Source organism: Rhizobium sp. AP16 (assembly GCF_000281735.1).
GTDB lineage: Bacteria > Pseudomonadota > Alphaproteobacteria > Rhizobiales > Rhizobiaceae > Rhizobium > Rhizobium rhizogenes.
In genome coordinates this window covers 56,014-149,027 of record NZ_AJVM01000013.1, presented here as the reverse complement: position 1 = coordinate 149,027, position 93,014 = coordinate 56,014, and the positions used below count along the sequence as shown (strand labels likewise).

The 93,014-nt window shown below is 60.2% G+C and carries 82 protein-coding genes and 1 pseudogene (1 of these 83 running past the window's edge); 32 read left to right on the top strand and 51 right to left on the bottom strand.

All coding sequences use genetic code 11. The annotated features are described in order from the left end of the window. From PMI03_RS08445 to PMI03_RS08425, 5 genes are all read left to right on the top strand, one after another. Nucleotides 1-831 (top strand): fatty acid desaturase family protein (locus tag PMI03_RS08445; protein ID WP_039973697.1); only part of this gene is annotated, 831 nt, incomplete at its 5' end. 31 nt (nucleotides 832-862) lie between these two features. Next, nucleotides 863-1,177: a MocE family 2Fe-2S type ferredoxin gene (locus tag PMI03_RS08440; RefSeq protein ID WP_007691942.1), complete on the top strand. Its 315-nt coding sequence runs from the start codon at nucleotides 863-865 to the stop codon at nucleotides 1,175-1,177. A gap of 10 nt (nucleotides 1,178-1,187) precedes the next feature. Then, on the top strand, nucleotides 1,188-2,414 hold the full coding sequence (locus PMI03_RS08435; protein WP_007691940.1) for an NAD(P)/FAD-dependent oxidoreductase: 1,227 nt from the start codon (nucleotides 1,188-1,190) through the stop codon (nucleotides 2,412-2,414). An 81-nt stretch (nucleotides 2,415-2,495) separates the two neighbouring features. Next, nucleotides 2,496-3,056: an NADPH-dependent FMN reductase gene (locus tag PMI03_RS08430; protein ID WP_007691938.1), complete on the top strand. Its 561-nt coding sequence runs from the start codon at nucleotides 2,496-2,498 to the stop codon at nucleotides 3,054-3,056. Nucleotides 3,057-3,184: 128 nt separating this feature from the next. Next, nucleotides 3,185-4,072, top strand: a complete 888-nt coding sequence (locus PMI03_RS08425; RefSeq protein WP_007691935.1) for a DMT family transporter — start codon at nucleotides 3,185-3,187, stop codon at nucleotides 4,070-4,072. Between the two features lie 6 nt (nucleotides 4,073-4,078). Here PMI03_RS08425 and PMI03_RS08420 read toward each other — a convergent pair whose 3' ends face one another. From PMI03_RS08420 to PMI03_RS08385, 8 genes are all read right to left on the bottom strand, one after another. Next, nucleotides 4,079-6,430, bottom strand: coding sequence for a polysaccharide biosynthesis tyrosine autokinase (locus PMI03_RS08420; protein ID WP_007691933.1), 2,352 nt, complete (start codon nucleotides 6,428-6,430; stop codon nucleotides 4,079-4,081). An 83-nt stretch (nucleotides 6,431-6,513) separates the two neighbouring features. After that, a complete protein-coding gene (locus PMI03_RS08415) occupies nucleotides 6,514-7,419 on the bottom strand; it encodes a UTP--glucose-1-phosphate uridylyltransferase (protein ID WP_007691931.1) in 906 nt (301 codons plus the stop codon). A gap of 4 nt (nucleotides 7,420-7,423) precedes the next feature. Continuing rightward, a complete protein-coding gene (locus PMI03_RS08410; RefSeq protein WP_007691929.1) occupies nucleotides 7,424-8,473 on the bottom strand; it encodes a glycosyltransferase family 2 protein in 1,050 nt (349 codons plus the stop codon). Next, complete coding sequence (locus tag PMI03_RS08405; protein ID WP_007691927.1) at nucleotides 8,470-9,411, bottom strand: glycosyltransferase family 2 protein; 942 nt, start codon at nucleotides 9,409-9,411, stop codon at nucleotides 8,470-8,472. Before PMI03_RS08405 ends, PMI03_RS08410 begins: the two co-directional genes overlap by 4 nt. Then, complete coding sequence (locus tag PMI03_RS08400) at nucleotides 9,408-10,406, bottom strand: glycosyltransferase family 2 protein (RefSeq protein ID WP_007691925.1); 999 nt, start codon at nucleotides 10,404-10,406, stop codon at nucleotides 9,408-9,410. Before PMI03_RS08400 ends, PMI03_RS08405 begins: the two co-directional genes overlap by 4 nt. Next, nucleotides 10,403-11,611, bottom strand: coding sequence for a hypothetical protein (locus PMI03_RS08395; protein WP_007691923.1), 1,209 nt, complete (start codon nucleotides 11,609-11,611; stop codon nucleotides 10,403-10,405). The genes PMI03_RS08400 and PMI03_RS08395 overlap by 4 nt, the downstream gene beginning before the upstream one ends. A 64-nt stretch (nucleotides 11,612-11,675) precedes the next feature. After that, nucleotides 11,676-12,479, bottom strand: a complete 804-nt coding sequence (locus PMI03_RS08390; protein WP_007691922.1) for a glycoside hydrolase family 16 protein — start codon at nucleotides 12,477-12,479, stop codon at nucleotides 11,676-11,678. A 3-nt stretch (nucleotides 12,480-12,482) separates the two neighbouring features. Beyond that, complete coding sequence (locus PMI03_RS08385) at nucleotides 12,483-13,556, bottom strand: acyltransferase (RefSeq protein ID WP_007691920.1); 1,074 nt, start codon at nucleotides 13,554-13,556, stop codon at nucleotides 12,483-12,485. A gap of 144 nt (nucleotides 13,557-13,700) precedes the next feature. Between PMI03_RS08385 and PMI03_RS31575 the strand changes: the two genes are divergently transcribed. After that, nucleotides 13,701-13,901 carry a hypothetical protein gene (locus PMI03_RS31575; RefSeq protein ID WP_309574340.1) on the top strand — a complete coding sequence of 67 codons (201 nt, stop codon included), beginning with the start codon at nucleotides 13,701-13,703 and terminating at the stop codon, nucleotides 13,899-13,901. An 87-nt stretch (nucleotides 13,902-13,988) separates the two neighbouring features. Here the strand turns inward: PMI03_RS31575 and PMI03_RS08380 are convergent, their stop codons facing one another. After that, a complete protein-coding gene (locus tag PMI03_RS08380) occupies nucleotides 13,989-15,476 on the bottom strand; it encodes a lipopolysaccharide biosynthesis protein (protein WP_007691918.1) in 1,488 nt (495 codons plus the stop codon). Nucleotides 15,477-15,595: 119 nt separating this feature from the next. Between PMI03_RS08380 and PMI03_RS08375 the strand changes: the two genes are divergently transcribed. Together PMI03_RS08375 and PMI03_RS08370 are read left to right on the top strand one after the other, a co-directional pair. Continuing rightward, the gene (locus PMI03_RS08375) at nucleotides 15,596-16,555 is read left to right on the top strand and encodes a glycosyltransferase family 2 protein (protein WP_007691917.1); all 960 of its coding nucleotides are present in this window, start codon (nucleotides 15,596-15,598) and stop codon (nucleotides 16,553-16,555) included. 85 nt (nucleotides 16,556-16,640) lie between these two features. Further along, nucleotides 16,641-17,582 carry a polysaccharide pyruvyl transferase family protein gene (locus tag PMI03_RS08370; protein ID WP_007691914.1) on the top strand — a complete coding sequence of 314 codons (942 nt, stop codon included), beginning with the start codon at nucleotides 16,641-16,643 and terminating at the stop codon, nucleotides 17,580-17,582. Between the two features lie 12 nt (nucleotides 17,583-17,594). On the opposite strand, the gene PMI03_RS08365 is transcribed toward PMI03_RS08370, so the two are convergent. Both PMI03_RS08365 and PMI03_RS08360 read right to left on the bottom strand, forming a co-directional pair. Next, nucleotides 17,595-18,605, bottom strand: coding sequence for a glycosyltransferase family 2 protein (locus PMI03_RS08365; RefSeq protein ID WP_007691912.1), 1,011 nt, complete (start codon nucleotides 18,603-18,605; stop codon nucleotides 17,595-17,597). A gap of 89 nt (nucleotides 18,606-18,694) precedes the next feature. Then, nucleotides 18,695-18,985, bottom strand: a complete 291-nt coding sequence (locus PMI03_RS08360) for an exopolysaccharide production repressor protein (RefSeq protein WP_007691911.1) — start codon at nucleotides 18,983-18,985, stop codon at nucleotides 18,695-18,697. Between the two features lie 740 nt (nucleotides 18,986-19,725). Between PMI03_RS08360 and PMI03_RS08355 the strand changes: the two genes are divergently transcribed. The 5 genes from PMI03_RS08355 to PMI03_RS08335 all read left to right on the top strand — a co-directional run bounded on the left by PMI03_RS08355 (nucleotide 19,726) and on the right by PMI03_RS08335 (nucleotide 24,783). Next, on the top strand, nucleotides 19,726-20,406 hold the full coding sequence (locus tag PMI03_RS08355) for a sugar transferase (RefSeq protein WP_007691909.1): 681 nt from the start codon (nucleotides 19,726-19,728) through the stop codon (nucleotides 20,404-20,406). 83 nt (nucleotides 20,407-20,489) lie between these two features. Continuing rightward, nucleotides 20,490-21,764, top strand: a complete 1,275-nt coding sequence (locus tag PMI03_RS08350; protein WP_007691908.1) for a polysaccharide biosynthesis/export family protein — start codon at nucleotides 20,490-20,492, stop codon at nucleotides 21,762-21,764. Nucleotides 21,765-21,773: 9 nt separating this feature from the next. Then, a complete protein-coding gene (locus PMI03_RS08345; protein ID WP_007691907.1) occupies nucleotides 21,774-23,066 on the top strand; it encodes an O-antigen ligase in 1,293 nt (430 codons plus the stop codon). Continuing rightward, nucleotides 23,063-24,064, top strand: coding sequence for an acyltransferase (locus PMI03_RS08340; protein WP_007691906.1), 1,002 nt, complete (start codon nucleotides 23,063-23,065; stop codon nucleotides 24,062-24,064). Before PMI03_RS08345 ends, PMI03_RS08340 begins: the two co-directional genes overlap by 4 nt. 368 nt (nucleotides 24,065-24,432) lie before the next feature. Next, the gene (locus tag PMI03_RS08335; RefSeq protein ID WP_007691905.1) at nucleotides 24,433-24,783 is read left to right on the top strand and encodes a hypothetical protein; all 351 of its coding nucleotides are present in this window, start codon (nucleotides 24,433-24,435) and stop codon (nucleotides 24,781-24,783) included. A gap of 83 nt (nucleotides 24,784-24,866) precedes the next feature. Here PMI03_RS08335 and PMI03_RS08330 read toward each other — a convergent pair whose 3' ends face one another. The 5 genes from PMI03_RS08330 to PMI03_RS08310 form a co-directional block, all read right to left on the bottom strand. Further along, on the bottom strand, nucleotides 24,867-25,838 hold the full coding sequence (locus tag PMI03_RS08330) for an ABC transporter permease (RefSeq protein ID WP_007691903.1): 972 nt from the start codon (nucleotides 25,836-25,838) through the stop codon (nucleotides 24,867-24,869). A 31-nt stretch (nucleotides 25,839-25,869) separates the two neighbouring features. After that, complete coding sequence (locus PMI03_RS08325) at nucleotides 25,870-27,420, bottom strand: sugar ABC transporter ATP-binding protein (protein ID WP_007691900.1); 1,551 nt, start codon at nucleotides 27,418-27,420, stop codon at nucleotides 25,870-25,872. 92 nt (nucleotides 27,421-27,512) lie between these two features. Next, complete coding sequence (locus PMI03_RS08320) at nucleotides 27,513-28,502, bottom strand: ABC transporter substrate-binding protein (RefSeq protein WP_007691898.1); 990 nt, start codon at nucleotides 28,500-28,502, stop codon at nucleotides 27,513-27,515. A gap of 180 nt (nucleotides 28,503-28,682) precedes the next feature. Then, nucleotides 28,683-29,702 carry an aldo/keto reductase gene (locus PMI03_RS08315; protein ID WP_007691897.1) on the bottom strand — a complete coding sequence of 340 codons (1,020 nt, stop codon included), beginning with the start codon at nucleotides 29,700-29,702 and terminating at the stop codon, nucleotides 28,683-28,685. 91 nt (nucleotides 29,703-29,793) lie between these two features. Beyond that, nucleotides 29,794-31,299, bottom strand: a complete 1,506-nt coding sequence (locus tag PMI03_RS08310; protein ID WP_007691896.1) for a UxaA family hydrolase — start codon at nucleotides 31,297-31,299, stop codon at nucleotides 29,794-29,796. A 230-nt stretch (nucleotides 31,300-31,529) separates the two neighbouring features. Between PMI03_RS08310 and PMI03_RS08305 the strand changes: the two genes are divergently transcribed. Next, nucleotides 31,530-32,441, top strand: coding sequence for a GntR family transcriptional regulator (locus PMI03_RS08305; RefSeq protein WP_007691895.1), 912 nt, complete (start codon nucleotides 31,530-31,532; stop codon nucleotides 32,439-32,441). A gap of 44 nt (nucleotides 32,442-32,485) precedes the next feature. On the opposite strand, the gene PMI03_RS08300 is transcribed toward PMI03_RS08305, so the two are convergent. The 3 genes from PMI03_RS08300 to PMI03_RS08290 all read right to left on the bottom strand — a co-directional run bounded on the left by PMI03_RS08300 (nucleotide 32,486) and on the right by PMI03_RS08290 (nucleotide 37,479). Continuing rightward, nucleotides 32,486-33,673 (bottom strand): Hint domain-containing protein, encoded by a 1,188-nt coding sequence (locus tag PMI03_RS08300; protein WP_007691894.1) that lies wholly within the window; start codon nucleotides 33,671-33,673, stop codon nucleotides 32,486-32,488. A gap of 406 nt (nucleotides 33,674-34,079) precedes the next feature. Beyond that, nucleotides 34,080-36,323: a glycoside hydrolase family 2 protein gene (locus PMI03_RS08295; protein ID WP_007691893.1), complete on the bottom strand. Its 2,244-nt coding sequence runs from the start codon at nucleotides 36,321-36,323 to the stop codon at nucleotides 34,080-34,082. 286 nt (nucleotides 36,324-36,609) lie between these two features. Further along, nucleotides 36,610-37,479: an AraC family transcriptional regulator gene (locus tag PMI03_RS08290; RefSeq protein WP_178132758.1), complete on the bottom strand. Its 870-nt coding sequence runs from the start codon at nucleotides 37,477-37,479 to the stop codon at nucleotides 36,610-36,612. 246 nt (nucleotides 37,480-37,725) lie between these two features. Here PMI03_RS08290 and PMI03_RS08285 point away from each other — a divergent pair, with 246 nt between their 5' ends. From PMI03_RS08285 to PMI03_RS08255, 7 genes are all read left to right on the top strand, one after another. Then, complete coding sequence (locus PMI03_RS08285; protein ID WP_007691890.1) at nucleotides 37,726-39,192, top strand: alpha-glucosidase/alpha-galactosidase; 1,467 nt, start codon at nucleotides 37,726-37,728, stop codon at nucleotides 39,190-39,192. A 140-nt stretch (nucleotides 39,193-39,332) separates the two neighbouring features. Beyond that, the gene (locus PMI03_RS08280) at nucleotides 39,333-41,420 is read left to right on the top strand and encodes an ABC transporter substrate-binding protein (protein WP_007691888.1); all 2,088 of its coding nucleotides are present in this window, start codon (nucleotides 39,333-39,335) and stop codon (nucleotides 41,418-41,420) included. Nucleotides 41,421-41,571: 151 nt separating this feature from the next. Then, the gene (locus PMI03_RS08275; RefSeq protein ID WP_007691885.1) at nucleotides 41,572-42,582 is read left to right on the top strand and encodes an ABC transporter permease; all 1,011 of its coding nucleotides are present in this window, start codon (nucleotides 41,572-41,574) and stop codon (nucleotides 42,580-42,582) included. After that, the gene (locus PMI03_RS08270; RefSeq protein ID WP_007691883.1) at nucleotides 42,582-43,709 is read left to right on the top strand and encodes an ABC transporter permease; all 1,128 of its coding nucleotides are present in this window, start codon (nucleotides 42,582-42,584) and stop codon (nucleotides 43,707-43,709) included. The genes PMI03_RS08275 and PMI03_RS08270 overlap by 1 nt, the downstream gene beginning before the upstream one ends. A 13-nt stretch (nucleotides 43,710-43,722) precedes the next feature. Next, complete coding sequence (locus PMI03_RS08265) at nucleotides 43,723-45,393, top strand: ABC transporter ATP-binding protein (RefSeq protein WP_007691881.1); 1,671 nt, start codon at nucleotides 43,723-43,725, stop codon at nucleotides 45,391-45,393. Nucleotides 45,394-45,410: 17 nt separating this feature from the next. After that, nucleotides 45,411-46,781, top strand: coding sequence for an alpha-glucosidase/alpha-galactosidase (locus tag PMI03_RS08260; protein WP_007691880.1), 1,371 nt, complete (start codon nucleotides 45,411-45,413; stop codon nucleotides 46,779-46,781). 183 nt (nucleotides 46,782-46,964) lie between these two features. Next, nucleotides 46,965-48,107, top strand: coding sequence for a fumarylacetoacetate hydrolase family protein (locus PMI03_RS08255; protein WP_007691879.1), 1,143 nt, complete (start codon nucleotides 46,965-46,967; stop codon nucleotides 48,105-48,107). A gap of 97 nt (nucleotides 48,108-48,204) precedes the next feature. Here PMI03_RS08255 and PMI03_RS08250 read toward each other — a convergent pair whose 3' ends face one another. The 13 genes from PMI03_RS08250 to PMI03_RS08190 form a co-directional block, all read right to left on the bottom strand. Further along, nucleotides 48,205-48,459 (bottom strand): DUF982 domain-containing protein, encoded by a 255-nt coding sequence (locus tag PMI03_RS08250; RefSeq protein WP_007691878.1) that lies wholly within the window; start codon nucleotides 48,457-48,459, stop codon nucleotides 48,205-48,207. 170 nt (nucleotides 48,460-48,629) lie between these two features. Next, nucleotides 48,630-49,499, bottom strand: coding sequence for a methyltransferase domain-containing protein (locus PMI03_RS08245; protein WP_309574339.1), 870 nt, complete (start codon nucleotides 49,497-49,499; stop codon nucleotides 48,630-48,632). A gap of 98 nt (nucleotides 49,500-49,597) precedes the next feature. After that, on the bottom strand, nucleotides 49,598-50,074 hold the full coding sequence (locus tag PMI03_RS08240; protein ID WP_007691876.1) for a cyclic nucleotide-binding domain-containing protein: 477 nt from the start codon (nucleotides 50,072-50,074) through the stop codon (nucleotides 49,598-49,600). A gap of 51 nt (nucleotides 50,075-50,125) precedes the next feature. Then, on the bottom strand, nucleotides 50,126-52,840 hold the full coding sequence (locus tag PMI03_RS08235; protein WP_007691875.1) for an ABC transporter ATP-binding protein: 2,715 nt from the start codon (nucleotides 52,838-52,840) through the stop codon (nucleotides 50,126-50,128). A gap of 237 nt (nucleotides 52,841-53,077) precedes the next feature. Continuing rightward, nucleotides 53,078-54,220 (bottom strand): glycosyltransferase family protein, encoded by a 1,143-nt coding sequence (locus PMI03_RS08230; protein ID WP_007691874.1) that lies wholly within the window; start codon nucleotides 54,218-54,220, stop codon nucleotides 53,078-53,080. After that, nucleotides 54,217-55,476 (bottom strand): glycosyltransferase family 4 protein, encoded by a 1,260-nt coding sequence (locus PMI03_RS08225; protein ID WP_007691873.1) that lies wholly within the window; start codon nucleotides 55,474-55,476, stop codon nucleotides 54,217-54,219. The genes PMI03_RS08230 and PMI03_RS08225 overlap by 4 nt, the downstream gene beginning before the upstream one ends. Before the next feature lie 17 nt (nucleotides 55,477-55,493). After that, on the bottom strand, nucleotides 55,494-56,708 hold the full coding sequence (locus tag PMI03_RS08220) for a glycosyltransferase family protein (RefSeq protein ID WP_007691872.1): 1,215 nt from the start codon (nucleotides 56,706-56,708) through the stop codon (nucleotides 55,494-55,496). Nucleotides 56,709-56,809: 101 nt separating this feature from the next. Then, on the bottom strand, nucleotides 56,810-57,985 hold the full coding sequence (locus PMI03_RS08215; RefSeq protein WP_007691871.1) for an ABC transporter permease: 1,176 nt from the start codon (nucleotides 57,983-57,985) through the stop codon (nucleotides 56,810-56,812). Further along, nucleotides 57,982-58,980, bottom strand: coding sequence for an ABC transporter permease (locus PMI03_RS08210; RefSeq protein ID WP_007691870.1), 999 nt, complete (start codon nucleotides 58,978-58,980; stop codon nucleotides 57,982-57,984). The genes PMI03_RS08215 and PMI03_RS08210 overlap by 4 nt, the downstream gene beginning before the upstream one ends. Then, a complete protein-coding gene (locus PMI03_RS08205) occupies nucleotides 58,973-60,889 on the bottom strand; it encodes an ABC transporter substrate-binding protein (protein WP_007691869.1) in 1,917 nt (638 codons plus the stop codon). Before PMI03_RS08205 ends, PMI03_RS08210 begins: the two co-directional genes overlap by 8 nt. Continuing rightward, nucleotides 60,883-62,790 (bottom strand): ABC transporter ATP-binding protein, encoded by a 1,908-nt coding sequence (locus tag PMI03_RS08200; RefSeq protein ID WP_007691868.1) that lies wholly within the window; start codon nucleotides 62,788-62,790, stop codon nucleotides 60,883-60,885. The genes PMI03_RS08205 and PMI03_RS08200 overlap by 7 nt, the downstream gene beginning before the upstream one ends. Nucleotides 62,791-62,951: 161 nt before the next feature. Next, on the bottom strand, nucleotides 62,952-64,289 hold the full coding sequence (locus PMI03_RS08195) for an adenylate/guanylate cyclase domain-containing protein (RefSeq protein WP_007691866.1): 1,338 nt from the start codon (nucleotides 64,287-64,289) through the stop codon (nucleotides 62,952-62,954). Nucleotides 64,290-64,617: 328 nt separating this feature from the next. After that, nucleotides 64,618-65,814, bottom strand: a complete 1,197-nt coding sequence (locus PMI03_RS08190) for a DUF3095 domain-containing protein (RefSeq protein ID WP_007691864.1) — start codon at nucleotides 65,812-65,814, stop codon at nucleotides 64,618-64,620. Nucleotides 65,815-65,959: 145 nt separating this feature from the next. On the opposite strand from PMI03_RS08190, the gene PMI03_RS08185 reads away from it, so the two are divergent. Further along, nucleotides 65,960-66,439, top strand: coding sequence for a class I SAM-dependent methyltransferase (locus PMI03_RS08185; RefSeq protein WP_039973696.1), 480 nt, complete (start codon nucleotides 65,960-65,962; stop codon nucleotides 66,437-66,439). 3 nt (nucleotides 66,440-66,442) lie between these two features. Here PMI03_RS08185 and PMI03_RS08180 read toward each other — a convergent pair whose 3' ends face one another. Both PMI03_RS08180 and PMI03_RS08175 read right to left on the bottom strand, forming a co-directional pair. Next, a complete protein-coding gene (locus PMI03_RS08180) occupies nucleotides 66,443-67,321 on the bottom strand; it encodes an FkbM family methyltransferase (RefSeq protein WP_007691859.1) in 879 nt (292 codons plus the stop codon). A 29-nt stretch (nucleotides 67,322-67,350) separates the two neighbouring features. Further along, complete coding sequence (locus tag PMI03_RS08175) at nucleotides 67,351-69,075, bottom strand: adenylate/guanylate cyclase domain-containing protein (protein ID WP_007691857.1); 1,725 nt, start codon at nucleotides 69,073-69,075, stop codon at nucleotides 67,351-67,353. Nucleotides 69,076-69,276: 201 nt separating this feature from the next. Between PMI03_RS08175 and PMI03_RS08170 the strand changes: the two genes are divergently transcribed. Next, a complete protein-coding gene (locus PMI03_RS08170) occupies nucleotides 69,277-70,380 on the top strand; it encodes a glycosyltransferase family 4 protein (protein WP_007691854.1) in 1,104 nt (367 codons plus the stop codon). Further along, nucleotides 70,370-71,116 carry a polysaccharide deacetylase family protein gene (locus PMI03_RS08165; protein ID WP_007691852.1) on the top strand — a complete coding sequence of 249 codons (747 nt, stop codon included), beginning with the start codon at nucleotides 70,370-70,372 and terminating at the stop codon, nucleotides 71,114-71,116. Before PMI03_RS08170 ends, PMI03_RS08165 begins: the two co-directional genes overlap by 11 nt. On the opposite strand, the gene PMI03_RS08160 is transcribed toward PMI03_RS08165, so the two are convergent. Both PMI03_RS08160 and PMI03_RS30930 read right to left on the bottom strand, forming a co-directional pair. After that, entirely contained in the window at nucleotides 71,113-71,943 is an 831-nt protein-coding gene (locus PMI03_RS08160) for an MBL fold metallo-hydrolase (RefSeq protein ID WP_007691850.1), read from the bottom strand. The two genes, PMI03_RS08165 and PMI03_RS08160, sit on opposite strands and share 4 nt — an antisense overlap. A 443-nt stretch (nucleotides 71,944-72,386) precedes the next feature. Continuing rightward, nucleotides 72,387-72,935 (bottom strand): annotated as a pseudogene (locus PMI03_RS30930) (hydantoinase/oxoprolinase N-terminal domain-containing protein); the annotation flags it as partial. Nucleotides 72,936-73,206: 271 nt separating this feature from the next. On the opposite strand from PMI03_RS30930, the gene PMI03_RS08150 reads away from it, so the two are divergent. Beyond that, nucleotides 73,207-74,118 (top strand): agmatinase, encoded by a 912-nt coding sequence (locus tag PMI03_RS08150; protein WP_007691845.1) that lies wholly within the window; start codon nucleotides 73,207-73,209, stop codon nucleotides 74,116-74,118. A gap of 91 nt (nucleotides 74,119-74,209) precedes the next feature. On the opposite strand, the gene PMI03_RS08145 is transcribed toward PMI03_RS08150, so the two are convergent. From PMI03_RS08145 to pcaD, 10 genes are all read right to left on the bottom strand, one after another. Next, nucleotides 74,210-74,926, bottom strand: a complete 717-nt coding sequence (locus tag PMI03_RS08145) for an ABC transporter ATP-binding protein (RefSeq protein ID WP_007691843.1) — start codon at nucleotides 74,924-74,926, stop codon at nucleotides 74,210-74,212. Beyond that, nucleotides 74,907-75,671 (bottom strand): ABC transporter ATP-binding protein, encoded by a 765-nt coding sequence (locus PMI03_RS08140; RefSeq protein WP_007691841.1) that lies wholly within the window; start codon nucleotides 75,669-75,671, stop codon nucleotides 74,907-74,909. The genes PMI03_RS08145 and PMI03_RS08140 overlap by 20 nt, the downstream gene beginning before the upstream one ends. Continuing rightward, nucleotides 75,668-76,675: a branched-chain amino acid ABC transporter permease gene (locus tag PMI03_RS08135; RefSeq protein WP_007691836.1), complete on the bottom strand. Its 1,008-nt coding sequence runs from the start codon at nucleotides 76,673-76,675 to the stop codon at nucleotides 75,668-75,670. The genes PMI03_RS08140 and PMI03_RS08135 overlap by 4 nt, the downstream gene beginning before the upstream one ends. Nucleotide 76,676: 1 nt before the next feature. Further along, nucleotides 76,677-77,540 (bottom strand): branched-chain amino acid ABC transporter permease, encoded by an 864-nt coding sequence (locus PMI03_RS08130; protein ID WP_007691834.1) that lies wholly within the window; start codon nucleotides 77,538-77,540, stop codon nucleotides 76,677-76,679. Between the two features lie 112 nt (nucleotides 77,541-77,652). Then, on the bottom strand, nucleotides 77,653-78,825 hold the full coding sequence (locus PMI03_RS08125; protein ID WP_007691832.1) for an ABC transporter substrate-binding protein: 1,173 nt from the start codon (nucleotides 78,823-78,825) through the stop codon (nucleotides 77,653-77,655). A 151-nt stretch (nucleotides 78,826-78,976) separates the two neighbouring features. Next, nucleotides 78,977-80,026 (bottom strand): 3-carboxy-cis,cis-muconate cycloisomerase, encoded by a 1,050-nt coding sequence (locus tag PMI03_RS08120; RefSeq protein WP_007691830.1) that lies wholly within the window; start codon nucleotides 80,024-80,026, stop codon nucleotides 78,977-78,979. Nucleotides 80,027-80,029: 3 nt separating this feature from the next. Continuing rightward, nucleotides 80,030-80,641 (bottom strand): protocatechuate 3,4-dioxygenase subunit alpha, encoded by a 612-nt coding sequence (gene pcaG, locus PMI03_RS08115; RefSeq protein WP_065706856.1) that lies wholly within the window; start codon nucleotides 80,639-80,641, stop codon nucleotides 80,030-80,032. A 2-nt stretch (nucleotides 80,642-80,643) separates the two neighbouring features. Next, nucleotides 80,644-81,393: a protocatechuate 3,4-dioxygenase subunit beta gene (pcaH, locus tag PMI03_RS08110; RefSeq protein WP_007691827.1), complete on the bottom strand. Its 750-nt coding sequence runs from the start codon at nucleotides 81,391-81,393 to the stop codon at nucleotides 80,644-80,646. A 12-nt stretch (nucleotides 81,394-81,405) separates the two neighbouring features. Next, nucleotides 81,406-81,810, bottom strand: a complete 405-nt coding sequence (pcaC, locus tag PMI03_RS08105) for a 4-carboxymuconolactone decarboxylase (RefSeq protein WP_007691826.1) — start codon at nucleotides 81,808-81,810, stop codon at nucleotides 81,406-81,408. After that, nucleotides 81,803-82,615 (bottom strand): 3-oxoadipate enol-lactonase, encoded by an 813-nt coding sequence (gene pcaD / locus PMI03_RS08100; RefSeq protein WP_007691823.1) that lies wholly within the window; start codon nucleotides 82,613-82,615, stop codon nucleotides 81,803-81,805. Before pcaD ends, pcaC begins: the two co-directional genes overlap by 8 nt. 93 nt (nucleotides 82,616-82,708) lie before the next feature. On the opposite strand from pcaD, the gene pcaQ reads away from it, so the two are divergent. Next, the gene (gene pcaQ, locus PMI03_RS08095; RefSeq protein WP_007691821.1) at nucleotides 82,709-83,635 is read left to right on the top strand and encodes a pca operon transcription factor PcaQ; all 927 of its coding nucleotides are present in this window, start codon (nucleotides 82,709-82,711) and stop codon (nucleotides 83,633-83,635) included. Between the two features lie 6 nt (nucleotides 83,636-83,641). On the opposite strand, the gene pobA is transcribed toward pcaQ, so the two are convergent. Then, nucleotides 83,642-84,814, bottom strand: coding sequence for a 4-hydroxybenzoate 3-monooxygenase (gene pobA / locus PMI03_RS08090; protein WP_007691819.1), 1,173 nt, complete (start codon nucleotides 84,812-84,814; stop codon nucleotides 83,642-83,644). A gap of 113 nt (nucleotides 84,815-84,927) precedes the next feature. Between pobA and PMI03_RS08085 the strand changes: the two genes are divergently transcribed. Continuing rightward, complete coding sequence (locus PMI03_RS08085) at nucleotides 84,928-85,815, top strand: helix-turn-helix domain-containing protein (protein ID WP_007691817.1); 888 nt, start codon at nucleotides 84,928-84,930, stop codon at nucleotides 85,813-85,815. A gap of 6 nt (nucleotides 85,816-85,821) precedes the next feature. On the opposite strand, the gene PMI03_RS08080 is transcribed toward PMI03_RS08085, so the two are convergent. Beyond that, nucleotides 85,822-86,577: an IclR family transcriptional regulator gene (locus tag PMI03_RS08080; protein WP_007691815.1), complete on the bottom strand. Its 756-nt coding sequence runs from the start codon at nucleotides 86,575-86,577 to the stop codon at nucleotides 85,822-85,824. A 152-nt stretch (nucleotides 86,578-86,729) separates the two neighbouring features. Between PMI03_RS08080 and PMI03_RS08075 the strand changes: the two genes are divergently transcribed. The 5 genes from PMI03_RS08075 (at nucleotide 86,730) to ligD (ending at nucleotide 91,255) form a co-directional block, all read left to right on the top strand. Next, nucleotides 86,730-87,437 carry a 3-oxoacid CoA-transferase subunit A gene (locus PMI03_RS08075; protein WP_007691809.1) on the top strand — a complete coding sequence of 236 codons (708 nt, stop codon included), beginning with the start codon at nucleotides 86,730-86,732 and terminating at the stop codon, nucleotides 87,435-87,437. Next, nucleotides 87,434-88,123 carry a CoA transferase subunit B gene (locus PMI03_RS08070; RefSeq protein ID WP_007691807.1) on the top strand — a complete coding sequence of 230 codons (690 nt, stop codon included), beginning with the start codon at nucleotides 87,434-87,436 and terminating at the stop codon, nucleotides 88,121-88,123. The genes PMI03_RS08075 and PMI03_RS08070 overlap by 4 nt, the downstream gene beginning before the upstream one ends. A gap of 10 nt (nucleotides 88,124-88,133) precedes the next feature. Then, a complete protein-coding gene (pcaF, locus tag PMI03_RS08065) occupies nucleotides 88,134-89,339 on the top strand; it encodes a 3-oxoadipyl-CoA thiolase (RefSeq protein WP_007691805.1) in 1,206 nt (401 codons plus the stop codon). Between the two features lie 153 nt (nucleotides 89,340-89,492). Beyond that, entirely contained in the window at nucleotides 89,493-90,287 is a 795-nt protein-coding gene (locus tag PMI03_RS08060) for an SDR family NAD(P)-dependent oxidoreductase (protein ID WP_007691803.1), read from the top strand. Nucleotides 90,288-90,361: 74 nt separating this feature from the next. Next, nucleotides 90,362-91,255, top strand: a complete 894-nt coding sequence (ligD, locus tag PMI03_RS08055) for a non-homologous end-joining DNA ligase (RefSeq protein ID WP_409033797.1) — start codon at nucleotides 90,362-90,364, stop codon at nucleotides 91,253-91,255. 6 nt (nucleotides 91,256-91,261) lie between these two features. Here ligD and PMI03_RS08050 read toward each other — a convergent pair whose 3' ends face one another. The 3 genes from PMI03_RS08050 to PMI03_RS08040 all read right to left on the bottom strand — a co-directional run. Beyond that, nucleotides 91,262-91,837: an isoprenylcysteine carboxylmethyltransferase family protein gene (locus PMI03_RS08050; RefSeq protein WP_007691800.1), complete on the bottom strand. Its 576-nt coding sequence runs from the start codon at nucleotides 91,835-91,837 to the stop codon at nucleotides 91,262-91,264. Beyond that, a complete protein-coding gene (locus tag PMI03_RS08045; RefSeq protein ID WP_007691799.1) occupies nucleotides 91,834-92,571 on the bottom strand; it encodes a glutathione S-transferase in 738 nt (245 codons plus the stop codon). The genes PMI03_RS08050 and PMI03_RS08045 overlap by 4 nt, the downstream gene beginning before the upstream one ends. Before the next feature lie 148 nt (nucleotides 92,572-92,719). Then, nucleotides 92,720-93,014, bottom strand: partial view of a hypothetical protein gene (locus tag PMI03_RS08040; protein WP_007691797.1) — the 3' portion only. 20 nt of this gene lie beyond the right edge of the window; 295 of the gene's 315 nt are visible here — the last part of the coding sequence; its start codon lies beyond the right edge, outside the window; its stop codon occupies nucleotides 92,720-92,722.

Here is a 93,014-nt window from a genome sequence, read left to right as displayed (position 1 = left end):
GTGCTCTACGGCTCGGCCTCCGACAGCCGTTGGCACGAATGCGGTCACGGCACGGCTTTCAAGACCCGCTGGATGAACGACGCGGTCTATCAGATCGCCTGCTTCATGATCATGCGCAATCCGGTGACCTGGCGCTGGAGCCATACGCGCCACCACACCGATACGGTCATCGTCGGCCGTGATCCGGAAATCGCCGTCATGCGGCCGCCGGATCTCCTGCGCCTGATCCTGAATTTCTTCGGCATTCTCGATGCGGCCTACGGCATGCTGGATATGATCCGCAATGCAGCCGGTATCGTTAGCGCCGAGGAAAAGACCTTCATTCCCGAACAGGAGCAGCCGAAGGCGATCCGTATCGCCCGCATCTGGACTGTCATCTATCTCGTGACGATTGTCGCGGCTCTTTATATGGGCTCGATCCTGCCGCTGGTGCTGATCGGACTGCCGCGGCTCTATGGCGCCTGGCATCATGTACTGACCGGCCTGCTACAGCATGGCGGCCTTGCCGACAATGTCATCGATCACCGGCTGAACAGCCGCACGGTGCTGATGAACCCGATCAGCCGCTTCATCTATTGGAACATGAACTACCATGTCGAGCATCACATGTTCCCGATGGTGCCCTACCATGCACTGCCGAAGCTGCATGCGATGATCAAGCACGACCTGCCGCAGCCCAATCCGTCCATGTGGTCGGGTTATCGCGAGATGATCCCGGCCTTTCTCCGGCAGCTTCGCAATGAGGATTATTTCCTGAAGCGCGAGCTGCCATCGACGGCGCGGCCATATCGGGAAGAATTTCACAGCGCGTTGCCTGAAGCGGCACAATAACCGGCAAAAAGAAGCAAACAGGGAGGCAAGAATGAGCGGCAACTGGATCGAGGTCTGCGCAGCCGATGCGATAGACGAGGAAGATGTGATGCGCTTCGACCATGGCGGACGGACCTTCGCCATTTATCGCAGTCCGGACGATGACTACTTCGCGACCGATGGTCTCTGCACACACGAGCAGATCCATCTCGCCGACGGGTTGGTTATGGACAACATCATCGAATGTCCGAAGCACAACGGCCGTTTCGATTACCGGACCGGCGAGGCCAAGGGCGCCCCCGTCTGCGTCAACCTCAAGACCTATCCGGTCAAGGTCGAAGACGGCACCGTCTTCATTGCGGTATAAGGAGAAAGCCATGCCGCATTTCGTCATCGTCGGGGCAGGGGAGTGCGGCGCGCGAGCCGCCTTTGCGCTCAGGGAGAAGGGTTTTGAGGGCGACATCACCCTGATCGGAGCCGAGCCGGTCGCCCCCTATGAACGCCCGCCGCTCTCGAAGGAAGGGCTTGCCCATGCAGCCGAACCGAAGTTCGTGGCGACATTGGAGCGTTACACCGAACGGTGCATCGACTTGCGGCTGGGCATTGATGTGATCGACATCGATCCGACTGCCAAGGCGATCATGCTCGCCGGCGAAGAAAAGCTTGGCTACGACAAGTTGCTGCTCGCAACCGGAGCCTCTGCACGCGCCTTTCCCGGTGTTGCGAGAACCGGCGAACGTATCCGCGTGCTTCGCACCCACACTGACGCTTGCCTCTTGCGATCGGCGCTGCATCCCGGTCAGCACATCGCCATCATTGGCGGCGGCTTCATCGGGCTCGAACTGGCGGCCACGGCGCGCAAGCTCGGCGTGGAGGTTACTGTCATCGAGGGCCTGCCGCGCGCCCTGAAGCGAGGCGTGCCGGAAGAGATTGCCGAGGTCATAGCAGGGCGCCATCGGCAAGAAGGCGTCGTTATTCGTTGCGGCGAGACCATTGTCGCTGTTGAGGAGGGGGCGGATAGTGTGGTCATTCGCCTGGGGAGCGACGAGATCATCGCCGCCGATCTCGTCCTGGTCGGCATCGGCGCCCTGCCGAATGTTGCGCTGGCGGAAAAAGCGGGTCTTGCGATCGACAATGGCATCGCCGTCAACGAGTGGCTGGAGACGTCCGAAGCCGATATCTTTGCGGCCGGAGATTGCTGCTCTTTCCCGCTAGCGCTTTATGGCGGGCGGCGGGTGCGGCTGGAGTCCTGGCGCAATGCGCAGGAACAGGGAACCTTGGCCGCGGGCAATATGCTCGACGAAGGGAACAGCATTTCCGCCGTGCCGTGGTTCTGGTCCGATCAATATGATCTGACCTTGCAGATCGCCGGCCTCGCCGACGGGGCGACGAGAATGCTCAGGCGCGATCTCTCCGACGGGGCTTTCATCCTCTTTCATCTCGATGATACCGGGCGGCTTCTAGCGGCCAGCGGCATCGGCCATGGCAACGCCGTCGCCCGCGATATCCGCCTTGCCGAAATGCTGATCGCTGCCCGCGCCCAACCCGACCCCGAGGCGCTGACGGCGAGCCATGTCAAACTGAAATCGCTTCTGGCCGCCTGACCCGAACCCAAGCACCTGGACTACCCTTGACGAACGGCTTGGAACGGCAAACTCTCTCCATGCGATCATCAGGGGGATACGATGAAGATTCTCGGCATATCGGGTAGCCTCCGCAAGGGCTCCTTCAACACGGCGCTGCTGCATGCCGCTGTCGAACTGGCGCCGGCGGGTGTCGAGTTCATCGCTGCGACCATCCATGGCGTGCCACTTTACGATGCTGATCTCGAGACGGCCGAAGGCATTCCGGAGAAGGTAACCGAGCTGAAGGAACTGGCGGCCGCCGCTGACGGCTTGATTCTGTTCACGCCGGAATACAACAACTCGCTTCCCGGTGTCTTCAAGAACGCGATCGACTGGATGAGCCGGCCGTCGACCGACATTTCCCGCGTCTTCGGGGCAAAGCCCGTCGCCATCCTCGGCGCCTCTCCCGGCAATTTCGGGACGATCCTCAGCCAGAATGCCTGGCTGCCGGTGCTGCGAACACTTGGCACCAATCCCTGGTTCGGTGGGCGGTTGATGGTCTCGCGCGCCGGCAGCGTTTTCGATGCGGAAGGTAAAATCATCGACGAGAAAGTGAAGCATAACCTCGCCGCTTTCATCGAGGGATTTTCTGCCTTTGTCGAGGGCACGAAAAACACCTGATCCGCGCATTTCGTGCGTGGAGACCATTTCCAAAGCCTATGATTGAAAGATCGGATGGCCTATTGTCATTGCCAGCGTCGAGCAAGCCGGCGCTTCCGGGGCCGCATACAATCTTCCTTTGAGTCGAAATGAAATCCAACACTGCCGGTTATGTCTTCACGCTGTTGGCGATCAGTATTTTCGCCATACAGGACGGCATCTCCAAACATCTGGTCAGCGCCTATCCGCCGCTCTTCGTGGCGATGATCCGCTATTGGGGCTTCATGCTGTTTGCGATCGCGCTTGCGGCACGCTCGCCGGGTGGATTGCGCGCGGCTGTCCATACCAAAAAGCCCGGCCTGCAGGTCGTTCGCGGGCTGCTGCTCGCCTTGCAGATCGTCATCGCCATTTCGTCCTTCGTCATGGTCGGCCTTGCACATTCGCAGGCGATCTTCTCGTCCGGTCCGTTGATCGTGGCGCTGCTGTCGGTGCCGATCCTCGGCGAGAAGGTCGGCTGGCGGCGCTGGCTGGCGATCTCGGTCGGTTTTGTCGGGGTGCTGTTGATCCTGAAGCCCGAAAGCGGCTTTTTCGACATCCGCTTCCTGGTGCCGTTGGCGGGTGCCCTGGTGTTTTCGCTCTATGTCGTCATCACCCGCTATGTCAGCCGGGTGGATTCGTCGATGACGAGCTTCTTTTATACCGGAGTTGTGGGGGCGGTCGCGATGAGCACTGTCGGACCATTTTTCTGGACGCCGCTTCTGCCGTCCGACTGGGTCTTCATGGGCCTGCTTTGCCTTACCGGCATGACGAGCCACTATTTCCTCATCCGCGCTTATGATCTTCTCGACGCGGTGGTGATCCAGCCGCTCACCTATCTGCAGCTCGTCTTCTCCGCCATCATCGGTGTTACAATCTTCGGCGAGACGCTCGGCATCAATATGATCGTCGGCGCCGTCATCGTCGTAGGCGCGGGCATCTTCACGATCTGGCGTGAAAATGCCCTGGCCAAGTCACGGTCGAAGGCTCCCGGTCGGTAGAGGCTTTTACGCCTCTACCTGAGTCTTCGGATGGTCTTCGGTGTAGTAGCTGACATACTTCTGCCGGTAGCGTTCGGTGGCGCCGAACTCGCTATAGCGTGCCAGTTCCGACATGTCGGTCTTGTTGAGGATAACGCCGAGGACGCGCGAGTTGATCTGCGGCTCCTGTTCCAGCAAGTCCCTGACAAGGCTGGTCGGCGTAGCACCCCATTCGGCAACGAGCAGGAAGGCGTCCACCTGCGGCGCGAACGCCTTGGCGTCGATGACAGGTCCGAGCGGCGCAAGGTCGACGACGATATAGTCGAACATCTTCCGTGCGTTTTCCATCAGCGTCATCATGCCCTGCGAGGACAGAAGCTCGCTGGTGTGGAGCAGATGGTCGCGTATAACCACCGGCAGGATGGCAAGTTTGGTACGCGGATCGACCTTGACGGCGCTTGCCCAGGGGACTTCTCCGAGAGCGGCTTCGATAAGGCCGACCTGCGGTGGCGTCTTCAGTGTCCGGCTCAAGCCCGGATTACGCAAGTCGGCGTCGATCAGCAGCGTCCGCTTGCCGCTGCTGGCGAGCAGGGCCGCGAAATTGGCGGCCGTCGTTGACTTGCCTTCGCCCGGCAGTGCCGAGACGACGCCGATCACCCGATCCGCACGTCCCTGCAGCATGACATCGCTGGCAAGCTTGGCGTTTCGCAAGGTCTCGGCGAACATCGAACGCGGCGCCTCGACGGAGACACGCATGATGCGTTCGAAGGCAACACCGTTTTCGCCTTCCTCGGCAGTTGCCGTTGCCATTGCCGGCACCGGACCGGCCTTGCGCTTGTTCTTCTTCTTCGGGAAGCCCTGTTGGCCAAGCAGCGGCAGGTAGCCCAGGAATTTGAGCCCGAGTGCTGCGCGCACATCGGCTTCTACGCGGAAGAAGCGATCCCGGAATTCCTGGAATGCGGCAAAGCCACCGCCGGCCATCAAGCCAAGAATGATCGAAAGCGCCATGACGAGCGTTTTTTTCGGGCTTGACGGCGCAGTCGGAACGCCAGCCGCGGATATCACGCGCGCCTTGGCGATCGGGAAGGACCGTTGCTGTGCTGCGGCTTCAAAGCGGCCCAGATAGGATTCGTACAGCGTCTTCAGCGCCGTCGCCTTCTGGTTCAGCTCGTTCAGCTGCACGAGGGATTTGTTGGCTTCGGAGTTCTTGCCGACCATGCCCTCGATGCTGCCACGCAGCGATGTCGCACGCGATTGCGCCACATCAAATTCATTCTTGTAGCTCGCCGTCAGTTGCTGGAGTTCCTCATAAATCTGACGGGTAATGTCCTGGCGCTCCGCCTTCAAAGCCACGGCCTGCGGATGGTCGGCGCCGAAATTCTGCGTCACGTCCTGCTCGCGCTTCTGTACGGCAAGATAGCGGGTCTTCAGGTCCTGCAGGACGCTGTTGCCGGACTGGCTGGACGAGATCGTCGCGTTCTTCACCGCATTGTCCGGTCCCTGGTCGATAATCGACTTGTACTGGTTATAGCGGGCGGAAGCACTGGCTGTGTCGGCCTGGGCGATGATCAACTGCTTGTTCAGATCGGAGATCTGCTGCTCCGACATCAGCTCGCCGCCAGTCGAGGTCAAGCCGTTCTCGGCCTTGTACTTTTCAACTTCGAGCGATGCCATCTGCGCGCGCTGGCGCAGATCGTTCAGCCGTTCCTGCAGCCAGACGGATGCGCGCTCGGTCGCATCGAAATTGGCGTTGAGCTGGTCGGTCAGATAGGAGTCCGCATAAGCGCTGGTAATTTTTGCCGCCAGCAGCGGATCAGTCGAGCTGAAGGATACCAGAACGACGGAACTGCGGGTGACGCGCTCGACCTTGAGAGCGTCCTGCAGCATGGCTGCGATAAGCTGACGTTTCGCCTCACGGGCTTCCGCAGGCGTCAAGGGGGGCTTGGCGGGCTTGAAGACGCTGGCAATCAGCTTCACGCCGGATTTGATCAAAGCGACTGGCGACTGCGGCGGATTGACGAACGCGTCATTGTCGATGAGACCGGCCGTGTCGACCACCCGCAATGCCATCTCGTTGGATTTCAGGATCTCGACGGCGCTGGCGATATCCATGTCAGCCTGCTGGCTGCTGGTCGGCGGTGGCTGGTCCTCCGCGTATTTGGTCATGGTTTCATCGAGCAATATCTGCGTCGCCGACGTATAGCTCGGGGTGGCGAAAAGCAGATAGGCGATCGCCAGCCCAACGAAGACGGCCACGCCAAGCATGATGGTGCGGATGCGGCGGATCACCACCGCCATCAGGCGATCAAGGTCAATGAAGCCATCCTGCTCCTCCGCTTTGGGGGTAGCGCTGTGGAAAGTGAAATTTTTCTGATGCATGGCGACCACCTTGTCGGAGAAGCCTAATTGAATGACGGCTCGGGGCCTGCGGCCGCCAGAGCCGCAGGCGGAAGTGATTTGCTTTAAGCTGCGTTCATCTGCGCTTCGTGCGAGAGAACCAGGCTTCGGATCGAGTCATAGACGAGACCGCCAATATCGGCACGCGCGAGCGCGAAGGCGACGTTCGCCTCGATGAAGCCTTGCTTCGATCCGCAATCGTAAGTCCGTCCATTATAGGCCTGAGCATGGAACCCCTGTGTTTCAGACAGGCGCAGCATGCCGTCGGTGAGTTGGATCTCGTTACCGGCGCCGCGCTCTTGCCGGGCCAGAATATCGAAGATTTCGGGCTGCAGAATATAGCGACCATTAAGGTAAAAGTTGGAAGGCGCCTCCGAAGGATGCGGCTTTTCAACCATTTTGGTCACGCCGAAGCCATGGCGAACCGGCGCTCCCCTGCCGATAATGCCGTAGCTCGACGTTTCTTCAGGTGAGCATTCCTCGACACCGACGACATTGCCGCCGACTTCGTTATAGAGATCCATCAACCCGGCGGTGCAGCCGCGCACGCCATGGCAGACCATGTCAGGCAAAAGCAGCGCGAAGGGTTCGTTGCCGATCACATCGCGGGCGCACCAGACGGCATGGCCGAGACCGAGCGGCGACTGCTGGCGGGTGAAGCTGACGGAGCCGGCGCGGGGCAGAAGGCGCTCCAGTTCGGACACCTGCTTCGTCTTGCCTGCCCTGTTCAGCGAGGAAATCAGCTCCGGCGTGTCGTCGAAGTGGTCTTCGATCGACGTCTTGTTGCGGCTGGTGACGAAAACGATGTGCTCGATGCCGGCTTCGATGGCTTCATCGACGGCATACTGCACCACCGGACGATCGACGATCGTCAGCATTTCCTTCGGCATTGCCTTTGTGGCGGGCAGGAAACGGGTTCCGTTGCCGGCAACCGGAATGACTGCTTTTCTCACAGGAAGCTTACGGTCCATGGCTCTATCCTTTGTTAGAGTGAGGGCCTGCGCCCAAACTGGGAAGGGAGGAGGAGATTTGCGGGGCCGCAGCCACTTCACCGCCGGTGAGGACGGTTGTTTCGCCACGACCCCGAAGAGAGGCGGCGAGACGACGAAAGCGAGCTGCAATCGGCATGCGCAGGTGGCGAACCGCGCGTGGATTGCGGCATGCAATCTTCAGCGCGGTCGGTAGGGCGCCATCCTTGAGGCTGTCGATCAGCGTCAGGAAGGACAATACGTCCTTCAGGTTCCGCGTCCGTCGTCGCTGTGCGGCGAGGGCGGCGGCACCAAAAGGATGTTCGGCAAAAAACTTGGCGTCGGCGGCGATCATGGCTTCGACATGCTGTTGCTTCAGCACCCGCGAGATCGACCCGTCGCGGATATAATAGAGATAGCCTGCCGTCGGCTCGACCGCGCAGACGCCGCCCCTGGCCAGGGCCGAGGCGAGAAAGATGTAGTCCTCGCCGATCCGGAGGGTTTCCTCAAAACGCAGGCGGTGCTTTTCCAGAAAGGCGCGCTCGAAGACCGGTTTTGTGTAGCCGAGATTATGCTCGGACTGGAAAATCATGTTCGATGTGATGAATTTCGCGAGCGTCAGCAGCGGCATGCGCGCAAGCATGGCTTCGGGGAACATGGCGCCCACGGCCTCGTTCTCACCCCGGATGACATCGAGATTGTCGATCACGATCTGCGCCTCGGCCTTGTCGGCCCGAGCGATCAGCCGCGCCATGCGGTCCGGGCGGAGTGCATCGTCGGAATCGAGCACGGCCACCCAGCGGCCGCGCGCCGCATCCAGTCCGGCGTTGCGCGCAGCACCTGGGCCACCGTTGCGGGGCATGGCGACGAGGCGCACGCGAGGGTCGGGGTGGTTGCCGACGATGTCCGGGGTGCTGTCGCTGGAGCAATCATCGACGACGATGACCTCCATGCTGACCGCTCCCTGCGCCAGCGCGCTGTCGATGGCGCGCTCCAGCGTATCCTCGGCGTTATAGGCTGCGATGACGAAACTGACATCAGGGATGAAATCCGTCATTGCGGCGCTTTCTCCAGATTTCCGTATTGTTCGATTTCGCGAACGCCGAACAGGCCGCTGACGGCGCCCGCATGCATGATGCCGCGCAGGCCGTAGCGATGACGCTGTATCGGCAAAGGAGAAAGAAGCGCGGCGGCGGCGAAGCAGTAGGCGGACTTGGTGCCGGCAAGCGCGATTGCCTTCCAGCGGCCGAGGCCTGCCGCTCCCTCCAGAAGCATCCGCCCATGCGTCTGCCCCATGCGGTAGCGCCGCTTCGAAAGCCACGACAGCTTGGCACGCCCGCTCGGCACGGGCTCATAGACCAGGGCATCCTCGGCAAAGGCGATGCGCCCGCCCGCCTGGTGCATGTGGGCGAAAAATTCCGTGTCCTCACCGCCACTGCGTCCAAGCGCAAGGTTGAAGCGACGACCGGCAAGCGAAGGTGCCTTGCGCCGCAAAAGCACGTTGCAGGTATAGCCGGTGCGGATATCGCCCGCGACCCAGACAGGCAGGGTCGAATGGAAATCGCCCCGACGCATCCAGCTGGGTGCGACGTTCGGATAGACGGCTCGCACCGGGCCGAGAACCGCATCGGCCCCGGTCGTATCCGCGGTCACCAGCAATTCCGTCAGCCAAGTCTCAGAAGCAGTCTCATCGTCATCGATGAAGGCGACGAAATCGCCGGTTGCGTGTTCCAGGCAGGCGTTGCGGGCGATGGAAATATTCGAAGCCGGGCAATGCACATAGGCAATCTCGAAGGGCAGGGCCGCGCGCATGGCATCGACGCGATCTTGCGCGCTCGGCGTCACGTCGTTGTCGGCAACGATAATGCGAACGAGGGCGCCGGTCGGCACGGTCAAGACTGCCAGCGATAGCAGGGTCTGGTCCAGCTCGGCGCGACGATAGGTGCACACGGCGATATCGATCTTCACGCGTGGGCTTTCAAGGCTTTGCGTCATGACACCACCTTGCGTCCGCGGAACTTCAGGACTTCCAGCCAGAAGCCCATCGACCAGGCGAAATGCATGACCATGGCGGATATGGCGGCAAGCGGTCCGTATGGGTTCTTTTGACCAAGCGCGATCCAGAAACCGTAGGCGATGCAGGCAAAGGCCCACAGGCCGATGGGGATGACCGCGATCCAGTTGAGGATGGCGAGGAAAGCACCGATGAAGATCGGCACGACGGCCAGCGGCAACATCTGCCGAACGCTCGGCATGCTGCGATGCTTGAGAATGTTGCGTGCGCGGCCGCGGCCGTAGCCGAGATATTGCCGGAACAGCGTTGGAATGCTGGCGCGCGGATAATAGGTCATCGTCGTCTTGTCGGTGAGCCAGATGCGATAGCCGGCCTTGCGCAGCCGGTAGTCGAGCTCGGCATCTTCGTTATGGCTGAAGGTCTCGTCATAGCCGCCGACGGCGCGGAAGGCGGGGACGCGCATCAACGCATGATGACCATGATCGGCCCAATGCCCCTTGGCGCCCTCGCGATGCTTCGAGCCGCCATTGCCGAGCTTGGAGTTCTGCGCCACCGCCGTCGCCTTTTGGAAGGCGCTGAAACCCTGGGTACGCATGGCGACAACGACTGAATCCGCTTCGGTCGCGTCGGCCTCTTCGACCAGTCTCTGGCAATAATCGGCGGGGTAGTCGCCGTGGGCATCGATGCGAATGAGATAGTCGTACTCGTTGCCGAAGGTTTCGACGGCGAGATTGATCGCAGCGCTCTGCAGCCGCTTCGGGTTGTCGAGCAGGAGCACGCGCGGATCGGCCCCGGCAATCTCGCCGACGATCTCCCGCGTCCTGTCCGTGCTGCCGCCATCGGCAACAACGATCCTGGCGTCAAGCTCGTCCAGAGCACCACCGAGCTTGGCGATCAGCGGCTCGATATGCTTTTCTTCATTGAGGCAGGGGATGACGATCAGGCAACGCATATGCTTGGGGTCTCCAGTTTTCATTGCAATCCACCTCTATTGCGATGCAGTTGTGGGAGTGCCTGTAATTCGGCGGTTTGCTCATTGGTGCGGGTCAGGGACGCGAGCCGCTGCACCAGTCCCTGGCAATCGGCGCGATCGGTCATCCATTGCCTGCGCTCCTGCGCGGCCACGGCGTCGAAAGCGGCGAGATAGCGTTCCTCGTTCATGTCGCTCATGAGCGTTACGAGATGCGCGGGGTTCGCCTTGTCGAGCGCTAGACCGATTTTTCGGCTCGCCAGGAAGCGTGAAGTCTCGGTTCCGTCCATCGCGATCGGCACGGCGCCGTAAAGGCCGCCTTCGTAAAGCCGGTTCGGCAGCAGCCAGCTCGAATTCAGCCCTTCTTCGAAGAAGTCGATCGCCCAGGAGAACTGTACCTCGCCATAGATGGTCGCGAGGTCCTCTGGGTTCTTGTAGGGGCCGCCGAAATGCATGAAAGGCGCGTCGCGCACGATGCCATCGAAGTCGTCGAACTCCGAATAGGCCGGCCGGCCGCGCAGGATGATCTCGAAACGTCCGTCCATTCGGCGCGAAAATTCGTCGAGCAGCGCCAGCGATTTACGGCAGCGAAGCGCGCCGAACCAGCCGATCTTCCAGGGCTGGTCCTTGGCCGGTAACCGGGGGGAGGGAGCAACCGTATCGTCAAGGCCATCGAGCGCCAGAACCTTGTTCTCCAGAAGGACGATCGGCAGATCGAGGCCGGAGCGAGGGCGGAAATAACGCTCGACGAAGGCAGGCGAACTGGTCAGCAGCAATGCGGCGTCCGCTCCGAAATGACGCTCCACTCCTCGAAGGGCGGCGCCAAGCGTGTCCTTGCGCAGCAGCAGCCGGTGGATATCGAGACACTCGTAGACAACGGGCATATCGCCGCCGAAGATCGATCTCGCCCGATTGGCCAAGGCCAGCATTTCAAGATTGCGGCCGATGATGACGTCCGGCTTCTGGACCGAACGCAACAAGCCGCGCAATTTCAGCGCGGACTTGGCAACGGCCGCGATGCGATGCGTGAATTGCGCGTCGCGCGTCCGTCCGAGCTCGATCGGCTCGATACCGTGCACGGCTGCTAGCGCGTTGTCGTCACGCCGGAAGCCCGCCAATGTCACTCGTGCTCCGCCCGCCTGCAGCATCAACACCCGCCGGCGGACGGCGGGGTCGGCAAGATCGTGGACGAAGTAGAGAATATGCAGCATTCAGACTTCCGTTTTCGTGCCCGGTCGAAGCCAGGCGTTTCGTTTGTGTCGCAGCCGGACCGGTTCAGTTCAGCTTGCAGGCGATCGATTCCGGGAACTGGCACTTGTCGCCTTCCGCGGTGAAGGCGACGCGCTTGATCTGCATGGTTGCCGGGCTGCCGCCATAGGCGAACTTGCCCATCCAGCCGCTCAGCGTGTCCGTGCCCCAGAGGCTGAAAAAGATCTTCTGAGCATGCGTTGGTATCTTCGAAGGGTCGGTAACGTCCTGGACCAGCTGGCCGTTCACATAATAGCGGAGCCGATCCTTCTCCCAGACGAAGGCATAGTCGTTGAAGCCCTGATCGGCGCCGCCGGGGACCGGAACCAGCTTCTCGTTGCCGCCTTTGGCGGCGATGTACTGATTGACCTGGACCTGCCCCGCATTCTTGCCGAGAACCTCGAAATCGATCTCGTCATGCGGTCTTTTGTCGGTCGGACCGATATAGGTGAAGAACGCCGAGTTGAGACCGGGGCCGCTGGCGGTACGGTAGCTTGCCTCATAGGTGCCGTAGCCAAAACGCTTGGTGGTCTGGATCTCGCCGCAGGCATAGTCGCGCTCACCGGTCTTACCCTGGGTGAATTGAAGCTGCAGCATGCCGTCTTGGCGGCTGACCTGCTTCTTCGACCATGTGCAGTTCTGGTGCGGGCCGTTGTTCCAGCCGTCGGAAATATACCAGCGACTGCTGTCGATCCTGTCGAAATTGTCGACGAAGGAGGTGCCGTTCGGCCGGTCTTCCTGTGCGGAAACCACATTGGGAACTAAGCCGGCGCTCAAGATGGCCAGTGAAACAAGGCTAAGTTTGCGCGCATGGGCGGTCTTTTTCGTCATGTGTCACCTTTGCTCTGAAGTCGCCTGCCGACGTTCGGCGATCGCCGGGGTCTCCGCACGCGACCGTGTGCGGCTACCAGTCAACAGGTTGTAGATGGCCGGCAGGGCGGAACGCGCCAGGCCGTTGGTCAGGGGCAGCACCATCAGTGTGATGGCGGAGGCCAGGAGATAGAAGATCGGATAGATCTCGCTGCCGCCGCGGTTCCAGAGGACCCAGAGGCAGAACAGCAGCGGGTAATGGGCGCAGAACACCCAGAAGCTCAGGCCGCCGGTTCCCGCCAGGCTTTGGCCGAGCCGGCTCCTGATGAAGATTGCCGACAGCGCCCAGAAACCGGGAATGCCAATGATCACCATGAGGTTGCGGCCTATTTCGAGCCACAGTGGAAGCTTGGGGCCGGTGAGGTAGGCGGCCGTGGCCAACATTGCCGCCAGGGCGACGAAGGCCGGCCCGATCACTTCGGCATACCGGTCGATGATCGTCAGGTCGACACGGTAGAGGCTGAGATAGATGCCGAAGCCGAAGCTGAAGAGGATCGAATTTCGAAGCACGATGCCGAGCGGGATCGGCAACGCCGCCAGCAGCAGCAAGCCCACGAGGGTCGACAGGGGAAAACGGCTGATCAGCATCGCCAGCAATGGCGACAGCAGGATGCAGACGAAGAGATCGCGCAGGAAATAGAGGGGCAAGTTGATCGGTGTGCCCTCGATAGCGAAAAGCAGCGTCGACAGCGTACGCGGGCTGGCGCTCGAAAGATCAGGCAGAAAACCGTCGCCGATGCCGAAGTATTGCAGGGCGAGCACGAACAGGAAGAAAGCGCTGTTCCACAATAAGAAGGGCAGGAGAACGGTCTTCGCCTTGCGGCGAACTGTCTTGGCATAGTCGAGCTTTGCCGTGCCGTGACGGAAAAGAAGATAGCCGGAAATGGCGCTGAGGCAGGGAACGCCGACGCGAAAGAGACTATCGCGCAGGAAGACCCGGAACCAATCGAAGAGCCCATATGCACCGTTGAACGGGCTGGAATCCGTATCGAATGGGATATGCACAAATATGATGCCCGAGATGAGCACGATACGCATGAGATTTATCCGCGAAGACACGTTGGCAGTCACATTCACGATGTCCGTCACCCCTTTTCCAGGTCGCTCCCCCCTCGCGACCGTTTCAACCAGAGCAGACTAGAGCCCACACGCATAACCTAGGGCGATCTCACGAAAAGAAATATGGCAGTGCAGCAAAAAACAACAGCGAATGGCGCCCAGCAGCCGCAAATCCGGGGCAAAAACGGCGATGAAACAGGTGATTCCGGTGCGCGATATTTATGGAAGTCCCTGGTATTAAAAGGATTTAAGTACGCTGAAATAATTCGTGAAACGATCTTTAACGCGATGATGCGCCGACGTTGTTTTTTTCGCAATAGGTGAACATTTTTTTGCACCGCCACAGAATCCGTGAGCAAACGTGATCAGAATGCGGCAGCGGTGCAAGTTCTCTAAGAAAACGTGGCAGAATCATTCAGCTACAGGTTGAGCTTCTGCCTTTGGCATTCTGCGTGAACGAACGAGTTCCAGGATTTTGCGCACAAGCGCTCTCTCCGTCAGCAGAACGAAAACGAGGTAGATTGCGCCGCCTACCACCGAGCCCACGATGATCTGCAGGACTGCACTCGGCATCGCCACCTTCAGATGATCCAGCATGAAGCGAACGATGAGCGCCATGATAAGCGCAGTGATCATCGGCCGGTTGCTGACATAGAGGCCCTGGAAAAACGGCGTGCCATCGGCACGGAAAACCGCCCAGGAATAGAAGATCAAGGTGATGACGCTGACGATGCAGAGCCAGACCATGGCGTTGATCAGATCGCCGGTCATTGCCCCGTAGGCGACGGCGGCGGTGGTGACGATGGCGCGCACGACAGCCGACCAGAACAGGACATTGCCACGGCCGACACCCTTCAGATACGGAATGAAGGTGCTGCAGGGCGTCAGGATCGCTTTGGAGAGCGCCAGCAGTCCGAGCACCGGCCAGGCATAGGCCCATTTCTGTCCGAACAGCACCAGCATGGCCGGCTCGGCGATGGCCCACAGGCCGAACATCATCGGCGCCAGAAGCACCGTTGTGACCTGCGTGCTGAGCATCAGCGCGTCCGACCGGCGCTTGCGGTCATGCATCATGTGGCTGAAAGCCGGAAACAAGACGCCCATGACCGCCGAGAGCACGACCTGGTTTGGGATGCTGGCAAAGCGGTTGCCGGCGGAATAGGCGCCGGCATCGGCTAGGCCAAGATAGCGGGCGATGATCACCATCGGCGACTGGAAGGTGACGAAATTGGCGATTTCCGAGCCCATCATGCCGAAGGAGAACTTCGTCAGCCCCTTGATGCGGCTGAAGGAGAAGGCGAACCGGGGGAAGTAGCCGGAGACGGCGTAGAGACCGACAAGGCGCACGGTACCGGAGACGAAAAGCTGGGCAACGAGCGACCAGACACCAAATCCGAACCAGGCCAGACCGACCGCGACCAGCGCGCCGGAGGACTCCGAAATCATGCTCCAGACCGCATCCTTGCTGAAATTCATCCGCCGCGCCAGGATCGAATAGGCGACATCGGCGGCAAGCTGGATGGGGATCATGAAAGCCATGATGCGCAACAGGTGGGCTGCCTCTTTGGCGCCCAACAATGCTGCGAAGAAATCGGCGAATACGAAGAGAACCACGGCCATCAGCGTCGATACGGCCAGATTTACCCAGAAGACCGAGTGAATAGTCAGCATGTCCTCCTTCTCCTGGATAACGAGAGAAGAGGTGAGCCCGGCGCCGCCGATCATGGAGAGAAATTGCACCACCGTCAGTGCCACGGCGACGACACCGAATTCCTCAGGCGTGAGGATGCGCGCCAGGATCGGCACGGTCACAAATTTCAATCCAAATGTACTTGTCTTCGATAAAACGCTCCATCCGACATTGTTCGTTATCGAACGGACACTAACTGTTGAGGTCATTGCGACATCCTATCTCTTGGGAGCGGCTGTAATCAGCGATGGAGATTGTCGAAAAAATGCATGGCCGCGACCCTGGGAGGAGGTCGCAAACTCTTTGTTGAAAAACGTAAGGCGGAAAAATGGCGTCAATTACGATTGTTATTCCCTTCTACCAGAAACAGACAGGCATTCTGCAGCGCGCATTGAGGTCGATATCTAGGCAGGTGTTTCAGGATTTCGATATCCTTGTCGTCGATGATGAGTCGCCGCTTTCGGCGGAAAGTGAACTTCAATCGCTCGGAGACCACGAGCGCGCACGCGTTACTGTCATCCGCCAAGCCAATGCCGGCCCGGGCGGCGCGCGCAATACTGGCCTCGATAACGTGCCGGCCGCAAGCCGCTTCGTCGCCTTTCTCGATTCCGATGACGAATGGGCGCCGGAGCATCTGAGCAACGCTTTTGAGGCGCTGACGCGCCACGATGCCGATTGCTATTGGGACTCGATCAGCGGCGGCGAGGGGTTTTCCTATCATTTCGGCATGGAAGAGTTGGCGAAATTGCCCAATGCCGTGCGTCTCTCCGATACACCCTCGGTCATCGAAATCCCGAATATCGCCAGCGAGATGCTGAAGGACTGGGGCTTCCTGCACCTTTCCTGCATGGTGATCGGCCGACCGCTGTTTGAAAAAATCCGCTTCGAAGCCGCACTGCGGCTGGCGGCCGAGGATCTGCTGTTTTTCTGCGACTGCATTTTGGCGGCCAAGCGAGTGCTGCTTTGCGAAGACGCCGGAGCCCTGCGTGGCGAGGGCATGAACATCTTTCACAGCATCGACAATGATTCCCCGCAGTTCTTGCGCCAGCAATTCAATACCTGGACAGCGCTCAACACGTTGGAAGAGCGGTTTTTGCGGCGGCCGCAGGACATCGAGACCATTCGCGCCTACAAAAACCGCGCCCGTCAGCAGGCGCTGTGGAGCCAGGCCCGCCAGTTGCGCCGTCGCCGATTGCCACAACTTGGGCTACTTGCAAAATGGGCATGGCGTGACCCAGGCATATTGCAAAGTGCGATGCGGCTTGCCGCGGGCAAGTTTACGCCCTAGTTTTCGCACTGCAGCAAAGCTGTTCATGCCACATTCTAGAGCCAATGCATGCGCAGCTACGGTCTAGATCAGCAAGGAGTCCTGTATGAAGCCGTTCCACTGGGAATCAACCCATGGCAATTTCGGTGACGATCTCAATCTCTGGCTCTGGGATTTTCTACTCCCCGGCCTGCGTGACGTTCATGAAGAAACACTGCTGGTCGGTGTCGGCACCGTCCTGAACACGTCGCTATTGCCGCCTGATGGCCAGAAGCTCGTGATCGGCAGTGGCTTCGGTTATGGCACGCTTCCTGACATGAGCGACAGGAGCAAATGGGATATCCGCTGCGTCCGCGGCCCGCTGACGGCTGAAAAAGTCGGTGTTCCCGCGGATATGGGCATCATCGATCCGGCCGTCATGGTCACCGAGATGCCGGAATTCAAAAATCTGCCGAAGACCAAGCGCCACACCTTCGTGCCGCATTGGGAGTCGGCCGGAGCCGGGCTCTGGCAGGATATCTGCAAGACCGTCGGTCTTTCCTATCTCGACCCGCGCGGCGAGGCGAAGGCCGTGATCCGCGAGATCGCCACCTCCGAGCTGATCGTCGCCGAATCCATGCATGGTGCGATCCTTGCCGATGCCTTCCGCGTGCCGTGGATCGCCGTCAGTACATCGCGGGCGATCAACAGCTTCAAATGGAACGATTGGGCTCACTCTCTCGGGGTTACTTACGCGCCGAAACATATTCCTGTTTCCACCCGCGCTGAAGCGATCGCCAAGGGCGCCCGTTTCTGGGGCGTCGGTTTCGAACGCGACGAGCAGGCAGCCAGTGAACTGGAGAAGCAGCGGCATGGCGAGACCGTGCTGGCCGACCCGCAGCAGACCACGCTGCGCGTGATGGCGAAACAGGCGCTTGCCGTACCCTCGGCGCTGGCGCTGTGGCAAGCGAGCAAGGCTAAGCCACAGCTTAGCACCGACGCGGCCCTTGCCGGTCGCAAGGAGCGCTTCATGTCGGTGATTGAAAGCGTCAAGCGCGACTACTTCTGACGCGCCTGCAAATTATTCGGGAACGGCCTGCAGGAGATAACGCAGGCCGTTTGCGCCCGAATGAGCGATTGGCGCGCTGCCACCCTTGCGAAAACGCTCGGTCTTATCGGCGAAAATACCGCCGGCTATGGCTGGAATGGCACTTGGCTTGCCCAGGGCGTAGGAGGCCGCTGCCCCCATGCCCGATTTCGATTTGATATCGAGAAAATGCCGTAGCTCGTACCGTCCGCGAATATGCTGTTCGTGGCGGCGGATGACTGTCGCGTCGGTTGGTGAAAGGCCGCCGGCCGCAAGGATAGCCCGGTCCGCCTCGTAAAGCCGCCGCAAGTCGTCGGTGCGATGCTGGCCGCTCAGGGAATTGCTGCGCACCACGGCGCCATAACCGCAGCTATGGATGATCTTGTAGCGCGCGGCCTTGGCGAGCGCCCGCACATAGAGGTCGTAATCCTCGCCGAGACGCAGCGCCTCGTCGTAGCGCAGCCCATGCTTATCCAGAAACGATCGGCGCATCAGCGGCTTCAGGAAGCCGATCTCGCCGCGCCGGACACCGCGCTTGGAAATATTGCCCTCGACAAAGGCGACCAGATCCAGGAAGCGTGGCTTCGGATCGAAGTGATCGAGCATGGTATAGGCAGTCGAAACCGTATCGGAATCGACGAAGGCGATGTTGTCGGCGACGAAATCCCAGTCGTCGCTCGCAAGCAGCGGCTTGAAACGCCCTGGAAAAAAGAAATCATCGGCATCGAGGATGCTGATCAGCGGCGCGCGCGAAATCTCGATCGCGTGATTGCGTGCGGCTGCCGGACCACGATTTTTCTCGAATTCCTGGATGATCAGGCGGCCGCTGCCATCATCGGCCTGACGCGCGGCGGCAGCCGTGCCGTCGGTCGAGCCGTCGTCGATGACGACGACCTCGGCCACTTCCGGCTCGCGCAACGCCGAAGCCACGGCGAGACCGATGGTATCGCTGGCATTCTTCGCGGCAATGATTACGCAGACATTGTTTTCGGCACTGTCGATCAAGTCAGCCTCCATGGTTCTGTTGGAGACTTAGGACGACAACAGCCATCCGGCAACCACATGATCACCAAAAGATGCGCCAGGCGGCGGCGTCAAGGGTTGAAGGGTTCGGAACGATTGAGGTTGGCAGCGGGCAGGCCGCTAACCTTGTCACCTTCACGCACCGGCATTGCAGCCGAGCCTTCATTCAACAACGCATGTCTCGCATTGCGTTCTTTCCACACCAGGAAAAGAACGCCCGCGAAGTAACCGATCTGTAATAGGACCGCGCAAATCGCAGTTTCGATCAAGGTAATCGAAAGTGAATGCGTCAGAAAATAAGTCGCAATGGCGAATACGGCCAGCGTGCCCGCCATGCTAATGAAGACGCGAGGTGCGTACATGGACATTACCTCCTCCCCAGGAATATCTGACTAAAAGTACTCAAGGTCTTGCCTCCCTCAGTAGACCCAGAACTCAAATATATTTTATGATTCATTTAGATTCAACCAAGCGACGACAATGCGTTACGAATTGATACGGATCCTATGTCGCGCCCGTTAAAACTACTCCTCCACAATGCGTACAATTGCATTCATTATCTTTTTTCTCCTCCCGGGACTCCCTTAAAAGTTGTTCGCAAAAAATTCACATACAATTTCGTACTGCTAATCGATTAGTGCGATCGATTTAGATTTTAAACAATTCAATCAACTTTTATTACAAAGTCCGGTTGCCGTCTCGAGCGTTATGTGCATCGCAACATCTTGTTGCATCGCAATATTTTTAGTCGGAAGTCAGGAATTTTCAGGAATGCTCAAGAGTGAAGAAAGTTTCTTTCGGATATATAAGGGAATAATATCCGATAAATCTAACTTTAACATTATACTACACTGCATGATGAAGCGTAAGTGGCGATTTATTTGGGATTTATACAGTGGGTAAACTGCAATGTCGTCGCCTTTTGGGTGGCTGAACCTAGGGCTTCGATCACGTTGGCGGTAGAACCGTACCGTGAATCGGCATTGCCATAAAAAATTGGCTTAAAAAATCCCAATCCCATCCTACACTCCTCGCTGCACTGCACTAACTACGCGTCCGAGACATTTCCGACCAATTCGCCAACATGAATGGAGTCATCTCTATGAAGTCTGCGACGAGATCGGCCACATCGGCTTTTTTCAGCGCTACGGAAAGCGACGTCTTTCCGCCAACGGGTGGAATCCTCAAGAGGGGATTCGACGTTACAGCCGCCCTGATGGGGCTGATCCTCATCAGCCCCCTCTTCCTGATGCTCATGCTCCTGGTGAAGCTTTCGGACCGGGGCCCGATTTTTTATGGCCATCGTCGTATTGGTCATAACGGCAAGACCTTCGGTTGCCTGAAGTTCCGCACCATGGTCGTCGATGGCGACAGGGTGCTGCAGGCCTATCTGCAGGCCAATCCCCGGGCGATGGACGAATGGCGCGCAACGCGCAAACTGCAAAACGACCCCCGCGTCACCCTCGTCGGCGCGGTGCTACGTAAACTGAGCCTCGACGAACTGCCGCAGCTCATCAATATCATCCGCGGCGAAATGAGTGTCGTCGGTCCTCGTCCTGTCGTCGAGGACGAGCTCGAGCGTTACGAAACCTCCGCGATCTACTACCTCCAGTCTCGCCCCGGCCTGACGGGTCTGTGGCAGGTCAGCGGCCGCAACGACGTCTCCTACGAAAGCCGCGTGGCCTTCGATACGCATTATGTCAAAAACTGGTCACTCAGCAGCGACATGATGATTATCGCCAAGACCATTCCTGCGGTTTGCCTCTCGCGCGGCAGCTACTGACGACGAAGCAGATACCGCGGGGAAGGTTCCTGCGGTTTCCCCGCACATGCGGGGCTGCGATCTAATAACAGGGAAGATCCTGCATGATTGAAATTAAGCCTTCTGGTAGGCTCGTTGGCGCGACTACACCTTTTCGTTGCGCTGCTCTCGTCCTCTTCAGCCTGTGCGTGGTATCAGGCAATGCCCGTGCCGATAGCCTTCCCGGATATCACCTGGGCGTCATGGACAAACTGAGCATTCGCGTCGCCGAATGGCAGACGGCAGAAGGCACGATTCGCGACTGGTCGGTAGTGTCGGGTGATTATACGGTCGGTCCTTCCGGTTCGGTTTCCATTCCTTTCATCGGGGACATGCCGGCCGCCGGCAAGACGACGGATGAGATCGCGGAAGCGATCGGCCTTGGGTTGCAGAAGCAGTTCGGTCTGCGCGATCGGCCCTCTGCTTCCGTGGAGCTTTCACAATTCCGGCCGATCTATCTCTCCGGCGAGGTCCAGAACCCGGGTTCATATCCTTTTGTACCCAACCTGACCGTTCTGAAGGCGGTGAGCCTGGGCGGCGGCATGCACCGCGCCGAGGCTGGCCAACGCTTCGCGCGCGATTTCATCAATGCCAAGGGCGATGCGGTCGTCCTCATGGCAGAACGTGGCCGGTTGCTGATGCGCCAGGCGCGTCTTTTGGCCGAAGTCGCCGGCAAGGATCAGATCGACATTTCGCCGGACCTTCAAAAAATGCCGCAATCGGCCGACCTGCTCGCCAGCGAAGAGGCTCTGATGAAGACGCGTAGCGTGCGTATGAAAACGCAGCTGCAGGCGTTGGCGGATCTCAAGGTGCTGCTGCAAAGCGAAGTCGAGGCGCTGGCGAAGAAGACCGATACGCTTAGCCGCCAACTCGATCTCGCCAAGGCGGACCGCGACAAGGTCGAGAGCCTGGCGGAACGGGGGCTGGAGCTTGCCTCGCGCAGGATCTCGGCCGAACAGCGCGCGTCCGACGTGGAGACCAACCTGCTGGATACCGACACGGCATCGCTGAACGCCAAGCAGAGCATCAGCAAGGCCGATCAGGACGCGAATACGGTGCGCAACGATTGGCAGAATTCGCTCGCGCAGGATCTGCAGGACACCGACACCCAGTTGGAAACCCTGCAGCTCAAGCTCTCCACCAGCCAGGCGTTGATGCAGGAGGCGGTCGCGCAATCGGCGGACGCCAGCAATATCGATGCCGGCGGGCAGGGCGTGAACATCGTCTATACCATCATACGGGATGAGAATGGTCAGGCGAAGGAAATCCCGGCCCAGGAAAATACCCTGGTGCTGCCCGGTGATCTCATCAAGGTGAGTGCCGGTCTAGCCATGCGATAAGGAGAGTCGATGCGGATCCGCAAATCGACCTTTATTCATCCGGGCAGCAACGCCACCTATGGCATGGTGGCGATTGCGCTTTCTTTCTTCGCCTTCGCCTATTCCTCCCGCTTTGGGCAGGCTGCCATTCTCGTCTATTACGCCCTGTGGTTTCCGTTGGTGCTGATCGATTATCGCCGCGTGCTTGGCAGCTACTCAAAACAGCTCTGGATCTTTGCATTCGGCGTTTTCACCTGCCTCTCCATCTTCTGGTCGGTGGTGCCGCCGGTCACCGCCCGCGCCGCAATCCAGTATATGACGCATATCATCTGCGCGCTGATCGCCGTGCGTACGCTCGATATCCGCACATTGACGCGCGGCGCCATAGCCGGCACCAGTATCGTGCTGCTCTATTCGATGCTGTTCGGCTATTATGCCCTCGATGCGATCGACGGCACCTATAGTTTCGTCGGCGCCTTCGACTCGAAGAACCAGCTCGGCTTTTATGCCTCGCTCGGGATCTATTTTGCGTTCGCCGCCGTCTTCATCCTTGGTGAGCGTCGTATCTGGCTGCTTGGAGCCGGCGTCGTCGGCCTCATGGCTGCCTACTGTCTGCTTGCCTCGCAATCGGCAACGTCGGTGCTGGTTACCGGGCTGGTCGTGATGCTTAGCATCGGCATGCGCGTCATCCTGTTCCTGTCGCCAAAGCAGCGCAAAAAGCTGTTTGCCACCGCGGCCATATCCGGGATCATTCTCGTCGTCGCCGGCGTCTATCTCGGTGCCGTCGATCTCGTGCTCGGCGCCTTCGGCAAGGACTCGACACTGACCGGCCGCACCTATCTCTGGCAACAGGGAATAGCCGCCGCCACGATGCATCCCTTCTTTGGGATCGGCTATCAGGCCTATTGGGTACAAGGCTTCTCCGAGCCGGAACGCCTGTGGGAGGAATTCTACATCACCTCCCGCGCCGGCTTCCATTTCCACAATACCTTCATCGAAACCACGGTCGAAACCGGCCTGATCGGCGTCTTCTTGCTGGTGTCCATATTGCTGACGGCGGTTATCGGCCACCTCAAGCGGTTTCTCAACGACCTCAGAAACGATGAATCCTATGTTCTGTTCGGTCTGGCGACGCTGCTTTTGATCCGCGCTTTCGTCGAGATCGATATTCTTAATCCCTACCAGGTCGGCTCGTTCCTGCTGTACTTCATCGCGGGCAAGCTGACGATGAAGGCGCAAGCGCCACGCATGGCTCCGCTCGTCTCCGATGATCGGATGGAACTTGGGCCGCCTGCAAACTGGGAGGCTCAGGCCAGCAGATGAAAACTCTTTATAGCATCCAATATCTTCGCGCCATCGCCGCGCTCGCGGTCGTCCTTTTCCATGCGGCAGAGCGCAGCGGCGGCCATTTCCAGATCGGCGCAGCCGGTGTCGATGTCTTCTTCGTCATCAGCGGCTTCATCATGTGGACGATCAGCGAGCGGCGGCCTGTCACGCCCTGGCGGTTCCTGTTTGATCGCGTTCAGCGCATCGCCCCGTCCTACTGGATCGTTACCGCGATCATGATCGCTGGGGCAGTCGCCGGTCTGTTTCCGAACATGAAGCTGACGACCGGTCATATTCTGGGTTCGATGATTTTCATTCCGGAGCGCTCGCCGAGCAATGGCATGATCTGGCCGGTGCTGGTGCAGGGATGGACGCTGAACTACGAGATGTTCTTCTATGCCATATTCGGTGCGGCATTGCTCCTGTCGCGCAGCATACGACTCTTCAGCATAGCCAGCGTCTTCGCTGCCTTCGTGATCGCCGGCGTCATCTTCAGCCCGCAATCGCCGCTGCTCCTCACCTACACGCGGCCGATCATTTTGGAGTTCGTCGCAGGCATCCTCCTTGCCGAGCTATGGCTGTCCGGGACAATACCGAAGGCCGGCCTTGGGCTTGCCCTGATCGTCGTCGCTCTCTCGGGCTTTGCCGCTATCCAGCTCCTGCATCTCGAATTCAACGAGCTGACCTGCGGACCGCTCGCTCTGGCGCTGGTGCTTGGTACGGTATCGCTGGAGCGAAGCGGAAAGCTGCCTGATATTCCGCTGCTCACCTATCTCGGCAACGCCTCCTACTCGATCTATCTCTGGCACACGCTGGCGATTTCGGTGGTGATGAAATTGATGGCGCGCACGGAGCTACCCTCCGATGTCGCAACATTCATCTGTCTCGTCTCAGGCGTGCTGCTGGGCATCTGTGCCTATGAATTGGTCGAGAAGCCATTGCGTGGTCTCTTGAAGGGCCTGAGTTGGCAAAGAGCGCGCCCATCACCGGTGTGATGGACAAGGCAAGTCTGCTGCTGAACCGGAGCAGGCTGTCATTGGCCGGACGAGCAGGGTGCCATGCCCTTAACTTGCCGCCTGACGGCGCCTTTGGCTTGGCTCTGGGGCGATAAAACTCGCGCGAAAAACGATCCCCCCGACGATTTGATCGGATTGCCGGCGGCGCAGAGTGCATTTGCTTCGCGTGGTGTGACCATCGGCCGTTCGATATGGCCAATTCCTTACGGCGATTGCTGTAGAAATCAGACAAAACCCAATAAAATCTGTGGGTTGAAGTTCATTTAGGGTCAACTAATTAACGGGGGCTTCCATGACCGGAAGCAGCTTGATCCAGCATCCTTTCAACTCGATATGGAGGAAACACCGTGCCCCGTTATTTTGCCTTTACACAACCCTCGTCACCAGGTCAGGAATTCATCATCGAGTTGACGGATGAGCAGACGATCGACCATGCTTTGAAGATTCTTTCCGGCGAGGAGCAGAATGAAATTCATGTCCATGGCAGGATCATCAAGAGAACTCAGCCTTACAATCCGAGGTTCAGCTTTCACTTGGACCCACAGACCATACGATTCTTCTCGATGGCCATCGAAGTCTGCGATGCGAACATGGTCTATGTCGAGGATCATCTTGACGAAGCCGGCGGTGCCTTCCTCCCTGGAAATCATTGGTGCCCCTGGGATTCCAGACTGACCCGCGAAGTGACCTTCAACTAACAAAATAGAGTGGGCGGCAATCGAGGCGAGACGATCTCGCCCGGATTGCCGCCCACCCCAGCAATAGCCGGTGTCGAATATCTTCAGAGTCGCCGGCGGCGCAACTGATCGAAATAGACGATCACGATGATCAGCACGCCGGTGATGATGCGCTGCCAGAAGGAATTCAGGTTCAACAGGTTGGCGCCGTTGTTGATAGTCGCCAGGATGAAGGCGCCGATCAGCGGGCCATAGACGGAACCGATCGCGCCAAACAGACTGGTGCCGCCGATAACCGACGATGCGATCGCCTGCAGTTCCCACCCATCGCCCTGGGTCGCATTGCCGATGGCTATACGCGAGGCAAGCAGAACACCGACCAAGGCGGCGCAGGTTCCAGACAGTATATAGGCGAAATAGATCATCCCGTTGACGTTGACGCCGGACAGGCGCGCCGCCTCGCGGTTGGAGCCGACGGCGAAAAGATAACGGCCCCAACGGCTCAAATGCAGGAAGACGACGGCTGGAATTGCTACCACGATCACCATCCAGAACAGGCTCGGAATACCGAGAAAATCCGCGACGGCGAAATTTGTGAAAGCGTCGTTGACGATGTTGATGCTCGAACCGTTGGTGATCAGCAGGCCGATGCCGCGCAGAGAGGTCAGCGTCGCCAGCGTGATGATGAAGGGCGGCAAGCCCATGCGCACGATGCCGAAGCCATGGAATGCCCCGATAAGAACCCCGAACAGCAAGGTAATGAGGATAGCGGCCCAGATCGGAACCCCGGCCTGGAGCAGCCAGGCGACGACGACGGTGCAGAAGCCAACGATTGCGCCAACGGAAAGATCGATGCCACCGGTGATGATGACAAAGGTTTGTCCAAGCGCAAGGATGGCCGTCATCGACCCCTGGCGCGCCAGGTTGGTGATGTTGAGCTGCGTCCAGAACACGTCTGTCGAGAAGCCGAGTACGATCCATAGTGCAATCAGAAGCAGGATCAGCGTCAGACTGAAGAGGATATTCATCTTACGCCGCGGTGCAATGGCGGGGCCTTCTGTCGTGTTGACGACCATTTTTTGTTCTCCTCTTTCGATTTTTTATCGCTCAGACGCCGATGGCCTCGCCAAGGACTTCCTCATGCGTGGCAGCGTGAAAATCATGGCTGGCGACCAGCTGGCCGCGGCGGAATACATGTAGACGATCGGCGAGCTCGTAAACCTCGGGCAGGTAGGAGGATATGACGATGATGCCCGCGCCGTCGCGAAGCAGCTTGGCGAACAGCCGATAGATTTCCGCCTTGGTGCCGACATCGACACCCACCGTCGGCTCGTCGAAGATGAAAAGCTTGGCGCCATGGCTCAGCCATTTGCCGATGACCACCTTCTGCTGATTGCCGCCGGACATGGCGGAAACCAGGACTCGCCGGCTGGGCGTCTTTATGCTGAGATCGCGGATCTGCTTGTCGGCGTTAGCAGCCTCGCTTTTGTTATCGATGATCGGACCGCGGCTTAGCCGCTTAAACACAGGCAAATTGATGTTGAGGCCGATCGGCAGGTTGAGGCAGAGCCCCTGATCGCGGCGGCTTTCTGGCGCGAGCGCGATGCCGAGCTCCATCGCGTCGCGCTCGTTGCGGATTTCGACCTTGCGACCCTGCCAATAGATTTCGCCTGCCGAGACCGGCTGACGGCCATAGAGGCCGAGCGCGAACTCGCTGCGGCCGGCGCCGATAAGCCCATAAAGTCCAACGATCTCGCCGGCCCGTACAGTCAGCGAGACATCCTCGAAACCGGGACCGGAAAGGCCGTGCGTCTCGAGGATGGGTTCACCAATCGGGATCTCTTCCTTGTGGTAGATCTGTTCGATCGAGCGATTGATCATCAGCTTGATCAGTTCGTCGTCATTGGTCTCGGCAATCAGGCGGGTGCCGACATGCGTGCCGTCGCGCAGCACGGAAACGCGGTCGGCCAGCTCGAAGACTTCCTCCATGCGGTGGCTGATATAGACGATCGTCACGCCTTCGCTCTGCAGGCGGCGGATCAGCTTGAACAACTGCGCCGATTCCTTGCGCGTCAAATAGGCGGTCGGCTCGTCGAAGATGAGGAATTGCGTGCCGCGCATGGCGGCGCGGGCGGTTGCGACCAATTGCTGCTGACCAATGGTGAGAGAGCTCAGCAAATCGGCGGCCGGCAGTCCGAAGCCGAGATCGTCAAGCACCGTCTGGGCCATAGCGACCATCTGCTTCTTGCGCATCAGGCCGAAGCGATTGACTTCGTCGCCGAGAAAGAGATTGGCGGCGACCGTCAGATGCGGGCAAAGGACGACCTCCTGATGCACGGCGTTGATGCCGCGCGCGATCGCTTCATTGGGATTGGCAAGGGCGACCGGATGGCCGCACCAGGATATCTCCCCGGCCGTCCTGCTGATGACGCCAGTCAGGAGCTTGATGAGCGTCGACTTGCCGGCTCCGTTTTCACCGACAATCGCATGAATCTCACCCGCCAGAAATGTGATCGTCGCAGGTTTCAGCGCCTCGACATAGCCATAGCGCTTCTGCAATCCCTTGAGCTCGAGGATAGGCGAGCCGGCCGGAACGCGACTTGCTTCCGTCTTGACCTTGTCATCGTGCCGATGGCTGATTTCTTCGAGGCTCGTCATGGGTCTCCTCCCTCTGGCATCATCGCGCGGCCGCCCAAGAAGTGGACAGACGAAGAGGCTGCGGCCGAGGAATCGGCCGCAGCCTCTAAGCTTTACTTGACCTTCGGATTGATCAAGGCCTCGATCTTCGGATCGCTCATGTTGGCTTTGGTCACTAGGTTGGCGCCGGTGTCGACGTTGGCTTCAACCTTTTCACCCTTGGAGACGGCGAGAGCGGTCTTGATGCCGTCGTAACCCATGCGGTACGGGTCCTGAACGACGAGGCCGGCAATGGCGCCGCTCTTGAGGAAGCCAAGGGTCTTGTCGTCGCTGTCGAAGCCGATGACCTTGACCTTGTCACTGAGCTTGTTTTCAGCAATGGCCTGGCCGACACCCTGCGCCATGATCAGATTGGAGGCAAAGACGCCAACGATCTTCGGATTTGCCGTGATCAGGTCAGTCATGATGTTGAGGCCGGTCGTTGCCTGACCGTCCGCATACTTGTCGGCGACGACCTTCAGGCCCGGATACTTGGTCTTGACCTGATCTAGGAAGCCCGTGCGGCGCTGTTCGAGAGAACCGGCGCCGGGCGTGTTGGTGATGATGACGACATCGCCTTCTTCCTTGCCGGTCATTGCCTTGATCGCGGCAGCAAGGCCATCAGCGGCGATGCGGCCGCCCTGCGTGTTGTCAGTCGTCAGAAATGACTTGAAAGCCTTGGAGTCGGCGCCGGAGTCTATGCCGATAATCGGAACGGACTTCGCTGCTTCGTCCACCGGCTTGCCAAGCGCCTTGAACTCGGTCGGCGAGATGACGATTGCGGCCGGCTTGCCGGCAACAGCGTTTTCAAGAATGCTGATCTGACCGTTGACGTCGGTTTCAGCCTGCGCACCCAGCTCCGGCACCTTGACGCCAAGATCCTTGCCGGCTTTGCGTGCACCGGCGAGAACGATCTGCCAATAGAAGGACGTCGTGTCCTTGACGATGATCGGGATCGTCACTTCGGCCGCGAAGGATTGCGCCGGCATGGCGACGGCGATCATGGCCGCGCCGGCAAGACCGGCAAAGGTGCGGCGGGACAGAAGGGATTTAGCGATGGTCATTGATTTCTCCTCTCAACGCGCTCTTCTCCTGCACACCGGCCGTTGAACGCTTGCGGCTCGGTACCGTGAACACCAGATGGTTCACGCATTGCGGAGCGGCACATAGCCACCCCGCCAAAACAGGCTTTCCTCCTCCACGAGCCGTCTCTCCCGACGGCCCGATAGCTTCTTATTTCTTCATTAGACCCGAACGGCGCCGTCTCCCAAAGGCGGCGCGACCAGGGTCAATCCTTCGAACTCCGCATAAAGGCTCGCCGGAAGCTTTAGGTCCACGAGCTGCATGTTGCGGGTAAGACTTGATGCTTTCGCCGTGCCGATCAGCACCGAAGCCACGGACGGCTGGCTTAGCGGAAACTGGATGGCGGGTGCGGCAAGCGGCAGGCCGTGACGGCGGGCGATTTCCTCCATCGCCCCCACTTTGGCCAGAACATCCGGCGTCGCCGGAAGGTAGTCGAAATGCGCGTCGGGTACGGGGCCGGTCGCGAGAATACCGGAATTGAAGACACCGCCGACAACGAGCGACGTGCCCTTCTTTTCGCAAAGCGGCAGCAGTTCCGCGACCGCCGAACGGTCAAGCAGCGTATAGCGGCCGGCAAGCAGGATGCAGTCGATATCGGCTGCATGCATGACAGCGAGACAAACGGGCACCTCGTTGACGCCAAGACCATAGGCTTTGATCGTGCCCGATGATTTCAGCTCCTCCAGAGCCTTGATGCCGGAGCCGAGCAGCTGGCCGAGATAATGCTCGTTCAGCGCCTTGCCATGGGTGTAGCCGCCGATATCGTGGACGTAGAGAATGTCGATGCGGTTGAGGCCGAGGCGGGCATAGCTGAACTCCATCGATCGCATGATGCCGTCATAGGAATAATCATAATCCGCATCGAAGGGCAGGGGATCGACATAGCCGTAATTCGGGACCTTGTCGGTCGGAACGGGTCGCATCAATCGCCCGACCTTCGTCGACAGCACATAGCTGTCTTCCGGCTGACCGCGCAGGAAATCGCCGACGTATCGTTCGCCGAGACCGAAGCCATACCAGGGGGCGACGTCGAAATAGCGGATGCCGCTATCCCATGCCGCCTGCAGGGTTTCCATGGCCTGATCGCGAGGGCAGGCGCGGTAAAGGCCGCCGAGCGCTGCGGCACCGAAACTGATTTCGGTAACCTCCAGCTCCGTCCTGCCGATTCTTCTCTTCTTCATCACCTCTCCCTTGTGATGATTAATCGCTTGGTTTCCGCCGCGCCTGGCTTGTCAGAGGGCCGGCACAACGTCGTCGAATGCACTGACTATCTTACAACGTTGCCCCAAGATGCCAGGGCACGAATTCGTTATCGCCATAGCCGAAGGTTTCGCTTTTGGTCTTCTTGCCCGACGCGATCTCGATGATCAGTTCGAAGATCTCGCGGCCCTTGCCTGATATCGTTGCCTCGCCGGTGGCAATGGTGCCGCAATCGATGTCCATGTCCTCTTCCATCGATTGATACAGCGCCGAATTGCTCGACAGCTTGAACGACGGTGCCGGACGAGAGCCGAAACAGCTGCCGCGACCGGTCGTAAACGCGATCATGTTCGCGCCGCCGGCCACCTGACCGGTTGCGGAAACCGGATCGTAGCCGGGCGTGTCCATGAAGACGAGCCCATGCTCCGTTACCCGTTCAGCATAGCCGTAGACCGCGGTCAGTGGCGACCGGCCGCCCTTGGCAACAGCCCCGAGTGACTTCTCCAGAATGGTGGTCAACCCGCCGCGCTTGTTGCCGGGAGAGGGATTGTTGTCCAGCGAGGCGCCGTGCAGCGCGACATACTTTTCCCACCAGTCGATTTTCGCGTCGAGCTTGGCGGCGACCTCGTTGTTGACGGCCCGGCTGCGCAGCAAATGCTCGGCGCCATAAATCTCCGAGGTTTCCGACAGGATCGTCGTGCCACCGGCCGCGGCCAGCAGGTCGGCGGCTGCACCCAGCGCCGGATTGGCAGTGATGCCGGAGAAACCATCCGAGCCGCCACATTGCAGGCCGACGATGATTTCGCTGATCGAGATCGGTTCGCGTCGAGCCTGGCCGACGTCTTCCGAAATTTCCTTCAGGACCCCCATGGCAAGCGCTACGGCGCGCCGTGAGCCGCCAGCATCCTGGATGTTGAAGTGCCGCTTGCTGGCGCCGGCTCCGCTCTGGCCATAGAGCGTCAACTGGTTGACCTCGCAGCCGAGGCCGATCATCAGCACACCGCCGAAATTCACATGGCGTGTATAGCCGGCAAGCGTGCGATGCAGCGTCAGCATGCCGTCGCCTGTCGAGCTCATGCCGCAGCCTTGGTCGTGCACGATCGGCACGAAACCGTCGATGCCGTCATAATGCGGAAGGAGCATCCGGTTTGCCTCTTCCGCGATGGCGCGGCAAACCGTGGTGGAACAGTTCACGCTGGCAATGATGCCGATATAGTTGCGTGTCGCGGCCCGGCCGTCGGCGCGGCGATAGCCCATGAATGTGCGGGCCTTGTCGACCTCGGTCGCTTCCTCCGGCGCCGCGTTGGCCGTTGCCGCGAGCCGATCGTTTTCGAAATGCAGATTGTGGCTATGGACGTGATCGCCGGCTTTGACCTCGGCGGTCGTGCGCCCGATGGCCTGGCCGTATTTCACCACGGGCGTGCCGAGAGGAATGTCACGGATTGCGAATTTGTGGCCGGGGTCGATCTTGCCTCGCGTCGAGACACCGTTGGCGACTACGACACCGGCTTCGATGGTCGCCGTTGCCACGGCGACATTATCGCCCTCCGACAGAAGGATCCAAGGCTGGCTGTTCAACGTTCTCTCCCAGAACAATCTTGCAGTTCGGCGAGCCTCTCCCGGGCCATTGCCGATTGCATTTGTTTTTTATCTACAATAAACATTTTGAAGTCAACGAGGAAATCATTCGGCGGTTCCGGAGAGGAGAGAGCGACGCATACAAGCGATGCTCCCGCGCTGGATTGCTATCCGAGCAGGCTACTGAGATCGCCGCCGATAGAGAGCAGCGAGTGATAAGCGAGGGGGAAATGGCGAGACAAAACACGCTCTTCAAGGAGGCGTATAACCGCTACGTCGCCGGCCTGAAGCCGGATGCCGCCCTGCCGACCGAGCCCGAGATCGCCGCCGAACTCGGCGTCAGCCGCAGCACGGCGCGCGCCATTCTGATGCGCCTCAGTGATGCCGGCATCATTCGCTGGAACAAGCGGCAAAAGACCGTGCTGCGCCTGCCGACCGAGGCGGACTTGTTTCCGCAGGAAGAAACCAATTCGCTGCACGACATCATCGAGCGCAGTTTCATGCTGCGCATTCTCTCCGACGAAGCGCAGCCAGGCATGCAGATCAACGAACTGGAACTGGCGCGTGAGATCGGCACAGGAACATCGGTGGTGCGCGAATTCCTCATTCGCTTCAGCCGTTTCGGCTTGATCGAGAAGCGGCCGAACAGCCATTGGATCCTGAAGGGCTTCACCAGCGAATTCGCGCTCGAACTTGCCGACGTGCGCGAAATGTTCGAGCTGCATTCGGCGGCCGAATTCGGACGCATGCCACCGGATCATCCGGCATGGGCGGATCTGGCCGTCATTCAGCAGGAACATTATGATCTGCTAGAGGATTTCGACGAGCGCTACCGTGATTTTTCGCGGCTCGACGAAAGATTCCATCTTCTCATTCATCGCGCCTCGAAGAACCGCTTCATCGCCGATTTCTACGACGCGATCGCCATCGTCTTCCACTATCACTACCAGTGGAACAAGGCGTTCGCCCGCGTGCGCAATTCACGCGCCATCGCCGAACATCTCGACTATATCGACGCGCTGCAATCACGCGACCCCAAGCGGATCGACACGGCCTGCCGCAGGCATTTGGCATCAGCGCGGCAAACGCTGCTGCAATCCATTCCGCAGAATGCGGGCGAGTTTGAGGGGCCGGCTGCCTGAAAAGCAGAGAACCGGCGTCTCGTTACCCTGCGTTGTGTAGATCCCTAAGCCGCCGTGGTCTTCTCCTCGGAGATGCCAAGCACCTCCCTGCGACTTTCAACGAGCATCCGTGCCCGGTCGACCGCCAATCCTTCATAGGCAATGGGATAGCGTGAGGAGGCCTGGTTCCTTGCGGGCGATGTGAAGAGAAGAACGCCGGGCTCTAGAAATGTATGCCGGTTGCCGAGGTCAAGATAGGTCTCAGCCGGAGCGCCCTCAGCCCAGACGATATCATGAGCCTCAAGCTCGATATGAAAATAGGTGATGGGCTGAAGGGTGAGTATTTGGGAAATGGTCGTTCCATTGATGAGCAGTTTTGCGGGTATCAATGCATCGGCCACGTAGATGCAGTGGTCGGGCGAAACAAGGAGATCGCTATGCGGAACGTTTTCCGCCAAAGCGCCGGCTATGACGCGCACCGGCAGGTGCTCCCGCGGATTGTCCACCATTTTCGGATCGATCGTTCGCCGCCCGATCCACTTCACCGGCGCCGGCCCATTCTCCAGGGTGAGGACCTCGTCGCCTTCGCAGAGGCTCTCCACGGGGACTTCGCCGGCGGGCGTTGCAATCCGCGTGCCTTGCAGAAAGCAGTTGGAGGTAAATGTCAGCGTCTCGTCGGCAGGGCGGTAGAGATACTGTATGCCTTCCGGAATCGTATAGGATATCAAATGAATGGGAAGTCCAAGGAGCGCCGGGCCATAGAACGAGACCACGTTTCCCGATTGCCCAATCGAGGTCGAGCCCACCACGGTGATGCGATCGCCGATGTGAACATTGGTAACCGTCGGAGGGCCGCTGACAGAGAGGCCAATCACCGGTGGCGTGAAGATGAAATGTCCGCCTCCACCCGAGTTGGTGAAGTCAATGGTTGTCGCCTGGAGGAGGCCGACGCTCAAAAGCCCCGAATTGATCGTCAGCGTCGAGTTGAATCCAATCTGATAGCTCATAACGGATCCCACACCCAAAGTCAGAAGGCTGGGATTGACCGTGATGTTGCCAGCATTGACCAATTGAATAACGGTGTTCGAGAGGACGCCTCCGCCGATAATATTGGTCAGACTGACGTCGATGTTGTCGATTATCAGTGTGGAGCTGGCAACCACGTTCAATTGCAACGTGTTGGTGGATGTCCAGTTACTGGCGTTCAGCGTCGTTGTCTGATCTTCCAATAGCCCGATTGTGACGAGAGCCATGATCTTGTTCTCCTTGGATCAGCCATACGGCCTTGATCTGTGCGGTGCTTGCGAGTCGGCTGCCCGGACGGTCGAAGAATCGTCCGGGCTTACGGCATATCGGCGCCACAAGTTTCCCTGTCGGGGGTAGGGGAAACGAGATCGATGATCTGGTCTTTTCACACAGATACGGCAGGACACGTAAATGTCTACGTTGCCACTATCTACGCATTCATAGGTAGAGATAAGCGGCGCGGTAGCCGGCGCGCAAGCGGTTTTCCATCTTTTATATCAACAAAAAGTTGATGCGTTTTCTGGGTTGTGTCGGAGGCAGGATGGCAAGCAGAAAACGACCGCCTGCCGCATCGAGTACGGCCAGGCGGTCACGCGGATAGCTCCGCAATCGGCAGTGCTCTTTCCCGATACCTTATTCCGCCTTCAGCGCAATGGTCTGGCCCGCAAAACGCGCCGAAGACACTGCGACCGTAATCGCACCGGCCTTGCCGGTAGCCTGCAGCCAGAAACCCGTCGTACCGCCCTGGAAGGCCACCGTCTCGGGGCCGATAAGCTTGGCAGGACCGGTGACCTTGATCGTCGCGACGTCGTTGAGGAAGGGCAGGCGGGTGCCGGCCTGATCGAGCGCGCGGATAATGACGCGGGTCGTGTCACGTTCGTCGGCACGCAGCGTCAGGCTGTCGGCCTGCATCTCCAGCCTCGTCGGCAGCGGATTGGCGACCATGTGCAGTTCCGCGACCGGCTTGCCATTGACGTAACCGGTGAAGCGCGCGTCTTCCCATTCCATGCCCCAGACGCCGAGTTCGTCCTGGGTGAAATTGCGATGATCGAAAATGACGGGCGGGTGCGGCAAATGCGGGAAGCTCTCGCGATCGGGGCCGAGGCGCTTGGTGAGCGAACCGTAGCGCAGTTCGACCTCGTCGCAATTGGTCAGCACGATCAGCGGCAGCGCGCCGCCGATATTGCGCTCGCCGCGCGCCCAGATCGTTACCGGCTTCATGATGACCTCCTCGGAAGGCTCGCACTGGCTGGCATAGGCATAGGCCGCGAATTTCGGCTCGCGGAACATGTCCATGACGCCGTGATAGCAGATGCGGTCGCCGGAGCCGAAGTCGCTATGCGTGTTGTAGTCGAACATGCACCAGCCGATGGCACCGGAGATCGAGGGATCGCCATAGGCCGCGTTCAGCACTTCCAGATGCCGGCGCACATGCTCGGCCTGGCGCTGCTCCTGATCGTAGATCTTCGTCGGATACATGTGGCCGCCGAATTCGGTGATCAGGTAGGGCACGTTCTTCGACAGGCCGGTATTTTCCTGCTGTGGCCGCAGCGGCGTGCGTGGGCGATTGGCGCCCGGCAGTTCCTCGTTGCCGAGGATGAAGTCGTTCATCGTGTAGACGTCCTCAAGCATTTCGCTCTCGGTAATGTAGCGCACGCCGCCGGTCTGGCGGGTGTGATCGAGCTCGCGCGCCAGCCGGTTGGTCTCGGCGTAGAAATCATGCGAATCCTGCGACTCGTTGATACGCACGCCCCAGATGATGATAGACGGATGGTTCCAGTCGCGCTCGATCATGCGGCGGACGTTGCGGATTGATTCCTGCTGCCATTCCTTGCCGCCGATATGCTGCCAGCCGGGGATTTCCTCGAAGACCAGCAGGCCGATACGGTCGCAATGGTCGAGGAACCATTTCGATTGCGGATAATGCGAGGTGCGTACGACATTGCACTTCAACGTCTGCTTCATGATCTCGGCATCACGCTCCTGCGCCGAGCGGCCCATGGCATAGCCGGAATAGGGGAAGGCCTGATGACGGTTGAGACCGCGCAGCTTCAGCTTGCGGCCGTTCAACAGGAAACCTTCATCGGTGAACGCGGCGGTGCGGAAACCGAATGTCGTTGAATATCGGTCGGAGCCGTGATCGGTCTTCAGCTCAGCTTCCAGCGTGTAGAGTACGGGAGTGTCGAGGTCCCACAGTGAGATGCCGGAGAGATTGTCGAAGGAGAAGCACACGCTGTCGCCCGAGGTCTCGCTGGTCGCGGACGCCAGCGCCTTGCCGTCCGGCGCGCGGAGGTTTGCGGTCACCATACCATTGAAGGCGAGGCTTTGCGGGTTGGTGATATCGCAGCGCACCGTCGCGGATTTACTATCGTCCAGTACGTTGCCGGTCTCGACCTTGATATTGGCGATCGAGACGGGTGCTGCAAGCTTGAGCCAGACGTCGCGGTAGATGCCGGCATAGGTGAGATAGTCGATGCGGCCGCCGAACGGCGGGATCTCAGGGTTCTCGCTACCATCGATCTTGACGGTGATCAGGTTATCGCCTTGCTTCAGGCGCCCCGTCAGCCGTGCCTCGAAGGGCGTGTAGCCATCCTGATGCGCGACGATTTCCTCGCCGTTGAGATAAACCACCGCGTCGGCCATGGCGGCGTCGAATACCAGCGATACCTCGCGCCCGGCAAAGTCGTCGCTCCAGGGCAGGATTTTCTGATAAGTGAAGGCGCGCTGATAGGATTTCTCATCGAAATAGTTGAACGGCAGTTCGACCGCCGAGTGCGGCAATGCGACCGGCTGTCCTTCCTGGCGGCTGCCGGCGTCAGCGGCTGAAAAGCCTTCGTGAAAAGTCCAGGATTCGTTGAAAGCGACAACAGAACGCATATTCAATCCTATCAGAAGAGCCCGTCTCACCTGGGACGAACAGATGTTACTTAGACAAAGAGGTGCGGCCGTGACGCGATCATGGCCGCAGCGGGCGATATCTATACAGGCCTTCAAGCATGGCGCAACGCAATCGGCGGCAGGATCGGCGATTTCGCCGAAAACGTTTTCGGCCAACCTCTTCAGAGCTTACTTCTGCGGCCGTTATGTCAAGAAAGTTAGGCTCTTAGCGCCAGTTGGAGAGCAAGCTGCGGCGGCATGCCGCAGCTTGCCAAGGATGATTCGGCTATTTGCCTCGCGCGCCTCTGCCGTCGTCCCCAGGGCTGCGCACGGCCGCATACATGCCGGTGGTGCGGAATTCGGTGGGATTGATGCCGTAGATGCGGCGGAAGGCTTTCGAGAAATAATTGGCGTCATCGAAACCCGACATGATCGCCACCTCCTTGACCGGAATGAAAGCGGCCTTGGTCAGAAGCTTGGCGGCTCGCTGCATGCGCTGTTGCAGGACATACTCGGCCGGCGGCAAGCCTTCGCTATCGGCAAAGACCCGGGAGAAATGGGCACGGCTGAGACCGCTGACCCTGGCAAGCTCGCTGACGGGGAGAGGCTGGTCGAGATTGGCGGCGACATAGTCGATAACTGCCTGCATGGCGGAGCGGTCGGCGGCGATCGCGTGCGAACCGAAGACATCGTCATAAAGCGCCATCGCGGCTTCATAAGCCACCGCCGAAGCGGAGGCCGGTGTTGCGGCGCCACGCACCAGCCGCAGGCTGCAATCGGCGAGATGATCGATCGTCGCCGGCTGCAATTTCAAGACCGGTCCGGCGGCGGCGAGAATCAGGCGGTGGATGCGCAAGGCTTCCTCGCCATTCATCGATATCCAGAAATACTCCCAGCGTTCGCCTTTTTCCAACCAGTAGCGGTGATTGTGCGGCACCAGCACCAGCAGCGTATCGCCAGGCCCGACGCGATAATTGCGGTTCTCGTAACGCAGCCGGCCGCTGCCGCTGATCGTATGTTGCAGCACCGTGAACGGTGTCAGGCCGCGCCGGCGTCCGTCCCAATCATAAACTTCGTTATCCCTTATTTCATAGCCGGCGCTGGTCGGCATAGCATGCAGCCGGTGGCGGCCGCGCGGCAGCGAAACAGTCCGCATGGTCTGGCCGTTGGTGATCAAATCCTGCAGCACAAAATTACCCTTGAAAGCATAATTGTTCTCTGGTCCATCCGGCGATTATAGGCATAATCCCGCCAGAAAACAGCATGTACCTGCCGATGAGGACCGGCAGGAGGAGGAGAAAATGCTCGTTTTGCCCTCTCGCCCGACGCCGTGCGATCATGGGACGAAAACACCATTCTTTTCTCCGCTGCTGATTGTTCGATCGACTTTAAGGTGAGGATCATGAGTTTTAAAATCGCCATTATCGGCGCAGGCAGCGTCGGCTTCACGAAAAAGCTGTTCACCGACATTCTATGCGTGCCGGAGTTCCAGGACGTCGAATTCGCGTTGACCGATGTCAGCGAGCATAATCTCTCGATGATCAAGGCGATCCTCGACCGGATCGTAGAATCGAATAAGTTGCCGACGCGGGTAACGGCCACCACCGAACGCCGTAAGGCGATCTCCGGTGCACGCTACGTCATTAGCTGCGTGCGGGTCGGCGGGCTGGAAGCCTATGCCGAGGATATCCGTATTCCCCTGAAATACGGTATCGACCAGTGCGTCGGCGATACGATCTGCGCCGGCGGCATCCTTTATGGCCAGCGCAACATTCCGGTCATTCTCGATTTCTGCAAGGATATCCGCGAGGTCGCCGAACCCGGTGCGAAGTTCCTGAATTATGCCAACCCGATGGCGATGAACACCTGGGCGGCGATCGAATACGGCAAGGTCGACACGATCGGCCTCTGCCACGGCGTCCAGCATGGCGCGGAGCAGATCGCCGAGGTGCTTGGCGCGAAGAATAAGTCGGAGCTCGACTATATTTGCTCCGGCATCAACCACCAGACCTGGTTCACCGAGCTCCGCTTCAACGGCCGCAAGATCGGCAAGGACGAACTGGTCGCCGCCTTCGAGGCGCATCCGGTGTTCTCGCAGCAGGAAAAGCTGCGCATCGACGTGCTGAAGCGCTTCGGGGTCTACTCCACCGAAAGCAACGGCCATCTATCCGAATACCTGCCCTGGTATCGCAAGCGGCCGGACGAGATCAACAAGTGGATCGACATGTCCGACTGGATCCATGGTGAGACGGGCGGTTATCTGCGCCATTCCACTGAGACCCGCAACTGGTTCGAGACGGAATTCCAGCAGATCCTCGACAGTGCGTCGCAGCCCATCGACCCGGCCAGGCGCTCGAATGAACATGCAAGCCATATTCTCGAGGCATTGGAGACCAATCGCGTTTATCGCGGCCACTTCAACGTCAAGAACAACGGGGTCATCACCAATCTGCCGGCCGATGCCATCATCGAGTCACCCGGCTTCGTCGATCGGTTCGGCATCAACATGGTCGCCGGCATCACGCTGCCGGAGGCCTGCGCCGCCACCTGCATTTCCTCGATCAATGTCCAGCGCATGTCGGTGCATGCCGCCATTAGCGGCGATCTCGACCTGCTGAAGCTCGCCGTTCTGCATGATCCACTGGTCGGCGCCGTCTCGACGCCGGAAGAAGTCTGGCAGATGGTTGACGAAATGGTCGTCGCGGAAGCACGCTGGTTGCCGCAATATGCCCATGCCGTCGAGGGTGCCAAGGATCGCCTGTCGCGGGCCAAGGTGAAGACCCGTGACTGGAAGGGTGCGGCCAGCCGCAACGTCCGCTCGATCGAGGAGTTGAGAGCGGAGAAGGCGGCTTTGAAACAGGCCGGTTAACGCATGAGCATTCGGGACATAGTGGCGGCGGTGGGACTTTCAGGAGGAAGGTCCCGCCGCATCAAGCCAGCTAGTTCCCGTTCGACGGAGGAGTGCGGCGTTCCCACCGGGACGTTTGCGATAAGGGGAGAGAGAAAACGATGAGACATTTTCGACCGATCAGCATTCTAGCGGCGATGACGATTGCCACGTCGGCAATCGCCATGAGCGCCTACGCATCCGAACCGACCGCGCCGCCCGTACCCCCGGTTTTCCCGGCGGAAGGCAAGATCAAATATGTGCCGCGTGACTCCATCCTGGAGTTCAAGGCGCTGCCGGAATATCACGAGCCGGATTGGGTCACCGAGAAGTTCGTGAAAACCGGCAAGCTGCCGCCGGTCAAGGATCGCCTGCCGAAGGAGCCGCTGGTCTACAAGACAGGCAATATGCCTGACGGTATCGGCGTCTATGGCGACACGCTGCGCCACGTCATCGGCGGCCGGCCGGAAGGCTGGAACTATGGTGCCGGCCAGACCCAGGGCTGGGGCGGCATCGATATCGCCCTGTCCGAGTGCCTGACGCGCACCGCGCCGCTATTTCAGGTCGAGGCGAAGGACACCGAACCCCTGCCGAACCTCGCCAAGGGCTGGGAATGGTCGCCGGACGGCCACAAGCTCACCATGCATCTGATCGAAGGCGCGAAATGGTCCGACGGCGTGCCATTCAATGCCGATGACATCATGTTCTACTGGGAAGACGAAGTCATCGATCCGAATGTTTCGCCGCTCGGCGGCGGCGCATCGCCCGAGGCCTTCGGCGAGGGGACGACGCTCAGGAAGGTCGATGATTATACGATCGAGTGGACCTTCAAGGACGCCTTCCCGAAACAGTATCTCTACACGATGGCCTATCCCAATTTCTGCCCAGGCCCGTCGCATATCCTGAAGCCGCAGCATCCGAAATATTCGAAGAACACTTACAACCAGTTCAAGAACGCCTTCCCGCCGGAATTCATGAACATGCCGGTCATGGGTGGCTGGGTGCCGGTCGAGTACCGCTCCGATGACATCATCGTTCTGCGCCGCAATCCCTATTACTGGAAGGTCGACGAGAAGGGCAATCAGCTGCCTTACCTCAACGAACTGCATTACAAGCTCTCGACCTGGGCGGATCGCGACGTGCAGGCGGTTGCCGGTTCCGGCGACCTCTCAAACCTGGAGCAGCCGGAAAACTTCGTCGCCTCGTTAAAGCGCGCCGCCCAGCCGGACGCCCCGGCACGTCTTGCCTTCGGACCGCGCCTCATCGGCTATAACCTGCAGATGAACTTCTCCGCCAACGGCTGGGGTACCCCGGATGCGCGCGGACAAGCCGTTCGCGAGCTGAACCGCAACGAGGACTTCCGCAAGGCCGTCACCATGGCGCTCGACCGCAAGGCGATCGGCGACTCTCTGGTCAAGGGGCCGTTCACGGCCATCTATCCGGGCGGCCTGTCATCCGGCACCAGCTTCTATGACCGCGCATCCACCGTCTATTATCCGTTCGACCTCACTGGCGCGAAGGCGGAGCTGGCAAAGGCCGGTCTCAAGGACACCGACGGCGATGGTATCGTCAACTTTCCGGCAGGCACGGCCGGCGGCAAGAATGTTGAAGTCACCCTGCTGGTCAACAACGACTACACTACCGACAAGAGCCTTGCCGAAGGTGTCGTCAGCCAGATGGAGAAGCTCGGAATTCGCGTCATCATCAATGCGCTCGATGGCCCGAAGCGCGACGATGCCAACTATAGCGGCCGCTTCGACTGGATGGTCCGTCGTAACAGCACCGAACTGGCCTCGGTGGTGCAGAACACCGAACAGCTTGCGCCGGTCGGTCCACGCACGAGCTGGAACCACCGTGCGCCGGAAAGCGGCGAACTGGACCTGATGCCTTTCGAGAAGGAGATGGTCGACGTCGTCAACAAGTTCACGACCTCGAAGGATAACGACGAGCGCGTGGCCCTGATGAAACAGTACCAGAAGCTCTCGACCGGGCATCTCTACAATATCGGCCTGACGGAATATCCGGGCGCGCTCATCATCAACAAGCGCTTCTCGAACGTTCCTCCGGGTACGCCGATCTTCATGTTCAACTGGGCCGAGGACTCGATCATCCGCGAGCGTCTGTGGGTCGCGGCCGACAAGCAGGGCAAATATGAGCTGTTCCCGCAGCAGCTTCCGGGCGCCCCTGGCAGCGCCGGCCCGATCAACTGATCACGGTTGCCGGCGCGAATGCCGGCACCGGGCCAACGTCAAGAATTCCGGCTGCATCGCGGTGCAGCCGGGCAAAGTTGAACACAGCCGGTCCGTGCGATCCCCAAGGGGATGCAGACCACCGGCGGCAACAAGAGAAGCGAACCGTTCCATGTTGCGATTCCTGCTCATGCGGATAGCCTCAGCCATACCGGTGCTCCTGATCCTGAGCGTGGTGACCTTCGCCATCATTCAGGCACCGCCTGGAGACTATGCCGACTATATCCGCTCGCAATTGATGAACCAGGGCGGCGCCTCCTTTGCTCAGGCCGACGCCCAGGCGCAGGCCTATCGCCAGGAGCATGGGCTCGATAAGCCGATCGTCGTACAGTATTTCAACTGGATCGGCGGCATCGTCACGAGGGGCGATTTCGGCTACAGCATGTTCTACAACAAGCCTGTCGCCGACGTCGTCGGTGAGCGCCTGCCGCGGACCCTGGCGCTCGCCCTTGTTTGCCATATCCTGGCTTCCATCCTCGGTATCGGCTTCGGCATATGGGCGGCGACGCGACAGTATAGCTGGATCGACAGCCTGCTGTCCGGCATCTCCTTCCTCGGCATGACGGTGCCGCGCTTCCTGATGGCGCTGATCATCGTCTATATCCTGGTCTTCCAGCTCAACGTCTCGGAGATCGGCAGCTTCTATTCGCCGCAATATGGTGGAGCGCCGTGGTCTTGGGACAAGTTCGTCGATCTCGTCAAACATGTCTGGCCGGTCGTGGCGATCGCCACCTTCGGCGGGCTCGCCTACAACATGCGCGTCATGCGCGGTAATCTGCTCGACACGCTGAATGCGCAATATGTCGAGACCGCCCGCGCCAAAGGCCTGTCCGGCGGTGCCGTCGTCATGCGTCACGCCGTGCCGAATGCGCTCCATCCGCTCGTCATGTATCAGGGCGTCGTGCTGCCCTATATGCTGACCGGCGAGATCGAAACTGCCATCATCTTTGCGCTGCCGACCGTGGGGCCGGCGATCGTCGGTTCCATGGCAGTCGGCGACGTCTATGTCACCGCCACCTTCATGCTGGTGCTGTCGGCGACGCTGATCGTCGGCAATATCATTGCCGATGTACTTCTCGACCTGCTCGATCCCCGCGTTCGCCAACAAGGAGGGATCCACTGATGCTCGCCTTCAGCACATCCCCGCCGCCGCCCGAAGAGACGATCACGCTGAGAGGCGGTAATGAGAGCTATATCGCGCTCGTCTGGCGGCGTCTGAAACGCTCCTGGACCGGCATGGGCGGCCTGATCCTCGTGATCCTGTTGCTCCTGATGGCGCTCTTTGCCGAATTCATTTCACCCGACGATCCCAAGGCGACCGACACCGGCTTTGCGCCGCCGCAGGTGATCAGCTTCCACGACAAGGACGGCAATTTCGTCTTCCAGCCACGCGTCTATGCACTGGCCGAGACCGATGAGCTCGATCCCGTCACCTTCCAGCCGGTGGTCGGGCCGGACTACAATAATCCGCGCCTGCTCGGCGTCTTCGTCAAGGGCGCGCCCTACAAGCTGTTCGGCCTGATCCCCGGCGACAGGCATCTCTTCGGTTCGACCGATGGGCAGCCGGTGCATTTTCTCGGCACCGACAAGTTCGGCCGCGACGTCCTCTCCCGCGCCATCTACGGTTCGCGCATCTCCTTGATGATCGCGTTGACCGTCGTCTTTATCGTCACGGTTGTCGGCACGACGGTGGGCATGGTGTCCGGCTATTTCGGCGGCGCCTTCGACACCTGGGTCCAGCGTTTCGTCGAGCTTGTACTCGCTTTTCCGCAGTTGCCGCTCTATCTGGCGCTGACGTCGCTCATCCCGGTGACGGCGCCGACCAATGTCTTCCTCGCCTTCGTCATCGTCGTCATGTCGGCGCTCGGCTGGGCGCAGATGTCGCGTGAGGTGCGCGGCAAAACCATGGCCCTGGCCAGAATAGATTATGTTCGCGCCGCGATGGCGGTCGGGGCGACCGATCGGCGCATCATCCTGCAGCACATATTTCCGAATGTGATGAGCCACGTCATCGTCGCCGTGACGCTGGCAATCCCGAGCGTGGTGTTGCTCGAATCCTTTCTTGGTTTTCTCGGCTTTGCGGTCAAGCCGCCGCTGATCTCCTGGGGACTAATGTTGCAGGACACGTCCACCTATTCGGTCATTGGCTCCTATCCCTGGATCCTCTCGCCCGTCGCTTTCGTGCTCGTCACCGTCTTTGCGTTCAATGCGCTTGGCGACGGCTTGCGCGACGCGATCGACCCTTATTGAGAGGAGACGGATCATGGCCCTCACACTCGTCAACCCCTTTGCTCCCGACATCAGGCTCGATGCCGCCGGCAAAACAGTGTCGCCCGTCATCGACGCCCGCAATGTTGCGGTCAAATTCAAGGTCGAGGACGGTATCGTCGATGCCGTCAAGGACATCTCCTTCCAGCTCTATCGCGGCGAAACTGTTGCCATCGTCGGCGAATCCGGCTCGGGAAAATCGGTGACCGCCCGCACGATCATGGGGCTGCTCACCAAGCGCGCCGTGGTCTCGGAAAAGTCGAGCGTCAACTATGACGGCAAGAATGTGCTGAAATTTTCCGAACGCGCCCGGCGGCAGTTGCGTGGCGACCGCATCTCGATGATCTTCCAGGAACCGATGAGCTCGCTCAACCCGATCTACACGATCGGCGGCCAGATCGTCGAAGCTATCCGCGTCCACCGAAAGGTCAGTCGGCGCGAGGCGGAAAAGCGGGCACTTGAATTGCTGAAGCAAGTTCAGATCCCCGACCCCGAGGCCCGGCTTCGGCAATATCCGCACCAGCTCTCCGGTGGTCAGCGCCAACGCGTGATGATCGCCATGGCGCTCGCCAATGATCCGGACGTGCTGATCGCCGATGAGCCGACGACGGCGCTCGACGTGACCGTGCAGGCGCAGATCCTCAATCTGATCCGCAACCTGCAAAAGCAGCTTGGCATGGCGGTGATCCTGATCACCCACGACCTGACCGTCGTCCGGCAGTTCTCCGATTATGTCTATGTCATGCAGCATGGCGAGATGCGCGAGCACAATACGACGGAAGAGCTCTTCGCCCATCCGCAGCATCCTTATACGCGACATCTGCTTGCCTCCGAGCCGCGAGGGCAGGCAAAGCCGCTGCCGCCGGATTGCGGCACCATCCTCGAGGGCAAGTCCGTGAAGGTCGCCTTCATGCTGCGCCATGGCGGTCTGTTCAAGCCGGATCTGCGCGAGCTTGTCGCTGTCGGTGGTCTGAGCCTGGAGCTTCGCCGCCACGAAACGCTGGGCCTTGTCGGTGAATCCGGCTCCGGCAAGACCACGTTTGGACAAGCGCTGCTGCGGCTGATCGATGCCGATAGCGGCGAGATCTATTTCGACGGTCAGGCGATCCAAGGCCGTTCGCGTGCCGAGATGCGGCCGCTGCGCTCACGTATGCAAGTCGTTTTCCAGGATCCATTCTCCTCGCTCAACCCGCGCATGACCATCGGCCAGATCATTTCCGAGGGGCTGGTGGTCAACAATATCGGCGCCAACAAGGCCGAGCGGTTGGAGCGGGTGAAGGAGGCGCTGGTGAGCGCCGGCATGCCTTCGAATATTCTGTCACGCTTCCCGCATGAATTTTCCGGCGGCCAGCGCCAGCGCATCGCTATTGCCCGCGCCATCGCGCTCGAACCGGAATTCATTCTGCTCGACGAGCCGACCTCGGCGCTCGACCTCTCCGTCCAGGCCCAGATCATCGACCTCCTGCGCAAGCTGCAGGACGAGCGGGGTCTGAGTTACCTTTTCATTTCGCACGACCTCAAGGTTGTCCGCGCCCTTTGCCATCGCGTCATCGTCATGCAGCACGGCAAGATCGTGGAAGAGGGGCCGGTCGACGACGTTCTTTCCCATCCCAAGACCGCTTACACCGAACGCCTCGTCAAAGCAGCGTTCGAGGTAGCTTCCTAGCATTCAGGAGATTTTACATGACAGGCAATCCCAAGATCACCTTTATCGGCGCCGGTTCCACCGTCTTCATGAAGAACATCATCGGTGACGTTCTTCAGCGTCCGGCGCTTTCCGGCGCAAGATTCGCACTGATGGATAAAAACCCGGAGCGGCTGGAAGAAAGCGCCATCGTCGTGCGCAAGCTTGCCTCGACGCTTGGCGCGCCGGCCACGGTCGAAACCTTTACCGATCAGCGCAAGGCGCTGGACGGCGCTCATTTCGTCGTCGTCGCCTTCCAGATCGGCGGTTATGAGCCCTGCACGGTGACCGATTTCGAAGTGCCGAAGAAATACGGCCTGCGCCAGACGATTGCCGATACGCTCGGCGTCGGTGGCATCATGCGCGGTCTGCGCACCGTGCCGCATCTCTGGAAGATCTGCGAGGATATGCTCGCGGTCTGCCCTGAGGCGGTGATGCTGCAATATGTCAACCCGATGGCGATCAACACCTGGGCGATCGCCGAGAAGTACCCCACGATCAAGCAGGTCGGCCTTTGCCACTCGGTACAGGGCACGGCGATGGAATTGGCCAACGATCTCGATATTCCCTACAACGAAATCCGCTACCGCTCGGCCGGCATCAACCATATGGCCTTCTACCTGAAATTCGAGCATCGCCAGCCGGATGGGTCCTACCGCGACCTCTATCCGGATCTCGTGCGCGGCTATCGCGAGGGACGTGCGCCAAAACCCGGCTGGAACCCGCGCTGCCCGAATAAGGTGCGCTATGAAATGTTGACCCGGCTTGGCTATTTCGTCACGGAGAGCTCGGAGCATTTTGCCGAATACACGCCCTATTTCATCAAGGAGGGCCGCGAGGACCTGATCGAGAAATTCGGCATTCCACTCGATGAATATCCGAAGCGCTGCATCGAGCAGATCGCGCGCTGGAAGAACCAAGCCGAGGAATATCGCAGTGCCGACAAGATCGAGGTCACGCAATCGAAGGAATACGCCTCCTCGATCATCAACTCGGTTTGGACCGGCGAGCCCTCGGTCATCTACGGCAATGTCCGCAATAATGGCTGCATCACCTCGCTGCCCTTTAATTGCGCGGCCGAGGTTCCTTGCCTGGTCGATGCCTCGGGCATCCAGCCGACCTTCATCGGCGATCTGCCGCCGCAACTGACCGCGCTCATCCGCACCAACATAAATGTGCAGGAATTGACGGTTCAGGCCTTGATGACTGAGAACCGTGAGCACATTTACCACGCGGCAATGATGGACCCGCATACGGCCGCCGAGCTCGATCTCGATCAGATTTGGTCGCTTACCGACGATCTGCTGGCCGCGCACGGCGACTGGTTGCCGGAATGGGCGCGGGGCGCCCGCAAGGTTCAGGCCGCCTGAAACCACTCTCTCCCGGTTTTTGCGGCCGGAAGGGCCCCGCAGCATTGCTGCGGGGCCTTGCCTCTTTGGCCTTCCCGAAGAAGGTGAAAATCCAAAACCCTCTATTTTCCAAACCGATATCGGATGGAAAAGCCGATCCGACTGCGCTAGAAACGACGGCACATCTTGGGAGAGAGCAAAGACATGGCCAGTTCGGATATTTTCAGCACAGGAACCTTCGTCGGACGTGTATGGCGTCCGGATGTGAAGGGGCCGGCCCTTGTCGTCGTCCGTGACGGTGCGCTTTACGACATCACCTCAAAGGACGCGCCGACCATGCGCGACCTGTTGGAAAAGGATGATCCTGTTGGTTTTGTCCGCGCGCAAAAGGGCGAATCCATTGCTAGGCTCGATGATCTCCTCGCCGCCAAGGCCGACAACTCGGCCGTCCATCTTCTCGCTCCCATCGACCTGCAGGCGATCAAGGCCTGCGGCGTCACCTTTGCCCGATCGATGCTCGAACGCGTCATCGAGGAGCGTGCCGCCGGCAACCCGGATCTCGCGGAATCGATCCGCGGCAAGGTGACGGCCCTGATCGGTGACAGCCTGCGCAATCTGAAGGCCGGCTCACCGGAGGCCGCCAAGGTCAAGGCGGCGTTGATCGAAGAGGGTGTCTGGTCGCAATATCTCGAGGTTGGCATCGGCCCGGATGCCGAGGTCTTCTCTAAGTCGCAGGTCATGTCCTCGATGGGGCCGGGCGCCGATGTTGGTCTGCATCCGATCTCGAAGTGGAACAATCCTGAGCCGGAAATCGTGCTCGCCGTCGACAGCAAGGGCCGCGTCAGGGGTGCGACGCTCGGCAACGACGTCAACCTGCGCGATGTCGAAGGACGCTCGGCGCTGCTGCTCGGCAAGGCGAAAGACAACAACGCCTCCTGCTCGATCGGGCCATTCATCCGCCTGTTCGACGAGACCTATACGCTCGATGATGTGCGCAATGCCGATCTCGACCTCAAGGTCGAAGGCGAGGACGGTTATGTCCTGCATGGCCGCTCGTCGATGAAGGAGATCAGCCGCGATCCGCTCGACCTCGTCTCACAGACGATTGGCCGTCATCATCAATATCCTGATGGTTTCGTGCTGTTCATGGGAACACTCTTTGCCCCAGTGGAGGATCGTGACACGCCGGGACAGGGCTTCACCCACAAGATCGGCGACATCGTCACCATTTCCAACGATAGGCTCGGAGCGCTCAGAAACCGTGTGCTGCTGTCGACGGAATGCGCGCCCTGGACCTTCGGTGTGTCGCATCTGATGCGCAATCTGGCTGGGCGCGGGCTGATTTGATGGGGGCGTGAAGAGGGCCTTGGCGGGGCGAGCTTTTCGCCCTTTGGCCGTCTTTTTAATCGAATGCGTCACGGCCTGCAAAGGAGGCCATGGCGCTTCACTGCATGACGGATACTCCGGCTTCCGCCGCCGCCTTGATCAGCGCTTCGCGCGCGGCGCTTGGGTGGACTGTACCCATCATCGCGTCGAGGCATACTTTTATCGCGCTGAGATACTCTTCGCCGTCTTCAATCGGCCAATGCTCCAGCAGCGTCTTGGTGGCGGACTGTACCGAATCGATACGCCGATATTCTCCGGCGCCCTCCATCACCAGTGTCACGGCGGGGAAGAGCCGCAAAGTGTCCCGTTTCAAAACGCATTACCTCCAAAGCACACATACTTTGATAACCATTGCAAAATGCGTTCCGGATAGAGCGTCGAGATCATCAATTTACACCGGGCCTGTAGCGTCTGCGGAGAGGTAGGCAAAAGAACGGCACAATCAGCTGCGAAATGTGTCCACTGACTTTGTTGTTCGAGCCCTTATGGGGCCGATAGGATCTGCTGCCGGAGTACTGCTCCAGCTCGCGCAGTCACGATCCAGACGGACGCCAAAAGTTCTACTCTGGAAGGGTCTCCCAGTGCGGCGAGGGCTTTCCGCAAGAGGGGCTCGGCAGTTGTCCGAAGAGCGGGGTTTTCACGAACGATTTTTCCGAGCGGCCCCACTTTCAGAAGCACCCAACTCATCGCGTCCAGATCCCCACTGGACACCTTCTCATCGTGCGATTGGATGACGATTTCTTCGAACCCGGCGGCCTCAAGGATACCGCGAATGTATTCGGGGTCGGCAAAGCTGAAGGGGCTCTCATCGACAGACGACTGTAACCCCGCCGCTGAGAGCGGGAGGTGATCCAATTCGTTATCCTCCAGGGAGCGCCAGCAAGTAAATGCCAGCGTGCCTGACGGTCTGAGAATTCGACGGAAATTGGCAAAGGCGGCGACCGGATCGTCGAAGCTCATGACGCCGAAGCGAGAGAACACGGCATCCGTACTCTCGGACGACAGATCCAGGGACTGAGCGTCTGCCTGGATCAACCTCACCTGGCTAAGCGGTTCGGTTCTCCGACTGGCGATTTCGAGAAGCAACGGGGCTACGTCCACCCCGATCACCCGGCCTTCTGCTCCGACACGCTCGGCAAGTTGCAGAAGGGTTTGCCCAGCGCCACATCCTATGTCGAGAATAATGTCCCCCGCCCCAAGATCCAGCGTTTCGATGGCTCTCAGCCCCAAGGGAGAAAGCTGAAGGTCAATTAGCTCATACGCCTCTGCCCACGCCTTTGCGTGGAGGAGAGCAGGAGACGAAATATCAACTGAACCTTGATCTGGCATTGGAATCCATAGCAGGCGCAACAAGCCACATCCCATCGCGCCCGCATGGGATTTGCGGCATAGGATCTGTTCTTCGGATGAGGACTTGGCGCAGCCTCAAAAGGTAAGGGCGGAGTTCGATCTCAATGCGTCGACATCGAATGCGGCTGCTGCTGACGGCTACGCGCGGCGGTGAGTTCGGAGGTGGTGTGATTGAGGCGGTCGGCGAGGACGCGCATGATTTCGACGGCCATTTCGGGGAAATCGCTGAGCAGCTTCAGGAAGTGTTCCTTGCTGATCTTCAGAGCCTCCAATCGCGACGTCGCCTTGACGGTGGCGGTACGGGAGACATCGCAGAGAATGGCGATTTCGCCGACGATGGAGTTGACGTCGACTTCGGCGACCTTGATCTCACCGGCGGGGCTATCGACAAGAATATCAGCAGTTCCTGAAAGAACAACGTAGGCCGCGTCGCCCTGATCGCCCTGATGAAACAGCGCCTGGCCGGCATTATAGCTGACGCGGTCCGAGGTGAATGCCAACAACTTCAATTTCGCGGGTGCGATGCGCGCAAAAATCGGCACCCGTTTCAGCATTTCAACTTCGTCCTTCAGAAGCATGAGCTTCAAATCCCCGGTTTCAGGCCCCAGATATCCCCGCGCAATAGGATATTACGATAACAGTTCTTTGAACATCCCGTTTTTTTCTAAAAGATCGGTCGTTGTGCCACTTTCAACCAGGCTGCCGTGGTTGAAGACCAGAACGCGATCGAACAGCTCGGCAAAATTCGGGTTGGACAGCACCCAGATGAGTGCTGGCTTATCCGCGCTCCTGTCGAGCTCGGTCAGGATAGCCCGGAGGATCTGATCCTGGATACGATGGTCGAGCGCCGGCAGCGGGCGGTTGCAGATGATGTAGTCGGCCCGCTTCAGCAGAGCACGGCCGAGATTGAGCTTCTGCCGCTGCACATTGGTCAGCCGCTTGCCGCCGGAGCCGACGTCGAAATCCAACCCGATCGAGAGCACGCTGTCCTGCATGCCGAGGCGTTCGAACACGTCGTACATGATGGTGTGGATGCGCTCCGGCGCATTGGCCTGCTGGTGCGCGATCCTGCCGAACAGCACATTGTCCATCAATGTCGCCGAGGCGGTGAAACGCTCGGGATCGTAGCGCTCGATCACCTCGGCAAGATCGGCCGGGATATGCTCGTAGAACTTGATGCGCGTCGTGACGATCTTCTCCATCAGCGTCTGGGTCAACAGACCGAAGCGGTGGCGAGGTTCGATATAGGAGAAGCTCAGGCGGATGATGGCTGCCCGTTCGTCAGGCGAAGCGGCCGAAAAACCCTTGCCGTTCAGCTTCTGCAGCAGCGCCTCGTAGGTCGGAATATCTTCCGGCGTCATGAAGGTCAGCTGCTGGAAGAAGGGATGATCCGGCGGCAGGTCGGTGAAGAGTTCGACGGCATTCTCGGCGATTTCCAGGCCCATGTCGTAGAGATCGGTATTGAGGCCGGTCTGCGTGAACAGCTGCTGGAAATAGGGATGCGCGGCGAGCTTCCGGTTGGTCATCTGCGGCCGCTTCAGCGTGCCGAACAGCAGGTTTTCACCGACTGTCGCCTGCGGATTATAGGCATCGAATTCAAAGGGTACGACAAGCCCTTCGAGATTTTCCTCCTTCAGTCTGAGCCGCAGCGCCTGGCGCAGCTCGACGATGCGCGAGGTGAGATCCTCATGAGCTTCCGTATCGACGTTCGAGCGCAGCGCCATGTCGAGGATGTCCTGGGACATGGCCACGACATCGAGAACGGGACGAATGACGGCATAGATATCGTTCGGACCTGTCGCGCCGGCGGCCGCATAATCGACCCAGTCGCTGTTAAGGTCCAGTTCCGGATTACCGGCACGACGCGCCTCGATCATCTGCCATTTGAGCTTGTTGGCCGACTTCTCGTCATAAGCGACTGCGGTCAGTGGTGCATGCTTCAGGCCGTAGAGAAGATTGCTGCGCAGCGTGCCGTGGAAGAAGAACGTATCCGACGAAGCATAGGCGATGCGCCGTCCCGTCAGCGATTCCGGCAATTCCAGCAGGTCACGTCCGTCAATGGTGGTACGGCCCGTATCCGGCCGGACCAACCTGCCTAGCGCCTCGGCAAGATATTCGCCACCGGCGCCGCTTTCGCCGACGATCGCCACCGTCTCGCCGGGATTGATCTCGACGGAGACGTGATCCAGCACGCGGGCGCCGCTGTCATCGACCACGGTGATATTGGTGGCGACCAGAGGATGGGTGATGCGGCCGGCGGGGGCGGGTGAGACAAGCTGGATTTTCGGATCGATCAGCCCGTCGACGCTGAACTGCTCGACCACCTGATTGTATTTGACCTGAACGTCCTGGCGCGACTGATCCCAGTCGATCAGTTCCTTCAGCGGCCCAGGCAGGTCCTTATAGGCATTGATGACGGCAACGAGCTGGCCGATATCGAGCCGGCCCTGCAGCGCCAAAAAACCGCCGATCGAATAAAACAGGAAGGGTGTCACCTGGGCGAGGAAGTTGTTGATGAATTTCACCATGAACTTCCACTGGTAGAGGTCGTAGCGGATCGAGAAGATCAGCCCGAGACGCGCCGCAATGTCGGCGCGCTCCAGATTGGAGGTGTCGTTGGCATGGATCGTGCCGATACCCTCGACGATTTCGCCGACGCGGCCGGACAATTCGCGTGCCGTCAATTGCCTCTGGCGTCCGAGCTCGAGCAACCGCTTGCGCATGCGCGGAATGACGATCGCCTGCACCGCGACGATGGCGGCGGCGATCATGCCCAGCCAGAAATTCTGCATGATGATGAAGATGAGCGCAGTCAGCGCCTGGCCGCCAAGCAGGGCGGGCTGCACGAAAGCGTCACCGGTGAAGCCGCCCATCGGCTCCACCTCGTCCTTGATCATGGTGGCGATCTCAGCCGGCTTCACCCGCTTGAAATGTGCCGGCGGAAAACGCAGCACGCGGTCGATCAGCTCGAAGCGGATGCGACGCAGCATGCGTTCGCCAAGTCGGCCCTTATAGGTGTTGATATAGAGCTTGAAGAGGCCGTTGAGGACGACAAGCGCCAGGAACACCAGGCTGAGTGCGATCAGCATCCAGAAGCGGGTGAGATGCAGGCCCTCGAATACTTCGACATGCCCGATCAGGGGCAAGTCGAAGGCGATATGCATGAAGGTCTGAGTGTCGCCGGGATGCTCGAAACCCTTGCCCTGGATAGGCCCGTTGACGATCTGCTTCGGCAAGTCGAAAGACAGAAAGTACGGGATCATCGAAGCAGCGACGATCGTCAGTATCCAAATCTGCTCCAGCCGGGTATTCGACCAGATGTAACGCGCTAGGCTTTTTTCCATCGCTTATTGCATGCTTCCAAATTCAACAGTCTTCGCCGTCAATGCCGGCGCTGATGTTGCAGAGGTGCGGGAGGAGTTCATTTTGGATGCGCGGCCCCATATCGAAAACGGGACGCCCCCGGTCTTTCGTCCAGGTTCCCCCCGATTCATTGATTTCCCATTTTATATCACAAGATTGCGGAAAACGAGGGGGGCAAAACGACGAGGAGAAGTGACAGACCGTCACCCCGAATTTCACTATAATTGACGGATGATCGCGGAGGTCTTTTCGGCGCCGGTGAGGTCGATATCAAGGGTCGAAGGCTTCGGTTGCGAGAGTGCCTTGTCGATGGCCTCGACGAGTTGTTCCGTCGTCAGTCCAGCTTCCGGCAGCGCGAGCGCCAGCCCGAGTTTTTCCAGCCGCTCGGCGCGCACGGACTGCTCGGTTTCGCCGCCGGCGGTGAACGGCACCAGGATGGAGCGGCAACCGGTGACGAGGAGATCGCCGACCGTGTTGTAGCCCGCCTGCGAGATCGACAGCTCCGCACCCCTGAGCAGAGACGGGAAATCCTTGCGGAAACGAACGACGTCGACATTGCCGGGCGCATCCCCGGTCAAAGCGATAAAGTCCTGCTCCGGCAGGTTCGGCCCGGTCACCAGCAGCCAACGGCGGTCGATGGCGATGAGGCTTGCCGCTTCCAGGCAAGCGCGGATCAGGTCGCGCCCAACCGCGCCGCCGCCAGCGGAAACCACGATGTCGAAAATCTCGGTCGGCTCCGGCGGCAAGGGCGGGGCGACGATGCCGGTATAGGTGATCTTGTCGGAAATGGCGGCAGTCAGCGGAAAAGTCTCCTCCAGCCGGACGAAGCTCGGATCGCCATGCACGAGCGCGCCGTCGAAATGATCCCGCAGCAGGCTCACGGTCTCCTCATCACGCCCCGGTTTTTTCTGCTGCTGCAGGATATCGCGCACCGAGCTGTAGAGTTTTGGCTTCGGATTGGCCGACGCGATGGCATCGAGCAGCGGCAGTAGCTCGAAGCGCATTTGGCGGCGGCCGAAGGGAAAGGCCTCGATGATGACGACATCAGGCGCGGCCGTGTAGAACGCATCCAGCAAGAGGTTGCGGCGCACGGACAGAAACTCTTCGCCGACGGCATTGGCCGATTGATCGGCAAGGCCCGAAAAACCAGCGCTGCTGGCGACGACCGGCGGCAAGGTGACGGAGGTGACGTCCGGGCCTGGAAAGCCGTTTACCGGCACGCCGCCGGTGACGACCGTCACCTGACAGCCATCCTTTGCCATCGCGCTGGCAATCCGGCTGGCGCGAGCGAGATGGCCGATGCCGAGCAGGTGCTGAACATAAAAGAATACGCGTGGAGACGACGTACGGGAGGCTGTCATGCCGATTTCCGCCATTGCTCTTCTTTTTGCCACTGCTCCTCGAACAGCCGCGTCAATTGCCGAATGCTGGAATGATGGTCGAAATGCTCACGCACGCGCTTTTCGGCAGCGTCGCCAAGCCGGCGGCGTAGCGCCGGATCGCGGATCGCCTGTTCCAGTGCCGCCGCCAGCGCCTTTGGGTCTTCCGGCGGTACGACGAAACCGTTTTCGCCATCGGTCAGCAGTTCCGGCACGCCGGAGATATTGGTCGACAGGCAGGGGAGGCGCTGGCTGGATGCCTCGACCAGCACGTTCGGCAGGCCGTCGCGGTCGCCATCGGCCGCGACCCGGCAGGCAAGCGCGAAGAGGTCCGCCTGACGGTAATGCGCCAGCACATCTTCCTGCGCCAGCGCACCCTTCCAGGTGATGCGATCGGCAATGCCCAGCGTGCCGGCGAGCGTTTTCAGCTTCGCCAGCCCGTCGCCGCCGCCAATATGGGTAAAGCGCCAATGAAGGTCGGTGGGCAGTAGCGCCAGCGCCCTCAAAAGCACATCATAGCCCTTTTTCTCGACCGCACGGCCAACGCTGAGGAGGAAGGCGGGATCGGAGGCCTGCGAGCCGTCGCGATCGGAATGCTCACCCGCGAAGGGGCCGAAGCGGGCGAGATCGAGGCCGTGATAGCTCAGATGCACATGGTCGGGCATCGACGTCAGATCGCGCATATGCTCATAGCCGCTGCGGGTGCAGGTCACCGTCCAGCGGGCACGTCCGAGCTTTTCCGATAGTTCCCAGTCCGGCGAGGTCCAGATATCCTTGGCGTGTGCGGAGCAGGTCCAGGGAATGCCGGTCATGATGCTTGCATAGGCCGTCACCGAGGCCGGCGTGTGAATGAAATGCGCGTGCAGCCATTCGCCATTGTCAGGCCATTCATGTGCCAGCACCAGCGCCTGGCCAAAACGGCGAAAGCGGTTCGGCGTGATATCCCGCTTGAGATCGGCCCAGAACTGCTTCAGCAGCGGCTTGAAGCCGGGCTTCCTGATGCCGGCGAAAAAAGCACGCAGCACGCGCAGCGGCTCGTCGTGGAGATATTCCGGCAGATAGACGACACGAGCCTTGATCTCGTCATGGACGGGATGGCGCTTTTTGTCCGTCGGCCTGCGCATCGAAATCAATGTCAGGTCGAAACCGGCCTTCTCCAAGCCGAGCAGCTCCTGTGCGATGAAGGTCTCGGACAGGCGGGGGTAGCCCTTGAGGACCACCAGAATCTTTTTGCGCATCGATGGGTTCCGATGCTCTATTCGGCGACGACCGACAGCGGCGGATATTGCTCGCGGTCGTCGAACCATTCGCCGACGATGCGTGAAATATGAACCAGCCCTTCCAGCCGCATGTTCTCGCTGCTCGCCGATGGCGGCGCGCGGGTCGGCAGGCGCTTCAGCGCGGCAGCAAGCTGCTTCGGATCGGCGGACTCCTCCGGCAGCAGCATGTCGACGAGACCGAGCTCGCTCGCCCGCTGGGCGCGGATCAGCTGCTCCTCCCGTGGCCTGGTGCGCGGAATGATCAGCGCCGGCTTGTCGAAGGACAGGATTTCGCAATAGGTGTTGTAGCCGCCCATGGCGACCACGCCCTTGGCGCCGGCGATCAGTTCCTCCATCTTGTTGTCGAACTCGATCACCTGAAGACAGGCAATCTTGCTGGCGCGCTTCAGAAGCTGAATGCGTTCCTTGGCGGGCATATAGGGGCCAAGCACGATCAGCGTCTTGTGCTGTAGCGTGTTGTCCTGCTCAAAGGCGCTGACGACATCGTTGACGAGATCGGCACCGTCGCCGCCGCCGCCGGTGGTGACGAGAAGATAGTCTTCATCGGGCACATGTTCAGACTTCGCGCCTTGTGTGGAGACGCTGCGCTGCAGGAAGCCGACGAATTCCATTTTCCGGCGAACGCCGGGCGGAACGTCGAGGCCCATCAGCGGATCGTGGAAGTCCGGCGGTCCGTAGACCCAGACGCGGTCGTAGAACTGGTCGATCTTCTGCAGCACGCTGTTCTTCTTCCATTCGGCTTCGAGCAGATGCGGGGCATCCATGACGTCGCGCATACCGAGCACCAGCGTCGTGCCGCGCGCCTTCAGATATTGCAGGGTCTCCTCGACCTCGCCCTTTAGGCCCATCGGCTCCTTGTCGACGATGAAGATGTCCGGCTGGAAGGTCTCCGCCGTGTGGCGGATGATCGACTGGCGCATCTTCAGCGTTTCCTGAAGATCGAGATGGCTTGCCATCGACGTATATTCGCCGTCGCGCAGCTTGATCACGCTCGGCACTTTCACGAAATCGACTCGCGCTCGATAATCGAAAGCGCCGGCGATCGTTGCGCCGGAAATGATCAGGACCTTTAGTCCACGGTAGTTCTCGACAAGCGCATGCGCGATGGTCCGGCACCGTCTGAGGTGACCCAGACCAAACGTGTCGTGACTATACATGAGGATTCGAGCATCTTCTAAGCGCCGCTTCATGGGCAAAACCTCAGGACTGAAAGTCATTTTCGCGGGTTCTCTGCAAACGACGTCCGCGGCCGCTCTTCGAATTGCAATCCATTTCCGGGCCACGCTTTCCGCTATTTGTAGGGATCGGCCGCGTCGCGCAAGCCGTCTCCTAAAAAGTTGAACGCCAGAATGACCAAAATCACCGGCACCATCGGGAAAAGGAGCCAGGGATAAAATGCAATGACGCTGGCGCCGCGAGCTTCGGTTAGCAGAATGCCCCAGCTGGTGATCGGCGGGCGAAGGCCGAGGCCCAGGAAGCTCAGCGCGGTTTCGCCGAGAATCATACTGGGGATCGAAATCGTTGCCGTCGCGATCAGATGCGACATGAAACCGGGTACGAGATGCCGGCCGATGACGCGGGGCGAGCTCGCACCCATCAGCTGCGCAGCAAGAACATAGTCTTCTTCGCGCAAAGACAAGAGCTTGGAGCGGACGGCTCGTGCGAGCCCGGTCCAGTCGAGAATGCCGAGAATGATGGTGATGCCGAAGTAAATCAGGATGGGGCTCCAGCTCACCGGCATGATCGCCGCGAGCGCCATCCATAGCGGCAGGCTCGGCAGCGATTGCAGCACTTCGATGACGCGCTGGACCAGTAGATCGAAGATCCCGCCATGATATCCGGCGAGGCCGCCGATGACGATCCCGAGCACGAAGCTGATGCTGATGCCGATCAATCCGATCGTCAGGGAGATGCGCGCGCCGTAGATGATCCGGGACAATACGTCGCGGCCCAGGCGGTCGGTACCGAGCAGGTACATTTGTCCGCCGACGGCGGGGCAGACCAGATGGACGTCCGAATCCACCAGGCCCCAGAAGCGATAGGGGTCACCACGGCAGAAAAAACGGATCGGCTGAACATCCCTAGAGTTTTCGGTATAGACCCGCCGCAGCGTATCGAGATCGAGCGTCATCGTGCGGCCGTAGACGAAGGGGCCGACGAACTTTCCCTGGTCGAAAAGATGGATCGCCTGTGGCGGCGAGTGGATATATTCGACATTGCGGGTATGCAGGCCGTAGGGCGCCAGAAACTCCGAAATCAGGATCGTGCCGTAGAGCAGGATGAGAAAGATGCCGGAGGCAAGCGCAAGCTTGTGCCGCTTGAACTTCCACCACATCAGCCGCTTCTGCGAGGCTTGGTAGTAACGCGCCTGACCGGCGGACATGGCTTCGAACTGATCCGGATCGAAGGCGGCACTCGAAACGTAGTGCTCCAATGGGGCGCCGGGGCGCGGCAGGGGTGCGGTCACTTTGTGCTCCTGCCTTGCAAGCGGATACGTGGATCGAGGAAGCCGAGGGCGATATCGGAGATCAGCACACCGATAACGTTCAGGAAAGCGAGGAACATCAGGAACGAGCCGGCGAGATACATGTCCTGGCTCTGCAATGCCTTGATCAGCATCGGGCCGGTCGTCTCCAGCGACAGCACGATGGCGGTGATTTCCGCGCCGGAAATGATCGACGGCAGGATGGAGCCGATGTCGGCAACGAAAAAGTTCAGCGCCATGCGCAGCGGATATTTCACCAGCGCCTTCAGGGGATGCAGCCCCTTGGCGCGGGCGGTGATGACATATTGCTTCTGCATCTCGTCGAGCAGGTTGGCGCGCAGGCGCCGGATCATGCCGGCCGTGCCCGCCGTCCCGACGATGATGACCGGAATCCATAGATGCGACAGGATCGAGCGCGCCTTTTCCCAACTCATCGGCTGCGACAGGTATTTCTGGTCCATCAGGTGGCCGATCGAGACGCCGAACCAGACATTGGCGAAATACATTAGGATCAGCGCCAGCATGAAGTTCGGAATGGCGATGCCGAGCAGGCCGAGAAAGGTCAGGCCATAGTCGCCCCAGCTATACTGATGGGTGGCGGAATAGATGCCGATGGGGAAGGCGATCAGCCAGGTCAGCAGGATCGTCGTCATCGAGACGAGGATCGTCAGCCACAGCCTGTCGCCGACGACTTCGGAGACCGGCAACTGATATTCGAAGGAATAGCCGAAATCGCCATGCAGCATGCCTGCGGCCCAATAGACATATTGCAGGGCCATGGGTTTATCGAGCCCATATTCGTGGCGAAGGGCCTCGATTTCCTGCAGGTTGGCGCTTTCGCCCTGAGCGCGAAGTTCCGCAATCTGGCTTTCGAAGAAATCACCTGGTGGTAACTGGATGATGGTGAACACCAGCATCGAGATGACGATCAGCGTCGGAACCATCACCGCAATGCGCCAGAGGATATACTTAAGCATGCGCCGGATCCTCCTTCAGCCAGAAGGTATCGGGCATGTAGACGCCGAGATAGCAGGTTGGATCGAAGCCGTAGAGCGCTTTCTCCGGCACGTTCTGCAGGAGCGAGGCATGCAGGATCGGCTGCATCGTGCCGTTAATTAGGCCGATGGAGAAGACCTGCTCGGAATAGATCGACAGCATCTTATGCCATATTTCGGCGCGCTCGAAGGAGGAGGCTGCCTTTCCCCATTCACCAAGAAGCCTGACCAGCTCCGCCGCTTCCGGCACATCCGGCGCGACGCCCTGTGTCTGGCGGGAAAGATAATACATGCCCCAAAGAGGCCATTGCATCTGATCGTCCATCGTCGGTGCGAGTTGGCCGGGATTCATGTCGGCGGTGGCCACTCCGTTGTCGAGGCCATACCAGATCGACATCATGATGCGGCCGCCCATGGCACGGCTACGGAAGATGTCGCGTTGCGAGACCCGGGTGAAGAGTGCGATTCCGACCTTGCGCCAATGATCGGTGATCAATTCCAGCACATCGGTGTCAAGCGTGCTTTCGCCTGGTGTCTCGACCGTGATCTCCGCCCGCCGGCCATCCGGCAGCAGGCGGATGCCGTCCTCGTCGCGCTTGTCGAGGCCGGCGGCATCAAGCAGCGCATTGGCTTGAGCCGTATCATGAGCAATCCATGCAGAGGCATATTCCGGCTTGTAGAGCGGGCTTTCCGGCAGCACGGTGTCAGCACTTTCGGTGCCAAGACCGTAGAAGACGGCCATATTGATCTCGTGCCGGTCGATCGCCAGCGATAGCGCCCGGCGCACGCGCACGTCGCGCAAGACTTCGCGCCAGACAGGATCGGCGCTGTTCAGGTTCGGCAGCAGAGCGACGCGTGAACCGCGCGTCGATTTCCAGAGATTGACCTTCACCGGATGGCGCTTCTCGGCATCCTTGAGGAGCGCATAATCGTTGAAGTCTATGCCCGTCGCCTGCAGGTCACTTTCGCCGGCATTGGCCTTGGCCGCGATGATCGCCGCCGAGCTGATGCTCAGAACGAAACGGTCGACATAGGGCAGTTGCCGGCCATTTTCGTCGACGCGGTGGAAATAGGGATTGCGCTCGAAAACGAATTGCTCCGCCGGCGGCGCCGTCGTGTTGCGCCAAGGATCGAGCACGGGCAGTTTGGGATTCTCCGGCCTGTAGGCGCGGCCCTTCTTGATGTGCATGTCCTGCCATTTGCGCACACGGGATTCCTGCATCAGCGAGGCAAGCCGGATACTGTCCTGATATTTCTTGTGGAATTGCTTCAGGTAATGGCCGGGGCCGGAGATGACCAGCGGCTGGGGTGCGGCCAGGCTCGGCAGAAAGTCCGGATTGGGCTCATCCCAGGAATAGCGCACCGTCAGCTCGTCGAGGACCTCGAAACGCGGCAGGCTGCCATGCGGGCGCAGCTCCAGCGCACCGCCGCCCGGCGTCAGCTCCTTGTTGAGAATGACGTCTTCCCACCAATAGCGGAAATCATCCGAGGTAAAGGGTTGGCCGTCCGACCACTTGTGCCCCTTGCGCAGCTTGAAAGTGAAAACGCAATCATTGAGAGCGGAGTAGGATTCGAGAATATCAGGCTGCAGCGTCAAGGTTCGATCATAGCCGACAAGGCGGGCATAACCGTAGATCGTCATGAAGCGAATATCGTTCTGGCTGCCGATGATCGTGCGTACCGTGCCGCCATAATGGCCGGGCGCGCGACCCAGTGCCTTGACGTTGACGACACGCGGAAATTTCGGCAGACGCTTGACGAGCGGCGGCATCTGGCCGGAGCGGAGCCAGTCGGCGAGATAATCCGGCTCGTTGTCGACTTCCGCGGCCAGGGCAGGGAATGGTAGGACGCTGGAGGCCATCAGGCCAAGGAAGGTTCGACGGGTTACCACGCGCGCAATTCCTGAACATCGGCGCCGCGGCGAGCGCGCACGAAATGACCGCCGCCAAGATCGGCATAGGTGAGGTCGCCGCCGTCTTCCTCCGCAAAATGCGGCCCCCAACTCTGCTTGGCGGCCGGACCTTCGCTGTTGAGCGCCGAGAAATCAAGCGGCCGGTCGAGGTCGGGGAAGGGGACTGCGGCCAGCAACGAGCGCGTATAGGGGTGGACCGGATCGCGAAGAATGATCTCGCGCGGCGCGATCTCGACGATGCGGCCGCGCGCCATGACGGCGATACGGTCCGCCATGTAGTCGACGACGGCGAGATTGTGCGAAATGAAGAGATAGGTAAGACCAAGTTCTCGTTGCAAATCCTTGAGAAGATTGAGGATCTGCGCCTGCACCGAGACGTCGAGCGCTGAAACCGGCTCATCGAGGATCAGGAGCTTCGGCCCGAGCGCCAGGGCACGCGCGATGCCGATGCGCTGGCGCTGGCCGCCGGAAAAGCTGTGGGGATAGCGGCTCAGATAGTGCTGGTCGAGCCCGATCGCCTGCATTAGCCCCTTGACCTTGTCCTTGCGCTCGTCACTGTCGCCATGCCGATGAATTTCCAGGGGTTCGCTCAGGATATTGCGGATCGTCATGCGTGGCGACAGGGAGGAAACCGGATCCTGGAACACCATCTGGATCTTCGTGCGCAAATCCATGAGCGCGTCGCCCTTGACGGCCAGTACGTCGATCTTGCCGTCGCCGTCATCGAAGCTGACTGAGCCGCTGTCGGCGCTGACAGCACGCATCAGGATCTTGCTGACCGTCGTCTTGCCGCAGCCGCTTTCACCGACGAGCCCCAGACATTCGCCACGGCGGATATCGAAGCTGACATCGTCGACGGCGCGGAATCTTGTCCCCTCCCGGCGGCCGAACAGCCCGCCGCCCTTGGATGTATAGGTCTTGACGAGATTGCGGACCGAAAGCAGTACGTCCGGCGCCGCCGTGGCGTTGGTATTGGCCTTGGCGATTTTTTTCTTGCCCGAGAAGGTGCTGAGATTGACCGGCACGTCACGCAGGGATTTCAGCCGCTCGCCCGGCTTCATGTCGAAATGCGGCACCGCCGACATCAGCGCCTTCAGATAACGATGTTGCGGCTGGCGGAAGATGGTCTCGACCGGCCCGGCTTCCATGATCTCGCCGTGATAGATGACCACGACTTCATCGGCCATGTTGGCGACGACGCCGAGATCATGGGTGATCAGCAGCATGGCCATGTTGAACTTCTGCTGCAGGCCGCGCAGCAGGCCGAGGATTTGTGCCTGGATGGTGACGTCGAGCGCCGTCGTCGGCTCGTCGGCGATCAGTAGCGCCGGATTGCAGATCAGCGCCATGGCGATCATCGCGCGCTGCCGCATGCCGCCTGACAGCTCGAACGGATACATGTCGAAGGTGCGATGCGGATTTTGAAAGCCGACGAGGCTGAGCATTTCCTCGGTCTTTTCGCGCTGCTCGGCCTTGCTGAGAGCAGGATTGTGGATGCGCAGGGCCTCGCTAACCTGGTTGCCGACCGTATGCAGCGGCGACAGCGAGGTCATCGGCTCCTGAAAAATGTTGGCCATGCGCGCACCGCGCATCTGGCGGATCGCGATGCCGTCACGCGGCAACTGCAGAATGTCGGTGGTCTGACCGTCGAGCGGATCGGTAAACAGAATACGGCCGCTCGCTTGCGCGGGCGTCGGCAGGATACCCATGATCGACTGGCTGATGATCGACTTGCCGGAGCCGGATTCGCCGACCAGCGCCGTCACCTTGCCGGGGAGGACCCGCAGGTTGGCGTTTTTCACCACGCGCAACTTGTCCCCGTAAATCGAGAACGAGACGTCGAGGTTCTCGATACGCAATAAATCAGTCCCTGACGTCATGCCTGTGTAGTCCCAATTGCACGACCTTATGCGGCCCCAATCGGCACACTAACGTAGGCCATAACGGGTGTCCAGTTGGTCAAAGTAGGACCTGAACAGTAAAAAAACTGTCATTTTTCCAATGATCTATCGGGAAATGCTTAACTAAGCATGCCTTATTATCATTGAATGAATTTTTCGACTTGTGGGCGGATCTCGAACTTCTTGGCGTCCCGATGCAGTAGAATAACCTGCTCGGCCTCCGATAGACCATCACTGGCCGTATCGTGAAAGACCTCCGTCGTGCCGTTGAGCGCGGCGTTGGCCTTTGGATGCACGACCGTGAAACGCTGCCGCACGCCGCGCAGCCGCTCTTCGCCGAGCGTCACCCATTCGCTGCCGGTGTAGCCGGAGAAAGCCTCGCTCGCGACCACTTCCGTCGAATATTTCTTGGTCAGCGACTGCAGCCGCTGCACCTCGTTGACGGCGGCGCCGAAGGCCGAGAAGGTCAGGCGATCCTTCAGTCCGACATTGCCGAACATGACGTTGCCGACATGCAGCCCGATGCCGTAGCGGACTTCGCTCAGGCCGCGCGTCTGGCGATCCTTGTTCAACGCCGTGACCCGGCTCTGCGCCTGGAAAACGGCAGACAGCGCCGCTTCGCAGGCGACCTTGGAGGGGTCCTTGTGCCGGCCGCAGGGGTAGACGGCGAGAAAACCATCGCCGAGGAAGCTCAAAATCTCGCCGCCGTTGCGGTTGAACGGCGCGGCGATGGCGTCGAAGAACTCGTTCAGCGTATCGATATAGGCTTGGCGGCCTTCCTTTTCGGCATACACGGTCGATTGCCGCATATCGCCCATGACGAGGGCAGCGCGAATCGTCTCGCCATCACCACGGCGGACCTGGCCGTTCAGTACCCGCTTGCCGGCGTCGCCGCCGAGATAGGTGGTCAGCATATTGTTGGCGAGCTTGCCGAGGACCGCCATCTTGGCGGCCATCGCCAGGTGGTTCTGCATACGCATCAGCGCGCCGATCATTTCCTCGCTGAAGCCGCTGAGGCTGTCGGTCGACCAGGAGCCCATCATTCCCTGGGCCGAACCGGCACCGAAGGTCTGCACGAAGGCGATGTAGTCGGTGATCTTTTCTTCGCGCAAATCCTTGAAGACCGGGAATTCCAGCGGTCCGTCGACATCGATCCGGCGGCGCAGATGCAGGAGATTGTTGGAGAGCAGATAATAATACGGGCTCTGCACGAAGCGTTCCGGCTTGTCGTCCATGTGCCGGTAGCCCTCGATCGTCAACCCGCCGGCCCGACGCCAGGTGAAGCCCAGCGCGTCATAGAGCGGATGCAGCATCGAAAAGGTTAGGTGCACGCGAGCAATCGGCAGGCCGGAAGCCGCCATCCGTTCGCAGAAACCGCGAACGATGGTCTCCAGGTCTTCGCCGGTCAGCGCCGCCTGGGTCAGCCATTCAGCGACCTTGTCGAGAAAAATATCGGAAACACTCGAATGAACTGTCATCGTCCCCACGGCCTATCCCTGTTATCAAGATTACCCGCTCCGGCGCTGCCAGATAGTGGATCGCGGCAACGCCACGTCCAGCCCTGTCGGCACCGCTCGGAGAGCAAACATGCGGATAAGCGACGGCACATTCTTCCCTTGCGGGTTCCAGATCGTGTCGTCGCCTCAAATAATTTCAGCGTGTCCTTGGGCCTCCCGGCCGGGATACGACACGGCGGAACGAGGCACCTAACTCGGCGAATCTCGTTTTGTTCTTGTTAAATAGGCATATGATCCCACTGAAACAATGGTCGAAAACCTATCGACACGGAAAATTCCATCGATCGCGTCATGATATGCCGGACGCCGGCTGCGAGGCGGAAAGGCTTTCGCCCGTGTGCAGCTTCTCACGCAATGCCATCGCCGCCATCGCATAACCGCCGCTGGCGCCGTCGATGAAGTGCATATGATCGCGCATCAGTGGTGTTGGCACGAAACAGGTCATGAGCGCGCTGTCCTGCCGATGCAGGCCATAACGGCACACGCCTTCTGCCTCGGCTTCGCGCAATCGCGTCTCGATGCGCGCAAGATGCGCAGCGTCGACATCGATGGTCATCTTCAGCCCGTCGTCGAATTTACGGAAGTCGGAATTGGCGGCGAGATCTCGCCGGTAAATCTTGGCGTCGAAGGTTGCCGCGCGGATGCCGAATTTGTCGAGAATGTAGAGGAGAACGATCTGGCCTGCGATTGCAAGCTTGCGACGCCAGCGATTGGTCAGCGGTGCCGTGGCGCGAGCCTCGAATTTGGCGCCTTTGAAGGCAAGCGCCGGTGTTGGGCCTTCTACAGGGACAGGGTGGCCGTCGCGGTTCTGCTCCGCGGAAATGGCGATGATGTCAGTCACGAGGCGCCGAAACTCCGGGCCGGTGCCTGCTTGATCGGGAACGGCGATGATAGAAACGATCTCGCCATTATGGGCCTTGATCGGGTTCCATCGGCAGGAGAGGCCGGTCAGGTCCGGCCGTGTCTCCGCCGCCGCCGCCTCGACGGCAAAGCGTCCGGCCTTCATCTGCCTTTCCGCCCAGCTCGCACCACCGCCGGCAAACATGGCGTAGGACACGAAATCGCTGGGGCTGAAGCGGGCGACCCTTACATCAAGTCCTTCGGCGCGGACATCCGCCATGGGCACCAGCGCGGTGCGCAGGCTGAGCTGCAATTCCTCCGTCACCCAGGTCCGCACCGCCGAGAGCGCCTCCCGCACGCGCGTTTCGCCGGAGCGAGGAATGGCCACCAGCGCGCCGTCGCCGCCGAAAACGAAGGGATAATCGCCCTTGTCCAGCGCGTTGAGCACGGCGGAAATCACGCTGGCGCCGGCCATATTGACGGATTTGTAGTGGCCGGCGGCGATCGCATTGGTCGAGCTGACGATATCGGCCACCGCCAGCAGCCAGTCGTCGGGAAGCGGCCGGTAATTGTCGCTGTCGGTGACACCCTCGAAATGGGTGAAAACCGGCAATGCGCGAAAGAAATCGTCGTTCGGATCGGCCATGACACACCCCCTTGCACGCGCGCCGCAACACTCTATCCCTACAGCAACCGCATCGAAAAACCAGCGGGTGGTCGACGCGGCGACGTGCACCATGCTACTTCGGCTGTGGGAGAGATACCACGATGCCAAGGACAAGACAGATACGATGAGCCGCCTGGATAGTTTCATCCGTCGCCTGACTGCGCAACGCGACATCCTCAACGGTATTGCAGATGAGGTTAAAACACTCGACGGTCCCGTGCTGGAGCTTGGGCTCGGCAATGGCCGTACCTTCGATCACCTGCGCGAGCTTTTCTCCGACCGTCGCATCGTTGCCTTCGATCGCGCCGCCAATGCCTATGGTCCGTCGATGCCGGAAGCCGGTAATCTCGTGCTCGGTGAGATCAAGGACACGGCTCGGGATTTCATCGGCATCGGCGCCTCGCTTGCCCATGCCGATATCGGCACCGGCTATGAGGAGAAGGATGCGGTGACCTTGACCTGGCTGCCCGAGATCATGGTGGGTGTGTTGGCTCCGCGCGGTATCGCCGTCAGCGGCCTGTCCCTCGATCATCCCGATCTCGAGCCATTGCCTTTGCCGCCAGGCGTGAAGGCGGGCCGCTATTTCATCTATCGCCGCCGATAGGCGCTAGCGCAGGAAGAGGACGTCGAACTGCTCGCCCTGGGTCGGCAGGTCGGCGACCTTCATCGGTACGGTGCGGTCCTCGAAAAAAGCCAGGCATTCCGTATAGTAAGCAGTGAGATCGGCGATGAAGGCGGATGTCTGTTCTTTGCCGTAAAAGGCCGGTGTGAACTCCATGTAGAGCGGCACCTTGAGGGCCATCAGCGCCTGCATGGACCTGACGGCAACGGGCTCATACCCCTCGATATCCATCCAGATCAGCCCGACATCGGCAGCTTCGACGCCGGCCTCGCCGAGAATATCGGCGACAGGCCGGACCGGCACGGAAATCTTCTCGTCGCTCGGGCTTTGCCGCAAGGCGCTGCTTTTGCCATGGTTCTTGTGGTTCAGGTAGAAATCGAGCTGCCCCTCGCGGTCGCCGGCGGCGCAATTGACGGCGGTCACCAGATCCTGAAACCCGTTATCGGCGATATTGAGCGACAGAAGCCGGAAGTTGCGTGGGTCGGGCTCGACGGTGACGATCCGCCGATAGGCGCCGCTGAGCGCGAAGTAGCAGGTCTGCGTGCCGATATTGCCGCCGAGTTCGAGCAGCACCGTTCCCTTGCGCAGCAGGCCGCGCTCGCGCAGCACCGTCAGCAGCCGGTCGACATGGTCACGCTCGAAATGCCCTTTGCGGAACACCTTGCGGCCGATGTAGTCGGTCGGCGAAAAGCTCATGACATGATCGCCGCAATCCACCGTCATGGTCTTCACGCGCGGCCCGATGGCACTGATCAGGATATCGCGGCCGAGGCGGGTATCGAACAGGCGCGTGGCGATGCGATCCCTGGTCTTGCGGAGGGTGCGCTTCCAGAATTTAACGGTCAGAATCTTACGGTCGAACATCGGGCGTCATCCCTACACGCCTGAACGATCTATGCAAAGCGAGCACTCTCTTCCTTCCGAACGATATAGACGCGCAGAGGCTCGCCGCGGCCGCGAACGGCGATCTCCCGGCTTTCGATGCCGGCGATATCGACACCGGAGAGGCCTGCCACCGGTTCGGAGAAGACAAGCGTACGATTGAATTCCTTGGCGACGCTTTCGAGACGGCTTGCGACGTTGACCGTATCGCCGATCGCCGTCACGTTCTTGACATTGCCATAGCCCATCGAACCAACCACCGCCGACCCGGTATGCAGGCCGATAGCGATTTCGAGCGGTGCCGCGAGGTCATCCGCCAGTTCCGCGCTCAGTTTGTCGATTTCGCGGACAATTTCGGCGGCCGCCTTCAGCGCCTGCCGGTTGGCTTCCTTCGGCGTGGTGCGCAGGCCGAACAGCGCCATGGCGCCGTCACCGATGAATTTGTCCATCCGCCCGCCATTTTCCTCCACGATACGGCCGACGATGGCAAAATAACGGTTGAGCAGGAAGACGATGTCGAAGGGCAGGCGCGATTCGGTGAGCGCGGTGAAATGGCGCAGGTCGCAAAAGAAGACGACGATCTCGCGCTCGCGCCCGGGGCTTGCCGTCTGGCTGTAGACGGGAATGGCCGTTTCCGCCATCGGTGTCAGAAGCGGCACGACACTGATATTTCCCGTCGGGCGCAATTGGCAGGCAAGGCGAACATCCGGCGTGGCACCGATCCGGTTCAGGGTCTTTTGCTCCAGCCCTTCGGGGGGTGGCAGATTGTCCGCGCCCTCGATGATCTGGACACGGCAGGTGGAACATTGTCCCTTGCCGCCGCAAACGGAATAATGCGGGATGCCGCCGAGACGGCTCGCTTCGAGCACGGTGAAGCCGCGCGGCGCATGCACGATTTCGCCGCCTGCATAACGGATCGCCACTTGATGCTGCCGTTCGCGCAGTCTTCGATGGGTGCGGAAGGCGAAGAGGCCGAGAATCGACATGCTGAACGCACCATAAAAGCCGGCGCGATAGGGCCATAGGGTAATGCTTACCTGGCTGCCCGGCATGGAGCCGGCTTCACCAAGGCTGCGCATGTCGCTGTAATAGCCGCCACGAAGGCCGCGCTCGTCGTCCTGCGCCGCCTCGTGCGATACCGTCTTTCCCATGGCCGCAAAACCGAGCAGGGCGAGAACCGGCAGGGTGATGGCGAAGGATAGCATGACCGGTGCGATGGCCGTGTACCAGGCGCGATAGCGCAGCCAGAAATGGATGCCGATGCAGCCATGGAGCCAGACGATCAGCAGCACGATCGACTGGCGCACGCCGTTGAGCGGTGAAGTGACCCAGAGGCCGCGAACGATGGCGCGGTAATTGTCGTGATAGCCGTAGATCTCGTGAACAACGCGGGTGGCGATGATGTGGTCGATCAACAGCAGGGGCACCAGCAAGCCGGTAACGATCTGGAAAGCCTCACCCGCCGGCATGACCAGCGTGCGGCGTTTGTAGAGCATGCGCAGGACGAGGAGGATATGGACAATCAAAGCGCCGTAGAAGAGAACAGTGCCAACAGGGTTGCGCCAGACCACCATGAACCAATGCTGCGCCTCGGTAGCAGCGCTGAGCGAGATCAATCCGAGGGAGTGATTGGCCAGATGCATGATCACGAAACTGAAGATGACCAGGCCGGAGCCAAGCCGGAACTTTCGTACAAGACGATCGGATATGATGGGTTTTCTTGCCTCTGTGGTCATCAAATCCAATTTACATTGCCCGTTCACAAGGGAACGGAAAACAGTTATCGCCTAATCATCTAGCTGCAATGCCGCATGCTGTCGAGAATACGGTCGTTAAAGCCAGGGCCTTAATTGTCAAGCAACCCGCCGGAATTCGGGCGTCTCCCGTCACATTTCCGGGCCAAACTATCACTTAATCGTCAACTATTGGCCCGCGCCATGAAGATCGCTTTCTACGCCCCTCTGAAATCGCCCAACCATCCGGTGCCGTCTGGCGATCGGCTGATGGCGCGGCTGATCATCGCGGCCTTCGAGATGGCGGGACATCAGGTTGAGCTTGCCTCTGAACTGCGCAGTTTCACGCCGACGCCGGAAGCGGGGCCGCGCGCCGAAATCACCCGGAAAGCGGAAGAAGAAATCGCCCGCCTGCTGGAAAAATGGCGCGGCGAAACTGCGCCGGACCTGTGGTTCACCTACCATCCCTATTACAAGACGCCCGACATGATCGGTCCCAAGATCGCGGCTAGCCTCGGGATCGCCTATGTCACCGCCGAGGCTTCCTATGGCAAGCGGCATGATGATAATGGCTGGAGCGACAACCAGCGCCTCGTCGCTGACGCCGTGCGGCAGGCCGCCGTCAATCTGTGCTTTACCGAGCGCGACCGGATCGGTCTTGCCGACGCCATCTCCGAGGGGCGATATGAGCGTTTCCTGCCGTTCATCGATACCGCGCATTTCGGACCTCTGGCCAGCGAGCGCGAACCGCATCGGTTGATCACCGTTGCGATGTTGCGCCGTGGCGACAAATTCGACAGTTATGGGATGCTCGCCCGGGCGCTGGAATTGATCCGGGAGCGGGAGTGGACGCTGACCATTATCGGTGACGGACCGATGCGGGCGGAGGTGCGAGCGCTGTTTTCCGGTTTCGACAGCGACCGCATCACCTGGCTTGGAGAACGCACGGCATCGGAGATCGTGGAGGAGTTGCGGGCAGGGGGCATCTATGTCTGGCCCGGCTGTGGCGAGGCCTATGGTCTTGCCTATCTCGAGGCGCAGGCGGCCGGCCTGCCGGTCGTGGCGCAGGCAACCGCCGGTGTGCCGGAAGTGGTGATGAACGGGGTAACGGGGATTCTGACGCCCGAAGGCGATCTGAAAGCCTATGCCGATGCGATCGCGCAGTTGTTGAGCGACGAGCGGAAACGCAGTGCGATGGCCAAGGCCGCCCATCGTTTCGTTCACGAAGAGAGGTCCTTGACCGCCGCCTCGAAACGACTTGAGACCATTCTGCGGAAACATCTGGGAGATCCCTTTTATGAGCGATAGAGCTGAATGGCAGCCCCTGCGTGATGAATTGCAGCGCTGGGCCGAGGCCGGGCGGAAGGCAAAACTATGGTTTCGCGACGACGACGCCATCGAGCCGACCGCGGCCCTCGATCAGCTGCTGGCACTTTCAGACAAATACGATGTGCCCATGGCTCTGGCGGTCATTCCCGAACCTACCGGCAAGCCGCTCGCCGAGCGTCTGGCGCGCCAAAAAGCGGTGACCGTCACGGTCCATGGCTGGACGCATCACAATTACGCGCCGGATGAGGCGAAGAAGCAGGAGCTTGGCCTGCATCGCCCGCAGGCGATCGTGCTCGACGAACTCCGGCGGGGTTTCGATAAGCTCAGAGAGCTTTACCCCCGTCAGTTCGCTCCAATGCTGGTGCCGCCGTGGAACCGCATCGACAAGGCGCTGCTGCCGGAGCTTGCACCCTTCGGCTACCGCGCCGTTTCCGTCTACGGGCTGGCAAAGCCGCGGCCGATCGCCCTGGTCAACACCCATGTCGACATCATGGATTGGCACGGCACGCGCGGCGGACGTCCCCATGGGGAACTGGTGGAGGTTTTGGTCGGCGAGCTAAAAAAACGCTTCGACGGCAAGGATGAGCCGATCGGCATCCTCACGCATCATCTCGTCCATGATGCGTTTGCCTGGGATTTCATCGACACACTGTTTCAGGAAACAGCCGGCCATGCCGCCATCGACTGGCGTCCGGTCGGCGATTTCGTGGCTTAAAGCTCGAGCATCTGGCGGTCGAAAGCGGCAAAGGCGCCGGGGAAGCTTTCGCGCGCATCGCGCTGCATATCGTCGAGGTCCTTGTCCGTGCGCCATTGCGCATGGTGAAAAAGCGCAAGGCGCTTCGCACCCGCCTCTTTCGCCAATCTGACACCTTCCCGCCAGGTGGAATGTCCGAAGCCCTGATGCTTCGACATCTCCGCCTCGGTGTAGGTCGTATCATAGACAGCGAGATCGGCCCCAGCCATCAGTGCAAGGGCGGCTTCGTCCATATGGCCGTTTACATGCTCTGTATCGTAGACCAGCGCGATGATCCGGCCAGCCCATTCGATCCGGTAGCCGACGCAGCCGCCCGGATGGTTGAGTTTGGCGGTGTGGATGACGATGCCCGGATGCGGCTTCAGCGTATCGCCGGGCGCAAAATCACGGAAACCCATGGTGGCGCGACAGATATCCGGCTCCACCGGGAACCAGGGCGGCCGCATGAACTGGCCGATCAGTTGCCGTGTCGTCGTTTTGCCTGCGAGATGGCCCGACCAGAGATCGACGCTGACCCCGGGATCGTAGATAGGCTTGAAAAAGGGCAGGCCGAGCATGTGGTCGTAGTGCGAGTGGGTGAAGAAGATATCGACTTCGTGCACGCCATCTTTGGCGAGCGACAACGCCGCTTCCCGCGCTCCGGTTCCGGCGTCAAAAATAATGCGCCTGCCGTCATGCCGTAACTCGATGCAGGACGTATTCCCGCCGTAACGCTCGAATTCCGGTCCCGATACGGGAATACTTCCCCGTACACCCCAGAATCTAAGCTCGAAACTATCGTTTTTCATAGAAGTTTTGACACCATTCCCCTTTCCGTCAACGTAAGCACACTTTTCCTATCGTGCGAAGCCAGCAATTTTCACAAAAGTCATGCTCCTGTGAAAACAAAATCCCGTTGTTTCATTAACGCGAGTGCTCGGCTGACGTTCAACAACAGATCGCACTGATCTAATATAGGTACGCAGAAGCGGAATAGATAATCCTTCGAGAGCCAAGTATGGCGTCGAAGGAAAAGGGCATCAGGTGTCTGTAAAAACGATTATAGGGTCGCGGCCGACCGGGCTGCCTGTTTGTAATAACCCGATAGAGCCCTCAGGTGTGATGCAATCCCGGAAAGATCGTCCTGCGACAGGCCAAAGACCTTGGTCGCCTCCACCAGCCGCCGCTCGTGGATCTTCGAATAGCGCGTCAGCGCCTCCAGGCCCCTGTCGGTCACCTGGATCTGCTTTTCCTTGCCGGTCTTGACGAGGCCGACCACACCGCCGGCGGGGCCGGAGAGAATGGTATCCTTGCCCTGAAACATATCGGCAGCCGTCAGCCCGCCCGACGACATCATGAACATGACGCGCGCGCCTGTACGGGCAATATCGAGCTCGACGACATCGTCATAGAGCGCTTCCGGCTTGATGATCTCGGTCGCGAAGATCTTCTTGCGCTCCTGATAGCCGTGGTGTAGCGCGTCGCGGAAACCCTTGGTCGTCACCAGTGCCAGCCGCTCGCCCTTGTGCTCCAGAAGCGCATTGGTGGCAACCGTCGTGCCCATACGCACCTCGCCGATGAGGCCGGCCGGGATCGGCTCGCCGTTCGCGAGGCCAAGATGCAGGCGAATGCCATAGACGGCGGCATCGCGGTCGCGGTAGGCCTCGGGATTTTCCGACAGGACCTTGCGGGCATGCAGTTCTCCGGAGGGATCACGCCCCACGACATCGGTGAAAGTACCGCCACGATCGATCCAGAAATCCCAATGACCCGCTACGCTGGCTGACAAGACCGCCTCCATCAAAATTGCTCGAACATCGCTGATAAAATATCGATAAATCGTCGATGTCTTATCAGCGATGGTGAATCGGAATCGATTCCGGCAGGGAGCGAAATGTTAGGCTTGGCGTCAAATCAGTATTAATGGTTTCGGCATGCGCAGCGGAGGTGATATCTGTATTTCGCTCCATCGACGTGAAACGGAATTGGAAAGATATGGGCATCCACACACGACCCCATTCTTTACCCTCAACACCGAAATTTCAGCTAAACCATCACCAAGACCATCAAAAATGATCACCTCTCCTTCCTTTCTCGGCCTTCACGATCGCCTTGCCGATGGCCGCGTGCCCCGCGCGATAATCTTCGCAGCCGGTCACGGCAGCACCTATCCTGGTAAGGACAGTAGCGGCTATGTCCTGGCGGCCGGCGCCATTCGCGCTGCGAGCCAGGACGATGTTGCACTCGTAGATCATTGGGATTTCGATCTTGGCGGCCCACTGTTCGACGGCAAGCCGGTCTGCTGCACCGACGCCGGTGACATCGAGACCACCATGTATGACAATGCCGGCAATCGGGCTCGGATCGAGGTGAAGACGCGGGAGGTCCTGGCGTTGCCGGCCGTACCGATCCTGCTCGGTGGCGACTGTTCCGTAACCATTCCCTTCGTCGCCGGTTTTTCGGATCACGGGCCGGTCTGGATCCTGCAGATCGACGCCCATATCGACTGGCGCGACGAGGTGTATGGCGAGCGGCACGGTTATTCGAGCCCGATGCGCCGTGCGAGCGAGATGCCGCACGTCGCCGGCATCGTGCAGGTTGGACTCCGTAGTGTCGGCAGCCCGCGCCTAACCGATATCGAAGCGGCGCAGCACTACGGCAGCCGTTTCGTGACTGCTCGCGAAGTTCATACCCAAGGCATCGAAGCCGCTCTTCGTCATATTCCCGAGGGAGCGCGGGTCGTCGTCACTCTCGACTGTGATAGCCTTGATCCCAGCATCATGCCGGGCGTGGCGGCGCGGACACCCGGCGGCCTCACCTATACGCAGGTGATCGACTTGATTGCGGGCCTTGGCAGGCGGGCCAGGATCGCAGGGTTTGATCTTGTCGAGCTCTATCCTCCCGCCGACATTGACGGCCTCTCGGCCCTGACCGCCGCGCGCCTTCTCGTCAATATGATCGGCACCGTCGTCCGGCAGGTTTGAAACCCGGATTCCTCCCGTAGCATGATGGCCCGGCAAGGTCCTATTCGCTACCGGGAGGGTACTCCCATGCGACTGGCGTCTGCTTGGGTGTCTAGTGCAGGCCGCCGACGCCGAGCAGGCGTTCGACCGTCTCGTGATCCTCAGAAAGCGCACCCGGCGTGCCCTGCCAGGCGAGCCGGCCGCGTTCGAGGATGATCACCTGATCGGCGAAATCCAGTGCGCTCTGGATGCGCTGTTCCACCAGCAGGATGGTCATGTCGCCGGTCTTGGCGAGATTGGTAAAGGCTGCCATCAGCTCCTCGCAGATGACAGGGGCGAGACCTTCCAGCGGCTCATCAAGCAGCAGCACCGAGGGGCGGCCGAGAATGGTGCGGGCGGTCGACAGCATCTGCTGCTCGCCGCCGGAAAGCTGGTTGCCGAGGTTCTTGCGGCGCTCCTTGAGGCGCGGAAACATGTCGTAGGCTTCCTGCAGCGCGGTCTTGGGGCGGCCCTTTAAACCGACGGAGAGATTTTCCTCCACCGTCAGCGTCGGAAAGACATCGCGCGTCTGTGGCACGTAGCCGAGACCCTGATGTGCCCTCCTGGCGCTCGGCAGGCCGGTAACGTCGGTAGACCCCAGGCGGATGCTGCCCTCATAGCGGCGTGTCTGGCCGGCAAGTGTGGCAAGCAGCGTCGTCTTGCCCATGCCATTGCGACCGAGCACGGCAAGCCGCGCGCCGGCCGGAACGGAAAAAGACATGCCTTCCAGCACCCGCGTCGGCCCGTAACCGGCTGAAAGGTTTTCCACTTCAAGCGGCGTGGCCGGCATTGGCGTAGCTCCCCAGATAGGCCTCGCGCACCCGCGCATCCTTGGTGACGTCGGCGGGTGAGCCGTCGAAGATGATGGTACCGGCGGCGAGCACGACGACGCGCTTGGCGAAGCGAAAGACCAGATCCATGTCGTGCTCGATCATCAGTACGGCAAGGTCAGTGGGCAGATCGGCCAGGGCTTGCTCGATGCGGCCGGTATCGCTCTGCGGCACGCCGGCGGCTGGCTCGTCGAGCAACAGCACTTTCGGCTTCAGCGCCATGGCGACGGCGATCTCCAGCAATCTCTGCTGGCCGTAGGCGATTTCACTGACCTTGCGATGCATGAGATCGGCGAGGCCGAGCGTGCTCAGCAGATCGCCGGTCTCGGCCATGACGTTGCGCATGGCGAGGAAGTTGCCGAACATGCGGCCGGAGCGGCCGGAGCGCTGCAGGATGGCAAGCGCCACATGCTCGGCTGGCGTCATATCCTGGAAAAGCCGGGTCACCTGGAAGGAGCGCACCAACCCGCGCCGGACGCGGCCGATGGCGTCGATTTTGGTCACTCTCTCGCCGCCAAGACTGACCTCGCCGGCATCCGCCCGCAGATTGCCGGTGACCAGATTGACGAAGCTGGTCTTGCCAGCGCCGTTGGGGCCGATCAGTGCCACGCGATCGCCCGGCGCCATCGACAGGCTGACATCATTGGTCACCGTCAATCCGCCAAAGGCTTTCTTCAGATGATTGACCTCGAAGACTGCACTCATGTGCGAGCCTCCCGACGGCGCGCAAGATAGGTCGCGGCTGTGCCATAGATGCCCTTCGGCGCGAACAGTACCACGAGGATCAGCAACAGGCCGACGATGGTCAGCCAGTGGAAGGGATTGGCGGCGGAGACATAATCTTCGAACAGCATGAAGACCAGCGTGCCGGCGAGCGCGCCGAACAGCGAGCCGGTGCCGCCGAGCACGAGCATGACCAGCGCCTCGGCCGATTGCGTGAAAGAGAGGCTGTCGAGCCCGACCACCTGGGTCGAGATCGCATTCAGCGCGCCGCCAACGCCGGCGACGGCGCCTGAGATCACATACATCTTGATCAGCGTGACCTTCGGCGAGACACCCATGGCGCGGATGCGCAGGGGATCCTGCCTTATGCCGCGACAGAGCATGCCGAACGGCGAGCGCACGAGGATGCGCAGCAGGACCAGTGTGACCAGCAGCAACGCCACGCCATAGACATAGGCCGTATGCCCATAGAGATCGAATTCGAACAGGCCGAACAGCGGGTCGGTGGAAATGCCGGAGAGCCCGTCGCTGCCGCCGGTCCAGCTCGATGCCTTGTTGGCGAATTCGTGGAAAAGATAAATCAGCGCGATCGACAGCACGAGTTGTGGCAGGCCGTGCGCCCTTAGAATGACGATGCCGCAAATCAGCCCCGCAACCGCGCCGGCAACGATGCCGACCAGCGTCATCAGCAAGGGATCATTGATGCCGTAATGCGCCGAGGCGATGCCGGCGGCATAGGCGCCGGCGCCGAACAGGGCCGCATGACCGAGCGTCGCCACACCGCAATAGCCTGTGACCAGATCGAGCGACAGGACAAGCAGAGCAATGGCGATCAACCGCGTCAGGAGCGCGAGATTGTCGGGAAACAGCAGATAGCCGGCGGCTGCCAGAACGAGGATGACCGCTATGGCAATACCATCGCGCTTAAGTGCAAGGCGGTTGCTCGTCGCGGCGATGGTCTCTCGGTCGATGGTCGTCAGTGCCATATCACTTCGCCCTTCCGGCTAGACCGCGTGGGAAGACGCAGACAATGGCGATGACGGCGAGATAGAAGAAGAACTCGCCATATTCCGGCATCAGATAGCGGCCGGTGGTATCGATGCCGCCAAGGATGAGGCAGGCAAGCAGCGCACCCCCGATCGAACCGGCGCCGCCGACCGAGACGACGACAAGGAAGGTCACCATATAGCGCAGGGCATAATAGGGCTCGACCGGCAGCAGTTCGGCGCCGACGACGCCACCGAAGGCGGCAAGCCCGACGGCGACGGCGAAGCTGACGGCATAAACGATCTCGGTACGCACGCCGAGGGCCGCCGCCATCGAGGCATTGTCGACTGAAGCGCGAAGCTTCACGCCGAACGAGGTCTTCTCGATGGTGAACCATAGCGCCAGCGCGACGACGAGCCCGCAGACGATCGCGAAGATGCGATGCGTGCCAATCGTGCGGAAGCCGAGATCGACGGAGCCTTGCAGCTCGCTTGGCAAGGGGATGGTCTTCAGCGTCGGGCCGAAGACATAGTTGGCGATGCCGATGATGCAGAAGGTAATGCCAATCGTCATCAGTACCTGCGTCAGCTCCGGCGCGCCATAGATACGGCGATAGAGCAGCCGCTCGATCGGGATGGATATGATCACCGTGCCGACGACGGCCAGCAGAACCGCGGCGGCATAACCCAGGCCGAGATCCCGCGCCGCATAGGAGGCAATATAGCCGCCGATCATGGCAAAGGCGCCATGCGCCAGATTGACGACGCGCATCAGCCCCATGGTGACGGAGAGGCCAATGGAAATCACGAACAGCACCATGCCGTAGGCGAGGGCATCGACTGCAATGCTGAACACGGTTTGCATGGGTCGGGCTGGTCCGTTTGCTTTCTTCTGCTCTTCCCTTAATCCTCTGCCGCGGGAACGGGCGCAAGCCGCCCGTTCCCTGGCCATGTCGAAGGACGCAGGAAGAGCGGCTCTATTTCACCGCCGCCAAACCGGGGTCGCCCTGCTTTTCGAAGGTCTGGATTTCCTTGTTGTAATAGGTGCCGTCGGCGGCCTTGGCGACTTCGCGCAGATAGATGTTCTGGGTAATGTGCCGGCTTTCCGGATCGATGGTCACCGGGCCGCGCGGGCTGACCCAGGAGAGACCCTTCACCGCGTCGACGGCTTTCTGGGCGTCCTGCTTGCCGCCGGTCGCCTCGATCATCTTGTAGATGACATGCATGCCGTCGAAAGCGCCGACCGCCGGGAAGGTGAGTTCGGCCGGATTGCCGATCGCCTTGTCGGCAGCAGCGACGAAGGCCTTGTTTTCCGGGGAGTCATGCGAGATCGCGTAATGGAAGGTCGTCTGCATGCCGAGCGCCGCATCACCAAGCGCCGGCAGGTCGGATTCCTGCGTCAGGTCGCCGGGCGAAAACAGCTTGATGCCGGCGCCCTTCAGGCCATTCTCGTTATAGGCCTTCACGAAACCGAGTGTGGTCGGGCCGGAGGGCAGGAAGGCGAAGACGCCTTGCGCACCGGAATCCTTGATGCGCTGCATGATCGGGCTGAAATCGTTGGTCGACAACGGCATGCGTACCGTCTCGACGACCTGGCCGCCGACCTTCTCGAAACCGGCTTTGAAGGCGTTTTCAGCATCGACGCCGGGACCGTAGTCGCTGACGACGGAGATGACCTTGTTGACGCCGCCGTCATGCGCGACCTTGGCGATCGGTGTCGATGTCTGCCAGGTGGTGAAGGAGGTTCGCACCACCAGCGGGCTCTTCGTCACGATCGCTGATGTCGCGGCGTTGAAGATCACCATCGGCACATTGGCCTGCTTGAGGATCGGCGTCACCGCCATGGCATCCGGGGTGAAGTAGAAGCCGGCCAGATACTGCACATGCTCCTTGACCACCAGTTCCTGCGCCGATGACTTCGATTGGGCCGGATCGGCCTGCGGCACGTCGCGGTAGATCACCTCGACCTCGTTGTCGCCAATCTTGCCGCCATGCATGGCCATATAGGCATCGATGCCGGCCTTGAAATTCTTGCCCTGCAGGGCGAATGGCCCCGAAAACGGCCCGATGACGCCGATCTTGATCGTGTCGGCATAGGCGGCACTGCTGATGGCGATAGCCGCGATTGCGGCCAGAATAACCCGTTTCATAGTTTCTCCTCCCCTACTGGCCTGCTCCCCGGGCCAGCCTGCTTTTACGCAGATCTGCTACGGTCAATCTGGCATACGAAATAGTGATGTAAAATGAAATAAACGCTTGCATCGATAATGCCAGGGTTATGTTTATTTCTTGAATTTCAGCTTAAGAATTTATGCCCAGCCGCTTCACGTTCCCGATCAATTCCCGCGCCGATCGCAGCGAGGCAGCGGTGGCCATCACCATCGGTGGCAGCAGCAGCCATTCGAACGTCCAGGCGGCGCCCGAGCGTTCCTGTTCGTGCACCAGCGATTGATGGATGCCGGAGAGCTGGACGGCGTTGAAGCGGGCAAGCGCGACCAGCGTCTCTGCGGCGACCGGGTTCTGCTTATGCGGCATCGCCGAGGAGCCGCCGCCGCCGGCAAGCTCGATTTCCTCGCCGGTCTGCGCCAGAAGGGCGATGTCCTGGCCGATCTTGCCGAGACTGCCAGACATCAACGAGAGCAGGCCGGCGAACTCGGCGATGCCTCCCCGTTGGCTTTGCCATTGTGGCGCGTCGGTGAGGTCGAGCTCCTGCGCCAGCGATGCGCGGACAGCGGCGCCGTTCGATCCCAATTTTTCCAGCGTACCGACCGCGCCGCCGAACTGAAGCGGAAAGCTCTCCTGGGTCAGGCGGTCGCGATATTTGTCGAGCGGGGTGCGCCAGGCGCGCAACCGGTCGGAGACCGTCATCGGGATGGCGGCCTGCATGCGGGTGCGGCCCATAAGTTGGTTCTTGCCGAACTGCTTGTCGAGTTTTTCGAGCCCAGACGTGACCGCGAAAAGGCGGCCAGTGAACAGGAAGGAGACCGCCTTCAGGCGGATCATCAGACTGGTGTCTATGACATCCTGGCTGGTGGCGCCGAAATGCACATGCTGCGCGGCCTCTCCGCCAACGGCCTTGCGCAATTGCTTGACGAGATCGGGAATGACGACGCCGTCCGTGGCCGTCGCCGATTTCAGACTGGCAATGTCGGGCTGGAATGTGCCGCAGACTGCCGCGATCCGCTCAGCCGCCTCTTGCGGAATGACGCCATGCCGCGCCTCGGCTTTGGCGAGTGCGGCCTCGAAAGCGAGCATGGCGCGGATATCGGCTTCCGCTGAAAAATAAGCGGAAATCTCCTCGTCGCCGAGGAGGCCGGAGAGAAACGGGTGGTCGAAGGCGGAAATGCTCATGGTCTATATATCGAGGAAAACCGTTTCCTTGTCGCCCTGCAAATGCACGTCGAGCGTATAGACCGACCCTTCCTGGCTGGCGATCAGGGTGGCGACACGCTGGCGATGCTCGATGCGGGCAAGCAAAGGATCCTCGGCGTTAGCCTTGGCTTCATCTGGAAAGTATAGGCGCGTATGCAGGCCGATATTGATGCCACGCGCCACGATCCAGAGCGTGATATGCGGGGCCATCTTGCGCCCGTCCTTATAGGGAGCGCGGCCCGGCTTGATCGTCTCAAACGAGAAGACGCCGTCTTCGGCGCTTGTCGGGCAGCGGCCCCAGCCGGTGAAGTTCGGATCGGCCGTCCCGCGCATCTCCGAAGGGCTGTTGTAGAGCCCGGCGCTGTCGGCCTGCCAAATCTCGACGACGGCATCCTTCACCAGCGTATCGGCACCGTCGAAAATACGACCCTTGACTGTAATGCGTTGTCCCAGCGTCTTGTCGTTGACCATGGACACGCCGAGATCGGTGTCATACACGCCGCCGATATCGCAGAAATTCGGCGTCAGGCCGATATGGACATAGGGGCCAGCCGTCTGCGACGGCGTTTCCTTGAGGTAGCCGAGTTCCTGCACCATCAGTTGCCCTCCAGCCGGTTTTCGAACAGCGTCGAGCGGCGTCCGCGCAATACGATGTCAAATTTATAGGCGCGCGCATCCATCGGGATCGTGTTGCCCCAGTCGAGCGGCGCGATCAGCTGCTCGATCGCCTTTCTGTCGGGGATCGTGCCGACGATCGGACATTTCCAGATCATCGGATCGCCCTCGAAATACATCTGCGTGATCAGCCGTTGCGCGAAGCCATGGCCGAAGATGGAGAAGTGGATATGCGCCGGCCGCCAGTCGTTGACGCCATTCGGCCAAGGATAGGCGCCTGGCCGCACCGTGCGGAAGGCATAGTGGCCGTCCTCGTCGGTGATGGCGCGGCCGCAACCGCCGAAATTCGGATCGAGGGCGGCGAGGTAGGTTTCTTTCTTGTGGCGATACCGCCCGCCGGCATTGGCCTGCCAGAATTCGAGCAGTGCGCCCGGAACCGGCCGATTGCGCTCGTCGAGCACGCGGCCATGCACGATGATGCGCTCGCCGATCGCACTTTCGCCGGGCTTGGCGAAGTTGTGGATCAGGTCGTTGTCGTGCTCGCTGAGAATGGAATGCCCGAAGACCGGGCCGGTAATTTCGGAGATCGTGCCGTCCAGCGACAGGAGCGCGCGCTGTGGAGACCGCAGCACCGAGGTCTTGTAGCCCGGCGTAAAGGCCGGCGCGTGCCAGGCGCGATCACGCCCGAAAAAGGCACCCGTTTCGGGCCTGCTATTGCTTTTGTCAGACATTGTTGCCTCGCTTCAGGCCGCCTTCTCGGCGTCCATCTGTTCGAAAACCTGCTTGGCGATCTTGATCGCGTGATTGGCGGCCGGCACGCCGGCGTAGATTGCTACATGCAACAGCGCCTCGCGGACATCGTCGCGTGTCGCGCCGGTATTAATCGTCGCGCGGACATGCATCGCCACTTCGTCATCCTGGCCGAGTGCCGCCAGAAGCGCGATCGTGACAATCGAGCGCTCGCGCTTGCTGAGCGTCGGACGCGACCAGACATGACCCCACGCCGCTTCGGTGATCAACTCCTGGAAAGGCTGGTCGAACTCCGTCGATGCTAACTGGGTGCGGTCGACATGGCTGTCGCCGAGAACGGCGCGTCGCGTCGCCATGCCCTGGCAATAGCGCTCGGACGGAGCGTTGGGTTCATTCATGGGCCTTTTCTCCATGCAGAGCGAAATCGATGAAAGCGCGAATGACGGCGGTCAGTGCCTCGGGTTGTTCGACGCAGGGGATATGGCCTGCATCCTTGATCACTTCATAACGTGCGTTCGGAATGAGCTTGGCGGTCGACAGCACCAGTTCCGGCGGTGTCGAACCGTCCTGATCGCCGACGATGCAGATGGTCGGCACCGCGATCTTCTTCGCTGCCTCGGTAAAATCGGCGTCGCGCAGCGCGGCGCAAGTCGCTGCATAGCCCGCCGCCGGCTGACGGGTCAGCATGTTGGAGTAGCCGGCGAAGGCCGTGTTTTCCGGGCGGCGGAAAGCCGGCGTGAACCAGCGCTCCATCACCGCGTCGACGATCGATTCAATGCCGTGAGTTTCTACCTGTGCGATGCGGCTATTCCAGTTATCGGCAGTGCCGATCTTGTGGGCTGTGTCGCAAAGGATGAGCGCGCGTACCAGATCCGGCCGTCTCCGGTAGAGCGACTGCGCGATCAGCCCGCCGACCGAGAGGCCGCAAATGATGGCGTTCTTGACGTTGAGTAGATCAAGCAGCCCGGCGAGATCGGTGGCGTGATCCTCGATCGCGTAAGGCACTTGGCCGATATCGGAGAGGCCATGGCCACGCTTGTCGTAGAGCACGATGGCGAAATCGCCGGCGAGCCTGACGATCACGTCGCGCCAGATGCGGAAATCCGTGCCAAGCGAATTGGCAAAGACAAGCACCGGCTTGTCACCGGCAGCACCGATGATCTGATAATGGATCGTGACGTCGTTGATACGGGCGAACTGCACTGGAAATCTCCTCGACAGCGAGATTGTAGGTTTAATCTGGTTAAGTAAAATGATATTTTATGGATTTCCAATAACCAAAAGGTTATTAAAGTCATGATCGACACGCGCGTCAAATTCCGCCATCTCCAGACTTTTGTCGAGGTCGCGCGGCAGAAAAGCGTGGTCAAGGCGGCTGGCCTCCTGCATGTCAGCCAGCCGGCGGTGACCAAGACCATCCGCGAATTGGAGGAGGCGCTGGGCGTCGCGGTGTTCGAGCGCGACGGGCGCGGGATCAAGATCACCCGCTACGGCGAAGTCTTCCTGCGCCATGCGGGCGCTGCGCTGACAGCGCTGAGGCAAGGCCTCGATTCGGTTTCGCAGGAACGATCCGGCGAGGCGCCGCCGATCCGGATCGGCGCGCTTCCGACCGTCTCGACGCGGATCATGCCGCGGGCGATGGAACTGTTCCTGAAGGAAGAAACCTGGAGCCGCATTAAGATCGTCACCGGTGAGAATGCAGTGCTTCTGGAGCAGCTCCGCGTCGGCGATCTCGATCTCGTCGTCGGACGCCTGAGCAGCCCAGACAAGATGGCGGGTTTTTCCTTCGAGCATCTTTACTCCGAACAGGTCGTCTTTGCTGTGCGGACAGGGCATCCGCTGCTGAAGGCCAGGCAATCGCTGTTTTCCAATCTCGGCAAATACACGATCCTGATGCCCCCTCGCGGTTCAATCATCCGCCCCTTCGTCGAGAGCTTTCTCATCTCCAACGGCGTCGCCAGCCTGCCGAACCAGATCGAGACGGTATCGGATTCCTTCGGTCGCGCCTTCGTGCGCTCCAGCGATGCCGTCTGGATCATTTCGACTGGCGTCGTCGCCGGCGATGTCGAGGATGGTCTGCTCAGCCTGCTGCCGATCGACACCAGCGAGACGAGGGGGCCGGTTGGGCTCACCATGCGTACCGACGCCATTCCCAGCATGCCGCTGTCGATCTTGATGCAAACGATCCGCGAGGCGGCCGACGAAGTGGCGAAGAAGCCTTAGGTTGATTCAGAACGGAAGACCGACATAATTTTCGGCAAGAGCTGTCGAGGCGGCGCACGAATGGGTCAGATAATCGAGCTCCGCCTCCTGGATCTTCTGATCGAAATCACCGGTGTCGGGGAAGCGATGCATCATGGTCGTCATCCACCAGGAAAAGCGCACCGCCTTCCAGACGCGGGCAAGTGCATGGGCGGAATAGGCGTCTAGGCCGTCGTTGGAGCGATCATGATAATGCTCAATCAAGCCCGAGAAGAGATAATGGACGTCGCTCGCCGCAAGGTTCAGGCCCTTGGCGCCCGTGGGCGGCACGATATGGGCGGCATCGCCGACAAGGAATAGGCGGCCGAAGCGCATCGGTTCGGCGACGAAGGAGCGCAGCGGCGCGATCGATTTCTCGAACGAGGGTGCGGTGATCAGGGCCTCGGCATGGTGACCCGGCAGGCGGCGGCGCAGCTCGTCCCAGAAGCGGTCGTCGCTCCAGTTCTCTATCTTCTCCTCCAGCGGGCACTGGATGTAATAACGGCTGCGCGTCATCGACCGCATCGAACAGAGCGCAAAGCCGCGCGGATGGTTGGCATAGATCAATTCATGATTGACGGGCGGGGCGTCGGCAAGCAGGCCGAGCCAGCCGAAGGGATAGACCTTCTCGAAGCAGCGGATCGCCTTTTCCGGAACCGATTTCCGGCTGACGCCATGAAAGCCGTCGCAGCCGGCGATGAAGTCGCAATCGATACGGTGTGCGACGCCATCTTTTTCGTAGGTGAGATAGGGTGCGGCGCCGTCGAATTCATGCGGGCAAACATTGGCGGCGTCGTAGATCGTCAGGCCACCGCTTTGCTCGCGACGCGCCATCAGATCACGGGTCAGCTCTGTCTGGCCATAGATCATCACGCACTTACCGCCGGTCAGGCCGTGAAGATCGATGCGGTGATCGCGGCCGTCGAAAGCCAGCGAAAAGCCGTCATGCGGCAGGCCTTCAGCGTGCAGGCGCGTTGCGGACTGTGCCTTGTCCATCAGCCAGACCGTGCCTTCCTCCAGCACGCCGGCGCGCACTCGGCCGAGGATATAGTCCTTGCCGACGCGATCGAGAATGACGTTATCGATGCCGGCTTCGGTCAGCAATTGGCCGAGCAAGAGGCCGGAAGGGCCTGAGCCGATAATGGCAACCTGAGTACGCATGGTCTCCTCCCGCGCTTCGTCTTTTGTCGAATTCTGCGCGGCGGAGAGGGCGGTAACAATGGACATTTCACCCGAGAAATTGCACAAATTGAACATGGCGGAGGGAGAGGGCCATGTCGAGGCCTGTGCCAACCTATGAGCTCTATGGTGAAAATACCGGCCGGAAGCCTGATTTCTGGCTGCATTGCGAAACCATACCCTCGCGTAGCAGCCTGCATCATTGGGAAATCCGGCCGCACCGCCACGAGAGTTTCTTTCAGATCTTGTACATAGACGCCGGCTCGGGTGATGCGGTCTTCGACGGCGAAAGCCATGCGATCATGCCGCCCGCCGTCATCACCGTGCCACCACGCCTCAATCACGGCTTCCGCTTTTCCCGAGATATAGACGGCTTTGTCATCACCGTGCTGATCTCGCACCTCAAAACCTCGCCCGGCGACCGCAGCCGGCTCGGCGAATGGCTGGCCAAGCCGCACCTGACACGGCTCGACGTTGAGAACGAGGACGCGGCCTACGTTGCCGGAACGTTGAGACGGTTAGGTGGCGAATTCGCCAACCGGCGTGGTGGCCGCAACGATCTGCTCGAAGCCTATCTGACATCGGCGCTGCTCCTGACCGCCCGCCTTTCGCAGCAGGAGGGAGAAGGGCGGGGTGCGTCCGACGAGAGCGAGCGGCGGATGGAAGTATTATACGGTCTGATCCAGCGGTATTTCCGCTCCCATAAGCCAGCGGCTTTTTACGCTGAAGCCCTCGGCATCTCGCCGACCCATTTGAACCGCATCGTGCGCGGAAAGACAGGTCAAGCCATCCACGAATTGATCGCCCGCAAACTGATCGACGAAGCCAAGCGCGAACTGGTCTTTACCTTCGGTTCGGTGCAGGAAATCGGCTATCGCCTGGGTTTTGCCGATCCCGCCTATTTCTCACGTTTCTTCCTGAAGCAGACCGGAGAGACGCCGCGCGCCTGGCGCATTGCCGAGCGGGAAAGGCTTGGGGTGTAGGGCTTCTCAGCGCAGAACCAATCGCAACGCCTTTTGCGTCTCCCGCAATAGCGGCAGAAACCGCTCGGCCATTTCGGCGGCGACGACATAGGCGGCTGGGGCGCCGATGTTGATGGCTGCTACCGTCTGGCCGCGATCGTTCTCCACCGGGACGGCGATGGAGCAGAGTCCGATTTCCAGTTCCTGGTCGATGACGGCGTAACCCTCAGTCCGCACGCGGCGAAACTCGGCTATCAGCTCCTCCGGGTCCGTCTTTGTATTCGGCGTATTTGCCTTGAGGTCCGTCCGGGCCAGAACGGCGCGCGCCTCGCTCTCCGGCACGGCGGCGAGCAGCACGCGGCCCATGGAGGCGCAGAAGGCGGGCAGGCGGCTGCCGGGGGTGAGGTTGATCGACATCACCCGACGCTGCGCGGCGCGGGCGATATAGACGACCTCGGTACCATCAAGCACCGAGGCCGAGGCATTGTGGCCGGCCTGTTCTGCAAGTTGATCGAGATAGGGCTGGATGATCGTCGGCAGCGGCGTGGCGGCGAGATAGGCATGGCCGAGCCGCAGGATCTTCGGCGTCAGCGTGAAGAATTTGCCGTCATAGTCGGCATAGCCGAGCTCCGCCAGCGTCAGCAACGAGCGGCGCACCGTGGCGCGGTCGAGGCCGGTCAGCTTCGACGCCTCGGCGATCGTCAGGCGCTGCTGGGTCTCGCCGAAAGCCTCGATCACCTTCAGGCCCCTGGCAAAGCCGCTGACAAAGTCGGTTTCCCGCATGATGCTCTCCAAATTTGCCTTCAACTTGTGCGATATATGAACAAAAATCAAATAACGCACAAATTAATTGCCGTCCAGCCTGCGCTGATCTATTTCGAAGGGAGAGGACGGGCCGTCTTTATCCGCCCGCAATGGCAAACGGGAGTTTCCGCATGGACAAGACAATTGCGAGCACGGCAGCCGCCGTCGCGGATATCGGCGATGGCGCGACCATCATGATCGGCGGCTTCGGTGGTTCCGGCGCGCCGATCGAACTCATTCATGCGCTGATCGACAAAGGCCCGAAGAACCTGACCGTTATCAACAACAATGCCGGCAACGGGCGCATCGGCATCGCGGCGATGATCGATGCGGGCATGGTCCGCAAGATGATCTGCTCTTTCCCACGTTCGTCCGATCCACGCGCCTTCACGGACCGCTATCTGGCGGGCGAAATCGAGCTGGAACTGGTGCCCCAGGGGACTCTGGCCGAGCGCATCCGCGCCGGCGGCGCCGGAATCCCGGCCTTTTACACGCCGACCGCCTATGGCACCGAGCTCGCAAACGGCAAGGTCATAGCCGAATTCGACGGCCGCAACTATGTTCAGGAGCGTTGGCTCAAGGCCGATTTTGCCATCGTCAAAGCCCAGGTCGGCGATGTGCATGGCAACCTCATCTACAACAAGGCCGGCCGCAATTTTAATCCGCTGATGTGCATGGCCGCAGCCAGGACGATCGCGCAGGTCTCGAAAATTGTCGCCCTCGGCGAGCTCGATCCCGAGCACATCGTCACCCCAGGCATCTTCGTCAACGGCGTCGTGGAAGTCGCCGATCCACAACAGGAAGAAAGTCTCATTCGGGCCGGAGTGGTATACGCATGACCATCGACACACGCGACGACATCAAGCTCTCCAACGCCCAGATCGCCTGGCGCGCGGCTCAAGATATTCAGGACGGCGCCTATGTGAATCTCGGCATCGGCTTCCCGGAAATGGTCGCCCGCTACCAGCCCCCCGGACGCCAGGCAATCTTTCACACGGAAAACGGCATCCTCGATTTCGGTGAGCCGCCAGCAGAGGGTGAGGAAGATTGGGATCTGATCAACGCCGGCAAGAAAGCCGTCACGCTGAAGCCCGGTGCTGCCTTCTTCCACCACGCCGATAGCTTTGCCATGGTGCGTGGTGGCCATCTGGATGTGGCGATCCTCGGTGCCTATCAGGTGGCGCAGAACGGTGACCTTGCCAACTGGCGCGTCGGCTCCAAGGGCGTGCCTGCCGTTGGCGGGGCGATGGACCTGGTGCATGGCGCCAAACAGGTTTTCGTCATCACCGAACATGTGACCAAGGATGGCAAGCCGAAACTGGTTGACGCCTGCACTTTCCCGCTGACCGGCGTCGGCTGCATCACCCGCGTCTATACGAGCCATGCCGTCATCGATATCGCCAATGGACGTTTCGTCGTGCGTGAGAAGCTGGCAGCCATGACCATGGACGAGCTGCAGGCGATGACCGGCGCACCGCTCCATACGAATGGTTCCGTCGCCGACCTCGTCGTGCCGGCGCTCTAAGGAAAAGACCATGACCGAAGCCTTTATCTGCGACTATATCCGCACCCCCATTGGCCGTTTTGGCGGCTCGCTCTCCTCCGTGCGCGCCGACGATCTCGGTGCAGTGCCCTTGAAGGCACTCATCGAGCGCAACGGTTCAGTCGATTGGGAAGCCGTCGATGACGTGATCTATGGCTGCGCCAACCAGGCGGGCGAGGACAATAGAAACGTCGCGCGCATGTCGGCGCTGCTCGCCGGCTTGCCCGTCTCGGTTTCGGGTACGACGATCAACCGCCTCTGCGGCTCGGGTATGGACGCCGTCGTTGCTGCCGCGCGAGCCATTCGCGCGGGCGAAGCCGAACTGATGATCGCCGGTGGCGTCGAGAGCATGTCGCGGGCGCCCTTCGTCATCCCCAAGGCGGACAGCGCCTTTTCGCGCAACGCCGAGATCTACGACACCACTATCGGCTGGCGCTTCATTAATCCGCTGATGAAAAAGCAATATGGCGTCGATTCCATGCCGGAAACCGGCGAGAATGTTGCTGAGGACTATAAGGTCAGCCGCGAAGACCAGGACGCCTTTGCCGTCCACTCTCAGGCCAAGGCGGCCGCCGCACAGGAAAACGGCCGTCTCGCCAAGGAGATCACCCCGGTCACCATTCCTCAGCGCAAAGGCGATGCCATCGTCGTCGGCAAGGACGAGCATCCGCGCGCCACGACGATCGAGACTTTGGCCAAGCTCGGTACGCCGTTCAAGAAGGAAGGCGGCACGGTCACCGCCGGCAATGCTTCCGGCGTCAACGACGGCGCTGCGGCGCTGATCATTGCTTCGGAAGCGGCAGTGAAGAAATATGGCCTGACGCCGATTGCCCGCATCCTCGGCGGCGCTGCCGCCGGCGTGCCGCCGCGCGTCATGGGCATCGGCCCAGTTCCGGCGTCGCGCAAGCTGATGGCACGGCTTGGCATGCGCCAGGAACAGTTCGACGTCATCGAACTAAACGAGGCCTTCGCCTCGCAGGGCCTTGCCGTTCTGCGTGAACTCGGCATTGCCGGCGACGATGCCCGCGTCAACCGCAACGGCGGGGCCATCGCGCTCGGCCATCCGCTCGGCATGTCAGGCGCCCGTATCACCGGCACGGCAGCGCTGGAATTGAAGCAAATCGGTGGGCGCTACTCGCTGTCGACCATGTGCATCGGTGTCGGCCAGGGTATCGCCATTGCACTCGAGCGGGTCTGATCCCCTCACGATGAATTGACGGCAGGCCGCGCGGAATGTTCCGGGCGGCCCGCTTTTGTTTGTCTCTCGCGCATTGCCGCGCCGCGCTTCCGCCTGATATTACAGTCGCGATTTCATCGTATGATTTGTTGTCGACTTTCAGGAGGAGCCGTCATGACAGAACTCGCGCAATCCCTCGCATCCATTCGTATTCCCGACCTCGCGGGCAAGCGGGTGCTGATCACCGGCGCCTCGACCGGCATCGGCGCGGCCCTTGCCCGCGCTTTTGCGCAGCAGGGCATGAAGGTCGGCATCCACTTCAATGCCAGTCGCGAGCCGGCCGAAAAGCTCGCCGCAGAGATCACCGCCGCTGGCGGGAAGGTGCATCTGGTCCAGGGTGACGTTTCGCAGGACGGCGAGACCGAGCGCGTGGTCAACGAAACGGCAGAAGCTTTCGGTGGTCTCGACGGTCTGATCAACAATGCCGGCGGCATGCTTGGCCGTGTCCCAACCTCCGAGATGACCGATGCACATTATGAGCGCGTGATGAATCTCAACGCCCGCTCGGTGCTCGCCGCGACCCGGGCCGCGCACCCGCACTTGAAGAAGCAGGGCGGCTTTATCATCAACACCACCTCGATCGCCGCCCGCAATGGCGGCGGCAACGGTGCGATCCTCTACGCCGCCTCCAAGGGCTTCGTCTCGACCATCACCCATGGCCATGCCAAGGAATTCGTCGGTGACAAGATCCGCGTCAATGCCGTGGCGCCGGGCGTTATCGCGACGCCGTTCCACGAGCGCTATACCAATGACGAGCAGATGGAATTGCAGCGCAAGACCATTCCCATGGGCTTTGTCGGCACCTCGGAAGATTGCGTCGGCGCCTACCTTTTCCTCGCCTCGCCAACCCTTTCCGGCTACATCACTGGCCAGGTCATCGAGGTGAATGGTGGCCAACTGATGCCGTGAGGTGCAGCCGGCAATCGACTTCTTGCACCGGGCAATGGTAATCTATGCCCGGTGCAGCACCGATGATGGAGCGTATGCGGATGGCAAAGACGCCCACACAGGACCTTGCGAAGACCTCCGTGCAGCTGACGCATCCGGAGCGGATATATTGGCCGGATGACGGCGTCAGCAAACAGGATCTTGTCGACTACTACGCGCTTGCCTGGCCGCGCATGGCACCCTTCGTCGTTGATCGGCCGCTGGCGCTGCTGCGCTGTCCCGACGGCATAAAAGGCCCTCGTTTTTTCCAGAAGCATGCCTGGAAAGGTATCAATCCGCATATCGAGGAAATTGCTGATCCCGAGGACAAGGACGGCGAGAAATTGCTGAGGATCCGAGATTTTGACGGACTTGCCGCGCTCGTCCAATCCGCCGCGCTGGAAATCCACCCCTGGGGCACGACGACGGCTCATTGGGAAAAGCCCGATATGATCATCATGGACCTCGACCCCGGCGATGATGTCGCCTGGAGCGCGGTTATCGCCGGTGCGCAGGACATAAAGGCGCGGTTTGCGGAGATGGGGCTTGCCTCCTTCGTCAAGACGTCGGGCGGCAAGGGATTGCATGTGGTCGCTCCGCTCAAGCCCAAGGCGACGTGGCCTACTGTCAAGGCCGCAGCTGAAGCGATCGCCCATGGTATGAGCGCCGACAGCCCGGAAGAATATCTTTCGGTTGCCGCGAAAGCGAAACGGGCCGGCCACATCTTCATCGACTACCTGCGCAACGGTCGCGGCAATACCGCTGTCGCGCCCTATTCGGCCCGCGCGAGGTCGGGGGCAGCAGTTTCGATGCCGCTTGCCTGGGAAGAATTGACCGGGAAGATCGGCCCGGCTTCCTTCACCGTCAAGAATGCAGCCTCGCGGCTGAACGATCGCTTCGCCGATCCATGGGCCGATTTTTTCGAAGCCGCGAAGCCTCTGAACGGCTAGCCTCTATTACACGAACGGCACGAGCGCCGGCGTCGTGGCCTTGTAGTCCACATAGGCCTGACCGAATGTCTCGCTCATCCAGCGTTCCTCGATGCTGACGCGGCGCAGGACGGCGTAGAGCATGAAGGCGATCGCCAGCAAGGCGGCGACATCGCCACGCGCGAGCGCCGAACCGATGATGGCGAGCAGCAGGCCGGAATAGATGGGATGACGGACGATGGCATAAGGGCCGGTGCGGATCAGCGCATGATCCTCCTTGACGGTGATCACGCCGCTCCAGTTGCGGCCGATGTGATAGCGCGCCCAGACGGCAAAGCTTAGGCCGACGGCCATTAGCACCGCGCCAATGCCATAATAGATCAGATTCTGCGGAACGATCTGGAACGAGAGTGGGCCAAGCCGGGCTGGGGGCACCAGCAGCAGAAGGCCGCATATCCAGATCGGGGCGGTGTTAGAAAACCGCGACAGTGGATCCTCGCTCCGCGTCGTCTTCTTGACGCTGAACGCTGCGGCAGCCCAGATCAATCCCCAGATGCTCCAGCAGGCCGGAAAGAAGAGTGCGAGTAACCGTGCTTCGCTCATGCCGCGCTCCTGTCCAGCTCGGGATAATGCCGGAAGATATCATCTTCGTTGAAGGGAATGCGGCGCTCGGATGCGAGGTAGCGAGCAATGTTCGGTCGTTTTGCAACGGTCTCGCGCAAAGCAGCCAGATGCGGATACTCGTCGCTCAGATGCGCTGTTGCGCGTGGGAAGGCATAGCGCAGCCCTTCGAACACCTGGAACAATGATAGATCGACATAGGTGAGACGGTTGCCGAATATGTGTATTGGCCCCTTCGGATTTTGCTCCAAGACGCGCTCGAAATAGCCGAGGAATTTCGGCATGCGATTGTCGAGAAACTCGGCGGCGCGGGCCTTGGCTTCCTCCTTTTGCTCCTCATAATATTTCGAGGTGGCGATCGGGTGGTGGGTGTCGTGCACCTCGGCGACGAGATCGGTGATCGTCAATTGCAGGCCGTTGACCACATGGCGATGGCCTTGATCCTCCGGCGCAAGGCCGAGTTTGGGACCCAGATACATCAGGATATTGGCGACATGCGAGATGACGAGATCGCCATCCTTCAGAAAGGGTGGGGCGAGCGGAATATGCGCTTTCAACTTGCTCTCCATCACGGCAAACATCGCACGCATGCCCTGGCCCTCGCTTGCCGGACCACGGCTGACGTCGATGTAATCGGCGCCAGCCTCCTCGAGCGCCAGACGCACGAATTCGCCACGGCCCTGAATGCCATCCCAGTAGTAGAGCTCATAAGCCATTCGAAGTTCCTCCCGTCTCTAGTACCGCCTGCTGTTCCCGCACAATCGTCATGGAAGCTTAGCATCGGCGTGGCGGAACGGAAGGGGCTGGACCTGCGACCATTTCTTCTCGGATCGGGCCGTATGGCTCCTTTCCGCAAATGCCGGGCTAATGATGTGCCTGTTGCTCATTGCGCTTGCGGGTAGCGGCCGCTTTCTTCGCGGAAGCCGAACGTTCAGCTGCGGAGCGGCTCGCGGAGGCTTTTCCGCCGATCCGACCACCTTTCTCGGACGATGCATGGTTTTCAGGACGGCCCCGGCCGGAGCCGGATTTCTTACCGCCGCCGCTTTCCTTGTTGACGGTCGCCCAAGCGCGGCGTTCGGCCTCATCCTCGGAAACGCCGCGGCTTTCGTAGCTTTCCTCGATGTGCTCGGCCTTGCGCTTCTGCTTGTCGGTGTAAGCG

What these genes read in the sequence shown, in the direction of transcription:
- PMI03_RS08440 (WP_007691942.1), top strand. Translation starts at nt 863, where the DNA reads ATGAGCGGCAACTGGATCGAGGTCTGCGCAGCCGATGCGATAGACGAG.
- PMI03_RS08435 (WP_007691940.1), top strand. Translation starts at nt 1,188, where the DNA reads ATGCCGCATTTCGTCATCGTCGGGGCAGGGGAGTGCGGCGCGCGAGCC.
- PMI03_RS08430 (WP_007691938.1), top strand. Translation starts at nt 2,496, where the DNA reads ATGAAGATTCTCGGCATATCGGGTAGCCTCCGCAAGGGCTCCTTCAAC.
- PMI03_RS08425 (WP_007691935.1), top strand. Translation starts at nt 3,185, where the DNA reads ATGAAATCCAACACTGCCGGTTATGTCTTCACGCTGTTGGCGATCAGT.
- PMI03_RS08420 (WP_007691933.1), bottom strand. Translation starts at nt 6,430, where the DNA reads ATGCATCAGAAAAATTTCACTTTCCACAGCGCTACCCCCAAAGCGGAG.
- PMI03_RS08415 (WP_007691931.1), bottom strand. Translation starts at nt 7,419, where the DNA reads ATGGACCGTAAGCTTCCTGTGAGAAAAGCAGTCATTCCGGTTGCCGGC.
- PMI03_RS08410 (WP_007691929.1), bottom strand. Translation starts at nt 8,473, where the DNA reads ATGACGGATTTCATCCCTGATGTCAGTTTCGTCATCGCAGCCTATAAC.
- PMI03_RS08405 (WP_007691927.1), bottom strand. Translation starts at nt 9,411, where the DNA reads ATGACGCAAAGCCTTGAAAGCCCACGCGTGAAGATCGATATCGCCGTG.
- PMI03_RS08400 (WP_007691925.1), bottom strand. Translation starts at nt 10,406, where the DNA reads ATGAAAACTGGAGACCCCAAGCATATGCGTTGCCTGATCGTCATCCCC.
- PMI03_RS08395 (WP_007691923.1), bottom strand. Translation starts at nt 11,611, where the DNA reads ATGCTGCATATTCTCTACTTCGTCCACGATCTTGCCGACCCCGCCGTC.
- PMI03_RS08390 (WP_007691922.1), bottom strand. Translation starts at nt 12,479, where the DNA reads ATGACGAAAAAGACCGCCCATGCGCGCAAACTTAGCCTTGTTTCACTG.
- PMI03_RS08385 (WP_007691920.1), bottom strand. Translation starts at nt 13,556, where the DNA reads ATGCGTATCGTGCTCATCTCGGGCATCATATTTGTGCATATCCCATTC.
- PMI03_RS31575 (WP_309574340.1), top strand. Translation starts at nt 13,701, where the DNA reads ATGGCAGTGCAGCAAAAAACAACAGCGAATGGCGCCCAGCAGCCGCAA.
- PMI03_RS08380 (WP_007691918.1), bottom strand. Translation starts at nt 15,476, where the DNA reads ATGACCTCAACAGTTAGTGTCCGTTCGATAACGAACAATGTCGGATGG.
- PMI03_RS08375 (WP_007691917.1), top strand. Translation starts at nt 15,596, where the DNA reads ATGGCGTCAATTACGATTGTTATTCCCTTCTACCAGAAACAGACAGGC.
- PMI03_RS08370 (WP_007691914.1), top strand. Translation starts at nt 16,641, where the DNA reads ATGAAGCCGTTCCACTGGGAATCAACCCATGGCAATTTCGGTGACGAT.
- PMI03_RS08360 (WP_007691911.1), bottom strand. Translation starts at nt 18,985, where the DNA reads ATGTACGCACCTCGCGTCTTCATTAGCATGGCGGGCACGCTGGCCGTA.
- PMI03_RS08355 (WP_007691909.1), top strand. Translation starts at nt 19,726, where the DNA reads ATGAAGTCTGCGACGAGATCGGCCACATCGGCTTTTTTCAGCGCTACG.
- PMI03_RS08350 (WP_007691908.1), top strand. Translation starts at nt 20,490, where the DNA reads ATGATTGAAATTAAGCCTTCTGGTAGGCTCGTTGGCGCGACTACACCT.
- PMI03_RS08345 (WP_007691907.1), top strand. Translation starts at nt 21,774, where the DNA reads ATGCGGATCCGCAAATCGACCTTTATTCATCCGGGCAGCAACGCCACC.
- PMI03_RS08340 (WP_007691906.1), top strand. Translation starts at nt 23,063, where the DNA reads ATGAAAACTCTTTATAGCATCCAATATCTTCGCGCCATCGCCGCGCTC.
- PMI03_RS08330 (WP_007691903.1), bottom strand. Translation starts at nt 25,838, where the DNA reads ATGGTCGTCAACACGACAGAAGGCCCCGCCATTGCACCGCGGCGTAAG.
- PMI03_RS08325 (WP_007691900.1), bottom strand. Translation starts at nt 27,420, where the DNA reads ATGACGAGCCTCGAAGAAATCAGCCATCGGCACGATGACAAGGTCAAG.
- PMI03_RS08320 (WP_007691898.1), bottom strand. Translation starts at nt 28,502, where the DNA reads ATGACCATCGCTAAATCCCTTCTGTCCCGCCGCACCTTTGCCGGTCTT.
- PMI03_RS08315 (WP_007691897.1), bottom strand. Translation starts at nt 29,702, where the DNA reads ATGAAGAAGAGAAGAATCGGCAGGACGGAGCTGGAGGTTACCGAAATC.
- PMI03_RS08305 (WP_007691895.1), top strand. Translation starts at nt 31,530, where the DNA reads ATGGCGAGACAAAACACGCTCTTCAAGGAGGCGTATAACCGCTACGTC.
- PMI03_RS08300 (WP_007691894.1), bottom strand. Translation starts at nt 33,673, where the DNA reads ATGGCTCTCGTCACAATCGGGCTATTGGAAGATCAGACAACGACGCTG.
- PMI03_RS08295 (WP_007691893.1), bottom strand. Translation starts at nt 36,323, where the DNA reads ATGCGTTCTGTTGTCGCTTTCAACGAATCCTGGACTTTTCACGAAGGC.
- PMI03_RS08290 (WP_178132758.1), bottom strand. Translation starts at nt 37,479, where the DNA reads ATGCGGACTGTTTCGCTGCCGCGCGGCCGCCACCGGCTGCATGCTATG.
- PMI03_RS08285 (WP_007691890.1), top strand. Translation starts at nt 37,726, where the DNA reads ATGAGTTTTAAAATCGCCATTATCGGCGCAGGCAGCGTCGGCTTCACG.
- PMI03_RS08280 (WP_007691888.1), top strand. Translation starts at nt 39,333, where the DNA reads ATGAGACATTTTCGACCGATCAGCATTCTAGCGGCGATGACGATTGCC.
- PMI03_RS08275 (WP_007691885.1), top strand. Translation starts at nt 41,572, where the DNA reads ATGTTGCGATTCCTGCTCATGCGGATAGCCTCAGCCATACCGGTGCTC.
- PMI03_RS08270 (WP_007691883.1), top strand. Translation starts at nt 42,582, where the DNA reads ATGCTCGCCTTCAGCACATCCCCGCCGCCGCCCGAAGAGACGATCACG.
- PMI03_RS08265 (WP_007691881.1), top strand. Translation starts at nt 43,723, where the DNA reads ATGGCCCTCACACTCGTCAACCCCTTTGCTCCCGACATCAGGCTCGAT.
- PMI03_RS08260 (WP_007691880.1), top strand. Translation starts at nt 45,411, where the DNA reads ATGACAGGCAATCCCAAGATCACCTTTATCGGCGCCGGTTCCACCGTC.
- PMI03_RS08255 (WP_007691879.1), top strand. Translation starts at nt 46,965, where the DNA reads ATGGCCAGTTCGGATATTTTCAGCACAGGAACCTTCGTCGGACGTGTA.
- PMI03_RS08240 (WP_007691876.1), bottom strand. Translation starts at nt 50,074, where the DNA reads ATGCTTCTGAAGGACGAAGTTGAAATGCTGAAACGGGTGCCGATTTTT.
- PMI03_RS08235 (WP_007691875.1), bottom strand. Translation starts at nt 52,840, where the DNA reads ATGGAAAAAAGCCTAGCGCGTTACATCTGGTCGAATACCCGGCTGGAG.
- PMI03_RS08230 (WP_007691874.1), bottom strand. Translation starts at nt 54,220, where the DNA reads ATGACAGCCTCCCGTACGTCGTCTCCACGCGTATTCTTTTATGTTCAG.
- PMI03_RS08225 (WP_007691873.1), bottom strand. Translation starts at nt 55,476, where the DNA reads ATGCGCAAAAAGATTCTGGTGGTCCTCAAGGGCTACCCCCGCCTGTCC.
- PMI03_RS08220 (WP_007691872.1), bottom strand. Translation starts at nt 56,708, where the DNA reads ATGAAGCGGCGCTTAGAAGATGCTCGAATCCTCATGTATAGTCACGAC.
- PMI03_RS08210 (WP_007691870.1), bottom strand. Translation starts at nt 58,980, where the DNA reads ATGCTTAAGTATATCCTCTGGCGCATTGCGGTGATGGTTCCGACGCTG.
- PMI03_RS08200 (WP_007691868.1), bottom strand. Translation starts at nt 62,790, where the DNA reads ATGACGTCAGGGACTGATTTATTGCGTATCGAGAACCTCGACGTCTCG.
- PMI03_RS08195 (WP_007691866.1), bottom strand. Translation starts at nt 64,289, where the DNA reads ATGACAGTTCATTCGAGTGTTTCCGATATTTTTCTCGACAAGGTCGCT.
- PMI03_RS08190 (WP_007691864.1), bottom strand. Translation starts at nt 65,814, where the DNA reads ATGGCCGATCCGAACGACGATTTCTTTCGCGCATTGCCGGTTTTCACC.
- PMI03_RS08185 (WP_039973696.1), top strand. Translation starts at nt 65,960, where the DNA reads ATGAGCCGCCTGGATAGTTTCATCCGTCGCCTGACTGCGCAACGCGAC.
- PMI03_RS08180 (WP_007691859.1), bottom strand. Translation starts at nt 67,321, where the DNA reads ATGTTCGACCGTAAGATTCTGACCGTTAAATTCTGGAAGCGCACCCTC.
- PMI03_RS08175 (WP_007691857.1), bottom strand. Translation starts at nt 69,075, where the DNA reads ATGACCACAGAGGCAAGAAAACCCATCATATCCGATCGTCTTGTACGA.
- PMI03_RS08170 (WP_007691854.1), top strand. Translation starts at nt 69,277, where the DNA reads ATGAAGATCGCTTTCTACGCCCCTCTGAAATCGCCCAACCATCCGGTG.
- PMI03_RS08165 (WP_007691852.1), top strand. Translation starts at nt 70,370, where the DNA reads ATGAGCGATAGAGCTGAATGGCAGCCCCTGCGTGATGAATTGCAGCGC.
- PMI03_RS08160 (WP_007691850.1), bottom strand. Translation starts at nt 71,943, where the DNA reads ATGAAAAACGATAGTTTCGAGCTTAGATTCTGGGGTGTACGGGGAAGT.
- PMI03_RS08150 (WP_007691845.1), top strand. Translation starts at nt 73,207, where the DNA reads ATGATCACCTCTCCTTCCTTTCTCGGCCTTCACGATCGCCTTGCCGAT.
- PMI03_RS08145 (WP_007691843.1), bottom strand. Translation starts at nt 74,926, where the DNA reads ATGCCGGCCACGCCGCTTGAAGTGGAAAACCTTTCAGCCGGTTACGGG.
- PMI03_RS08140 (WP_007691841.1), bottom strand. Translation starts at nt 75,671, where the DNA reads ATGAGTGCAGTCTTCGAGGTCAATCATCTGAAGAAAGCCTTTGGCGGA.
- PMI03_RS08135 (WP_007691836.1), bottom strand. Translation starts at nt 76,675, where the DNA reads ATGGCACTGACGACCATCGACCGAGAGACCATCGCCGCGACGAGCAAC.
- PMI03_RS08130 (WP_007691834.1), bottom strand. Translation starts at nt 77,540, where the DNA reads ATGCAAACCGTGTTCAGCATTGCAGTCGATGCCCTCGCCTACGGCATG.
- PMI03_RS08125 (WP_007691832.1), bottom strand. Translation starts at nt 78,825, where the DNA reads ATGAAACGGGTTATTCTGGCCGCAATCGCGGCTATCGCCATCAGCAGT.
- PMI03_RS08120 (WP_007691830.1), bottom strand. Translation starts at nt 80,026, where the DNA reads ATGAGCATTTCCGCCTTCGACCACCCGTTTCTCTCCGGCCTCCTCGGC.
- pcaH (WP_007691827.1), bottom strand. Translation starts at nt 81,393, where the DNA reads ATGTCTGACAAAAGCAATAGCAGGCCCGAAACGGGTGCCTTTTTCGGG.
- pcaC (WP_007691826.1), bottom strand. Translation starts at nt 81,810, where the DNA reads ATGAATGAACCCAACGCTCCGTCCGAGCGCTATTGCCAGGGCATGGCG.
- pcaQ (WP_007691821.1), top strand. Translation starts at nt 82,709, where the DNA reads ATGATCGACACGCGCGTCAAATTCCGCCATCTCCAGACTTTTGTCGAG.
- pobA (WP_007691819.1), bottom strand. Translation starts at nt 84,814, where the DNA reads ATGCGTACTCAGGTTGCCATTATCGGCTCAGGCCCTTCCGGCCTCTTG.
- PMI03_RS08085 (WP_007691817.1), top strand. Translation starts at nt 84,928, where the DNA reads ATGTCGAGGCCTGTGCCAACCTATGAGCTCTATGGTGAAAATACCGGC.
- PMI03_RS08080 (WP_007691815.1), bottom strand. Translation starts at nt 86,577, where the DNA reads ATGCGGGAAACCGACTTTGTCAGCGGCTTTGCCAGGGGCCTGAAGGTG.
- PMI03_RS08075 (WP_007691809.1), top strand. Translation starts at nt 86,730, where the DNA reads ATGGACAAGACAATTGCGAGCACGGCAGCCGCCGTCGCGGATATCGGC.
- PMI03_RS08070 (WP_007691807.1), top strand. Translation starts at nt 87,434, where the DNA reads ATGACCATCGACACACGCGACGACATCAAGCTCTCCAACGCCCAGATC.
- pcaF (WP_007691805.1), top strand. Translation starts at nt 88,134, where the DNA reads ATGACCGAAGCCTTTATCTGCGACTATATCCGCACCCCCATTGGCCGT.
- PMI03_RS08060 (WP_007691803.1), top strand. Translation starts at nt 89,493, where the DNA reads ATGACAGAACTCGCGCAATCCCTCGCATCCATTCGTATTCCCGACCTC.
- ligD (WP_409033797.1), top strand. Translation starts at nt 90,362, where the DNA reads ATGCGGATGGCAAAGACGCCCACACAGGACCTTGCGAAGACCTCCGTG.
- PMI03_RS08050 (WP_007691800.1), bottom strand. Translation starts at nt 91,837, where the DNA reads ATGAGCGAAGCACGGTTACTCGCACTCTTCTTTCCGGCCTGCTGGAGC.
- PMI03_RS08045 (WP_007691799.1), bottom strand. Translation starts at nt 92,571, where the DNA reads ATGGCTTATGAGCTCTACTACTGGGATGGCATTCAGGGCCGTGGCGAA.